The following is a 110,473-nucleotide window of genomic DNA, read 5'->3' as shown; positions in this document are numbered from 1 at the left end:
CACCGCACGCCGACAACATAATTGCGGCTGCCACCATCACCGGAGCCAACCATGTCCGCCCCCTCACGGTCGCCACCTACTGCGCGTCTTCACGATCACTCCTGTCCCCTCCCCCGGGTACAAATGCCAACTCTGCCAACTCCACCCCTGGCGGTCTCGCACGCCACACAACGCGGTCAACGCTGTGTCGTCGCCGGGAAAGGATCCGCAGATCCAACCGTCCTGGCCGGCGGATTCTCTCAACGATGCAGCTTTCGAATCGAATTCGACTCGGTCCAGGATCAGCGACGAAGACTCGAAGCGGTAGTTTTCCGTGGACTCCACTGCCGGCAAGGGTTCACCGCCGGCGGCAAGAGCATCGCACGAAACCTGCTCGGTCAGTTCCTTTCCCGACGCCCGGGCCGTCACCACGTGAGATGCCCCGAGCACTCCGAGTGTCAACGTCGCATCGGAAGTTTCGATCACCAACTCGGCGAGGGTCGGCGGCGAGGGAGCTCCCAGCACCAACCCCAGTGCCGAGGCATTCACGTCGGTCGGTTCCACATCGAGTCGATACAGACTCATTCCGGTGGGCCCGAGTGGATGACGGTGAGTTCGCTGCGGGTGACCGCCCGTCCCGTGGAAACCTCCCACGACTGTCCGCGCGCCCACTTCTCGAATGCGATCAGCCCGGTCTTGTCGGCGGTCGCGTAGTCCGCGTATTCCATCGAGCCGGAAGGGGCCGTACCCGTCGTACCCTCGGCCGTGAACTTCGCCGTTCCACTTTCGATCTTGCGGTGAACCTTGTCGTCGAGAATGACGTCGCCGTTCGGGACCAGGTTGGTTCCTTCTCGACGCATCCAGAGAGTCATCTCCAGTTCGCCCTCGTCGTCCTCCACTGTCAGCCAACGACGACCGGTCGACCCGTCGAGAAGGTGCTCACGCCAGATGTATCCCTCTTCGTCGAGCGTGATGGTCCCTCGAACAACGTGGTCGATACCCGCGTACGTGATGATGTCGCCGACCCCGATCTTGTGGGGGTCGTACACCTCGGGATAGTCGGCGAGCGGGTCCACGCGAGCATTCGGCTTGCCCTGGCGTCCACGCAGGACCACAAACGCGACGGCAGCGATCACTACGAGTATCAGGACAACTATCAGCACGTTGGTCAACGGTTTCTCCGAAATCGTCTCGGCAGGGTTGCCGCGGGCCATACCCTACCGATCCGTTCTCAGCCTTTTCGGATGAGACTGCCGGCAAGCTGACCCGCCGCCGGCCGGGCAGGTCTCCAGCGCCGCGGGCAGATCGAAAGACTGCCCCGGCGCACCTTTGCGTTTACGCTCAGCCCGAGGAACTCCGCGCGAAAGAAAGCCGGTCGACTGACGATGAGCAAGAACCCGGAGCCGTCTGCCCGCACCGTCATGCACACACCACGATTCTGGTTGACGCCGTTGATAGTGGTCACCCTCTTGATGTCGGCGCTGGCAGCGCTGTACATGGGCGGAATACTCGACCCCAAGAAACACCTGGACCAGTTCCCGATCGCCCTGGTCAACCAGGACGAAGGCGACACCCTCCCCGGCGGCGACCCCGCCGACCGGAAGAATTTCGGAAACGACATCGTCGCCGGCCTCGAAAACGGAATCGACCACCAGAAGATCGACCTGCAGCAGATCGGTATCGCCGAAGCCCAATCTCGGTTGAACGCCGGCACGCTGTACGGCGCGATCGTGATTCCCAGTGATTTCACGAAGAGGACGATCATCCTGGCGGAGGCCAGCGTCGTCGCCGGTGACGTAGAGCAACCGATCATCACGATCTACACCAATCCACGTGCAGGTTCCGTATCCGCATCTCTGGTCCAGTCGATCGGAACTACAGCCCTCGCCTCGGTCAACAAGAACATGGGCGAGCAACTCACCACCCTGGTCACCCAGCAGTTGGAAGCGGGAGGCACTGGAACCCAGATCTCAGGAGCGAGCCGCCTGCTGCTCGAAAATCCGGTGAACGTACTCACGGTGGCCCACGATCCGCTTCCCGACGGCACCGGATTCGGTTTGGTTGCATTCTATTTCGCGCTGCTGTTGGTCCTTGCGGGATTCACCGGAGCAACCGTGGTCAATTCCTTGGTGGACGGCATGCTCGGATATGCGCCTACCGAATTCGGTCCGCTCTTCGTTCAGAACGACGTTGTGGGTATCAACAGGTTTCGGACGCTGCTCGTCAAATGGGCGTTCATGATCGTGTTGTCCGGCATAGTCTCCGCGTTGTTCCAGTGGATCAGTCGCGCCCTCGGAATGCCGGTCACTCACGGGCTTGCATTGTGGGAGTACGGCGCGCTGGTCATCACTGCAGTCGGCGTCACGGCGATGTCGGTGATGGCCGCATTCGGCTCGTTGGGCATGTTGATCAACCTGTTCGTGTTCGTCATTCTCGCGCTGCCCTCGTCCGGTGGCACCATCCCCCTCGAAGCCAGCCCCAGGTTGTATGCCTGGCTGGCGCAATTCGAGCCGATGCACCAGATCTACATGGGTACGCGATCGATCCTGTTCTTCGGCGCACGCGGTGAGGCAGGGCTGCTGCATGCCGTCTGGATGACGTTGGTGGGTCTACTGATCGGCGTCGTACTCGGCATCGTGACCACCCGTTTCTACGACCGCAAGGGCTACGAACGCACCCATCGCCCCAAGGTGGCGTGAGATGGTACCCAGCCGGGATTTGATCGAAACCTGTTGGGCCGATTCAATGTGATTGTGCGTTTCGGGAATCTTCGACCCCCTTCCGCACGTTGTACAACTATGGCTAATTACAAAACAGTCAATCCCGCGACAGGTGAAACCGTCAGGGAATTCGATACTTTGGATGACGCCGGAGTTGAAGCCGCACTTGCGAACACGCATCGCGGCTACTTGACCTGGCGCAACAGTGCGCCACAGCAACGTGCGGCAGTCCTGAGCAAGACCGCCGAACTGTACACAGAGCGAGCAGATGAACTGGCCCGAATGATCTCGTTGGAGATGGGTAAGCCGGTCCGCGAGGCCAAGGGCGAAGTACAACTCTCGGCCGCGATCTATCAGTGGTACGCAGACCACGGTCCGGCGTTGCTCGAGGAAGAACGGCTCGACGTTCCCGGGGCCGAGGAGTCGGTTGTGTACCGGCGACCGATCGGTGCCCTGATCGGCGTCATGCCGTGGAACTTCCCGTACTACCAGGTCGCCCGCTTCGCGGCACCGAATCTCATGCTGGGCAACACGATCATTCTCAAGCACGCGTCCAACTGTCCGCAGTCGGCTCTGCTGATGGAAGAGATTTTGCGACAAGCCGGATTGCCGGACGACGCGTACGTCAACGTCTTCGCGACCAACGAGCAGATCGCGGACATGATCGCCGATCCACGAGTTCAAGGTGTGTCACTGACTGGCAGCGAACGCGCCGGCACCAGTGTCGCCGAAACTGCGGGACGCAATCTCAAGAAGGTCGTCCTCGAACTCGGCGGATCGGACGTGTTCATTGTCCTCGATTCCGACGACATGGATGCCACCGTCAAGTCCGCAACCAAGGCGCGTCTGTCCAATGCCGGTCAGGCCTGCAATGCGGCCAAGCGTTTCATCGTCACCGAAGATTTCTACGACGACTTCACCCGCAAATTGGCGACGTCCTTCGAATCCGTTTCTGCCGGTGACCCGTTGGACGAATCCACTGTCCTGGGCCCGTTGTCCTCACAGAGCGCGGCAGACACTCTGATCGAGCAGATCGACGACGCTGTGTCCAAGGGAGCGACGCTGCTCACCGGTGGGAAGAAGATCGACGGCCCGGGCGCCTACGTTCAGCCGACGTTGCTCGCAGACGTGACCCCGGACATGCGGGCTTACAGCGAAGAACTGTTCGGACCTGCCGGCGTCGTCTACAAGGTCAAGTCGGCCAGCGAGGCTGTGGAACTTGCCAATTCGTCGGTCTACGGTCTGAGCGGGTCTGTCTGGAGCAGCGATCTCGATTCCGCCCGGTCGGTCGCTGCCGATCTCGACGTGGGAATGGCGTTTGTCAACGAGCACGGAACGACGTTGCCCGGTCTGCCCTTCGGCGGAGTCAAGCGCTCCGGAGTCGGCCGCGAGCTCGGTCCGTGGGGAATGGACGAGTTCGTGAACAAGAAGCTGCTCCGCGTCTCCAAGAAGTAGCTCGGTGCAAAAGTAGCGCAATACAAAGGAAGGCCCTGATCTCTGTTGAGGTCGGGGCCTTTCCTCATATCCCACGAACCAGCAAGAGCAATGCCCTGGTCACTCGCTTGCCGGAGTGACACTCCCACGAGTGAGGCTCCACCCGAACCTCGTCGCGATGACAGCTGACAGCCAGCCCAACAGCGCACCCACCAGTGGAGCAGCGATCGCGGTGTAGATCGCCTCGTTGGAAACACCAACCGACACGGCGGAGTCACCGACAAAGGCGAAATCGGTTCGGGAGGCGACGGACGCCAACTCGATCAGGCCGGAGACAACAATAATCAGGAACCCCAGCAGGAAACCGAAGCCGGCCAGAAGAAGATGAAGTGCACGCATCCGATCAGTCTGCCTGTAACACCCATCCAGATAAAACCGACCTGCTGGTATGACACTTTCACGAATCGCTCGCACTACCGTGATCGCCGCCGCCATCAGCGCGAGCGCCGCCATCTGGTCCGCGACGTCAGCTTCCGCGGACGTAGTCGACGTCACGATCCTTCCGGGTCTCAGTAGCGGGCCGACAACGCCGTACGGGGCGGGCTGCACGTATCTGGTGGTTGCCAGGACAGCAGCGTTGGACGAGTCGAACGTCTCGATTGTCGACCTGAACCGGGCGTCGACCATGTTCCCGCAGGAATTGATCTGGGACACCGTCAATCCCTATTTCACCTTGCCGGTTGTACTCGGCCACGCCGTCACGCTGTGGACTCCGACCGCACCCGGCGAACATTCTCTGATGGCCTACCAGACGTCCGCGGGCGGGCCGGTCACAACGGTCGATGTCAATCCGGCCACCCCGATCGGTCCGGGGTGCGTCGTCGCACCCTGATCCGCTAGCCCTCCAAGAAGTCGACGAGCACTCGGTTGAGTTCATCGGCGGGAACCATCGGAATACTGTGATGTGAAGCATCTTTCAGCACCTCGACACGTGCTGCGGGAATCCTCTCCCGCACCGACCTCGACACCGTTTCCGCATCATGCACCCGTCCGTCCTGCGCGAGGACCACCAGCAACTCGACATCCAGTGCGCTCAAGTCCTCTTTCGAAGGACGTTGAGGCACTACGAGATCGGGTCGCGGTAGATCCGAAGTGCCCACTTCCACAAGAGACAGCCAGTCGGAGTCGATACTCGACTCACCTGTCTCCCACTCCAACAGTCGCTTTCGGCGTGCTCGCGACGGGGACAGCAACAGCGGAAGCGCACGCAGAAGGTAGCCCGCCTTCATGCCGGCGAAACTCGAATTAGGATCGAGCAGAACAAGTTTCCCGACACGATCCGGTCGATGCAGCGCAAAGGCCAACGCAATCATTGCGCCGTAGGAATGTCCGATCACATCGACGGTGTCGGCGCCGGTGCAATCGACTATCGAGTCCATCCACTCGATCAGATCGTCGACGGACTTCATCGGATCACCATTGGGAATGCTGAGTCCGGCATCGCCCAGGGTGTCGACGGCAAAAACACGCCGGGATTTCGACAGCGCCGCAACGTTGTCGAACCACACCGTCGAAGTGGCACCTCCCCCGGGCAGAAGGATCAACGGCCGCGAGTCTTCAGGTCCACAGACGTTCACATGCGTTCGGCCGAACCGGCCTGCGAGATCCACACCCAGCGGTTTTTGCGGCCATTTGGTCAGTACGGCGTCGTATGCGCGATTGAAGTCCATTCCCCACCCCCATTTTCTCTCGACTATCGAGATAGTAGACAATCGAGAGACAACACACCAGGGCTGGAGGCATCCATGAGCGTCGGCGATGCAGAAGACGAAGCGATGGCGATCGTCCACTCGCTTCGCGCACTGACCGTCGACTTGAACGTGGCGGTTTCCGGCTTTGCGAACAAATACAAAATGCACTCCACCGACGTCCGCGCACTGATCTGTCTTCTCGATGCCGAGCGCTCGAACACATCGGCGACGCCAGGTTGGTTGGGCTCACAGCTCGGGATCAACTCGGCGTCGGTGACTGCACTGGTCGACCGGATGGTCAAAGCGGGCCACGTAGCTCGGGAGCGGGACTCGGAGGACCGCCGGCGAGTGATCTTGCAGGTCACACCATCGGCGGTCACTCTGGGCGAGAGCTTCTTCGGCCCCCTCATTTCACGGGCTGCGAGCACCGTCGGGAATTACACCGCGGCCGAGCGAGCCACCATCGCGAGTTTCATCGTGGCGATGCGAGCGGACGTGGAGCGGACTCGAATCGATCGGGAGCCCTCCCTGTGACTCGCATACTTCCCGCGGGAGAACGCGCATTTCTCGTAGACCTCGATTCCGAAGCTGACGTTCTCGCGTTCACCGAAGCACTGACGCGTAACACCCCGGTCGGGGTCGAAGACTTCCTCCCCGCAGCTCGCACGGTCCTGGTCACGTGCACCCCGGCGGCAGATCTCACGTACGTCCGGAAGTGCTTGAACGATCTCGAGCAAACCAATTCTGCCGCGACCACAGACGAGCATTCCGAGACGGATGCACTCACCATCGCCGTCAGGTACGACGGGCCCGACCTCGACGACGTCGCACAGTCACTCGGAATGAGCCGTTCCGAGGTGGTTGCGGCCCATACCGGGGCGATGTGGCGTTGCGCCTTCATCGGATTCGCACCCGGCTTCGCCTACCTGACTTCAGGCGACACTCGGCTCGACGTTCCACGTCGAACTCAGTCGCGAACCGCAGTGCCAGCCGGTTCCGTCGCCCTGGCCGCGGGATACAGCGCGATCTACCCGCGGGCATCGCCGGGTGGCTGGCAGATCATCGGGAGCACCGGCGCCGTGATGTGGGACCTGAACTCAACGCCACCGGCCGCCGTTCAGCCCGGGTGCCGCGTGCGCTTCGTCAACGAGGACGACCGATGAGCGGTCTGGAGATACTCGACACCGGGCCGCTGAGCTTGATCCAGGACCTCGGACGGACCGGACACCTTCGCTCGGGCGTCGGGGTTTCCGGTGCTGCGGACAGGCGATCGCTCAAACTCGGCAATCGACTCGTCGGCAACGACGAGGGCGCGGCAGGCGTCGAGGTCCTTCTGGGCGGGCTGAGCATTCGGGCGCAGCAACAAGCAACGATCGCGTTCACCGGGGCGCCCGCACAGGCCTACCGCGACGGCGTTCCGGTCGGGCATTCGAGCGTGATCGCTCTCGACGTCGGTCAGACCGTCCGCCTCGACTACGCACCGAGTGGCCTGCGGACGTATCTGACCGTCCGGGGCGGCATTGTGGTTCCCGAGATCCTGGGATCGCGCAGCACCGACACCATGTCCGGGATAGGTCCGGCGCCTCTCGAGCCCAAGGTTGTTCTCCCGATCGGGCCTTCGCCGACCGCGTTCTCGCTCGTCGACCTTGCACCAGTTCCACCGATGACAAACGAGACTCTCGACATTCGAGTCGTATTCGGGCCGCGCGCAGATCGATTCACCAACCCCGAATCGCTCCTGCGGGGGAATTGGGCGGTCTCCACCGATTCGGACCGAATCGGGGCGCGACTCGATCGTGTCGGCACCGACGAACTGCTGCAACGAACGAATGACGCCGAACTCCCCACCGAAGGCGTAGCGCTCGGATCGATCCAGGTCCCACCCAGCGGCCAACCTGTCGTGTTCCTCGCCGATCACCCGATCACCGGCGGGTATCCGGTGGTCGGAGTGGTCGCGGACGCAGATATCGACCGACTCGGCCAAGCCCGCCCGGGTCAGCACATCCGGTTCGTCGGGGCCTGAGCAGCGCCGAGCGATGGCGTGTCGGACCCTGCCGTCACACTGATGTCGTGCGAGTTGTCCTGGTCCCCGGTAGTACGACGTCCACGGGAGCTGTGACGGCAACTGTCCTACGGACCGATCCCGGTGGAACGCCGCTCGCCGATCCCGTCGAATACCCCGACCTGATCGCAGCGGTGCGCACCATCGAGGAAGCCGAGCACCCGCGGTGGGTGTGGCCGAGTACGGCGACCGTGTACCCACCGCTATTGCGGGCAGGCGTACGGGTTCAGCGGTGCCACGACATCTCCCTGACCCGCGCGATACTCGGAATGCGCGTCGGCAAACCGTCACCGCCTGCCGAGGAGTTCGACGACGATCGACTCGGACTCTTCGACACTGCACCCGTTCTCGATCCCCTCGCCGTCGTCACCGAATTCGCCGAGCAGCGCGCAACCATCGGCGCGGACGCTCGACTGGACTTGTTGATCGCAGCAGAATCGGCCGGCGCTCTCAGCGCCGCCGAGATGACGCACACGGGCCTTCCGTTCTCGACGCAGAAGCATCGTGAACTCCTCGAAGAACGGCTGGGGCCGCGGCCGACGGGATACGACCTCCCCGCTCGTATGCAGGAACTTGCCGCACAGATCAGTGAGGTCTTCGGGCGCACCGTCAATCCTTCGTCTTCGGTGGAGATCACCGAGGCGTTCGGGCGTCAGGGCATCGAACTGCCGTCGACGCGCAAGTGGTTTCTGCAGGAAATCGATCATCCGGCTGTGCCGCTGCTCCTGCGTCATCGCGAACTCGCCAAGCTGTACAGCACCAACGGTTGGCAGTGGATGGACAGTTGGGTGCGGGGCGATCGATTCCGCCCGATCTACGTTCCCGGTGGTGTCGTGTCCGGCAGGTGGGCGAGCCGGGGCGGCGGGGCCCTCCAGATTCCTAAGACCATGCGCTCGAGCGTCGTCGCCGATCCGGGCCACGTGTTCGTCGTCGCCGACGCCGGTCAGCTCGAACCCCGAATTCTGGCCGCCATGTCCGGCGACCGCCGGATGATGGCTGCCGCCGGCGACGACGATCTGTACGCACTTGTCGGTGCCGAAGCCTTCGGCGGGGATCGCGCAAAAGCCAAGGTCGCAATCCTCGGAGTCCTGTACGGGGCGACGGCGGGTGAAGCCAAAGCACTGCTCATCTTGTTGCGGAAGCGATTCCCGGTCGCCGTCGAGTACGTCGAGCAAGCTGCCAAGGCAGGTGAGCGCGGCGAGGTGGTGAAGTCACTGCTCGGCCGGGCCTGTCCCCCACCGTCTCCCGACTTCTACTCCCACGGCGACGCTCATGCCCGCGGTCGTTTCACGCGAAACTTCGTCGTTCAGGCCACTGCGTCCGAGTGGGCGTTGTGCCTGCTCGCCGACCTCAGGCGACGCCTCGCCGAAGATCCGGACGGCGAGTTGGTCTTCTTCCAGCACGACGAGGTAGTCGTGCATACCCGAAATCCTGAGTCAGGTACCGCCCACGTGCTGGCCGCCGCGGCTTCGGCAACTCGATTGTTGTTCGGCGACACAGTCGTCCGTTTTCCCATGGACGTCGCAGCCCGCGAGACTTACGGCAAAGGCACTTCGTAGCGTCGTCAATTCCACTCCAAGTGGTTCCACCGCGCCCGTATTGCGTGTTCTACTGGAAAATGTTGCTTTGTTGGTGCTGGTCGACTGTGTTCGAGGAGAACCATGACCAAGCTGGATACAACTGATGCAGAACGGAACGAGCGCGGAACGGTCAAACGCCTTCGCGTGCCGATCTTCACCGTGATCGCGCTTGCAATCTTTGCCTTCGTCGCAGGCGGATTCGGCGGTTCGTTCCAAGGCAAACTCGCCGAGGTTCAGAAGAACGACAACGCCTCGTACCTGCCGAGTTCCGCAGAATCGACGATCGTCAGCAATCAATCCGCGAACTTCCTCGCGGTCGAGACGATCCCTGGTTTTGTTCTGTTCCATCGAGATTCGGCCCTCACCGAGGCGGACAAATCTGCAATCAACTCGGCCTACGGCGCCATTGCCGGCATCTCCGGAGTAGACGCCGACGGAATGCAACCCACTCAGTACTCCGCCGACGGCACAACTGCGTCGATCTTCGTGCCACTCGTCGCCAAGGACGGAGACACATCCGTGGCAGGCGATGTCCTGGCGACCACCGAGCAGAACGTCATCGACGCAGCAAAACAAGCAGCTGGTGATGTCGAGGTACTCCCAGCCGGGCCAGGTGGGCTACTCGTTGCGTTCATCGACGCCTTTGCCGGTCTGGACGGAGCGCTCCTTGGCGCGGCACTCCTGGTCGTAATCCTCATCCTGCTTGTCGTGTACCGATCGCCGGTGTTGTGGTTCTTCCCGCTGTTCTCCGCGCTCCTCGCCATCGGCTTGTCGTCGATGGTGATCTATTTCCTCGCGAAAGCCGAATTACTCACTCTGACCGGACAATCTCAAGGCATCCTTTTCGTGTTGGTGATCGGTGCCGGTACCGACTACGCCCTACTCTTGATCTCTCGCTATCGCGAAGAACTACACACGTATCCCAACCGCTTCGACGCGATGATCAAGGCCTGGCGCGAGTCTGCGCCGGCCATCACCGCTTCGGCTGTCACCGTCATTCTCGGTCTGCTCTGCCTGACGTTCTCTCAACTCAACTCCAACAAGAGCCTCGGACCCGTCGCCGCCATCGGGATCGCCTGCACCTATCTGGTGATGATGACGTTCATGCCGGTCGCTCTGGCCGCCACCGGACGGTGGGTCTTCTGGCCGCGCAAGCCCAAGGTCGATCACGCCGCAGACCTTACGACGCACGGGATGTGGGGCAAGATCGCCGAGGCCGTCGGCAGCAAGGACCGCCCACTGTGGATCGGCGCCACAGTCTTGTTGATCATCCTGTTCGCGGCCGGGATCGGCAGTCTCAAAACCGATGGCCTGACATCCACCGAAAGCTTCACCAATCGTCCCGACGCTGTTGTCGGACAAGAACTCTACGACTCGAAGTTCGATCCCGGAGCCGGCGCACCGGCCGTGATCACCGCAAACGCCGACCAGGCCGACGCCGTCATCAAAGCAGCCAGCGGCGTCGAAGGTATCTCGCAGGATCCCGGCGCCGTCTGCACCCAGGTGGACGTCGCAAAGGTCAGCGAGCTGATCAAGACCAACCCCGCTGCCGTCGCACAAGCCGCCGCTGCGGGTTGCGCCCCTGCGGCTTTCACCGTTGCACCGATCGACGGCCGAACCATGATCAATGCAACCCTCGCCGACTCTTACGATTCGCCGCAGGCACTCGAAACTGTCAAGCGACTGCGGACTGCCGTCCACGACGTGCCCGGCGCCGACGCGCTCGTCGGCGGCAGCACGGCCACCACCCTCGATGTCCAGGCGGCCTCGGTCCGCGACAGAAACCTGATCATCCCGATCGTGTTGGTGGTGATCTTCCTGGTCTTGGCCGCTTTGCTCCGCGCTCTGCTGATCCCGGTGATTCTCATTGTCACCGTGGTACTTTCCTTCGCGGCGACCCTCGGTGTGAGCGGATTCTTCTTCACACACGTATTCGGGTTCGCCGGGGCGGATCAATCGTTCCCACTGTTCGCCTTCGTGTTTCTGGTCGCTCTGGGTATCGACTACAACATCTTCCTGATGACCAGAGTCCGGGAGGAGACCGGAGAATTCGGTACCCGTGCAGGTGTCCTGCGCGGTCTTGCGGTGACCGGCGGTGTGATCACCTCAGCCGGAATCGTCTTGGCCGCAACATTTGCCGTACTGGGCATCCTGCCGCTGGTCTTCCTCGCCGAGATCGGATTTGCCGTGGCCTTCGGTGTGTTGCTCGATACGATCATCGTGCGCAGTGTCCTGGTGCCTGCGCTCTCTCACGACATCGGGAAACGTATTTGGTGGCCGTCCGAACTGGCCCGCGCGAAAGACTGACCGACTACAGAAACGCTTCCTTTGTCCACAGATGAAAGAGTGCGTACGCTCGCCAGGGTCGCCAGCGCTCGGACAACGCTGCGGCTTCTTTGCCCGACGAAACCCCCAACGCTCGCTTCAACACCAGATCGTCGGGTACGAAGGCGTCGCGATCACCGAGAATCCGGACAGTGAGATAGTCAGCGGTCCACGGCCCGATTCCCGATAGCGCCAACAGCTCTCGCCGAAATTGGACAGGATCCGCATCCCAGGAGAGATCGAGACCGTTCGCTGCCGCAGTTGCCAACGTATGCACTGTTCTTGCACGCGCTGTGGTCAATCCGACGGCTTTCTGTATGTCCTCCGGCGATTGCGCTGCAACCGCGTCCGGATCAGGGAAGGCAAGAAACTCCCCTTCCACCGGCGCTCCGAATGCGCTGACAAAACGACCACCGAACGTCCTCGCCGCGCCGAGCGAAACCTGTTGTCCCAGAACGGTGAGCACTGCGGTCTCGAACCCGTCCACCGAGCCGAGCACCCGCAATCCCGGACGGGCGGCAACGAGTGGGGCCAACAACTCGTCGCTACCGAACGCTGCTTCGACAGCAGTGTGATCGGCGTCGAGGTCGAGCCAACGACGCACGATCACCTCCAGCACTGCGGAATCCTCCGCCGGCACATCGGAATCCATGACGACACCGTCGTCTGTCCACGACACCGACACGACTACCGGGCCGGAAGGCAACGGTATGACTCTGGTGTGAACACCGTCGTCGTGACGCTCGAGGCCTGCGACGCAGTGAGCCCGCAAGGCACCGGTGAGCGGTTCGACTGCATAGGGCGCCTGAAAGCGCAGCGTCACTGCGCTCACCGGCCGGCTTCCAGATCCAGCAGAATCGCTTTCAGTTCGGGGCCGCCGGCGTACTGCCCGAGGCTGCCGTCGCTGCGCACCACCCGGTGACACGGGACCACCAACGGCAGCGGATTCTTTGCGCATGCGGTCCCGACGGCACGCACCGCACGCGGGCTTCCCGACGCTGCTGCGACCACCGAATAGCTTGCAGTGTGGCCGTATTCGATCTCGGGGAGATGACGCAACACTTCGCGTCGGAACCCCTTCGCGAGTTGGAAGTCCAAGCGCAGATCGAATTCTCGACGCGCACCGGCAAAGTACTCGTCCAACTCGCGAGCGACAGTGTCCAGCCTGCGCGGGTAATGAAGCACACGGGGGCTGACGGTGTCCGCCAAACGTTCCAGAACGAGGTCGTGCCCTTCGACGGCAAAGGCAACCCGCACCAGGCCGACATCGGTCGCCGCCAGGAGCAGCTTTCCGACCGGCGAATCGACGGTTCGATATGCCACGTCGATCAATTCAGCTTCGGACGCCTGCGCAGCCAGGCGCGCCCGTAGGCGGATCATGGCGTCAGCGTCAACGGCTGGAAGCGCCTCGAACACATCGTTACTCATGAGTGACTCCCTTCCGCAGCGGTAGCGGACAAGTAGGTTCTTCGTAGTGTGGCGATACCGTCGGCACCCGCGCGTCTGGCGGCCGCCGGGGTGTTGCCGAGGATGTCCGCGATCTCTGCGTACGGCAGCCCACCCAGAAAGTGATAGGCGACTGCCGCACGTTGTTTGAGCGGTAGCTGTTCGAGTGCGTCCCAGAGTTCGTGATCCCACGTTCCGGGTACGCCGATTCGCGTCGGCAACTCCGGAACCTCGTCTGTCGGCACGGCCACGCGGGCGCGCACTCGGGTGATGTCGATTGCCTTGCGGTGCGCGATGGTCACCAGCCAGGCTTCGATGTTCGCGTCCGGATTCAGATCCGGATATGCCCGCATCGCTGCGATGAACGTCTCGGACCACGCGTCCTCGGCGTCGACGGGACCGACCACCGCGCGGCAGACACGGAGGACCACTGCACCGTATTCGGTCACGACGTCTTCGAACGGTTTGAGTCTCACGATCGGTAGACGTTCCCGATCACCGAATTGTGAGCCGAGCGCATCAGAAGAGGACATCCGATTCGCCGCCGTGCTCGCGGTCGAGCAGGAACCGCTTGCGTTCGAGGCCGCCGGCGAAACCGGTCAGACTTCCGTCGCTACCGACCACACGATGACAGGGAACGATGATGCTGATCGGATTCTTGCCGTTTGCCGCGGCGGCGGCACGGATCGCAAGCGGGTTACCCAAAGTTTGCGCGAGCTCCATGTATGTCCAGGTTTCGCCGTACGGGATCGTTCGCAAGGTATCCCACACCCGCTTCTGGAACTCGGTACCCACGGGCGCCAGCGGCACGGAGAACTCCGTGCGATCACCCTCGAAGTACTCGGTGAGCTGCGATTCGACTTCACCGAAGACCGCCGCGGAACGATCACCGAACGTGGACTCGTCCGGCTTGTGGCGATGCTCCGCCATGTACAGCCCGCAGAGGTCGTCACCTGCTGCTACCAGCGTCAACGCCCCGATCGGCGAGTCGATCACGGTGTGCGTACGGATAGCCGTCATGTCTCGATCCTTCCAGGTTGCGCGGTGCAGCAGGCAGCGGGTGAATTGATTGTCCGCGCCGGCACCGACACCTCGAAGACGCCGCTGGCCTCGTGAATGTGAGATTTACCTGTACTTTGACGTCACATCAGGCAGTATCGAGGGATGGCTCTAGTTTTGCCCGGCAGCTCCACCGTCGTCCGCTCCGTCGGCGACGTGGTGCACTGGTCCCTGTCCACGGTCGCTTTTGCGGTCACCCTGCCCACTCGACTCGAGGCGCTCCTCTTCTCGGTCGAGAGGTTGGTGGCACGCATCAACCAGATCGCCGACAACGCCGACCGCGTCGTCATCGGAGCCGCCGCCGTGACCGTTCGAGCTGAGACGCTGGTCGAGGCCGTCGAACAGACCTCGGACATCGCGGGACAACTCCTCGAGATCTACGAGCCCATTGCGTTGCAGCTCGCGCCGCTGGCGGCCAGATTCGCCGACGACCTGTCCGAGGCGGAGGTCAGCGCCGCGATCAAACTGATCGACCAACTGCCGGAGCTCACCGACCGCGTGACCGCGGTGCTGCCCATCCTCGGAACCTTGGACTCCGTCTCGCCCGAGATCCACGAACTCCTCGGAGTGGTAAAGGACCTGCGTCAGGCGATCGTCGGAGTGCCCGGCTTCCACTTTTTCCGCAAGCGGGGCGAAGCCAAGCTGGATTGATCAGGCCGAGTAGCCGTTGGTTCCGGCTCGCGTCATGACGACCTTCGGAACCACTGCTCGAGACGAGAGCTTGAGCAGTCCGTCCACCAACTCCACGATGTCGTCGACCTTGATCATGGTCTCGGGTGTGATCCGATCGTGCGTCCACGCCGACATGTCCGTGTCGACGTAACCGGGAGCAATGGCCGTCGCGCTCACTCCGTTTCCGGATTCCTCGGCGTTGAGTGCTTCGACCATCGAAATGAGTGCAGCTTTGGTGGCTCCGTAGACGGCCAAGCCGCTCTCGGCATACACACCGGCCATCGAGGCGAGAGCGATCACCTTTGCTCCGCCGGCGAGGTCCGCGTCCGCCGCTGTACGCAGGAGCGGCAGCGACGCTTGCAATAGTGCGAACGGTGTCCGGAGATTGACGGCGACGGTCTTGTCGAAACGGCGCATCGGGTAATCCGCCACTCGCCCACTGGTTCCCACTCCGGCGTTGAGGACGAGGGCTCGCATGGAGCCGAATCGCTCGCCGTGCGTGGCTACGAGTGCTGCGGCGAAGTTCTCGTCCGCCATGTCGCCGGCCGAGACGACGACGTCCGGCGATCCGGCGCGCGTAAGTTCTTCGGCGACAACGGCGAGCCGTTCGGCATCACGCGCCGTGATGGTCAGCCCGTACCCTTGCGAAGCCAAGCGTGTTGCGATGCCGAGCCCGATTCCCTTGGAGGCGCCGGTGACCAGTGCTGATCGAGTCATTCGAATTTCCCTTGCAGTGCGTTGAGTCCGGCCGAGATCAGTTCCGGCACAGAAGATCCAGCCTTGTCGAATCCCCCGCCGACGGTGGCTCCTGCTCGGAATCGGTGATCGATGCCCTGCGCCACGACGGCGAGTTTGAAGAACCCGAGCGCCATGTAGAAGTTCCAGTGCGCCAGCTCTCGACCCGATACGGTCGAATACCGTTGCGCCAGATCGACAACGGAGGGTAGCGACGGGCTCGTCCACGCGGCAGGTTCACCCAGAACCAGATCCAAGGCGGGGTGCCGGTAGACGCACATCATCGCGATGTCCGCCAGCGGATCTCCCAGCGTCGAGAGTTCCCAGTCCACCACTGCGGCAACCTTGGTGACGTCGTTCGCCGCGAGAATCGTGTTGTCGATCCGGTAGTCGCCGTGCACGATCGACGAAGCCGATTCAGCCGGAATCAATTCTGCGAGGCTCGACGCCAACCTGTCCACATCGGCCGAGTCCTCGGTCTTGACGCGCGACCATTGACCGGCCCACAACTTCACCTGGCGGGCGACATAACCGTCGGGACGGCCGAGTTCGCCGAGACCCACGGCGTTGTAATCGACGTCGTGCAGGGCAGCGAGAACACGCACCAACTCGTCGGTGCACTGCGTGACCTGCTCTGCCGGAACAGCTTCCAACTCGGTTTTGGTCCGGATCACTTGACCGGTGACGAACTCGACCACCGTGAACGACGCACCCATCACCGAGGCGTCCTCGCACAGCACGACGGTCGGCGCGACCGGCACGGCAGTGTTCTGCAACGCCGAGGTGATTCGGAACTCGCGCGCAACGTCGTGCGCCGAAGGCGTGAGGCCGGCCGTGGGTGGACGACGCAGAATCCACTTCGAGTTGTCGTCGAAGATTCCGTAGGTGAGATTGGATTTGCCGCCTGAAATCAGTTCGGCTCGCAACTCACCGCTCACCTCGACGCCTGCGGCTTGCAGATACTTGTGGAGCGCCGCGAGATCGAGTCCTGGGAAGTCCGTCACTTCGCCTCCTCCCGAGCAGCGCGCTTCGCAGCGCCGACAACACGTTTCGCAATTGCCCAGCGATGAACCTCGGACGGACCGTCGTAAACGCGGAAGGGACGCACTTCGCGGGACAACCGTGCCAGCGGCAGATCGCCGGACACGCCCATTCCGCCACACATCTGAATGGAGCGGTCGACGATCCGGAAGATCGCCTCGGCCGCGTAGGTCTTGGCGATGGACGTCGCGTTGCTCGCGTGCCCGCCCTGATCGAGTTCGAAGCAGGCCTGCACCAGAAGTGCGCGACTGGCTGCGATGTCGATCTCGTTGTCGGCGACCATCTTCTGGATCATTCCGAGATCACCGAGTTTCGAGCCGAAGCCTTCTCGTTCGGCAACCCTGGCCACGGCGACGTCGTGGCCGCGGCGTGCTGCACCGAGCCAGCGCATCACGTGCGTCATGCGGGCGGGACCGAGACGAACCTGCGCGTAGGCGAATCCCTGATCGACCTCACCGAGAACGGCCTCGTCGGGAACGAAGAGATCCTCGAACGTGACCTCGCAGTGCCCGCCGATCATGGACTTGTCGAGAGTGTCGATGTGTCGACCCACGATGAGACCCGCTGTGTCCGTCCGCGTCAGGAACATGGTCGCTCCGCCGCGCTGCCCGGGCTCGCCGGAGGTGCGCGCCATGATGATGAAGAATCCGGCGCCGTCGGCGCCGGTGATGAACCATTTCTTACCGTTGATCTTCCAGCCACCGGGGACTTTCTCGGCGCGGGTGTTCAAAGCCGAGGGATCGGATCCCGCTCCCGGCGCGGGTTCGGTCATGGCGAATGCCGACCGCATGTCCCCGCTTGCGAGCGGCGCGAGGAACTGCTGCTTCTGTGCTTCGTTCGCGACGTGGGCCAGCATGTGAACATTGCCCTCGTCCGGCGCAGCGATGTTGAGCGCCGTCGGCCCGAAGAGCGAGTAGCCGGCTTCCTCGAAGACAGGCGCGCGATCACTCATGTTGAGTCCGTGGCCGCCGTACTCGATCGGTGCATGTGGTGCGAAGACACCGGCTTCTTTTGCTGCCGCCTGCATCTCGATGCGGATGGCATCGCCACCCGCGACGGCGATGTCACCGGCGTGTTCGTCTTCGATGGGGAGCACTACGTTGCGCGTGAAGTCGCGCGTCTTCTCGATCAGCGCCACCACCTCGGGCGCGTACGTCAGATCGATTGCCACCAGCCACCTCCGAAAGAACATCCCGACCGAGCGATCGCTCGGTAACAGCACTCTCGCACATGCCGATGCGCCGGGTCAACAATCTTCGAGCATCGCCTCGCCCTGATCGAGCCGGCCGGCAACCACCATGTCGCGGTACAGATCGTCCTTGTCCATGAGCTCGTCATGGTTGCCGATGTTGCGGATCCGACCGTCTTCCATGACCACGATCCAGTCGGCGTCACGCACCGTCGAGAGCCGGTGAGCGATAGTCACCACGGCCCCGGTACGTGCACGTTCGTTGATCGCGTCGACAATCGCGGCTTCGGTGAGTGTGTCGACCTGGGCAGTGGCTTCGTCGAGCAGAAGCAAAGCACTCGGTCGCAGAACTGCGCGCGCCATCGCGATCCGCTGACGTTGGCCGCCCGACAGCGAGGTGGCCGTCAGAGCGGTGTCGAGTCCGTTCGGCAGGGCCTCGATCGCGTCGTCGAGCCGGAGCAAGCGCAGAACGGCCTGGACTTCTTCGTCCGTCGCGTCGGGATGGCTGAAGACGACGTTCTCCCGAATCGTTCCGGGCACCACCGGTGTCTCTTGCTCCACGTACGCGAGACTCTCGCGCACAGCGCGGTGATCGAGCGCGTCGTAACCGACTCCATGCAGGAGAACCTCACCCGATCGCGGTTCGACAAATCGCAGCACAGTCGAGAGCAAGGTCGTCTTTCCGGCACCCGACGGGCCGACGATGGCCATGTGCCCACGCGTCGGAATGACCAGCGAGACATCGCGCAACGCCGGCTGGTTCGACCCGTGGTAACTCACGGTGACGTCGCGCAACTCGATCAGCGGCGCGGCAGCATTTGTTTTCGCGACCACGTCCACGACCTCGTCGTACTGCTCGGTGGGCAACGACTGCATCTCGCGAATCCGGATAGCTGCCGCGATTCCCGACTGAACGGAAGTCACGTTCTGCGCAAGCTCCGACACCGGCCCCATCAGGGTGAAGGCGTAGAGCAGAAACGCGATGAGCGTCGAGACTGCCATTTCACCGTCGGCGACTCGCCAGGCACCGAAGCCCAGGATGGCAATGATCGATCCTTGAATGGCGGTCCACGCGACAGTCCACGCGGTTGCCGACACTCGAACCGCCGTGATCGCATGCTTTTTCGCATCGGACGCATTGGTCGTCACCAGAGCGCCGACGCGATCCTCGGCGAGGGAAACCTTGACCGTCCGGATCGCACGCAAGCCACCCTCGAGTACGCCGCCGAGCTGACCGAGCGATTCCTGGGTTCGCGCTTCGGCTGCGGAAATCCGAGGCATCAGAACGGCAAAGAGTATGGAGGCGAACACGATTGCCACCATGGTGACCCCCAACAACGGCAGATCCAGAACGCCCATCAGAACAATCGTTCCGATGGTCAACGCGGCTGCGTTCAGAATATTCACTGCGGCCGACGACGCCGCCTCCCGCAGCAGCAAGGTGTCCGACGTGACCCGGGTGACCAATTCACCCACGGATCGCGATTGCAGCGAAGGTACGGTCGCCGCCAGGAATCGCCTCACCAGCGAAGACCTGGCGTCGAAGACAACCTTCTCGGCGGCGGTTCCGAGAACGATCCACTGAGCACAACCGAGCACAGCACCGACGATCAGAAGGACGACGAGCGTGAGGATCGGTCCCTTCAGCGACGCACCGGTATCGAGGGTGTCGAGAACCCACTTGGTGACCATCGGCGTTGCCAGCGTCGCCGCCGAGCCGCACAGCGCCAGTACCAATCCGAGGAGGAGCGACGGCAGATGCGGTCGAGCGAACTCCGAGAGGACGCGGAGATTGCTCCATTTCGGTGCGGGCTGAGAAGCGTCGGATTCAAGCATGAATTTATGGAACACGAATGTTCCATAAAGGGCAAGAGAAATTCCGATTCGGAAACACTGGATACCGAAACCGGACACGGCTACGCTTCGAATTCGTGACAACGATCCACAGCGCACCAGAACAAAGCGCGACCCGCGAGCGCACGCGGAAGGCCATCCTCGATGCTGCCGTTTCGGTGTTCGCATCCAAGCCTGCTGCGACCCTCAGCGAGATCGCTTCGGCCGCGAAGGTGGGCCGGACCACTTTGCACCGCTACTTTCCCGAACGGTCCGACCTGGTCGACGCAGTCGCGGCCGAGGCCACTCGCGCCGTCGGTGAGGCCGCAGCAGCGGCGCGACTCGGTGAGGGCACCGGAGCCGAGGCACTGGTGCGTCTGTGCCATGAATACTTCGAACTGGCCGACCTTTTGACGGTCCTGTTCTTCACTCCCGGCGTCTATCAAGAAGATTCGTTTGCCGAGTCCGCGTCGAACGACGACGGAGTCACCGACGCCATCGAACGCGGACACTCCGACGGGTCCATCGACCCCGACATGGGTTCGGACTGGGTGCAGAACCTACTGTGGTCACTGCTTTACACGTCGATGGACTACGTGAACCGCGGTTCCGGGACTCGACTACAAGCCTTGGATCTGACGGTTCGCAGCCTCCGTCGCGGAATCGCCCCCGATCCCGCGGTCTAGGTTGTCGGCTGCTTGAACAGCGGCACGCCGCTTGGCCACACCTAATTTGCGGTAAATCGAGCGAATGTGAGTCTTCACAGTGGGATAGGCGATGCCGAGGTGCGCAGCGATCTCGTCTGCAGTCATCGTGGTGCGCAGAAAAGTGAGAATCTCGTTCTCGCGTTCGGTCAGGACTCCGGCGAGCTGGGCAGAGAGTCGGCTCCGTTTTTCCAGAATCGTGCGCAGGAGGTCCTGGTGTCTCGACCCCTGTATTGCGTGCGCGTTCAAGAGATCGACAATTACCGGATCGTCGCTGAGAAAGGGGGCGAGGATCTGCTCCGGGATTGCCTCAGCCAGCGCACGATCCAGCTGCTCGTGCGCCTGCGGCCCACGCCCTGCGACGGAGCTCAGCGCTGCAGAGGTGACAAGTGTGCTCACCAGCGCATATCGCGGCAGCGCGGCCGAGCTTGCCAACCGAAGCGCCTGCGCCGACGGTTCCGGATCCCCCAAGACTCGATAGAGCTCGGCGAGCAGCGCGTGAGCGACCGCAGCACCTGTTCTGGTCAGCGTGGGCTTCGCGATGCGGCGCGCTTGCTCGTCCTGCCCCTGAGCGTGGGCGAGCCAGGCCGTGGTGACGCGCCGCAGCGTATCCCAAGGAATGCCGTGCTTGTCCGCAGTGCTCACGCCTCGCAGCAGCCGAGCGGCGTTGTGGTACCGGTCTTTCCGGTTCAGAGCGATCAGGCTCATCACCAGGTACAGACGGGCGAGCGCCTCGAAGTTGGTTCCGGGACTGCCCTCCACAATTATCGAGTCGAACTGAGCGATCGCTTCCTCGAAGTCGCCACGCCAATAGGCGATGCACCCTCGATTCGACTGTGGGAGTCCACCTTCGAAGCGTTCCCAGTCGGATGCAACCTCTCGGGCAGGAAGGCCGTCGAGGATCTGTTCGGCTTCGGTGAACACTCCCGCGTGGGTGAGTGCAAAAGCCAAATTGGATTGCGCGAGACGCAACGTCTCCGCACGCGACTGCAACCGCGCTTCATCGCCGGCGGAGCGAAGTAGCGCGATGGCGCGAGGTAGATCACGACGAAGCCTGATCTCGGTCCACCCGAGGAGGAAAAGTGCGGACGGGTAATCGTCCTCGGGCTCGCACTGGGCGAGGGCGTGACGCGCGCGATCGGCGATGACGGCCTTGGTCGAGGTGTCCGGAGCGAGCAGTAGGTCGGTGAAACAGACGACAAAATCGTCGGACGCAACCCGTAGACCCTGCCCGCGTAGAAACTCCGCGCCGTACGGATCGCCGCTGAGGTCGCGGCAGCACGCCCGTATCAGCAGGATGTGTGGATCGTGCGGATCGGGATGCGCAAGGCAGAGTTGCTCGAGTTCCCTGGTATGAGATTCGAGAATCAGACGGAGCCAGTTCTTCCGCAGGACGCGTCGAGCCTGCTCCGCCTCACCGGAGGCAAGTGCGTCACGCACGGCTTCGATCATGTGTCGAAGATACTCGAGACGTTCGACGGCCGTGGAAATCCCGTCTCATCCGCTTCGGATGAGACAGCGATCGAAGCATGCGGAAACCGGTGAGAATTGCCGGAATCAACTGAAAGCGCGAGTCGGCGGAATGCCGATGCGCAGGCCTGACACGAACGGACAAGACACATGAGTTTCTGGGAAAGCCTCGGCTGGATGCTGTGGGCGACCGTCTTGGTCGGATATCTTTTCGCGCTGTTCGCGATCGTCGCCGACCTGTTCCGCGACCACAAGCTGAGCGGCTGGTTGAAAGCTGTTTGGATATTTTTCCTGCTCTTCCTACCCATCCTCACCGCGCTCGTCTATCTCGTCGCCCGCGGCGATGGGATGACGGAACGCAGCAACAAGGCCGCACGCGAGGCCGAGAGCGCGGCCGAATCGTATATCCGCGAAGTCGCAGGAAAGAGTCCCAGCGAGGAAATCGCCACAGCTGCAGCACTCCTCGAAGCCGGATCGATCAGCGAGGAAGAGTTCGCCGCACTCAAGCTGAAGGTGCTCTCGTGAGTGCCGCGCGTTTCGGCCCCGTCGACTTCTACCTTCTCGGTCTGCCGGGGCAGAGCCTCGACCCCGCCGCGTTCTCCGCGCTCACCGACCTCACGGATACCGGCCTGGTACGACTCCTCGATCTGATCGTCATCTCCAAGTCCGAGGACGGTGAACTCACCCTCGTCGAGGTCGAGGAATTGCCGAACGGCTTCGAGATCAACGTCGAAATGCTCGGCGCGTCCGGTCTGCTCGGGCATGAAGACATCACCGAACTCGCGGAGGCGATTCCCGCCGGCGCTTCAGCGCTGCTGGTCGCGCTCGAGCTGGTCTATCAGCGCGAACTCGCCGCCCGGACCGCCGAGTCCGGCGCGGTGTTGCTGGGTTACGAGCGGATACCCGCACCCGTCGTCAATGCCCTCATGGACACGATCATCCCGAAATTGGAGGTCTGACATGCCGTACATCCCGAGACGAGGACGCCCCGGACTGCTGGGCCTCGCCGCCCGCACCGCGGTCGTGACCGGTACCGCGACCGCCGTCAGCGACGGTATGGCCACCCGCCGGCAAAGGAGAGCTCAGGCCGACTACGAGCAGGCGCAGTACGAATTCGCCCAGCAGCAAGCCGTACTCCCCACACCCACACCCGCACCCCCGGTCGATCTCGTCGCCGAGTTGCAGAAACTCGGCGATCTCAAATCACAAGGCCTACTGAGCGACGCCGAGTTCCAAGCCGCGAAAGCACGACTGCTGGGCTGATTCACCCGACGGGCCATGGATTACCGCGCCCGCTTCCGTACCCCGACACCGATTGGAACCCACTATGTCCACGATCGCCGTCAACGTCCTGAACTTCAATCGGGCAGAGTCCGATCTCATGTTCGCTCGCCTGGCCGCGGGCGTCGGCCTGGGCACGTGGAACCACACTCGTGATCTCGGGTCACTCGACAACCAGCCGATCATCCGCCAGAACCGCGACACTCTGTACAGCAGCGCGATCATCGACGTGCGCGAGAACGTCACGATCACGGTGCCCGATACCGGCAAGCGCTACATCTCCGTGTGGGTGGTCAGTCAAGATCACTTCGGTCCCGTCATCCTGCGCGATCCGGGAGAGCACCTGCTCACGCGCGAATTGGTCGGAACCGACTACGCCGCACTGATCGTGCGTATCCTCGTCGATCCGAACAGCCCCGAAGACGTCGCCGAGGTGAACCGGTTGCAAGACGCCCTCACCATCGACGGCGGCGGAACGGGAGAGTTCCCGTTGCCCGACTACGACGAACAATCGCAGACCGAGACCCGCGACGCGCTCCTCGCACTCGCTCGTGGCATCACCACCTACGACCATTCATTCGGCACCGCAGCGGAAGTCGACCCGATCAGGCACCTGCTCGGTACCGCATCCGGCTGGGGTGGCCTTCCCGAGTACGAGGCCACCTACGTCAACTTCGACGAACGTCTCCCGATCGGGGAATACCGTCTCCGCCTGAACGATGTTCCCGTGGATGCGTTCTGGTCGGTCTCGCTGTACAACGCAGCCGGATACTTCGAAGAGAACGCCTTGGGCGTCAACAGCATCAACAGCATCAACAGCATCACAGCCACCCCCGACTCCGACGGCAGCACCACCATCCGGTTCGGCGTCAATCTCGACGGCGTCGCGAACGCACTGCCCATCATGCCGGGCTGGAACTACGTACTGCGCCTGTACCGCCCCCGCCCCGACGTGCTCGACGGCACCTGGACGGCACCTCGTCCCGAGGCCCTCCAGCAAAGCGTTCCCCACGCACACACCACTCTCGGGTGACTCGACCTGATCACGGAGGTACAAGCCATGCGTCTGTTATTTCAGCTCATTTCGCAATGTGTACTCGGCGCGATCGCGCTGATCGTCGTGCATTTTGCGCTGCCCGGGGTCAGCCTGAGCGTCAACGGTTTCTTGGCCGCTATCGGTGTATTCACCCTCGCCCACATGATTCTCGGCCCATTCGTGCTCAGCGTGGCACTGCACTACGCGGCTCCGCTCGCGGGCGGTGTCGGCTTGGTCGCCACGCTGCTCGCGCTCTGGGTTGCGACCCTGGTCCCCGACGGTATTGAGATCAGCGGCGTCGGGTCCTGGATCCTCGCCCCGATCATCGTGTGGGTGATCACGGCGTTGGGAGGGTGGATCTTCATGGCTCTCGTCATCGACAAGTGGATCAAGAGACGCAATGCCGAAAAGCTCGTGCGCAGTGCGCAGAAGGCATGAATGATCAGTTCGGAAACGGAACCCACAAGGAGTCAGCCATGCCAACTCACCCGCTCGATCGTCGCGTTCTCCTGAAGACCGCTCCGAACTTCCGGGATCTCGGTGGCATTCCCGTTGCTGATGGCACCGTCCGCGCCGGCGCGCTCTACCGTTCGGCGACGCTCGCGAAACTCGACGGCGACGACGTCGCCGCGGTCGCCGACTTGGACGTCCGGACGGTCTACGACCTGAGGACCGCTGCCGAGCGCGACGGCGCACCCGACAATCTCCCTGACTCGACGCGGACGGTCTGGCTCGACGTTCTCGCCGACAATGCCCAAAACGCCGCGGCCACCGGACTACTCATGACGGACCCGGTCGCGTACGCCGAGACCATCAGCGATGGACGTGGGATCGCACAGATGGAGGAAGCGAACCGCAACTTCGTCAGCCTGCCGTCCGCCCTCGACGCCTACCGCGCGTTCTATCTCGACCTCATCGACGAAACAAGAACCGGTGCAGCACTTTTCCACTGCACCACCGGCAAAGATCGCACCGGGTGGGCCGCGACCTCTTTCTTGCTCCTCCTCGGCGCCGACGAAGCCGATGTACGCGCCGACTACCTGGAGACGAACACCGATCTGGCGCCCATGACGGAACCGATCCTCGACTTCGCCGCAAGCAAAGGCGTTGACGGAGAACTGCTCCGGCCGCTCCTCGGAGTCCGTGACAGCTACTTCGACGCCGCGCTCGACGAAATGCGCACGCGCTTCGGCACAGTCGAGGACTACGCAATCAACGGACTCAAGCTCACCGCAGAACAAATCACCACGCTCCGCGAGCGGTTCACATCGCGATCGGGCTTCGTCAGCGCGACGTGATCGGAGCTCTTGCCGGGCAGGAATCCGTGCTCTCGTCATGCTTCTTCGGTCGATTGTCCACCCGGGTGACCACGACGACGGCGACGATGCCCACCGCCAAGCCGAGAGCGGTGAACGGAGTGAAGGATTCTCCGAACATCAGTGCGCCCCAGACCGCGGTGACGGGGGCGATCAAGAACATCAAGGTGTTGACGGACGTGATGCCGATGCGGCGGAGCAACAACCAGTACAGCCCGTATCCGCCGAAGGTGGACAACACGATCAACCAGAGCAATGCGATCCAGAATGTGCTGACACTCGGCGGTACGGCAGCACCCGAGACGATCGCCAGAGTTGTGAAAACTATTGCGCTGGTTGAGCAGTGGATGGCCAAAGCCTGCAGTGGCGGCGTGGACGTGGGAGCGCGTTGCTGAACGAAGGTGGATGCAACGAGGCTGAGCATTCCCAGGAACGGAATCGCGTACGCCCACCACGGGGCCGATGTACCGGCCCCGGCGTCGGCTGCCGTGACCATCGCGACGCCGGGCAGTCCGATCGCTAATCCGATCCACTGCATCCGCGGGACCGCGACGCCGAGGACCGGACCGAGCAGCGCGGCTGCCACCAGCGGCTGAATACCGTCGATCAGCGCTGTGGTTCCGGTGTTCACGCCGAGATCGACTGCCCAGTACACGGACAACAGATAGCCGCTCTGGGAGAGTATTCCGATCACCACCTGCCTGCCGAGAGCCCGCGGTGTCGGCATCGCGTTCCGGCGCCGGGCGGACAGCCAGACAATCGGGACCAGTACCGCCGCAAGCGGGAGAAAACGCCACATCAGCAGCGTGGGGACCTCGGCACTGCCGGCGCCGAGTTTGGCTCCGATGAATCCCGAACTCCAGCACGCGACGAACAGGACCGACAAGGTGGCCGTCACGGCAGATCTCGAGGTCACGATCCGAGGTATACCGATCTGTTTACTCATGGAGTCGACTATACAGATCGGTATACTTTTGTCCATGGCAGACGAATCCGTACCCGAATTGACTCCGAAAGCACGTCGCATTCTGGAGTCGGCATCGAAGCTGTTCTACGAAAAGGGAATTCACGCCGTAGGCGTGGATACCGTCGCACTGGACGCCGGGGTCACGAAGAAGACTCTGTACGAGCGGTTCGGCTCGAAAGACGGCCTCGTCGTGGAATATCTGAAGGATCGAGATCGGCGGTGGCGAGCCTTTCGCGACAAGAAGCTCGCATCAGCCGGACACAGCCGCGCCGAGCAGTTGAGTGCGGCATTCGACGCTTCCGCCTCCTGGTCCAAGGCGAGCGGAGGCAAAGGTTGCAGCATGGTCAACGCTCACGCCGAGTTCAGCGATCGGTCACACCCGGTGTTCGCTGTCATCGCCGAACAAAAGCGGGAGATGTTAGACCTTTTCCGGCGCATTCTGGCGACGGACGGGCAAGCCGACGAACGTCTCGTCGAGGCAATCATGCTGCTTCACGAAGGCGCCCTCGTCGCAGACGGTATCGGTATCGGCACCGACCCCTTCGACGTCGGCCGGGATGCGGCCCTCGAATTGCTGAAGAATTCCACGTGATCGCCCTACGCCCCCACCATCCGACGCGCTATCTCCAGATACCTCTCCACCAACTCGTCCGGAGACAACTCACCGTCCGGTCGGTACCACACCGCGACGGCGACGCACATCGTCACGACAGCTCGGCTGGCATCCTCGGCATGGTCGGCATCGAACACGCCCGAAGCAACGCCGTCGAGGACGATCCGGTCCACCTGCTTCTGCTGTTCGTCGCGCTGCGCGATGTAACTAGCCCGACTGTCGGGCTCCATGCTGCGGATCTCGGAGGAGGCGACGAACGACTGCTCGCGTCGAAACATGTGGAACCGCAACAGAGATTCGATCACCGCGTCGAAGCGATCAGAGGGATCGTCCCCGGCATCGAGTTCGGCGGCGCGGCTTCGCTCCAACAACTCAGTCATCACCACGGTCGCCAGACCGATCAACAGAGCCTGCTTGGACGGGTAGTGGTGGTAGAGCCCCGGCACCGACAGCCCGGACCGCGACGCGACGTCACGGATCGAAGTCCCGTGATAGCCCTGCTCGACGAACGCCTCCAGCGCCGCAGCGAGCGGTTTCGGTAGTCCCAGGTCTTCGTAATCGCGCCAGGACCCGCGTACCGGAAGCTCGTTCGTCATACCGATACCGTAGATCGCCGTTGCGCCGCCGCCGAACGCGTCGGTGCCATTGGTTACAGTCGATGTTCACCGAAAGACAGGGACCAGTCATGATCCATGTTCGCCACTCCGCGGTTGCTGCCGTGCCGGTTGATGTCGCCTTCGACTACATCGACGACTACCGCAACGTCCCGACGTGGATGTTCGGTGTTTCCGAGTTCACCCCGTTCGGAGAGTTCGATCAGGGGCTCGGCGCCACGTTCGACGCGGCCATGCAGATCGGGCCAAGCACGTTGCGCTCCAAGCTCGAGGTCACCGAGTGGGAGAAGAATCGGATCATCAAGCTGTCTTCGCTCGGCGGTGTATCCAACTCGTCCACGTGGGAGTTCGCCGCGATCGACGATTCCAAGACCGAGCTTTCCGTCGACTTCGCCTACAAACTCCCCGGCGGCATTGCCGGCAAAGCTCTCGGCCGCTTGATCGGGCCGTTCGTCGAAAACGCTGTCAGGAACAGCGAGGAGACGTTGCGCCACAGCCTCGAGCAGCAGTTCGCGGCCCGCGGCGAAGGCTGAAACTACCCGCGGTCGCCTTCGAGGCCCAGCGCGTTGGCCCACACCTGAGTAGCCGTCTTGACGACGTCCTCGAACGGGACGGGGTTGCCGTCGGCGCCAGGTTCCTCGGAGACGAACGAACTGTAGGCAAGACGGCTCACCATCGCCGACAGTGCTCGGGAAGCCAACAGCGGATCCAACGAGCCGTCTGCCTTGCCAGCTGCTTGCAAGCGTTCGATGGCTCGGGCATTACGAGAAATGAAGGTCTCGGCTCGGTCCCGACGCAGTTTCGCGAAGGCCGGATCGATGTGCGATACCTGCTCGAGCAGACCCATCAGTTTGGCGTTGCGGCGAAACGCCGTCAGGTAGGCACGGTTGCTCGATTCGAGGACCGCATACGGATTGTCGACGTCGCGGACCCGTCCCATGCCGGGGTGCAACATGTCTTCCTGCGCAACGTCGAGAACTGCGGCGAAGATCTGCTCTTTGTTGTCGAAGTAGGTGTAGAACGTGCCGGTGGAGCAGTTCGCTTCCTTGGTGATGTCCGTCAGACGGGCATCGAGATACCCTGCGCGCTCGAACACCGTTCGAGCCGCTGCGACCAGAGAAGCCCTGGTCCGGACGCCGCGGGCAGTCACCGGCAGGTCACGCAGAAGCTCCGTCGCAGCCATGGATGGTGGCGGACGGTCTTCCCAGTTCTCCTGAGGTTCGGCGCGAGAGGTCACCAGCTACTTATACGGCAAAGCCGGCGACATCTCGGCATCGGCGTCAGGTGATGGTGATTCCTCCGTCGACGGCGATGGTCTGACCGGTGACGTATCCGCCTGCCTCGGACGCGAGCCACACCATGGTGGCCGCGAGCTCTTCAGGATCGCCCATGCGGCCGAGGATCAGGCGCGGAGCCATCGCGTCCAAGTAGCCGTCGTTGTATTGGTCGGTCATTTCCGACTTGAAGAAGCCTGGCGCGATCGCGTTGACGCGAATGCCCTTGCGCGTTCCCCACTGCTGTGCGAGGTCACGGGTCAATCCGACGACGCCTGCCTTGCTCGCCGCATAGGCGGCCTGTGGGAGTCCGGCGGTCGTCAATCCGAGAATGCTCGAGATGTTGACGATGGAGCTGCCCGGGAGCATGACGCGGCCGCAGGCCTGCGCTGCCCAGTAGGACCCATTGAGGTTGATGTCGATGACGGCGCGGAACTGGTCCGGGGTCTCACGGGTTGCCGGAACAGCGGTTCCGACGCCGGCGTTGTTGACCAGTACGTCCACGCGGCCGAACTTCTCCATCGCGGCGTCGACCATGTTCTGAGCCTGAGCCGGATCGACGATGTCGGTGGCCACGCACAACGCTTCGCGGCCTGCGTCACGCACGAGCTTGGCCGTGTCTTCGAGCTTGTCGACGCGGCGAGCAGCGAGGACGACATCCGCGCCGGCCTCTGCTGCGGCTTTCGCAAACGCCACCCCGAGGCCCGACGACGCACCGGTCACGATGACCACTCGATCGGTCAGAGAGAACTTGTCGAGAACAGACATGCGCGGTGATGCTCCTGTGTCGTCGGGTTCGGGAAGTGACGTATGGACTGCAGTGGCGTATCGACTGCAGTGACATATGGACTGCAGTTGCGAAATTACAGGCCGAGATCGCGGCCGATGAGTTCCTTCATGATCTCGTTGGATCCGGCCCAGATCTTGGTGACGCGGGCGTCCATCCACGCGCGAGCGGCGCGGTACTCGGTCATGAAGCCGTAGCCGCCGTGCAACTGAACACAGTGATCGAGGACCTCGTTCTGCACCTGCGCGGTCCACCACTTCGCCTTGGCGGCGTCGATGGCGGTCAGCTCGCCGGCAGCGTGTGCTGCGACGCAGTTGTCGACGTAAGCCTGGGTGACCTCGATGCGGGTCACGAGATCCGCGAGAAGGAATTTGTTCCACTGCAGCGAGCCGATCGGCTGACCGAAAGCCTTGCGGTCCTTGGCATATTGCAGCGTCTCTTCGAGGATCGGAGCAGCGTGCGCGATGTTGGACACCGCAGCGCCGACGCGCTCCTGCGGCAGCATTTCCATCATGTGGATAAACCCGCGGTCGATCTCACCGATGATGTTGGTGGACGGCACGCGAACGTTCTCGAAGAACAGTTCGGCGGTATCGGACTCGTGCTGGCCGACCTTGTCGAGCTTGCGTCCGCGCTCGAAACCTTCCATGCCGGTTTCGACGGCAAAGAGCGTGATGCCCTTGGACTTCTTCTCGGGACTGGTCCGCGCCGCCACGATCACGAGATCAGCGTTGTAGCCGTTGGTGATGAAGGTCTTGGAGCCGTTGATGATCCAGTCGTCGCCGTCCTTGACCGCAGTGGTCTTGAGCGAGGCGAGGTCGGATCCGCCGGAAGGCTCGGTCATGCCGATGGCCGTCAGCATCTCACCGGTGCAGAACTTGGGCAGCCAACGCTGCTTCTGCTCTTCGGTGGTGAGCTGAACGAGGTAGGGAGCAACGACGTCGGCATGGATGCCGAAGCTCGAGGCAACAGCTGCACTGGCACGCGAGAGTTCTTCGGCCAGAACAGCGTTGAAGCGGTAGTCGCCGGCTTCGCTTCCGCCGTACGCCTCTGGAACCTCGAGTCCGAGGAAGCCGTTGCGTCCCGCTTCGAGCCAGATTTCACGATCGATGAAGCGCTGGTCGATCAGCTTCTCTGCGACCGGAAGGATGTTCCGGTTGACGAATTCGCGGGCAGATTCGCGAAATGCCTCGTGATCGGGTCCGTACAGAGTGCGACGCATGACGAGTTGCTTCCTTTCGGCGTGGCAATGCCACACGTAACGATGTTCCTAAGCATTCGCTTAGAATCTAAGCATCTGCTTATAGTGAATCGAGAGCGGGATATTGTCAACATCGAAATCCGTCACACCTGGAGGAAACCGTGAGCGATTCACCTGACGTGGTGATCAGCCCCTCCAAAGCTGCGGCCCGTATCCGCGCGGCAGCCGTGGACGCTTTTGCCTCCGCGGGCTACGGCGGCACCACCACCCGTGACATCGCCGCACGACTCGACATGAGTCCCGCCGCCATGTACCCGCACTATCGCTCGAAAGAAGAGCTGCTTTTCGCGATCAGCTTCGAAGGGCACACCGAAGCGTTGAAGGTGGTCGAGGGCGCCGACAGACCGGGTGAAGAGCCGTCCGTTCGCCTCCAGGAACTGGTCAGCACCTTCGCCAGTTGGCAGGCCGGGCACCACTCACTCGCTCGCGTCGTCCAATACGAACTCACTGCACTCACACCAGAGCACTACCGAACCGTCGTCGCGCTTCGTCGCAGCACGACGCGGGTGGTCCGGGAGGTTGTCGACGCCGGCGTCCAGTCGGGCGACTTCACGATCCCCGATGCCGAAGGCGTCACCCTCGCCTTGATGTCCCTGTGCGTCGACGTGTGCCGCTGGTTCCCGGCCGGCAATCACACGAATCCGGAAGACATTGGAAAACTGTACGGAGACCTGGCATTGAGGATGGTGGGCGCCGCCTGAATCAGGTGACACCGACCGCAGAAAGGACTCGACCAGTGGCCAACCGCACCTATCTCTACTCGACCCCTGTTGCTCCGCATGAGAATCCGGCTGCCGCTCGCGCCCGAGGTCTCACCGGTATCTCCGAGTGGTCGTACGCGATTCCGCTGGTCCCGAGGATCCTTGTGTCCGTGAATCCCTTCGCCCACCAGTCGGTCATCTGGGACGACACCCCAGACCTGATCGCGGTCACCGCGCCCTGCGGTCCTGGTATCGCCCGGCTCGAAGACTTCCTCGGCAGAATCGATCACCCCGAACTCGGCACGATGGCCGGCGATGCGCTGCGTTTCCTGCGCAGCCACACCGAGCCCGACCACTACTTCGTCCTCGAGTGCGGCGAGATCTTCGACATGGACGACGAACCGTTCGCCGAACAGGGCGCGGCCCTGATGACCGGTCTGGCGGACATCGACGCCGAGATGGAGGCAGCTTTGGCCACGCTCGCACCCGCCAAGCCGCGCTTCTGGGAGCGGCTGTTCACGCCGACTCAGGAGAGCGTCGAGGAACCGCTACGCGAACTCGGCCTCGGTTACTGGTCCGAGACCCTGTACTTCGATCTCGACGTCCCGCAATAACCACCGATCAGTCAGAGATCTCACCGAGCCGACGCTCCAAGTAGGCCCGCTCCGGTTCCGTACCAACCAAATTCAGCGCACGTCGGTATGCAGACATTGCCGCGTCGGTGCGCCCCAACCGCGCGAGCAGTTCGGCGCGTGCAAGGTGATACGGGTGGTAGTCGGTAAGTTTGGGCTCCGCTGCCAGTTCTTCCAACGCTGCCAGCCCAACCTCCTCACCGTCGCGCATCGCCAGCGCCACTGCCCTGTTGACTGCGACGACAGGCGAAGGCGTCAACGTGAGGAGCACTCCGTAGAGCGCGCAGATCTGCGGCCAGTCGGTGCTCTCCACATCCGCCGCCTCGTCATGCAATGCGGCGATGGCAGCCTGCACCCCGTACGGCCCCGGCGCACCCCCGGTCAACGCGACCACGACGAGGTCGCTGCCTTCCTCGATCATCGGCTGGTCCCAGCACCCGCGATCCTGATCTTCGAGTAGGACGATCCCGCCACCGGCGTCGGTACGGGCATCTCGACGCGCGTGGACGAGGAGCATCAACGCCAGCAACCCGGCGATCTCGCGCTCATCGGGAAGCAAAGCGCGCAAGATCCTCGCCAGCCTGATTGCCTCTACCGCCAAGTCGACGCGTTGCAGATCCGGCCCCGAACTGGCGGCGTACCCCTCGGTGAAGACCGAGTAGATCACCTGCAGAACACCAGGCAGGCGCTCCGGGAGTTCTTCGGCGCTGGGAGTTCGGAAGGGAATCCGAGCCTGACGTATCTTCTTCTTCGCACGCACGATCCGCTGCGCCATGGTCGCCGAAGGCACGAGGAAGGCCCGAGCAACTTCGGGCGTCGTCAACCCGCCGAGGCAACGCAAGGTGAGTGCGATTCGGTCGTCCTCGGCCAGCGCTGGGTGCGAGCAGGTGAAGAACAGCTGCAACCGCTCGTCGGGAAGTTCTCCGTCGACCGTGGGCGGCGCCGGGTCGGCACGATCGGCGTCCACCTGCATCACCGCCAATCGCGCCGCATAGGCCTGATCACGACGAAGCCTGTCGACGGCTTTGCGACGCGCCGTGGTCAGCAGCCAGGCGCCGGGTTTGGCCGGCACTCCGTCCACCGGCCAGTGCACCAACGCGGCCTCGACGGCTTCGGAGGTAACTTCCTCGGCCAGATCCAGATCACCGAAACGGCGGACGAGCGAGGCCAAGAGTCGTCCACGTTCCTCCCGGAACACTGACTCGATGGAGTTCTCGGCCTGCTCGTCCACGGCGCATCAGTCCCCGAACCCGGCCAGTGGACGCACCTCGACGCTGCCGCCGTCGCGCGCGCCGGGGCACCGCGCGGCCCAGGCCAGCGCCGCGTCCAGATCAGGAACGTCGATGACGTCGTAGCCGCCGAGGATCTCACGGGTTTCAGCGAAGGGTCCGTCGGTGACGGTCTTTTCTCCGGACTGCGAGACTCGAACCGTTGTCGTAGTCGTCAGGTCGGCGAGGGCATCGCCGGACACCCAGATACCGGCATCTTTCATTTCCTTGTCGTATTGCTGCCAGTCCTCGAACGTGCACTGGGGTTCTGTGTCTCCGCCGGGCGCGGTGTAGATGAGCAACATGTACTTCATGACTGACTCCTTGGTCTGTTGTTTCTCTTCCGGCTTTCTTGCCTTACAACATGACGACGAACGGTTCTCCCCGGAATCGACAGGCGACTCGAAAAAACTTTCGGCGGGTTCGTCCGAGGTGCTGCCGTTAGGCTGAGTGTATGACCGAACGCGACCGGGACGCCGCTGGAAAGCCCCTCAATTCGCGGCCCCGCGACGGACTCGGCCGTCCACTGCCACGTGACGCAGCGGGCGGCGTCCCGCGCATTCCCGACGATGTGCGCCTCCCGCCGGACGAGTCGATCACCGAGGCTCAGCGTCTTCTCGACCACGGGATGCCTTTTCACGCGCACGAAATTTTCGAAGGAACGTGGAAGGACGCTCCCGCCGAGGAGCGTGACCTGTGGCAGGGACTGGCTCAATTGGCCGTCGGGCTCACCCATCTACTTCGGGGCAACAACACCGGTGCCGTCTCACTTCTCGGCCAGGGTCACGACCGCATCAGGCACTACGAAGTGGAAAGCCCGCACGGCCTCGACGTCCCCGGCCTGCTGATGTGGTCCGAGCACTTGCTCGCTGAAATCGATCGCCCCGGCGATTTCCCCGCCCCTCCGATTCCGAGGTTGAGAATCCCCTGATGCCCATCTTCCCCATGTTTCCGCTCGGCTCTGCATTGCTTCCGGGTGAGGTGTTGCCACTGAACATCTTCGAGCCTCGGTACCGCGCACTGGTAGAGAACGTTCTCGAAGCTGCCGACGGCCCACTGTTCGGAGTAGTGCTCATCGCTCGTGGCCACGAGGTCGGTGGCGGCGAATCACGCCACGACGTCGGCACTCTGGCTCGGATCGAGTCTCATGTCGCAATGGGTGCCGGACGGTATCAGTTGTATTGCCGGACCGAAGACCGCATCCGCGTCAATCGCTGGCTGCCGGACGATCCTTACCCACTCGCCGAGGTCGAATTGTGGCCTGACGAGAACAACGGAACACCTGTCACCGCTTACGAATACGACTCTCTCCTCGAGCGCATCGAGTTCATGTACGGAATGTTGGGAAAGCTCGCACTTCGGGCCGGCGAACAGACTCCGCGAATGCCCGTCCCACCGGATCCCTTGGATCCGCTGGGTTCTCGGCTGTATGCCCTCGCCAGGAGCATTCCGATGGGTGACGCCGATCGCCTGGCGATTTTGACCGCGCCAGGCGCCGACGAACGTATTCGCACGCTCTCGGAGGCGGTCGAGAACACCATCGAGGTGGCGCAGTTCAATCTGCTTTGAGCGCGACTACGCCATCGTCTGACCCATGTCGATGACGATCTTCGTCCCGGTGACCGCGCGGGAGAGGTCCGTCGCAAGGTAGACCACGGCGTTGGAGATGTCCTCGACGGTGGTGCGTGGGACGGACGTGAGCGGCCACTTGTACGAGTTCATGTACTCCGGATGAGTAGTGAGCACCTTACCCACGTTGGGATCGTTACCCATCTCAGTCTCCACCGCGCCAGGGTGGATGCTGTTGACTCGAATGTCGAAGCTTCCCAATTCCGTTGCAGCAGTGCGAGCCAAACCCACGAGGCCGTGCTTGGCCGCCGAGTAGTGCGCACAACCAGGCGCTTCGGCGACGCCGGCAGCACTGCTGACGATCACGATGGAACCACCGTTGCCCGCCTCGATCATCGAGGGAACCGCAGCCGCCATCGTGCGCCACACACCATTGAGATTGATGTCCACCAGCGTCGACCACTGTTCTTCCGGCATTTCCCAGAAACGATTCCACGTAGCGATGCCCGCATTGGCGATCACGACGTCGAGGCGACCGAACTTGTCGACGCCCGACGCCACCGCCGCCCGCAGCGCCTCGAGGTCGCGTACATCCGCTACCGCGGTGACGATCTCGCGCCCCTCTGCTCGCACGAGACGGGCCGTTTCTTCGAGGTCGGCTTCAGTCGCGGCCGCGTAACCCACGTCTTCGGACACCGACGCGCACACGTCGACAGCGATGACGTCGGCACCTTCCTGCGCGAGTCGGATCGCGTGATTGCGTCCCTGACCCCGCGCTGCACCGGTGATGAAGACGACCTTGCCTGCCAAGAGTTGTGTCATGGCCGGGACGTTAGACGCTGATGTGGCCCGCTGCCCCTGAGTTCCCGCTCGGCGGGAATCAGCCATCCACGATCACGACGTGCAGATTTCGCGGACCGTGTACACCTTCGACGCGTTCGAGTTCGATGTCGGAGGTCGCCGACGGGCCGCTGATCATGGTGGTGGGGCGCTCCGGTGTCAGTTTCGCAATCGCCTCCGGCACTCCCACTTCCACACTGCTGCGATACACGACGCAGATGTGTGTGTCCGGTACCAGAGTCAACGCACGACGTCCCTGCTCCGGACCGGCGTCGAGGAAGATGGTGCCGGTCTCGGCGCACGCTACCTTCGAGCCGGTGACAACGGCGTCGAGGTTCTCGAGTTCGGGAGCCGGTACGTCCGGGCTGTCCACCACCAGCGTTCCGTCGAACCCGGCTACCCATGATCGGTCGAGGCCGGCGGGGATCCCCAGAGTGTTCAGTCCGTGCTGTCTCAGTATTCCGGCGACGGCCTCGGCGATTTCTGTTGCAGCGCAATGGTGGACGTGCGCCTTGTAGTCCTCGAGGCGGTCGACGAACAAATCGATGAGTCCCCCGTCGGACATGGTTCTGCCAGTCCGGTAGTTTCGCGGTATCTCGCCTTCACCGGCGGGCGCCAAGGTGATGGCATCACGAATGCGTCCGAGCACCACGTCACGTGAATTCATCTGTCTGCCTTCCCGTCACGACGAGCCTCGTCCAATGCCTCGCGGCCTTCGTCGGAGTCCCACCAGGATCGGAAGGTCTGCTTAGGTGGAGCGGGAATGTCTCTGGCAGCTGTCCAACCGTTCAGTGGAGGGGGCAACGTGGAGATCTTCCCTTTCCTGCCGGCCACGACGCGTCCGAGCCCGGCAGCTTTCTGAGCCAGCGTCCACCTGCCCTCGGTCGACATCGCCAGAGATGCGGCTTTCATCGCCAAAGACTCTGCCGTGACACCGGATTGCTCGACCTTCTGGTGCCGCAATTCGACCAGCAGCGACGGGATGTCGATCTTGACCGGGCAGGCGTCGAAGCACGCACCGCACAGACTCGAGGCAAAAGGAAGAGTCGAATTCGGATCGTCTTTGCCATGCATGCCCGCGAGCTGCGGAGTCAGTACCGCGCCGATCGGTCCCGGATAGGTGGATCCGTAGGCGTGGCCACCGGTGCGCTCGTAGACAGGGCACACGTTCAGGCACGCCGAGCACCGTATGCAGCTCAGGGCTTCCCTCCCGATCTTGTCGGCAAGCGCGGCGGTCCGGCCGTTGTCGAGGAGGACCAGGTGAAATTCCTGTGGACCGTCGTCAGGCGTGACGCCGGTCCACAGGGAGGTGTACGGGTTCATTCGCTCCCCTGTCGACGACCGCGGCAACAGTTGAAGGAAGACCTCCAGATCCTGATAGGTCGGCAGAATCTTCTCGATGCCCATGACGGTGATCAGTGTTTTCGGCAGCGTCAGGCACATTCGCCCGTTGCCCTCCGACTCCACGACGGTCAGAGTGCCCGTGTCCGCGATGCCGAAATTGGCGCCGGATACGGCGACGGGCGTCGTCATGAACTTGTGGCGTAAGAACTTTCGTGCAGCTGCGGCAAGTTCGGCCGGGTTCTCCCCGAGGTTCGGATCGACATCTGGCATCTCACGCAGGAATATCTCGCGAATCTCTGAACTGTTGCGATGGATCGCAGGAACCAGGATGTGCGACGGTTTGTCGTGGCCGAGCTGGACGATCAATTCCGCGAGATCGGTCTCGTAGGCGGTGATTCCCTGGGTTTCGAGATGCTCGTTGAGACCGATCTCCTGCGTTGCCATCGACTTGACCTTGATGACCTCGTCGGAGCCGGTGGCTTTGACAAGCTCGGTCACAATGGCGTTGGCCTCGTTGGCATCCGCTGCCCAATGCACCTGCCCACCGCGAGCGACTACTGCAGCTTCGAACTGTTCGAGCAGTTCCGGCAACCGCGCCATGACGTCGGCCTTGATCGCCGAACCCGCATCCCGCAGCTCCTCCCAATCGGGGAGCTCTCCAGTTACGTTGATGCGCTTGGCACGGATGGTATGCGTTGCCTTGCCGATATTGCGTCGCAGTTGCGCGTTGGCCAGCTCGTGATGTGCTGCGACAGGGAACTTCTCAGTACCTCGCAGGAACCCTGCACCTTCGGGTGACCTCGGCGGAAAGCTGGGCAGACCCAGCGTCACAGCGCTCATGCGTGCACCCGGCTTTCCACCGATGCCAGAATCTCCGCGAGGTGAATGGTCTTGGCGCCCATCTGCAGTCGTGACATCCCACCGCCGATGTGCATGAGACAGGACGAATCTCCGGCGCTGCAGAACTCTGCGCCGGTGTCGGCCACATGGCGAATCTTGTCAGCCAACATGGCCGTCGACGTCTCGGCGTTCTTGATGGCAAACGTGCCGCCGAAGCCGCAGCAGGAATCTGCTTCCGGGAGTTCGACCAGATCGATGTCGCGAACGTTGCGCAGCAACCGAAGTGGTTTGTCTCCCACTCTCAACATGCGCAGTGAGTGACAGGTCGGGTGATAGGTGACCCGGTGCGGGAAGTGCGCACCCACATCGGTGACACCGAGAACGTCCACGAGGAATTCCGAAAGCTCGTACGTCTTTGCCTTCACCGTCTGCACCTGCCCACACAGCGACCCGGTGCCGTAGCGCTCGGCAACGATCTCGTGTTGATGACGGATCGAACCGACGCACGATCCCGATGGCGCGACAACGGCGTCGATCGACGCATCACCGAAAGTATCGGCGTAGTTCGCGACCAGTGGCAGCGCGCCCGGCTGGTAGCCGGTGTTGACGTGCATCTGCCCACAGCAGGTCTGCCCGGACGGAAACACGACGTCGTGCCCGAGACGGGTGAGCAGGAGGGCGGTGGCCTTGACGGCGTCGGGAAACATCGTGTCCCCGATGCAGGTGGCGAACAGCGCTACTCGCATGTGGTTCCCCGCAATCTGTCGGTGTGGTCTGACCACAGTAATACATCCCCGGACAGGCCACCCCGTAAACGGCGTCCACCCGGTTATGCTCTTGCCTCATGCCGACCGAGCCGAGCCCGCGAGCGTGGGAACAAGTACTGAGCCACCTCGAACGTCGGCTCGTTTCAGGCGAGGTGTCTCCTGGCCAGCGCCTGCCGGGAGAGAGAATTCTGGCAGCAGAGTTGGGCGTCGGACGGTCATCGGTCCGAGAAGCGTTGCGGGTCATGGAAGCACTCGGCCTCCTCAAGGCGCAGACAGGCTCCGGCCCGACGTCCGGCGCGATGATCGTGGCCAAACCGACCGGCGGCATGACCATGCTGATGCGGATGCAGGTTGCAGCACAAGGATTTCCGGTCTCGGATGTGGTGAAGACACGACTCGTTCTCGAATCCGAGGTGATGCAGTCCCTGGCATCGCGGACCCCGACACCCGACCTCAACGCAGCCGTCGAACTGCTCGACTCGATGGACGAGGTAGATCTCTCGGCCGAGGAATTCCTACTACTCGACGCGCAATTCCACGTAGCACTCGCCGACGCGGCGGGCAATCAGGTGATCGCAGCCATGATGACCGGCCTACGAGAGTCCATCGAGGCCTACGTTCTCGCGGGCGTGCAGATCGACAGCTGGCCGAGCACCTGGATGCGACTGCGTCACGAACACCGAGGATTGGTCGATGCGGTCAACGCGGGTGACGGCGAACTCGCACGTCAGCGCATAGTCGGACACATCCGCGGTTACTACTCGGAAAGCGCTCACTCCAGCCGGTGACAGGGGGTGGTAATTGCACCTCCAGAAGTCGTGTACTGTTGGTTTCACACCGACGCGGGGTGGAGCAGCTCGGTAGCTCGCTGGGCTCATAACCCAGAGGTCGCAGGTTCAAATCCTGTCCCCGCTACAAAGAAGAGGCCCGTAGGTTGCGAAAGCGACCTACGGGCCTTTTGCTGTGCGCCTTTATTAACCGCCGGGGGTTAATAAAGGCGCACAGCAGTAGCTCACACCGCCACGTTGTGAAAATCGATCTCCGCGGCCAGCATGCCGGAGAACCACCGATCCAGGTCCTCGTCGGTGACGGACTCGGGCATGGCGTCCACCTCGCACGCCAGCACCGCCACCTGAGACACGAACGGCGGAGCGACATGCATGTCTACCCAGTCCTGCAACGCTGGTTCGCGCTGTACGTTCACTGCCGCCGCCTCCCGGCACCACGACAGATACAGGGTTTCCGCGGCGTACATGCCCACCAGGGCCGCCGCCCTGCCCTCTTCGCCAGCGAGGGTCAAGGCATGCGTCGACAGCACAGACGACTCCTCGACCAGAGCCGCTGCGTCCCCCGCGTACGGGAAGCGGGAACGCAACTGCGCGAAATACTCGCGCTGTTCGCCCACCAGGTTCGACATCGACGTCACGTGGTCGAGCGCGTCGTCGAGCGTCGGGGATTCGGCGACCACCAACCCCAACACCTTGACGGCCGTCAGTACGAATGCCTCTTCGATCACGAGGTACCGGCGGAATCCCTCATCACTCAACGTCCCGCCGATGGTGTCCTCGATGAATGGAACCGCCCGCGCGGCAGCGAGATTACTCTGCTGCCGCGCGAGCAGGTCTGAGGAGCGACTCATTCGCCGGCGACCCAACTGATCAAGCCGTCGAACAGGTCGGTGTATCCAGGCCACTGCTCACAGAACTCCGGCGGAGCCCAGTGCGGCGAGCAGTCCGAGGTGAAGACGATCGACCGTCCGGCGCCGTATTCACCGGCAGCGACAAGCGGATCGCCGTTGATGGTGGCGGGAACCACGGCACCGTCCTTCGCGACGACACGGTTGTATCCCAGGAGCGCCGGCCAGGAATCGCCGGCACCACCGAGAGCCGGGTGAGCAGCATCGACGACGGTGGGAACGATCCCGGCCGGTGTCTCGACGCGATCGTCTTCGGCCAGCATCGTCACGGGTAGTACCTCGGCGATCGCGGTCTGGCGGAAAGCTGCTCGCGCCTGGAACCCGGAGAACGAGAGGTAGCCACCGATCATCATCAGTGAGCCGCCGGCGTTCACCCAGTCACGAAGCGCGACAAGGCGATCCTCCCCGGCGCGGAACTGGTCGAAGACACCAGGAGCCAACTGCAGCGAGTTCGCTCCGATGTCGGAGAGAACGACGACGTCGAACTGGGACAACGCTTCTGCGGTACCGGGGAACTGCGTCGGCACCAGGTGTGCGGGCATGTGTGTCACGTCGTGGCCACGTGAGGTGAGCGCATCCCGAAGCGGACCGACTCCCTCGACGTAGGAATGGACACTGAACTCGTCGACGCCCTTGACGTGCGTCGACGTCGTCATCCAGCTCTCGCCGGCGATCAGTACTCGTTTACCCATGACTGCTTCTGTTTCCTTTCGCGGCCTGCTCGAAGAGCGACCTCGGGTTGTCTCGCATCAGTGCGGACACTTGCTGGGGATCTACGCCTGCGCGCACCAACCGGGCGGCGAAGGCGAGTGGTACGTAGGAGAATCCGTTTCCGCCGTGCTTTCTGAGCATTGATTTGAGGAAGAGGTCGTGACTGAGCAGGAGCTGTGATGCGTGACCGGAGGTGACCAATCCGGCTACCGCAGTGGCTGTTTCCGCCGGATGCGGCGAAAGACCCTCGCCGGGGAAATCGAAAGGCATCCCGATCATGTCGAACTCGAGAAAGACACCGCGGTCGGCGAGCGATCGTTGGTAGTCGGCGTCGTGTCCGGACGGGTCCATGTGGCACAGGACCACTGCTTGCGGATCGACGCCCATCTCGTCGACCACGATGTCGACGACGTGATGTCCGACGCGCTGCCATCCCGGAAGGTGGACGAACAGGGGCACGTCCACCTCGCGCTGGGCGATGCATGCCGCCCTCAACGCTTTCGCCTCGTTCTGAGTGAAGAGCGGAGAGACTCCGATCTCCCCGATCACGCCAGGAGCCAATTCCTTTGCCGGATCGAACTCCTCGACGAGCGAACCGGCCAGATCGTCGACACCGAGTTCGTGCACCTCGACCGGATGGGTCGTCTCGAGGTACCACCCTGAACCCATGATCACTCGCACGTCTGACTTTCGCGAGAACTCCGCCAACTTCTCCGGTGCCCGGCCCAGTCCCGGCGGTGTCAGATCAACGATCGTCCGACCACCGAGGCGGGCGAAGTCCACAAGGTCTTCCACCACGGCCGCTGCGTCGTCGACTCGACAATTGTCGAGACTGTAGTACGGATTGTCGTGAAGAAGCCAGGCATCCTCGGCGCGTACCGGACCGGCCAACCGCTGTGCCACAACCGGATCCGGGGCCTCGGTGTACGCACCGGTGACGTCGTTGTGCAGATGTTCGTGTGGGAGAACCAGTCCGAGTTCCGAGCTGTCCACAGTTCCCGTGACAGTACGAACCTTGCTCATGAGCGTGCAGGCCCCGAGGGTGCGGACTGCAGGTGTCGCCACAGCGCGCTCAGGGTGTGTCCCCGCATGTTGATCCAGATGGCCAGTAGCAGAACGACACCGGTGATGATCGGCGTCAGGAATGGGCTCACGCCGAGCAGGGTCAATCCGTTGGCGATGATTCCGGTCAGGACGGCGCCGATGACGGTACCGATCACGGTGCCGCGACCGCCGAAGAGGTTGGTGCCACCGAGAACCACCGCGGTGATCACCGTGAGCTCGAATCCCGTTGCGGAGTTGGCCGAACCCGAGCCCAGTCGAGCCGCGATCAGCAGTCCCGCGATACCGGCAGCCAAGCCGGTGAAGACCAGCGTCATCATGAGCACACGACGCGTGTTGACGCCGGACCGTCGCACGGATTCGACGTTGGATCCGATACCGGTGACGTAGCGCCCGAAGCGCATGCGGTTGAGCGCAATTGCTCCGATGACCACGACGACGAGAGCAATCCAGGCGCTGGCGGAGAACCCGAGGAACTCAGCAGTTCCAAGCTTCGCGAAGTAAGTGTCGGCCGGAACCGGAACGGAGAATCCTTCGGTCCGATACAGCGCGATACCGCGAATGACGGACATCGTCGCCAGAGTCACGATGAACGGCGGAATGCCCTGATAGGCAGCGAGCCATCCGTTGACCAGGCCCCAGGCCGCACCCATCACCGGGGCGGCGACGAAGACCAGGGACGAATCGACGCCGGCCTGGATAAGCTCGGCACTCATCGCCGCGACGAACGCGACGATCGCACCGACGGACAGGTCGATCTGACCTGCCGTGATCACGAAAGTCATCGCCACCGCGATGATCAGAACCGGAGCGATCTGGGTTGCCAGGTTCGACAGGTTCGTGAATGTCAGGAACGACGACGTGGTCGCCGAGAAGACGGCTGCGACAGCAACTGTCACCGCCAGCATCGCGAGGGTGGGCTTGTTGACGCTGTCCCACAAGGAGGGTTTCGCGGCGAGCTTGCGCTCGATCGGCGCCTGGGTCTTCTCGAGAGTGGTCATGCCGTGGCTCCCTGTGTTGCTGCCGATGTCCGTTGCGGCACCGGAGTTCGAGTGATGAGTCCGACGAGGGACTCGATGTTCAGGTCGCCGATCGGAACGTCGTCGACGCTCTGCCCCTCGTACATGACCGTGATTCGGTCACATACGCGGAACAGGTCCTGCAGGCGGTGTGTCACGAGAATGACGCCCACTCCGGCCGCTGCGACGTCCGTGATCAGCTTGAGCACCGACTCGACCTCGGCGACGGCAAGCGCTGCGGTGGGCTCGTCGAGGATCAGTACGTCTGGCCGGAAGGAGACTGCGCGGGCGATCGCGACGGTTTGCCGCTGCCCGCCGGACAGTTGCCCGATCTCCTGGTAGGTCGACTTCACCTTGACATGCAGGTCGGCGAGAATGTGAGCCGCCTTCTCGTGCATGGCATGCCGGTCGAGAAATGGACCTTTTCGCGGTTCTCTGCCGAGGAACAGGTTGCTCGCGACATCGAGCGTGTCGCACAACGCCAGGTCCTGGTAGACGATGCCGATCTTCTTCTGCTGCGCGTCGAGCGGCGTCGAGAAGCGCACTGGTTCACCGTTGACGCGCATTTCGCCGCCGTCGTGCTGGACGGCGCCCGCGAGGATCTTCATCAGGGTGGACTTGCCGGCGCCGTTGTCGCCGACAACTCCGAGTACTTCACCCTTCGCCAGCCGAAGGTCAACTCCTTGAAGGGACTTCACCGGTCCGTACGACTTGGTGATGCCCGAGAGTTCGATCAGTGGAGGTGCCATGATTACTTCTCCAAGTAGTACATGTAGTCGGCTACGTTCTCCGGGGTCACGATCTGGGTGGGGACGGGGATGTTCGCCGGAGCGCCGCGACCACAAGCCAGGTCGATTGCCGAATTCATTGCCTCGTGGCCGAATTCGAAGGTGTTCTGCTGGACCACGCCTTTAAGCCAACCGGCTTTGAGTCCGCCTACCGCCTGATCCGAAAGATCCCAACCGACTGCTTCGATGCGATCCTGCGCCTTCTGACTGTTGACCGCCGCAACGAGTCCGATCAAAGCCGGCTCACCGGTTGCGTAGACGTACTTCATGTCGCCACCGCCGGTCAGCAGGTTCTCCGCTGCGGTCTGTGCGTTCTCCTGAATGTTACGTCCGTCCACGACGGTGCCGACGGTCATTCCGCGGCCGGTCACGGTCTCAGTGAAGCCCTTCTGCCGCTCCAACTGGACAGTGCTGTTGAGCGCGCCGACGATACCGACCGTTCCGGTGTTGTTCGCGACGTCGGCCAAGGTGTTTCCGATCTTGGCACCGCCCTCGGCATTGGCCGTACCGACCTGAGTCGACAGCGCCGGATCGTCGATGGTCGCGTCGACCGCGACGACGGGAATACCCGCGTTCTTGGCCTTGACCACCGACGGCTTGATTCCGTCCGTGTCGATTGCATCGACGATGATCGCGTCGACTCCGGCGGCGATCAGATTGTCGAAGGCGTTGGCCTGCGCCACGGAATCGTCGTTGCCACTGATGATCTGCAGGTCGACACCTGCCTTGTCCGCGACGTTCTTGGCGGCATTGTTGATCTGGTTGAAGTACAGCGCCTGAAGGTTGATGGTCACCAGACCGACCTTGAGCTTGCCGTTCGTCCCGTCACAGCTTTCGGCGACTCGGGTCGGCTGCGGGATGGACGAGCCACCCGATGCGTCCTTCGAGTCACTCGACGAAGCCGAGTCACAAGCGGTGAGCGTGAGCGCGACTGCAGCTCCCAGCGCCAGAGGCAATGCACGTTTCATCATCGAGTCTCCAAAAGGGTGTGAGGGGTCAATGTTGCTGTGAAGCTGTCCAATTCATCTCGGGTGGGGCATCCACGGGGTCCGGCAGTGGCGCAAGCCAAGGCAGCCGAGGCTCCCGCGAGTCGTGCAGCGTCCACCGGTGAGCGCCCGGCGTCGACAAAAGCGATGTACGTACCGCCGAAGCAATCACCGGCCCCGACGGCATCGACGACGTCGACCACTACTGCCGGTTCGCTCGTCACCTCGCCGTCCGGTGTGGCCAGTGTCCAACCTCGCGAGCCGTCGGTCACCAGCAGGTGTGTGTTGTGCTCGGCGGCCAGTGCCTGCCACTGATCGAAACCGATCCCGAACTCGCCTTCCCACAGGGCACGCCCGACGACGACGTGGTCAGCGAGCGCGAATGCGCGCAGTCCCGCGGCTTTGTTTTCACAACCGTCCAGATCGATTACCAGACTTACGCTTCCCGGCAATCCCTCCGGCAGGAAGCCCGCACGGTATCCGTCGAGGAACAGCCGTCCACCACCGGCAGCAGCCAATCGGGTGATGACAACTCCGATGCGTTCGGCATCGTTCGGGTCGTCTTGACTGATGATGGAGCGATCGCCGTCCTGCGCGATGAGTACAACTGCCGTCGACAGGAACGCATCTCGCGGCGACCAACTGGTGTCGACGCCGTCAGTCTCGAGGGCTTCGAGAAACTCGGTGGACCGCGCGTCCGGGCCCACGGCACCGGCAAAGATCACCTGCGCGCCCATTCGGGCTGCGGATACCGCAGCATTTGCATTCATTCCACCGTCGATCTGACTGATGGCCGTTGCCTGCACGCGCTCTCCGAGCACCGGTACATGTGGAACATGTACCGTCACATCGTTGTTGGCGTATCCACAAAAGACAATCATGGTTACTTTCCTGCGGCCCGGGACAGTTCGCGGACCTTCTCGCCTGCGACCCGTCCCCACCAGCGTCCATTGTCCTTCACCGAGGATGCAACTATGGCGCCGTCGCATTCCTTCATCAGCGCTGCGACATTGGCAGCCGTGATGCCGGATCCGATGATCACGGGAAGAACGGTGTTGTCTCGGATCACGGAAACCTCGTCGACCGAAGCGGCGTCACCGGTGCGCGAACCGGTCGCGATCAGGACATCTGCGTCGAAGAACTCGGCGTCTTCGGTCTGTTCTGCGACGGTGCGGTCCGCAACAATGGCATGCGCACCATGCTTGACGTGCACGTCAGCGAAGATCCGGACCGGGTCGGCGCCGATGCGATGGCGGAAGCGCGTCGTCTTGGCCGCCTGACCCTCGATGAAGCCCTCATTGGCAATGTAGGCATTGGCCCACTGATTGACGCGCACAAAACTCGCGCCTGCCGCCCACGCCGCGGCCACTCCGCACTCGCCGGCGTTGGACAGGATGCTGACGCCGACGGCCTTGCCGAACTCACCGACCACCGCTGCCGTGATGACTCCCATGCTGGCGGCGGTTTCGTATCCGTGTTCGCCGGGCTTGAGGAACGGTATGTCCCAGTGATTTTCGACGATCACACCGTCGAAACCGTTGTCGACGTACGCGTGCGCTTCCTCCACAGCGAAGCGAGCAATTTCCGAAACCGGCTGCCCGGTGTAGTGCGGGCTGCCCGGCAGAGCAGGGAGGTGGATGGCCCCGATGAGAGAAGGCGTGCCGGTGAACATCTCTGCCAACGCCGAGGGCTTGGGCGGAAAGACTCCGAGCGGTGATGCGGTCACTTCAGCTACCCCATTCCATGCGCAAGATTTGCGCTGTATGTCCATGCACAAGATCTGCACACGATGTAATCGATTGCCTTGATGAATTAGCAGGTTATGCGATCAACACCGGGTTGTGTCAAGGATTTCACAATTCGGATTTGTAAACGATTGCCTCAATCGCGTTACATGCGGGACACTGGACCGTGCGGTTCGATAACCTCGGACCCGAATCGAGCAGAAAACGGGGGACGCATGCGCAAGGCGACCATTCGCGATGTCGCGGAACTGGCCGGGGTCTCGACTGCCACCGTGTCGCGGGCACTGTCCGGATCCCGCCCTGTCTCGGACGAGCTTGCAGCGACGATCAAACGAGCCGCGGATTCTCTCGGATACTCGGGAAACATCATCGCCAGCTCACTGCGTCGTAATCGGACGGACACTGTCGGAATGGTGGTTCCCAGTATCGCGAATCCCTTCTTCACTTCGCTGGTGGTCAACGTCGAACACGTCCTCGCTCAGCGCGGCCTACAACTGTTCCTGTGCGATTCTCGTTCCGATCCCGACGTGGAAGCGCAGCGGCTCAAGTCGCTCGTCTCGCGGCAGGTGGACGGAATCATCATCAGCCCGTGCCACGGCGAATTGAGTGCCGAAGCAGTACGAGCCAGCGCAGCAACGCTTCCGGTCGTTCAACTGGACCGGTTTGCAATGGATACCCAAACGGACTGGGTCGGTGTCGACGACGACGCCGCTCAATCACTCGTGATGGAGCATCTGTCCGAGCGCGGCGCGCGATCGGCTGCCTTCATCAGTTCCGAGCTGACCAATTCGTCGACCGAACTTCGCCGAGCCGGATTCTTCCGCCATGCGGATCGAATGGGAATCGAAACTCGTGACGAGTGGACACAACTCGGCGAGTATTCGATCGAATGGGGACGCACGGCGTCCAACACCATCCTGACCGGCAAGACTCGCCCCGACGCCTTGGTCTGCGCCGACGACCTGATCGCGCTCGGTGTGCTGCAGACCTGCCACACATTAGGCATCGACGTTCCCGGCGACGTTCTGGTCACCGGTTTCGACAACATTCCCTTCTCCGAGTTGTGCAACCCTCCGTTGACCACCGTCGGGCAGCCACAGGAGAGAATCGCGGAAGAAGCTGTGCGACTTCTGGATCAGGCGATGAACAACTCTTCCGAGTCGACAGCCCACATTGCGCTTGCTCCTGAACTGATTGTCCGTCAGTCCACCGTCGGCCAAGCAGCAGCCACCGCACCGTAAGCCGCAATTGCATCGTCCAGTTCCGAGACCTTGACGCTTTCGTTGGCCGCATGCATCAACGAGGGAGTGCCAGGGCCCCAGATCACGACGGGAGCGCCGGGGGCGGCCGCTGCCAGCACCGAAGCGTCGGTGAAGTACGAAACCGGTTCGGTTGCAACAGGGATCGGCAAGGTAGCCAACCACGGATCCGACGCGTCGGTACGCACACCTCCCAGGTGAATCGACGTCTCCACCGAGTCGACTTCCGGTTGGGCGCGCCACCATGCAAGCAGGTCTGCGCCGTCTCCCACCGTGCGGTGATCGATCACCGCACGTGCATTGTCCGGCACGATGTTCGGAGCCGAACCGCCGCCGACCAAACCGAGGTTCCAGGTTTCGGCGCCCAGAAATACGTCGGACGACAGCGGAAGCTCACGCCGAGCTCGATCGACGACGTCAAGCAGTTTGAGGACAGCGTTAGTTCCTCGCTGCGGCGTACTCCCGTGCGCGGCTTTTCCTTTGACGGACACTTCGAGCCACAGTGCACCGCGGTGCCCCAGGTTGATGCGATTGCCGGTCGCCTCGGGAACGATGACAGCCCCGACCTCGAGATTCGCCACGGCGTCGGCCGAACGAACGGCCCCGAGCGATCCGATTTCCTCGTCGCTCGTCAGCAGTAGTGCGACCGGGACTCCACGTTCGAAAGCGTCGACAACCGCGGCAGTAGCGGCAACAAGGCCGGCCTTCATATCCGATGTCCCTCTGCCGAGGAACAATTCGCCGTCGACCTGTGCGGCGTACGGGTCGAACTCCCAGTCGGAGACAGTGCCCACTGGCACCGTGTCCACGTGGCAGGCGAACAGTAGTCTGGCTGCCGAAGGTGCAGCTTCGTTGGTGATCAAGGCCCAGGGATGATTGCCGGTCAGGTCTGACTCCACCTTCGCCTGTGGCGCACGTGAGAGAACCAACGAGACAATCGAATCCATCGCCCGCCGTTGAGGAGCGGCCTCCCCCGAGACCGTGTCGAGAGCTACCAGTTCCGAGAGAAGTCCGAGGGAATCCATGTCCCTATTCTTGCACTGCCACGGATTCAGTGCGCTGCCAGCTGGGCGATGACGACGTAATTGTCGTCGGTCGACTCTCCTTCGACCACATCACAATTGGCGAGGATCAACCGTCCGGGAACTGATTCACGCAACTCGTGAGTTCCCAGCAGCGAACCTTTGTGCAGCGGCCCGACTGTTTCGACGTCGTACTCGAGTGTGCCGTTCGGTGTACCCAGGAGAATTCGATCGCCTGGCTCCACCACCCGGAGTGTCCGGAACGGTGCTTCGCGAGTGGTGTAGTTGTGGCCGACCACGACAACTGTTTGTGTGGTCGACGTTCCCGGCATTCCGCTCTCGCCCCACCACACCGGCAGTTCGTCGACGGGATTCAGTTGCTGCCCACTCTCGCCGCCGCGCATCAGTTTCTCCGAGTGCAACGGACTGCTCAGGTACGTGACCCCGGACGCAGACCTCAACTCGATCCTCTCGGGTTCTGCCGGATCGACGGTCACCGAAGCCGGTGCAGCCGCGATATGCGACTGCACCGGCGAGCGGTCAGGTAGCGATCCCGCATTCTCGCCCGAACATCCGGATGCGAGGAGGGTGAGGATCGCTACCGCCGAGAGGCCGGCGCTACGCAGACGTGTTGCCCGGGCCGTCATGACGCTTGCGACGAACAACCACCGTCGTAGCTGCTGCGGCGGCAGCGCCCACGACTCCGACGCCGATCAGTACAGCCGGCAGGTTGGAACTGCTGCTGCCGCTGGTACTGCTGCTTGCAGTGTCACCGAGAGCAAGTTCGACGGGGGGCAGGCTTCCTGCAAGTGCCGGATCGCCGTCGGCGTCGGTGACGTAGTAGTCGACGACGTCGAAGGCGCCCTTGTTGTTGTAGTAGCCGACCAGCTTGACGCCGGTCTTGTTCACTACAGCGGTGGTCTCGTCGACCTTCGTGACCCCGGAGCCGTCGTCGGTGTGCTCACCGATGATCACTTCACCGCCGACGCCTGTTCCGTTGTCGATCTCCTTCTCGCCCTTTGCCTTGAGCTCGTCGACGATCTTCTGCGCTGCATCCGCTTCGGCCTTTGCGGCGGCTGCAGCGGCCTGAGCTTCCTTGGCCTTTGCTGCTGCGGCGTCGGCTGCGGCCTTCGCGTCTTCGGCGGCTAGGTAGAGATCCTGCGCCTTCTTGCTCGCCGCTTCGGCAGCTTCGGCCTTCTTGGCGGCTTCGGCAGCCTTTTCGTCGGCAATGGCTCGCTTGTCGGTGGCAGCCTCGCCCGCAGCATCGGCTTCGGCCTGGGCCGTCTCCGCGGCCTTCTGCGCAGCGTCGGCGTCCTTCTGTGCGGAAGCTGCGGTAGCTGCCGCTTCATCAGCAGCCTTACGGGCGGCGGTGGCAGCTTCTACCTCGGTGGCAGCCGCGGACTCGGCTGCCTTGGCCGTGGTTTCCGCGGCGGTGGCCACTTTCTGAGTTTCCTTGACGGTGATCGCGAGCTGCTTGGCGTTCCATGCGGCGGCCAGAGCCTGAGCCTTAGCGACGGCTGCCTTCGCGAAATCCCAGTTCTTGAAGGCTTCCTCGGCTTCCTTGTTCTTGTCCGCAACCAGCTTGGCGTTTGCATCCGCGGCAGCCTTCGCCTCATCGGCTTTGGCTTGCAGAGCATTAGCCTCGGCGCGCGCCTTTGCTGCCTCTTCGGTCTTGGGCCCCGAACCGGCGGCCTTCGCAGCTTCCTCAAGTTCAGCAGCCTTGGCTGCGGCCGCGTCTGCTTCTGCCTGAGCTGTTTTTGCTACCTCTTTCGCATCGGCCGCCGCGGACTCCGCAACCTTGGCTGCCTCTTCAGCTTCCTTGGCGGACTGTTCCGCGGCCCCTGCCTCCGCCTTGGCCTTGGTCGATTCGACCGCCGCCTTGGTTGCCTCGACGCTCGCCTGAGTCATTGCCTCGGTCGCCTTCACCGAAGTGTCTGTCGCTGCGGACGAGTCGACCCCTGCCGTCGCGGCTGCTTCGGCGGCCTTCGCTGCCGCGTCGGCTGCTGCTTTGGCTTTTGCTTCGGCTTCCGCCAGTGCTGCGGCGTCCGTAACTGCGGTTTCGGCACTGCCCGCGCCCGCGACCCCGGCTTCAACCTTCTCGGGTGTGGTCTCGGTGCTCGTCGCCGCGTCGGCGTCGGTGGTGGCAGCTGCCTCTTCCTCTGCGCAGGTCACCAGCGGATCGGCACTCGGGGTACACACGGTTTCGGGCTCTGCCGATGCAATTCCTGTGCCGCCCACCGCCAATCCGAGAGCTAGTACGGCACCGGCGGCCGCAGAGCGGACCCTCCGAGAATGGGCGATGGACTTCTCCGACATAGCGCTCAACCTTTCGGCCTTCTTTACGAAGACGGCAATTCCGGCGTGGACAGCCTTTACTTCGTCGGCTGAGTTCCAGACGTTACGACCGGTCGGTCCGAAAAATTGAAAGCTTATGTTCGAGTCGCAGGAATCAGGACCGCGGAACGCGCCCCATCAGGTAGAACTCCGGATTGGGCAGCATGCCGGAGAAGCTCGCCATGCGATTGCTCAGCCCGAAGAATGCAGTGATCGCGGCGATGTCCCACGCGTCCTCGTCGCCGAAGCCGTGCACACGGAGGGTGTCGAAGTCGACGTCGGCGATTTCGTGCGAGGCGGAGTTCACCTTGGTGGCGAAGTCGAGCATCGCGCGCTGACGATCGGAGATCTCTGCGGTGCGATAGTTGACCGCAACCTGGTCGGCAACCAGCGGCTTCTTCTCGTAGATACGCAGAATCGCGCCGTGCGCGACAACGCAGTACGTACATTTGTTGGCCGCAGAGATCGTGGTGACGATCATTTCTCGATCGCCCTTGGTGAGTGCGGAATCTTCCTTGAGCATGATCGCGTCGTGGTATGCGAAGAATGCCCGGAACTCGGCTGGCCGCCGAGCGAACATCAGGAAGACGTTGGGCACGAACCCTGACTTCTCCTGGATCTCGAGAATCCTGGCGGCGATGTCCTCGGGCACCTCGGTCAATTCAGCCTGCGGAAAACGGGTGCTCACTGTGCCTCCTGGTCAACCATCGATGTTCGATTCAAGATAATGATGATTAACTGAGTTGTCCAGATGCATTTCCTGCCCTACTTTTTCGGGCACGGATAGTCGGGTACGGCCCAAGTGATCTGCGTAGCGTAAAACCCGTGAACAGGAAGACACGATGATCGACGGACTGAACCGCGCGCTCGACTACATCGAAAACAATCTGAGCGGCGAGATCGACACAGCCGAGATGGCAAGGCTGGCAACCACCTCGGAGTATCACTTTCGGCGGATGTTCTCGGCCCTGGCCGGCATTCCCGTATCCGAATACATCCGTCGACGTCGACTCACCCTGGCCGGTGCCGAGTTGTCCGTCAGCAGATCAGGAGTGTTGGAGACCGCCGTGAAGTACGGCTACTCGTCCGCGGAAGCCTTCACACGAGCGTTCACCGCATTTCACGGCGTGAGCCCCGGCACGGTCAAACGCGCTCCCGCCGTTCTCAAATCACAACCGAAACTTGTCATTCATGTGACGTTGGAAGGAGCCACACCGATGGACTACATGCTTGTGGACAAACCTGCCCTGACGGTAGTCGGGTTCAAGACCCGGGTTCCACTGGTTCACGAAGGTCCCAATTCTGCGATCGAAGATTTCACCCGCTCCGTGGACAAAGTTGCGTTGCGCGGGTTGCGCGAGCTGTCCGATCAGGAACCGGCGGGAATCGTCAGTGTCGTCGACAATTTGGCGCATCCCAGAACCGAAGGCACAGAACTGGATTACTACCTGGGAGTGGTCACCGGCAAACCTTCACCCACGGGTTTCGATGTGCTGACGGTCGACGCACACACGTGGGCCGTGTTCACCGCCGACGGGTCGGCAATCGAATCTGTGCAGTACTTGTGGCGAGATATCTACACGGAATGGTTCCCGGCCAACCCTTTTCGCTCCGTACCTGGTCCCGAGATCATGCGTACCGAATACAACGACGATTTCACCGTCGCACGGTTCGAGCTCTGGATTCCGGTCGAGAGCGAGCTGAACGACGTCGGGGCGTAAAACAGCCGCCGGGTCGGATGGAAGTCACGACCCGGCGGCTGAGCCATCAGATGAAACATACTGTCAAAGAATCAGTTTCGCTCCGGTGGTAGCAACCACGTCGTCGACGCTGATGCCCGGCGCCGTCTCCACCAGGCGGAGACCGTCGTCAGTCACGTCGATCACGGCCATGTCGGTGATGATTCGCTGGACGCAGCCCTTACCGGTCAGCGGAAGCGAGCACTCCTCGACGATCTTGTGCTCACCCTTCTTCGAGACGTGCTCCATCATCACGATGACGCGCTTTGCGCCGTGGACCAGATCCATCGCGCCGCCCATGCCTTTGACCATGTGGCCGGGGATCATCCAGTTCGCGAGGTCTCCGGTGGCACTGACCTGCATGGCACCGAGCACGGCAACGTCGACCTGGCCGCCGCGGATCATGCCGAACGACGCTGAGGAGTCGAAGAACGACGCACCCGGGAGAACGGTGATGGTCTCCTTGCCCGCATTGATCAGCTCGGGATCGAGTTCGTCCTCGGTCGGGTACGGCCCCACGCCCAGAACGCCGTTCTCCGAATGCAATACAACGGTGATGTCGGTCGGGAGGTAGTTCGGAACCAGCGTCGGCATACCGATGCCGAGGTTCACGTACTGCCCGTCCTCGAGTTCTCGCGCGACGCGGGCCGCCATCTCTTCGCGGGTGAGTTTGGTGGGTAGTACAGAAGTCATGCTCGTACCGTCCGATTCTCGATGCCGACCGTCACGGGGCCGACGTGGACAACACGCTGAACGTGAATGCCCGGCGTGTGGATCTCGGCAGGGTCGAGCTCACCCGGCTCGACGAGGTGCTCGACCTGCGCAATGGTGATGCGCCCCGACGTTGCTGCAGCCGGATTGAAGTTCTGGGTACTCGCGCGGTAGACGAGGTTGCCGTGCCGGTCACCTTTCCAGGCGTGGACCAGCGCATAGTCGGCGACGATGCCGCGCTCCATCACGTAGGTGACGCCGTCGAAGTCACGAGTTTCCTTGGGCGGACTGGCAACTGCGATGCCGCCGTTGCCGTCGTAACGCAGTGGCAGGCCACCGTCGGCGACCTGGGTGCCGACGCCGGCCGGGGTGAAGAACGCGGGGATGCCCGCTCCCCCGGCGCGCATGCGCTCGGCGAGCGTGCCCTGCGGCGTGAGTTCGACTTCCAGCTCGCCGGAAAGGTACTGACGCGCGAACTCCTTGTTGGAGCCGACGTACGAGCTGACAGTACGACGGATACGCCCCTTCTCCAGAAGCACTCCGAGCCCGAACCCGTCGGTGCCGCAGTTGTTGCTCACCGTTTCGAGTGATGTCGCGCCCTGCTCGAGGAGCGCATCGATGAGGATTTCCGGCACTCCGACGAGCCCGAAACCTCCGACAGCGATCGTGACGCCGTCCGGCACGTCGGCGACGGCCTCGGCAGCAGTGGGAATGACTTTGTCCATCATGTCGATCACAGTAGCGCGGTGCGTACGTATTGTGAACCCCCGTGCGCATCACGAACATTTTTCGCCCCCGGCATTGCCTGGGTCACATCTACGAACTATTCTGTTCGCAGAGCGCAACACATGTACACATTGCGAACAACTTCACGTAACCGAACGACGAGGTTCCCTATGCTGCATCTACCGCCGAGGTACCAGCGGCCGACTGGCGTCAACGCCCCGGCCGATTTCGCGGACTACAAGACCACTTCTCTTCGCCACCCGAAGCAACCGCTGAAGCTGCTCCCCCAGCGCCTCACGGAGCTCACCGGGCCGGTATTCGGCGAAGATCGCGTCGGCGCCGGCGAAAACGACCTGACCATTGCCAACGGCGGCGAAGCACAGGGACAGCGCATCGTCGTTCACGGCCGTGTACTCGACGGCGACGGAAAGCCGGTCCCCCACACACTGCTCGAGGTGTGGCAGGCCAACGCCGGTGGACGCTACCGCCACACCGGCGACAACTGGCCCGCGCCGCTGGACCCGTTCTTCAACGGGCTCGGTCGCTGCGTGACCGACGCGAACGGCCACTACAGCTTCACCACGATCAAGCCGGGCGCCTACCCGTGGATGAACCACGACAACGCCTGGCGACCGGCCCACATCCATTTCTCGCTGTTCGGCACCGCATTCACGCAGCGCCTCGTGACACAGATGTACTTCCCCGAGGATCCGATGTTCTTCCAGGACCCGATCTACAACGCGGTACCCGAAGCAGCCCGTCACCGCATGGTCAGCGTCTTCGACTACGACGCCACAGTCCCCAACTGGGCTCTCGGGTTCCGCTTCGACATCGTCCTGCGCGGCCGTAATGCCTCCGTATTCGAGAACGAGGAAGACCACGATGACTGATCGCACCGCGAAGCCCGCACCCACTTATCCGGTCGTCCCCGGAGACTTCACCACCGCCCCCTTCGGGGTCACGCCCTCTCAGACCGTCGGACCGTACTGGCACATCGGCCTCCCCTGGACGGACGGCCCCGACGCTGCCCCGAGCGACACCCCCGGACGAATCACGCTGGCCATCACGGTGATCGACGGCGCCCGCACACCCGTCGCCGACGCGATGATCGAAACATGGCAGGCCGATACGCTCGGACGCTTCAACCATCCGGACGATCCCCGCGGCGCAGTGGACCTCACTCCGGCGGGTTTTCGCGGATTCGCCCGCAGCGCAGCAGATTCCACCGGCACCGCACTGGTCTACACCGTCAAGCCCGGAGCGCAGCCCACTGAAACGGATGCGGACGAGGCCCCACACGTGAACGTGTCGGTCTTCGCTCGCGGCATGCTCGACCGCCTGGTCACCCGCTTGTACTTCCCCGAGGACACCGACGCACACGCAACAGATCCGGTGCTGTCCTCACTGAGCGAAACCGAACGCGCGAAGTTGGTTGCAACCAAGGTCGACGGTGGGTACTCCTGGACGGTCTATGTTCAGGACGAGGACGCGAACGGCGTCGAGACGCCCTTCTTCGAGCTGTAAGAGGAGTACACATGCCCACTCGCGGCGCACTGTTCGATCCGGTGTTCGGGGCCACCCGAGTATCGGAGCACCTGTCCGACCAGGCGTGGGTCACCGCGCTGCTCGACGTGGAAGCCGCACTGAGTTGTGCGATGGCCACTGTCGGGTTGGCCGACGGGGAACATTGCGCCGCGGTGGCGACCGCCGCAGCTGAACTCTCACAACCGGGCGGCCTGGACATCGTGGCGCTCGGCCGCGCGTCGGCCACCGGCGGAAATCCCGTCATTCCGCTGGTGAAGATGCTGCGCGAAAGGGTGGGACAGGAAGGTGTGCCTGCCTCCGTGGTGCACCCGGGCGCCACCAGTCAGGACATCATGGACTGTGCGCTGATGCTGTTGACGCGACGCGCGGGCACAGTGGTTCTGGCCGACCTGACCCGCGCCGCCGATTCCGCCGCCCACCTCGCCCGCATCCATCGCTCTACTCCGATGGTCGCGAGAACCCTGGGACAACAAGCACTTCCGACCACCTTCGGGCTACTGGCATCGAGTTGGTTCACCGCACTCGACGCCGCAGCGATTCGTCTCGAAATCGTGCTGTCCACGTTGCCGGTTCAATTCGGCGGAGCCGCAGGAACACTCGCTGCGTTGTATCCCGACGGGCTCAGGATCGCGGACGCGCTGGCCGACGAACTCGGTCTGGCCAGGCAGGTCACTCCCTGGCACACCGACCGCGTGACCATCGCAGAACTCGCGACCACACTCGGTATCGTCGCCGGCGCCGTTTCCAAGCCCGCCACCGACATCACCGTCATGGCGTCCACCGAGCTGTCCGAGGTCGCCGAGAGCGCTCCGGGCGGCTCATCGGCCATGCCGCACAAGCAGAATCCGGTTGCCGCGATCACCGCCCGCGCAGCAGCGCGACGTGCTCCCGCACTGGTGGCCACAGCCCTGTCGAACATGGATCACGAATTCGCTCGCGCCGCAGGCCCCTGGCACGCCGAGTGGGAAACCGTCACCGATCTCCTGCGTCTGGCAGGCGGAGCAGCGCACCAGCTTTCCGTGAGCCTCACCGGCCTGCAAGTACACACCGAGTCGATGGCTCGTAATCTCGACATCACCGGTGGCCTGATTCTCGCCGAGCGTGTCACCAAGGCCCTGTCCGCACACACTGATCGAGCACGCGACATCGTCACCGCGGCAGCCACTTCCGGAACCAGGTTGGATCGTGATCCCGCCATCGCAGAGCACCTCAGCGAAACCGAGATCGCCGAACTACTCGACCCCGCACACTATCTGGGCCACGCCACCGATCTGGTCGACCGCGCCCTCGCCGAACGCCCCACAGGAGGATCTCGATGAGCGTCGCGCTCAACTTTCAACAGACCGGCAATCCCGATGCCCCGGCAGTGGTTCTCCTGGGTTCACTCGGATCCGATCTGTCCATGTGGCAGCCGCAGATTCACGCGCTGTCGAATCGCTACCGCGTCATCGCCGTCGACCATCGCGGCCACGGCAAGTCACCGGTGCCTGCGGGCCCCTACTCCATTGCCGATCTCGCCGGCGATGTCATCGCTCTCCTCGATTCGCTCGAACTCGAGTCCGTACATCTCGTTGGGCTCTCCCTCGGCGGCGCTGTCAGCCAATGGATCGCCGCGCACCACCCCACTCGCGTCGAGACGTTGACGTTGATGTGCACGTCCTCGCAGTTCGCCCCGGCTCAGCCGTGGATCGATCGTGCGCAGGCTGTCCGTGCGGACGGCATCGCGTCCATCGCGGCCGCCGTCGTCGGACGCTGGTTCACGCCGGGACTGGCCGAAAACGATCCGGAGCTTGTCGCCCGCCACGTCGCGATGGTCGAAGCCACACCCGACGAGGGTTATGCCGCCTGCTGCGAGGCGCTTTCGATGTGGGACGGCCGCGCCGACCTGGCCCGCATCGTCGCTCCGACGCTCCTCGTCGCGGGCGAGCAGGATCCGTCGACACCTCCGGCGACGTTGAGCGCGATCGCCGACGGTATCGCCGATGCGGTACTGCACGTGGTCGATCCCGGCGCACACCTCGCCAACGTCGAACAGGCCGGGCGCGTCACCAAACTGCTTGCAACGCATATTGCCTCGCACACATCTGCGCTCGCCCAACGTAGCGCCGCGGTGTCGGCTGGCATGACCGTACGACGTCAGGTGCTCGGCGACGCCCACGTCGACCGTTCCATCGCCGGTGCCACCGAGTTCACGGCCCCGTTCCAGGACTTCATCACTCGTACGGCGTGGGGCGACATCTGGTCACGCCCCGGCCTCGATCACCACACCCGTAGGCTCCTCACTCTCGCGATCCTCACTGCCGTCGGCAACGAACACGAACTCGACATGCACATTCGCGCTGCGCTGCGTGCCGGGATCGATCCCGACGAACTCGTGGAAGTATTTCTCCATACCGCGGTTTATGCGGGTGTGCCGAACAGCAACTTGGCTTTTGCGCTGGGAAAGCAAGCACTCGCAGACCTCTCGGCCGAACCTGAGGAGAACGAGACAACATGAGTGAGAACAGCAGCGAGCAAGCGCCGGGACCGTCACCGGACTACGTGCAGTCGCTGGCCCGTGGGCTGTCCGTCATCAAGGCTTTCGACGGTGAGCACCCGCGTCGGACCCTCAGCGAAGTTGCCAGGCACACCGATCTCACGCGTGCGACTGCTCGCCGCTTCCTGCTCACACTCGTCGAACTCGAATACGTACGTACTGACGGTTCAGTGTTCTGGTTGACGCCGCGAGTCCTCGAACTCGGCTACAGCTACCTCTCCAGTCTGTCCCTTCCCGAGATCGCCGGGCCGCATCTGGAAGCCTTGTCCGCCAAGGTCCGTGAATCCACGTCCGTGTCGATCCTCGACGGTGACGACGTCGTGTACGTGGCCCGTGTTCCGGTCAGCCGCATCATGACGGTTTCCATCACCATCGGCACGCGCTTTCCCGCGTACGCCACATCCATGGGTCGAGTTCTGCTCGCCGGCTTGCCGGACGACGCCCTGGACGCCTACCTCGCCCGAGTGTCCTTCGCCCGCCTGACCGGCAAGACCATCTCCACCGCCGACGGTCTGCGTGCCGAACTCGAGAAGATTCGCGCCGACGGATTCGCGATTGTCGATCAGGAACTCGAAGAGGGTCTGCGCTCGCTCGCCGCACCCATCCGGGACGCAACCGGTGATGTGGTCGCGGCTGTCAACATCTCCACCCAAGCCGCCCGCTACAGCGCCGAAGCTGTTCGCGGTGAACTGGTTCCGGCCGCAGTCGCCACCGCGGACGCCATCTCCGTCGATCTCGGACGTACTCAGTCGTCCAACAATCACTCGGCAGCCACTCGCTGACCGGGCATACCCAAGGAAGAACCAATGCCTGACGTTGTCATCTGTGAACCGCTCCGTACCCCTGTCGGCCGCTTCGGCGGTGTCTTCCGTGACGTAGCCCCGGAAGATCTCGCCTCGGCGTTGATCGCCGAACTCGTCACGCGTACCGGCATTTCCGGCGCGGAGATCGACGACGTCATTCTCGGCCAGGCTTCGCCGAACGGTGAAGCTCCGGCGATCGGACGCATCGCGGCGCTCAACGCCGGTCTGGGCGTCGATGTTCCCGGCATGCAGGTGGATCGCCGGTGCGGGTCGGGATTGCAGGCAATCATCCAGGCCGTCATGCAGGTTCAGTCCGGTGGCAGTGATCTGGTCCTCGCGGGTGGTGCCGAGTCGATGAGCCAGGCTGAGTTCTACGCAACCGGAATGCGTTGGGGTGTCAAGGGTGAAGGTGTTGCGCTCAGCGATCGTCTCGCGCGCGCCCGCGTGACAGCCGGCGGACGCGACTTCCCGGTTCCCGGCGGAATGATCGAAACGGCAGAGAACCTGCGCGCCGAGTTCTCCATCAGCCGCGAAGATCAGGACGCACTCGCGGTGCAGTCGCATCAGCGTGCCGTTGCCGCACAGAAGAACGGCGTCTTCGCCGAGGAAATCGTTCCGGTATCCGTTCCGCAGCGCAAGGGTGAGGCCCTGCTCGTCGACACCGACGAGCATCCGCGGGCCGACACTTCGATGGAATCGCTTGCACGCCTACGTCCCATGCGCGCAAAGATCGATCCGGACTCCACCGTGACGGCAGGTAATGCCAGCGGCCAGAACGACGGCGCAGCGATGGCGATCGTCACCACCGCAGACAAAGCCCGCGAACTCGGACTGCGTCCCCTCGCACGCCTGGCAAGTTGGAGCGTTGCCGGAGTTCCCCCGCGCACCATGGGCATCGGCCCCGTCCCGGCGTCGGAGAAGGCACTCGGCCGCCTCGGATTGACCTTGGCGGACATGGATGTCATCGAACTCAACGAAGCCTTTGCGGCACAAGCACTTGCAGTCCTGCAGAGTTGGAAGCTCGAAGCCGACGACCCGCGCGTCAACCCCAACGGCTCCGGCATCTCCCTCGGCCATCCGGTCGGTGCCACGGGTGGACGAATCCTGGCCACCCTGTTGCGCGAGATGGACCGTCGCGAAGCGCGTTACGGCCTCGAGACGATGTGTATCGGCGGCGGGCAGGGCCTGGCTGCAGTGTTCGAGCGCCTGTCCTGATCAAGCCCCGACGTGCGCGACGCCAGGGTCACCGAGTTCGCCGCGTAGACCGTCGAGAAAGACACGCAGCAGTTCGGTGAGTTCGGCCTGCTGCTGCTCGGTGAGAATCGACGTCAGTTCGGCTTCACGGCCGAGGACTCGGTCCACCAATTGCTCCACCAGTTCGTGACCGGCGGCAGTGAGGGTCACGAGCACTATTCGCGACCCTTCCGCGGCGGAAGACCTCTCCACCAGACCCGCGTTCTCCGCGCGCGCGAGTCGCTGCGAGATCGCACCGGCCGTGACTCCGGTCTGCTCGGTGATCTGGCGAGTCGTCAACTGATACGGCTCGCCGGATCGCCGCAGGACACTGAGTAGGTCCAGCGTGGCTGTGTCCGCACCGGCCGAGGCGAGTACCCGTCGGCGATCCTCACCGAGCAGCTTGGCGCACATCCACAGCCTGGTCACAATGCCGATACCCTCTACGGGCGTGCCCGGCCTTTCGCGAAGCCAGGCCAACGCAACCGCGTCCACCGCGTCGTCCGGGTTGTAATGGCCCACCACTGCACACCTCATTTAGCTCTAAATGATACGTTCTTTGTATAGGTCTAAACGTAGCTCACGGAGGTAGGCATGACACGCACAGTTCTGGTAACCGGCGGCGGAACAGGGATCGGGCGCGCAGTTGCAGCAGCGTTCGCCCGAGAGGGAGACACAGTTTTTGTCACCGGCCGACGCACGGAACCACTCGAAAAGACCGCAGAGGAGTTGGGTTCCGATGTTCACGCCTTGACGTGTGACAACTCCGACCCGAAAGACCTGAAGCGGCTGCAGGATTCGCTTCCGGGAACCATCGACGTCGTGGTGCACTGCGCCGGTGGCAACACGGACTTCGATCGCGAAGCGCCGTCAGATCTGGAATCCCTGGCCGCCGGGTGGCGTGCGAATCTGGACTCCAATCTCATCTCGGCAGTGCTGACCACAGCCGCAGTTCGCGATCGAATCCCCAGCGGCGGTGCCGTCATCACCATCGGATCGATTGCCGCCGACAAGGGCGCGGGCGCGTACGGCGCTGCCAAAGCCGCAGTTGCGACGTGGAATATCGATCTGGCCGCCGAGCTGGGCCCCGAAGGCATCACCGCGAACATCGTCTCCCCCGGCTACATCGCCGACACCGAGTTCTTCCGAGACTTCCTGACGGACGAGCGTCGCGCGATGCTGATCGAGTCCACCAGCACCAAGCGCGCCGGAACACCGGACGACATCGCATCAGCCGTCCACTTCTTGGCCTCACCGGGCGCCCGGCAGATCACCGGTCAGGTATTGGCAGTCAACGGCGGTGAGAGAACCAGTCGCTGATCATGCCAGGTGACGCTCGAAGAACGAGTCGATTCGCTTCCAGGCATCCTGCGCTGCAACAGGATTGGGACCGATTCCGAGGATGCGCTCCAACGGACGAAGCACCTTGGGTCCGGCCTCCGCGTCGTTGAGGAACGCGTGGCCGGCGGTGGGGTACTCCTTGACGTCGTTCTCGATACCGGCATTGCTGAGCGCCGTCTCCAGCTTCGCTGCCGCACCCCGGAGCGAGAAGTCCTTGCCTCCGAAACTCCCGACGATCGGGCACGCATCCACCACGGCCTCATCGAGTTTGCGTGGAAGCTGACCGTAGTTGACCGAGGCAGCATCGAAATCTCCGGCGCTGACCATCGCGAAGCCGCCGCCCATGCAGAATCCGATGACACCGATCTTTCCGGTGCAGTCCGGGGATTCCAAAAGCCAACTGCGAGCGACTTCGATGTCGGTGAACGCCTTGCCGTGTCCTCGAAGCATCGACGTCATGGTCGGCACGAGGCACCGCTTCGCCCCGCCCGCACTGTAGAGGTCGACAGCGAGCGTCAGGAACCCCGCAGCGGCCAGTCGCTTGGCTTGCCGCTGCATCACCTCCTCGAGCCCGAAGGCCTCGTGAATCATCACTACCCCCGGCCACGGGCCGGGGGTAGTGGGTGTTTCGAGTATCGCTCGCAGCGGTTGTGATCCGCCGACTACTGCGGCGCGGCCCGTCAGATCTATGTCCACCATGTCTCGATGCTAGGCCGACGCTGCGTCCGTAGGCTCGGAAGCGAGGTCAGGGGAGCTGTTTTCCCTGGCCCGCCGCAAGCCCGGTCAAGACCTCGGCGAGCTGCGGCAAGGCGTACGGCGCGCTCAGTGGACCGAAATTGTCGACAAAGGCATTCGAGAGCAGAAGTTCGACCGGCGCATAGGCTCGCGCCTTCACCGCGGGGAGGTTATGGAAAACTGCGAAGTTCTCCAACCTCGTCGTCGCTTCCTGATCAGAAGCGAGGCTGAGCAAAATGTCTGCGGGTGCGAGTACCTCCGCCTGCTCCATCGACAGCGCAGTCATCTGCTCGGCGTTGTATCCGCGATAGTTGAGTCCGAGTTCGCGCAGCAGAACCCCGGGCGCACTGGCATCCCCCTGCACATACAACTGATCGCCGTACATCGAGCCGATCATGATCGTCTTGCCACCCAAGCCATTCAGCGAAGCGGCGGTGTCGGAGATCAGGGCGTCGGTCCTGGCGATCGCTGCAGCAGCGGCCTCGTCGACAAAAGCGGCCTGCCCGACCGTGGCGACGCCGTCACGCCACGAGGTGGTCCAGTCCAGCGCGATGACCGGCGCGATCTGGCTGAGCCTCTCGGCTGCCGGTTCGAGATAGGTCTTCATTCCGATGATGAGATCCGGTGAGTAGCGCGCGATGATTTCCGGGCTGATTTCGCCTGTGGTGTCGAAGCTTTCGAGATCGGCTATTCCAGCGGTGCTCTGCCAAGGCAGTGCACCGCGGTCCCACGCACCCGTATTGCCGTAGGCGACTGGGTGAACGCCGAGAGAGAGCAGGAATTCGAGATCCGTGAAGTCGCTGGCAACAACGATCCTTTCCGGCTTCCCCGAGATCGTGGTGGTGCCGAGCGCATTGATCACCTCGCGTTGTTCGCCGGCATCAGCGGCATCTGACGTAGTCGAACAACCCGCAAGGATGGCGGCCGCTGCCACTGCGCCGACGCCGAAGAACCCACGGCGGCTGAGCTGGTCCACCAGTTCAGACGTCGTGGATTCACAAATCGTTCCGTACATGTATGCACTCTCCTTCTCGGCTGCTGCGCGCGCCGAGGGCACAGCGAATGAGAGGTTAGCCCACCCTCATCTTCCATAGGGTTCCTACGTTTGCGATTCCGAGAGATCGGAGCGATAAATATGGACCGTTCTCGAGCGGACAAGTACATTCCCGCTGATCTATCACCGCAGGCAGTTGGGCGAGCCACCAGTCCCTGCCTTCGGCGATCGGGTCGCTCCAGCGTCGAAAATCAGTCGAAGATCAGTTGCCATTCCCTCCTCGAAAGCTTCCGAATTACCGTCTTTTGCACGTCGCCCACCGTTCGACTTGCGCGGCGTGGGAGGATAGACACATCGAGATCGGGACTTCGATGTGAGGGCCCGGATCGAGTTTGTAGGGAGTATCGGTATGGCACAGGGCATCGTGAAGTGGTTCAACGGCGAAAAGGGCTTTGGTTTCATCGCTCCCGACGACGGAACACCGGACGTGTTCGTTCATTACTCTGAAATCTCGGGCAACGGCTACAAGTCGCTCGACGAGAACCAGCGTGTGGAGTTCGAGGTTGGCCAGGGCCAGAAGGGTCCTCAGGCCACCAATGTGCGCGCTGTCTAATCAGTGACACAAGAAGAGGGCCGCACCCGCAAGGGTGCGGCCCTCTTCTGCATCAGATTCACCCCTGAATCACTGATCCTGAATGACGGCCAACGCTCCCACGATATTCGACTCCGCAACCGACTTCGAGAATCCGAGATCAGCCAGAACACCTGATCCGTCTTCGAGTTCGAGCAGCGCGAGCAGGATATGCTCGGTTCCGATGTAGTTGTGGCCCAGACGAAGAGCCTCACGGAACGTCAGTTCCAGGACCTTGCGCGCGCGAGCGTCGTACGGAATAAGTTCTGGCAGTTCGGAAGTCGGAGCCGGGAGTACACCGGCCACTGCAGCTCGGACGGACCCGAGCTCCACCCCCTGCGCCACTATCGCCTTCGCAGCCAACCCGGCAGGCTCCTCGACAAGCCCCAGGAGCAGGTGCTCGGGCTGGATCTCTGCGTTACCGGCAGCGCGGGCTTCGTTCTGCGAGGCCATGACGACGTTCTTCGCCCGAGGAGCGAACCGGTTGAACCCTTCGTTCGGATCCATCGGCTTCTGATCACTCGGCGCCTTGGGAACAAAACGCTTCTGCGCAGCCTGCTTCGACACACCCATGCTCGCACCGATCTCCGTCCACGACGCCCCCGACCTGCGCGCCTGGTCGACAAAGTGGCCGATCAGGTGATCTGCAACTTCACCGAGATGATCAGCGGCGATCACGGCGTCGGAAAGTTGGTCGAGCGCGTCGGTGTGCACCTTCTTGATCGCGTCGATGAGGTCGTCGAGTCGAACCTTGTTGGTCATTTCCACTGGTTTACTCATGCGTCAACCATAGGTTGACGCAATCGAAAACGTCAACCCTAGGTTGACGATCGTTTTCGCCGCACAGCGATTAGCCGGAAAAGAACTCACGCAGAGCCGGGACAATAGCGTCGTCGGCAACGCCGTGCCCCTGACCGGGGATCTCCAAAGTCTTTGTCCCCGAGACTTTTGCAGCGATTCTCGTCGCCGAGGCAGGTGCCCATTGACCACTGTCACCGCCGTACATGACAAATGTAGGGACGGTAATGGAGGCAAGCCAGTCGAGCGACTGACAGCCGTGATCACACACGGCGACGTCGTAAGGCAAGGTGTGCGCGATGGCGCACATGTCGGGCCAATCGGCACTCCGCTTGATCTCGTCGACCATCCCGGGGGATGCACCGGTCAGATCCAGAAAACGCGTCACAGCACCTTCCCTGTCGCCGGCCGCGATCAACCGCTCCAGGTCACTTTGGGCAGTCTCGTCACGCTGGTCGTCATCCATGTACGGCGCCTCGTAGACGGCGAGCTTACGCATCGGCACGGCCTGCGCTGCGGCTTCCAAAGCCAGCGCAGCACCCGACGACAATCCGTAGACCAGCGGCATTTCACCGGTGGCAGCGACGACCGCCCGCAAGTCCTCCACCTCGGCGTCGATCGAGAACGCGCGACTGTCACCGCTGTCCCCGCGTCCGCGCCTGTCGTACGAGTACACCGTGAAGTCCGCCGCCAACGCAGCAGCGAGAGAATCGAACCATCCTCGATCGCAGAACGCTCCGGCAACCAGAACCACTGCTGGTCCGGCACCGGAGCGTTCGTATGCGATGGTCGTACCGTCGCGGGATTGCACTACCGCTGGGGATTGCTCTGTTTGCACGTCGATCTCCTCAGGTTTGGTCAATGCCTACCTGATTAGACCGCCCGCGTTACCGAAACTCATCGGTCCGGTCGGCAGAGGCTTCAGCTGATCTTGTTGTACAGGGCATCCCAACCCTGTGCCACGTATGAAATCGTGTAGATCGAACCGTAGAACGTGGAGCCACCCAGACTGGTGACGTTGCCAGCCTGCACTGCCGGGAGTCGCTGCCACAGCTTGCTCGCCACCAATGCCTGGTACGCGGCACTGTCCTCGTTTTCGGTGATCATGAAGCCGTCGACGCCGGCCAGCACATCGAGGCCTTCGAGGCTGACGCCGCCCTCGGGATCGAGGCCCTCCGAGGTGGCAGTTTTGCCACCGATGTCGCCGAGCGTCATGTCGCTGGGCTTGTCGCCCTTCTCGGACGTACGGATGCTCGTGACGTACAGCGTGTTCGTGTCTGGCATGAACGAGACACTGGCAACGGTTTTGGACGCAATCTTCTCGGCATGACGACTGCGGATGTCGGAAATCAGATTGTCGTAGTCGAGCGTCAATCGATCGAGTGTGGCCGTTCGACCGAGCCAGCCCGACAGCCGCGAGAGGTTTGTACGCCAGTCGTCGGTGAACTCGGTCGTCAGAACCGGTGCGATGGTGGACATCTCGGCGACCGGCCACCACTCGCTCTCGTAGTTGAGGCACACGATCAGGTCGGGCTCGAGCGCCAAGATCTGTTCGCGGTTGGGGATCTCCGACAGGAACGGCACCGACGAATCGATAGGCACCCACGGTGTCGCCTGGGCGTACGTGTAGCCGACGAGCGGAAGTTCCAGAGCTACAGCAGGTTCCAGATCGAGCCGCGAGTCGATCGCGACAACCCTCTTCGGATTGACGGGAATGTCGTAGGTACCGAGAGGTGTCGTCACAGAACGCATTTCGGTTTCACCCGAACTGCTCCCGCTGTCACCGCAGGCCGCCAGGAACGCGCCCAGTCCGGCGATCCCGGCACCGAAGCCGAACTGCCGACGTGTGAGGTCCGAAACGAGGCGGTTGTCGGAGTAGCCCTCGGGAAGCAAGAGCGTGGATTGAGCGGGCATGCGTGTCGAACCTCCAGAAGAAATGAATCATCCACTGTTGCGAGCGGATAAGGATGCCCTAACAGCGTACGCAGGGAGGGTCGTCGCGATCGGCCCTGAAATAGTCGAATCAGGCCAATTCGCACCCCTTACTTGTCGAGTTTGCGCATCTCGACGAAGTAGACCGCACTGAACGCGAGGTAGGTGCCGACGATTCCGAGGACCGAGATGATCAGGACGAGAGCGAGAAACATAGCCATGATGGTCTCCACTGACACGGGTTGTTCACGATGTCGATCGAGAGAAAATGGCTTCGAACTGCGGCGCTGCGACTCGAAGCGGGGCCGAAACTTTCGGTTACACACATCACGCTAGCCCCAGGCGTCTCGAGTTTCGATGAACTCGAGGTGAACTCTCCTACGGCTACGTCACACTTTTCTGTCGGACAGTCAGTTCGGTCCGAGCACCTGTCCGGACCATTCGACCAAGGGCGTCAGTGCGCGCCACGCTGTGCGAACTTCCTTCAATGTCCTGGCGCTGTCCAGCCACGACGGGCTCGGGTAACTACGACCAGCAGTCAGCGACTTGTGACGCAGCAATTCGATCCGCGGGTGGTCGACCGTGTATCCGCGAGGTGCCGTCTTGAGCTTGTCGCCGCCGATCGTGAATCCGGCCTTCTCGACGGAGGCCAAGATCTTCTCGAGCTCCGGCCCTCGAACGTCGTCGTCGACAGCCGCACGATAACGCGCGATGGTCTCCGAACTGCTGGCGTAGAAACCACCGGCCACCATCAACCCTGCCGCGTCGATCTGCACGTAGTAGCCACAGCTCTCGGCGAGACCGACGAACGCTCCCTGGTGCGTCTTGTACGGGATCTTGTCCTTCGAGAATCGAACGTCACGATATGGCCGAAAGAGCTTGGCCGTGCCGAATTCGTCCTCCAACGCCGCGGTCAACGACGCCATCGGACGACGAACCACTTCGTCGTACGTCTCCTTGTGCGCTGCCCACCAGGTCTTGCTGTTGTCGGCCTCCAGGTCTTCGTAGAAGTCGAGTGCAGCAACGGGTATGCCAGTGAACGCAGCCATGGCGTAAGCCTAGCTGCCTGTACGGCTTTGGACCGCCTGCCCTGCGACGATGCCCGGATCGGCCGGAATCCGTAGAATGCATGGGGATGATTTCCGAAATACAAGCATGGGAACTGACCGACACCAACCGAGACTGGCTGATACACCGACCCGTCGAGATCGCGATCTACGTGGCGCTCGCAGTCGTTCTGCGCTTCGCACTGCACCGCGGGATCGATCGAATGTCGAAGCCTCGCAAGTCTCCGAACGCCAAGGTGAACGAGCGCCGATCGCAGCGAGCCCGGACCATCGGTTCGGTACTCAAATCGACGGTGTCCATCGTCATCCTCGTCTGGTGTGTGCTGCAGATCCTCGGCATTCTCGGGATCAACGTCGCGCCGTTCATCGCATCCGCCGGAGTCATCGGTCTTGCCATCGGTTTCGGTGCACAAAACCTGGTGCGTGACTTCCTCTCCGGCATCTTCATGTTGCTCGAGGATCAGTACGGTGTCGGCGACGTCGTCGATCTCGGCGACGCGGTCGGCACCGTCGAAACAGTGGGCCTGCGTGTCACCACGATTCGAGATGCCAACGGCACCTTGTGGTACTGCCGCAATGGCGAAATCCTGCGAGTGGGCAACATGAGTCAGGGTTACGCCACTGCAGTTCTCGATCTCCCGATCGCCCACAACGCGAACGTGCACAAAGCGTGCGAGGTGGCGACGCGAGCTGTCCTCGAGGCGGCGGAGTCCGAACCGATCAGGGCGGACATGATCGACAAACCGGAGATGCTGGGAGTCAATTCGGTTACTGCCGAGGCAATTACCATTCGAGTGACGGCGCAGGTCAAGCCTGGGCGCCAGTGGGCAGTCCAGCGCGCATTTGCACGCTCGGCGCTGACTGCGTTCGAAGAGCAGGGAATCGAGGCACCTTACCTGCCTGTTCTGCGCTGACGGTTGAGACGGAATCGTCTGCCCTTTCCATCAATTACGCGAGCCCCCGGCGGGGTCGAAACCACCGGGGGCTCGCTGGTGCCTGAAGCACGATTCAGACGGTGGAGGTCGAGACCTCCCGATCTGCCGAGCTGTTGCCAAACACCCTGTGCAGGAACATCGTCAGAGCAATTGCTGCCACGATTCCGATCAGCGGCGGGATTCCCACCTCGAACTCACCGGAAAGCCAAGCGAGGAACGCTGCGACGGCATAGACGGCGAGGTTTCGCCAGTGGACCGGCTGCGGGGTGTAACCCTCGGGAATGCCGCGCCGCCAGCGGCACAGGAAGTCCGCGATGATCACACCGCCCAATGGCGGGATGAACGTTCCGAGCAGGCTCAGATAGTCGACAAGATGGTTGTGCACACCGGTCAGAGCGAGCGCCGTGCCGATCACACACCCACCGATGACGAACGGGGTCTTGCGGGGCTTTCTGAACAATTCGGCGCCGGCCACCCCGAAGGCGTATGCGGTGTCGGCGTTGCTCTTCCAGAGGTTCCCGAACAGCAAGACCAGGCCCCAGCCGACAAGCCCGAGGTTGTAGAGAATCAGCACGAAGTCACCTTCGTGGAACGTGATGGCTCCGATGGCACCGAACAGGATCATCAATCCGTTTCCGAGGAGGAACCCGATAACGCAGGCCCACACCGCTTGTGATCCGGAACGGGCAAACCTGGTCCAGTTGGGCGCTTGCGTTCCCGCCGATACAAACGTGCCGACCACAGTGGTGATTGCGAGCGCGATCGTCATGGTCGTCTGCGGTTGAACCGAGACCAGGCCGGAGAACCCACCGACTTCCTCGAGGGACCGGAACACGACCCAGCAGGCCAACGCCAGGATCAAGGGCGTCGAGACGAGCGAGACCCAATACATTCCGCGGTAGCCGTAGCAGGCGGTGATGCACATCAAGATGCTCGCCGCGATCATCACCGACGCCCGCGCGAGATAGGAATCCCAGCCCAATGCCTGCGCGGTGAGATCGCCGATCGTGCCGATGATGACTCCGTACCAGCCGATCTGGGTACCGCCCAGCAGGATCGAAGCGAGCTTGGACCCGCGAGTGCCGAAACTGTAGCGCGCCATCACAACTGTCGTCAGCCCGGTTCGAGCTCCGACGAACCCCATCATGGCGACGTAGACCCCCAAGATGGCGGATCCGGCGGCGATCACCACCATCAGTTTCCAGAACGAGAACGCGGTACCGAGCGCTGCTCCGGCCAACATCGTCGGTGTGAAGATGGTGAACCCCAGCAACACCACCGCGAGCGAGAAGAACGGCTTTCGCGCATGAAGCGGAACCGGAGTAACGGGATAGTCAGGATCGACCGGGGGGCCTGCGCTCTCCGAATCGCCTGCGGCCGTGGCAGGTTCGACGGCGCTGCTCATACAACTTCGCCGATGTCTTCGAGCCACAGGCTCGGGCGCTCGGCCAGCATGCGGTCCATCAGTGCCACACACTCCGCGTCGTCGACGACGTCGACCTGAATTCCGCTGCTGCGCAACCATTCTTCCGACGCCTCGAAGGAACGATTTTCGCCGACTACGATTCGAGGGATCTCGTACAGGCGCGCCGTTCCGGCGCACATGAAGCACGGTGACAAAGTCGTGTAGAGGACACACTCGCGATACACCGAGGCCGGCAGTCGTCCGGCGCGCTCGATGCAGTCGGTCTCTCCATGACGGATGGCGCTGTTCATCTGGACCCGGCGGTTGCGTCCGACTGCGAGAACCTCGCCGCGGTGAATCAGCGCCGCGCCGATCGGCACGCCGCCCTCCTCCCAACCGATCTTCGCCTGTTCGATCGCAAGTCCGAGAAAATACTCATCGGTGTGTGCCGGGTGGTTCATGTGCGCTCCTGGAGTCTGACCAAAATCGTCGATTGTGGCTCGTGTCACAATCCGACCACGGTGGTAACAGCCCGACAAGGGACAACCTGTCAGTTCGGCAGAACTAGCTCTATGACGAAGTGCCCCCTCGGCGGACGATATAGAAATGCTCCCGACTCTGCGACAAGTTCTTGCGATGCCCTCGTTCAAGGCCGCCGCAATCGAGGTTCTCGCGGGCGACGTCGACACCGCGGTGGTCCGCTGGGTCCATTCGTCCGAGGTGTACGAGATGGGTGGGCTGCTGTCCGGAGGTGAGGTCCTCCTGACCACGGGCCTCGGTCTGCACGGGCGATCTCCCGAGCAGCTCACCGCCTACATCGACCAGTTGGCGGACGCGGGATGCGTCGCGCTCGCGATGGAGGTCGGCCGCTCGTTCCTCACGGCCCCTCCCGAACTCGTCGAAGCATCGCGCCGACGCGGGCTCGCGTTCTTGGCCCTGCACGCAGTAGTGCCCTTCGAGCGGATGGTCGAAGACTTTCACGACCTCATGCTCCGCCGCACTCTCGGTTCGGCACAGGCGGGCGAGCCTGTCTGGCAAGAACTTCTGAGTCTCGTGGTGGCAGGCCAGGGTATGACCGCGCTGCTCGACAAGGTGTCACGACTCGCGGGGTGCGGCGTCGATCTCCTCGACGCGGATGGCAGAACCGTCGAGCGCAGCACAACCGGCGCAGAGCGATCCGAGACCGAACGCACGATCCACGACGTACGCGGTCCGACGAACTCACTCGGTCGACTTGTCCTGTGCGGGCCCGCAACTACACGCCGAACCGCCGTCGCAAACTGCGCCGCCGTCGCGGTGGCTCTGGAACTCGGCCGTCACGGCGATCTCGGCCCAAGACAGTCACTCGCCCAGTCGGTGATCACCGACGTGGTGGGCGGTGTGCTCACATCGCACGGCGACTTGTCCGAGCGACTGACAGCGGCCGGGTGGACGCCGTTGTCGGAGGGGCACCACGTCCTCGTCGCCGCTGTCGACATCGATCGGCAAACGCCGGTTCGAGAGCTCGCTGACCAAGTACGCGACGCCGTGCGGGCCGTGCTCGGCTCCTGTGTCGTCGGGACTGCGGCCAATCACGTCATCGTGCTCGCGCATGGATGGGCGTCCGCATCCCCCGCTCGAGTGCGGACTGCGTTCACCGAAGCCGACGAGCTGCTACGCCGCGGGCCGGGCGGTTCCGCGGTACGCACGCTCGGAGTGGCGACGCCGGTCGAGGATCTGTCGGGCGTCGGGGCGGCGGTCGCGCAAGCTCGCGAAGTCGTCCAGATCGCGCGGCGTTTCGGCACCCGGACCGGAGTGATCCTCGCTAGGGACGTCGGCGTCCAGCGACTGCTCGCCGCCGGCACGACACCCGCTTCCTTGTCCTCGTTTGTCACGGAGCAACTCGGTTCGCTGATCGCTTACGACACAGCACATTCCGCCGACCTCGTCCGGACACTCGACGCGTACCTCGCACATCGGGGCGGCAAGGTGAGAACCGCGGATTTCCTCGGCATTCGGCGCCAGTCGCTTTATGCACGGCTCACGCGTATCGAGAAGCTGATGGGTGTTTCCCTCGACGATCCGGCGCAGGTGGTGTGTCTCGGGCTTGCACTGACCGCATGGCGCATGCGTACCGGCCTTGACCCACAAGCTGCGTTCGAGCGTCTCCCCGGGTGAGCGACAACCTCTGCGATGATGAACGAATGACCGGAGCAGCGGAATTGATGATCGAGATCCCTGCCGGCGAGGTGCATCTCAGAGACGATCGCAAAGGCACTGCGTGGACCTCGAAAGTCGAATCATTCCGCCTCGCTCGCCATCTCACCACCAGGGCACTGCTTCACGGAGATTCGGCGGACGATCCGAGCAAACCCGCGGTCGACCTCTCGTGGAAAGACGTCATCGCAACCTGCAACACACTGTCAGTCGCGGACGGTCTGTCGCCCGTGTATCACGACATCGACACCGAGTCTCCCTGGTGGGACCGGGCGGCAACCGGCTACCGACTCGCCACCGAGGCCGAGTGGCAGTACGCGTGCAAAGCCGGCACCTCCGGCTACCGCTACGGCGAAATCGACGAGATTGCCTGGTACAGCGACAATTCAGGGGGACGAGCACATGACGTCGGGATGAAGGCACCCAACAACTGGGGCCTGTACGACATGATCGGCAATGTCTGGGAATGGTGCTGGGATCTCTACGACCCCGAGGTTTACGGCACGTACCGGATCTTCCGCGGCGGCAGTTGGGCCGAAAGTGAGCGCGGTTGCGGCGCTACCGTACGGAGGCGAAGCCACCCGACGTTTGCCATCGACGACCTGGGATTTCGCCTAGCTCAGACGATCTGAGGGCAGACGGCCGAGGACTTCGAGCACAGCCTCGATCTCTTCTCGACTGCGCAGCTTAACTATCAGCAGCGACGGCACATCGACAAGGACCGTGGCCATACGCTCGCCGTTGCGTCCGTCGCTTCGCCAGGCCCAGCGCACCACATGATCCGGATCGAACAGAATGGTGTGCAGTGGCGGCTCCATGTTGCGATTCCACAACACCTCTCGCTGCAATCGCCGACGCACGGTTCGTGTGATCACCTGGCGCATCACCGTCCGCCGAGGCAGATCTAACCACAGCATCAGGTCCGCACGCTCGGCCAGAAGCTCACGCACCGCACCGTACTGCCACTCGGTCACCCAGGCCGGCTCACTGGAAAAGCGTCGTACTTCGGTTTCGAAACTCTCGAGCGGAACCCAGTCGGGCCCGTGGAACAGCGAGTCCAACTCGGTGTGTTCGATCCCGAGAAGCTGCCCGATTCGACCGGCGAGGGTCGTCTTTCCGGCGCCCGAGGTCCCCGCGACAAGGATCTTCTGCGGACGAGTCGTCAGCGAGGCGGGGTCTACGAAAGGCACCGATACACACTAGGTGCCTTACACTTCGCAGTCCACCCATTCGATGTAACCGGTGCCGTTGATCGACGCACCGTCGAAGTTTCCCCTGTAGGTGTACGCGCCGACGTATCCCTTACCGTGGCCATAGCGCCACTCCGAGTCGATCTCGGCCTCGAACTCGACAATCGCCCTGCCGTAATCGCGTACCTGCCAACGCAGTACGCGCGGCACACGCATCTCACGTCCCTGCGGGTCGACATGCAATGCGTCAGCGTACTCGAGTACGTCGAACACCACATCGTCGAAGACTCTTGCGCTGCCGTCCACCGTCCGAATGTAGGCGAGCTTGCACGCCGTAACCCCTGAAGCTCGAACATCGGTGAGCAACAATTGATGCCGGTCGTCGAGCTGAACGATCTGGTAGGTGAAGAAATCGGCCGGGAGCTTCCAGGACTCGGGAAGGGCGCGGCGGGTCAACGATTGCGGTGTCATACACCGCGCGTATTCGACGGTGCACGGAGCCGAAATACTCACCGGGCCATCCGGACTCGAGATCGTCCCGGAACACTGCGCCAGCAGACTGACGTGGTCGTAGACGGGATTGCGCACGAACCACGACGCTTGATCTGATGCCACGATCTCGAGATCGACGTCGAAAGAGTCGTATCGTCCGGTGACACGGAACTTCGGATAGCTGTTGTCGATGATCAGGTTGTCACCGAAGGCGATTCGCGAACCATCTTCTTCGAACGCACACTCATCGGCCGCGTCGTACGCCCGATAGAAGTGATGCCCCGGCGCTGCGGTAGAACTCAGCACGGTTGCAGTGTTTCGCGCGTCGGGTGCAGCGAGATAGTCGTTGTCGAACACCACCGTCCCGGTTGCACCGATCAACGTCATGATGTTGAGGTAACGGAAAGGCCCTGGCAGCCGGGGAACGAAGATCCCGTAGTGCGTCCACGCGAACTTCCGCGAAGCCAGGTGCGGACGCATCATCTCGGGCCGATCGAACGGGCGTACCGATTCCGCCATTCGCTTGTCGATCAGCGGTAGCGCGCCGTCCAGCAAGGCCCGAACCGCGGGTCGCCACAATCGGCGCGAGCGGGTGGCTGGAACAGGGTCGGAACGATCAACGGTTTGTCCGGTCACGCCCCTAAGTTAATGTAACCAGCCGTAACAAACAAGTGTCGAAGTTTCCTCGACGACCTCACACCCTGAACACCCGCGCCCTGCCCACGGGGCGAATAGCATGTGAGAATCCGCGTACCGGAACCGGTCGCAGAGAGGGCGCAACAATGCAGCACGAAGAGTCGTCGTTCACCGGAGTAGCCGGCACCAAGATCGTCTACGACGTGTGGACACCGGACCGCGAACCCACCGGGGTTCTTGTCCTGTGCCACGGACTCGGCGAACACGCGAGGCGCTACGACCATGTTGCTGCGCGGCTCGGGGAACTCGGGCTCATCGTGTACGCACCCGACCATCGCGGACACGGACGCTCTGGCGGCAAGCGCGTTCACCTGAAGGAATTCTCCGACTTCACCGACGACGTCCACACGTTGTTCTCGATCGTGACGGCGGCACATCCCGGCAAGGACAAGTTCCTGCTCGGCCACAGTATGGGAGGCGCAATCGCACTTTCTTATGCCCTCGACCATCAGGCCGATCTCAAAGCACTCGCCCTGTCCGGACCTGCTGTGATCATCGCAACCGGCACTCCGAAGATCGTGATGCAGTTGGGCAAGATCGTCGGCAAGTACCTCCCCGACGTGCCTGTCGAAAACCTGGAAGCGGCTGCCGTATCTCGTGATCAGAAGGTCGTCGACAAGTACAACGCCGACCCGCTGGTTCACCACGGCAAGGTTCCTGCTGGAATTGCGCGCGGCATGATCACCGCCGCGGAAGGCTTCCCGGCGCGCCTGCCATCGCTCACCATTCCAGTACTGCTTCAACACGGCTCGGACGACCGATTGACGGACCCCGCCGGCAGCAAGCTCGTAGCAGAGTTGGCCGGTTCTTCGGACGTCACCTTGAAGGTATACGAGGGCTTGTATCACGAGATCTTCAATGAGCCTGAGCAGGAAGAGGTTCTGAACGATCTGATCGAGTGGCTGCGCCCGCGGGTCACCGGAGCATAATCATGTCGACGTGCGGGATCCTGCTGGCTGCCGGGGCCGGATCCCGCATGGGCAAACCGAAAGCTCTCGTTACGGGCACGGACGGCCAGCCTTGGCTTCGCCACGGGGTGGCGACGCTGCAGTCCGCCGGACTCTCACCGGTCATCGTGGTTCTCGGCGCACAGGCCGAGGACGCCGTCGAACTGCTGCCCACCACCGATGTCATTGTGGTGAAATCGGATTGGAAACGGGGAATGAGCGCATCACTACGCTGCGGACTCGAGGCAGCCATGCAGATCGAGGGTGCCGAGGCGGCAGCGATCTCCCTGGTCGACGTCCCGGACCTGAACACCGACACCGTGACGCGAATCGCGGGTCAGGGCATCCCATCACGAAACATACTGCGAAGAGCTGTCTTTCACGGAAGGCCCGGCCATCCTGTCCTGATCGGACGCGACCATTGGCCGACGCTTGCAGAGTCACTCACCGGGGACGGCGGCGCCAACACCTATCTACGCGAACACGGCGTGGAGTTGGTGGAGTGCAGCGACCTCAGCAGCGGCGTCGACGTCGACTATCCCGAAGCCTGATCGCACTGTCACAATCCTCCCAGGTGGTGGGTGTCCGAATTCGGTGTAAAGATGATCCGATGAAACGTACCGTCGCCGCCCTGCTCGACATCGAGATCGACGAGGCGACCAATCTGGAGTTCAAGATCGCGGTGACGCGCGCGCCGGGTGTCGAACTGCTGGAAACGATGTCGTTCGTCCATGACGGCAATCCGATCGAACCCCGTGAGATCATCGCCGAACACGGCACCCGAATTCACCTACTCGACTGTGCCCCAGGCAAACTGATCGTCAGCTACGACGCGACCGTGATCGGCCGCGCAGAACCGTCGTCGGTCGGCGACTACGACGTGTCGAAATATCTGCGCCCCAGTCGCTATGCCGAGGCCGACAAGTTCTTCGGTTTTGTCGCCGGGCAATTCGATCTCGCCACTCCCCCGGCCGAACTCCTCCTCGAAGTCACCCGCTGGGTGAGTACACATTTGAGTTATGTTCCCGGCACCAGTCGCGGCACCGACAGCGCGGTAGACACCTTGCTCGCAGGCGCCGGAGTGTGCCGCGACTACTCGCACCTGACCATCTCGCTGCTACGCGCGGTGGGGATTCCCGCGCGCTTGGTGGCCGTCTACGCGCCGGGCTGCGATCCGATGGATTTTCACGCCGTCGTCGAAGCCAGTATCGACAACGTGTGGCGCGTGGTCGACGCAACGCAATTGGCGCCGCGCAGCAATCTTGTGCGGATCTCGACCGGGCGAGACGCCGCGGATACCGCGTTCCTCGACAACCACGGCGGTTCGATCACGTTGCATGCCTCGGAAGTTCGCGCAGTCGTCGACGGCGTTCTCGACAACGACGACTACGCAACACTCACGTCGATCGGCTGACAAACACCTCAGGCGCTGATCTGGTTCTGCGAGGCCATCGTTCGCTCGAGGAACTTGACCGTGAGATCAACGATCGCCTTACCCTCCCGAAGAGCTTTGCCGATCACCGGGAAAGCATGGATCTGCCCACTCCAGATGTGCGTTTCGACGGCTTGTCCTGCCTTGATCAGGTTTTCGGTCATGATCTCGACGTCCGGACGCATCAGTTCGTATTCGGCGGACACCAGGAACGACGGCGGAATCAGACTGGCGTCGGCGTTGATCGGAGACTGCGCACCAGGAATCTCGTCCGGACCCTCCAGCCACCGGTCCTTGAGCTTTTCGACCTGTGACATCGGCAGGTAGGCATCGCGTTTCATGAAATCGGGATCGTGGTCCTCGAGGTTCACGTTGAGAAGAGGGGAATATCCCACCACGGCAGCGGGCCGCGTGATTCCGCGCAGTGCGGCAATTTCGGCGACCTTCATGGCCAGGTAACCGCCCGCCGAATCACCGGCAAGCACAATCTTGTTCGGGTCTTCCGCTGTCTCGAGCAACGCGGTGTACGCGGCCATCGCATCCTTGACGGAGGTGCCGATGGAACCTTCCGGCAGCTGACGGTAACGCACGGAGATCACCGGCACTCCGGCCTTCGCCGAGAGCAAACCGCACAGCGCGCGGTGCGTTGCCAGACCGCAGAAGACGAACCCACCGCCGTGGAAGTAGAGGATCGTGGCTCCGGCCAACTCGCCCTGCGCTTTGCGTGGATGCTGCACCTTCTCGCTTGGCACACCACCAAGCGTGAAAGGCTCGATGTCGAGGTTCTTCGGCTTCGGCAGTTTGTCCGCCATCGCGTCGAGCCGCTCGAGTTGGCGGATGCCGCGTTCGGTGGTCGGCCAGAGGGTGAACATCGGCTTCACGAACGTCCTGGTCAGACAGAAGATAACCCGCGCTCGCGGACTCACGTTCCAATGCCATACCGTCGAATCTCGCGTCCACATAGCGTCCTCCCAGGTCAAGACGTTTTGTGCATGTGAGTTACACATACTTGTCGACTGCTGTTGTGAACGATAACTGACGCTGCGCCAAAACGACACGACGGGTAGGCATAAATTACTCGAGTGTGTGCAAGTTTGGCTCGCAATCACGGCTGGGAGAGATAAGCGGAGAGTCCGCGGTGCCCGCCACGCATCATCGCTTCATGATTCCACTCGAATACCGGCTTCGCGATCTTCGAGGCCAGACCGAGCGCTCCGGACACCGCTACTTGTTGCCGAAAGTCGGCGACGCAGCCAGATTCAGCGGGGCGTACCACCCAACTACTCCACCCGGTCATGGCCCCGGAGAGACGCACTTGCAGATGGCGGGCAACGGGGTCTTCGACCTCGCGTCGCCCGAAGACGAGCAGCGTCAGAGGGACAGCGCTGCGGATGGCCATGGAGCCCGAGCGCTCGTCGGTCGCCCGGACTCGGCGTATCTGAGGCCACCACTGCGAATACCGCTCGGCATCCGCGAGAACGGCGTAGACGCGGTCGGCAGAGGCCGGGAGCGTCCAGACGCTGTGGAAGTCGAAGTCGGTCACGATCAGGCCGTCTGAGCAGCAGCAGTCACCCATGCACCGTAACCCGAACCTCGGGTGCTTACACGCCTGGCGAGCTCAGTACTCGAACGTCTCCACCCGTCGCAGGATCTCCTCCGCGATCTTGGCGGGACTACCGCCCACGTCGACGACGATGGCCTGCTCGTCCGGGTCGACGGCCTCGAGCGTCGAGATCTGGGAGTCGAGGAGCGAGGCGGGCATGTAGTGATCGAGGCGGGCGGTCAATCGCTGGCCGATCTGATCCCGCGAACCGGCGAGGTGCACGAACACGACGTGCTCACCGCGAAGCACGTCGCGGTAGCTGCGCTTGAGTGCCGAACACGTGACGATGCCCGGCTGACCGGCGTCGGTATGGCTCTTGATCCAGACGGCGATCTTGTCGAGCCAGGGCCAGCGATCGTCGTCGTTCAGCGGATGCCCGGTCGCCATCTTGTCGATGTTCGCCTGCGGGTGCAGATCGTCGCCTTCTTGAAGGTCCCAGCCCATCGCTCCGGCGAGCATGCCCCCGACCGTCGACTTTCCCGAACCCGAGACACCCATCAGGACGAGCACGGGATACTGCTTCTGCTGTGCCGCTTCGCTGTTCATGTGCTCGCCTACCTAGATGAATGCGCTCAACACGAGCACTCCGGCCAGGCCCGATACCGAGATGATGCATTCCATCACGGTCCAGGTCTTGAGGTTCTGTACCACGCTGACGCCCAGATACTCCTTCACCAACCAGAATCCGGCGTCGTTGACGTGCGAGAGGAAGAGCGAGCCTGCGCCGATCGCCAAGACCATCAGCGAGACATGTGCGGACGAGAGGTCGGCCGCAACCGGAGCGAGGATGCCCGACGCCGTCACCGTTGCCACCGTTGCCGAACCCGTTGCGACGCGGATCAATACCGCTACCAGCCAGGCCAGGAACAGCACGGGAAGGCTGCTGCCCTTGATCGCGTCGGCGATCACTCCGGCGATACCGGTGTCGATCAGGACCTGCTTGAAACCGCCACCGGCGCCGACGATCAACAAGATGCCTGCGATGGGAGGTAGGGAACTCTCGAGTGACTTCGAGATGGCCTTGCGGTCCATTCCGCCGCCGCGACCCAGCAGCACCATTCCAACCAGAACCGCGAGACCCAAAGCCACAACGGGTGTTCCGAGGAAGTCGAGGACGGATTTGGGGAGTGCCTCGGAATCGGGTGCGATCACGTCGGCGAATGCCTTGCCCAGCATGAGAACAACCGGGAGGAGGATCGCTGCGAGAGTCGCCGCAAACGAAGGGCGCTGCTGCTTCTCTTCTTCACCTCGATCTTCGCCTGTGACAAAGAGATCCGGAACCTTCACGTCGACCCACCGCGCTGCGTACTTGCTGAAGACCGGACCGGCGAGAACAACAGTGGGGATCGCGACGAGGACACCGAGCGCGAGCGTGAGGCCGAGGTTTGCGTTCAATGCCGAGACTGCAACCAGCGGCCCTGGGTGCGGGGGAACCAACCCGTGCATGGCCGAGAGGCCGGCGAGGGTGGGGATCGCGATGCGCATCAGGGACAATCCGGATCGCCGCGCGACGAGGATGATGACCGGCATCAACAGAACGAGACCGATCTCGAAGAACATCGGCAGACCGATGACAGCGCCGACCAGAGCCATGGTCCACGGGAGCGCCTTGGTGCTGGAGCGGCCGACCAGTGTGTCGACGATTCGGTCGGCACCACCGGAATCGGCGAGGAGTTTGCCGAACATCGCGCCGAAACCGATCAGGATTCCGACGCTTCCCATGGTCGATCCGAAACCGGTGGCGAATGCTGCAACCGACTCTGCCGAACCGAGGCCGGCCGCCAGACCGACACCTACCGCGCCGATGGACAGCGCGAGGAAGGGATGCAGGTCGAGCCAGGTGATCAGCGCGATGATGACCGCGACGCCGGCGACTGCAGCGATGATCAATCGTGCGTCGCTACCAGCGGGGACGACCTCGGCCGCCAGCAATGCTGTGGTGTTCATAGGGACTCCCAGTCCGATGAGTGATTGAGGTCACTGTTCCTTAATTAACCTACAATTTCAAGAGCAGACACTAATTTGTAGTATTTATTCGCCTTGCACCGGGCTTACTCCATACGCATGGGACGATCTACGTATGCCTTCTGTCCCGTTTCAGCAGTTACACGACTCGATGCTGGAACAGCTCGGCCAAGACATAGTCGGTGGTGTGCTCCCCCCGGGAACCACGATCTCCGCCGACGAGGTGGCAACGCGCTACGACGTGTCGCGAACCGTCATCCGCGAAGTTGTCCGCGTTCTCGAATCTCTCGGATTGGCTTCGGTTCGTCGACGCGTCGGAATCACCATCCTGGGCTCCGAACACTGGAACTCGCTCGACCCCAATGTCATCCGCTGGCAACTGGCCGGTCCTGATCGGTTCGAGCAGCTTTCGATCCTGAGTGAACTCCGTTCCGGTATCGAGCCCCTGGCGGCGCGACTGGCCGCAACTCGCGCAACACCCGAGCAGTGCGGCGCTCTGACCGCAGCCGTCATCGGCATGTCAGCTACCTCTCGCGCTGCCGATACCGGTGCCTATCTCGGCCATGACTCCGACTTCCACCGCACCCTGCTCGCCGCCTCCGGTAACCCGATGCTGCGGGCGATGTCGCAGATCGTCGTCGAGATACTCGAAGGCCGCACACGCCACTCCTTGATGCCCCACGAAGCCGACCCCGAAGCGATTCACCTGCACGGAGTGGTCGCATCAGCCATTCAGTCCGGCGACGCCGACGCTGCAGAAACCGCGATGCGCTCGATCGTCGCGGAATCCGCAGAAGCGGTCGAAACAATGCGCGAAAGCCCCGAACCGCCGCCTCATCTGTAAGTCGAGCCACAGACTCGCCGGAATTGGCCCGCAACTGCTCCGCAAGTGGAACGCTTGGCGCCATGACAGCACTCGCTACCCAGAACAGCGCACTCTGATGGCCCGCCCGGTACGCGTCGTCGTCCTCGGTGCCGGATCGTGGGGAACCACGGTGGCCGGCCTCGCTGCCCGCAACACTCCCACCCTGCTGTGGGCACGAAATTCCGAAGCGGCCGACGAGATCAATTCGCAACGGACCAACTCCAAATACCTTGGTGAGCGCAAACTTCCCAAGGGCCTCAAGGCAACCTCGGATCTGGTCGAAGCCGCTCGTGAAGCGGACGTACTCGTATGCGGGGTGCCTTCGCACGCCGTTCGCGCCACCCTCGCCGAGATCGCCAACGAGGTTCGGGCGTGGGTCCCGGTGTTGTCACTGTCCAAGGGCCTCGAGCCCGGCACCCGGCAGCGTCCCACCGAAGTGATCGCCGAGTGCCTGCCCGGCCATCCCGTCGGACTGCTCGCGGGCCCCAACATCGCCAAGGAGATCGTCGACGGCATGGCCGCGGCATCGGTCGTGGCCACCCAGGACGATCGCGTCGCCGCCGCGCTGCAACCCCTGTTCGCGTCGTCCGTCTTCCGCGTCTACCGCAACACCGACGTGCTCGGCTGTGAACTCGGCGGCATCCTCAAGAACATCGTTGCCATCGCCTCGGGCATGGCCGACGGCCTGGGAGTCGGGGACAACACTCGTGCGATGGTGCTCGCGCGCGGTCTCGCCGAAATGACCCGACTCGGTGAAGCGATGGGCGCCAACCCGCGCACCTTTGCCGGCTTGACGGGCGTCGGCGATTTGATCGCCACCTGCATGGCTCCGACTTCTCGCAACCGTCGCGTCGGCGAAGCTCTGGCGCAGGGATTGACCGTCGAGGAGGCGGTCGCCAAGCTCGGCCAGGTCGCCGAGGGAGTAAAAACTGCCCCTACCGTCATGGATCTGGCTCGCGAATACGGAGTCGACATGCCGATTGCCGCGGAGGTCGAGGCCGTCATCGGTGGTCGCCAAAGTGCCAGCGACGCATATCGCGGACTTCAGAAAGTTGCCCCGGGCGGCGAGCACGAGGTGGCGTGAGGAAGATCTACAGGTATCTAGCGATTTGGCTAGATACCTGTAGATCGCCCGAGATCACGGAATTGGAGCGTCGACGAAGATGTCGATCGCCAACGGTGACTGACCGCCGTACTGCGAGAAGTCCGAAATCCCCGCCTCGCGCAGGACATCGACGTCGAGTACCGTCCGACCGCTTTCCGTGCCGGCGGGACGTCCGAGAATCTCGACAGCCGCATCGGCCATGATCTCGGGTGAACGCGAGTGATCGATACTGTCGTCTCCCCCGAGCAGGTTTCCGACGGCCGCCGTGGCGATCATGGTCTCCGGCCACAGACAATTACTCGAAATCGGTGCACCTGAATACTCCGCGGCGATACCCAAGGCCGCCAATGTCATTCCGTATTTGGCCAGCATGTAGCCCGGATGAGCACCCAACCAGTGCGGCGAAAAGTTGAGCGGTGGCGACAGCGTCAATACGTGCGCGTTGGCCGAAACCCGAAGGTACGGAAGGCACGCTCGGGTGAGCGCGAAAGTGCCACGGACGTTGACCTGCTGCATCAGATCGAATCGCTTCATCGCGAGGTCTTCGGTTTTCGAAATGTCGAGGACGCTCGCGTTGTTGACCACGATGTCGATACCACCGAAGTGCTCTACCGCTGCATCGACGGCGTGCGCGATGTCGTCGTCGTTCCTCACGTCACCGACGACGGGAACGGCATGACCCCCAAGCTCGTTCAACTCGTCCACAGCCGTGTGGATTGTTCCGGGCAACCGGGGGTCAGGCGTATCGGTCTTGGCGAGCAACACGACGTTTCCGCCGCGGCGCGCTATCGCACGGGCGATGGCAAGTCCGATGCCACGGCTTCCCCCGGACATGATCGCGGTTCGTCCGCGGAAGTTCTTGTCGTCCAAAACGAATCCTTGTCATCGTCGACGGTCTTCGTCGCTGCGGTTGTGGCCGCGGGAAGTCCCGGCACGACCACTCGTCGACTTCCACGATATGAGCGCCTTCACGCGATGACTACGGCCGCGGAGCATCAATAATCGTTGATCAGTTGTCCCGTCAGGACAACTGATCAATGCGGTCAGCCACCCACCGGGCGCAGGATCCACCATCCGCCGAGCACGAGCACCGCGACGTTCACGAGCAGAAACAAACCGACCCAGACGATCGCGGGTATCGGTGAGAGCCTGGCCAATTGGTCGGCGTCCGAGTCCGGTGCCCCGCCTCGTCGCATTCGCTGCCGTTGAAGCTCCACGACTGGGCGTGGTCCGGCGAAAAGCAGGAAGAGCGTCAAGAAGTAGGCAGCAGCCACCTGCTGCTCCTGGGTCCCCCACCAGACGAGTCCGAACAACACGGCTCCCACCACGGCAAGTGAGAAGACTCCGTAGAGGTTTCGGATCAGAACCATCATCACCGCGATCACGAATACGCCGATCCACAACACCGAGACCGCACGCTGCGCGCCCAACAACCCGGCCGCGCCGAGTCCGAGAATCGACGGTCCGACGTACCCCGCGAACGTCATCAGAATGACGCCGAAGCCGGTCGGTTTGCCCGACGAAATAGCGACACCCGACGTATCCGAATGCAGGCGAAGACCTTTCAACCGTCGACCGACCAGGACGGCGACAATCAGATGAGCGCCCTCGTGTGCGATGGTGACGACGTTACGGGCGATCCGCCACAGGTGTGGTTCGAGAACAATGATCACGGCGATCAACGCGGCCAGTTGAACTACCCACGCCGGTGGGTTGGGACTGAGCGCCGCCACCCGATCCCACGCGGTTTCGAGCGCGTTCACTCCGCTTGTCCGCGCAGGTATCGGCCGAAGTGAGGGACCGTGAATCCGATGGACCCACGTTCTGCCGAATAGATCAGTCCCTTCTTGATCAGTCCATCGCGTGCCGGCGAAAGGGAAGCCGGCTTGCGCCCCAACTCGACGGCGATCTTCGCGGTTGCGACGGGTCCGTCGTCACCGGCGAGATCGGCCATGGCGCGCATGTACTCACGCTCCGCGGGCGTTGCTCGCTCGTACCGTGATCCGAAGAAGCCGACAGCGAGTTCTTCCTCAGCCGTCGGCGCGCCGACGCGCACGTCTTCCGACGTGATCGGACTCGACGCCGCCACATCCCACGTGGCCTTTCCGTAGGCCTGAACGAAGTACGGGTACCCGTCAGCCGCTTCGTACAGAGCGTCGAGCGCAGATTCGGTGAACTCGACGTCCTCACGCTCAGCAGGCGCAATCAGTGCCTGATCTGCAGCTTCCCGCTCGAGCCGATCGATCCGGTGGTAGCTGAACAGGCGCTCCGAGTAGCTTTTCGACGCCGACAGCACAGCAGGCAGATGCGGAAGCCCCGCCCCGACGACGATCAACGGTGCCGCGTCCTGACTCAACTCGTGGCAGGCCCCGCAGATCGCCGAGACATCCGCGGCACCGAGGTCCTGCATCTCGTCGATGAAGATGGCGATCCCGACGCCGACATCCCTGGCCAGCGACGACGCGTCGAGCAGCAACTCGACGAGGTCGATCTCGATGTCGCCGCTGTCTGCCCGACCCTTGATCGCGGGTGCATCGATGCCTGGCTGCCAGCGCTCGCGCATTCCCTTGTCCGCAGTGGCGCGTAGGGCAAACGATTTGAGGACTCCGAGGAACTGCTCGACCCGCTCGGGATCGCGATGGGAGACCGCGATCTCTCGGACTGCCATGTGCAGCGCCGACGAGAGTGGGCGTCGTAAATCCTGATCGGGGCGCGCCTCGATCTTGCCGGTCCCCCAACTTCGGGAGATCGCGGCCGAACGCAACTGATTGAGCAGGACGGTCTTGCCGACGCCACGCAAGCCGGTGAGGACAACACTTCGTTCCGGGCGGCCACGCGCAATTCGCTCGAGAACGACGTCGAAGGCGTCGATCTGCTTGTCGCGCCCGGCGAGTTCCGGCGGGCGTTGACCGGCACCGGGGGCATACGGATTGCGCACGGGGTCCATGCCCATCGACGGTACAAGCCGAGTAGACGAATATCCCGCTCTCTAGCGCGTGTCCTAGAGAGAACTAGGAACCGCAATATCGGCTCGACCTTGTCGAACCGGGCTCCGGCATCGTCGTCTAACCGTCCAGGCTCGACGCTCGGGCGAAGTCCCCGGCCACGTGGGCTCCAATTGCTCCGGCCAGAATGATCGCCGGATGCGTCGCGGCCAGATAGAGCCCCGACACGCCTTCGGCGAAGCCCAGCAGCGGGCGGCCACCACGCGGGATGGGACGGTCAGCGACTACCGCCTCGATCAGTTCCACTTGGTCACCGTCCACGAGCTGACTGCGGATCGCGTGCAGCGTCGGCCCCGCAAGCTCACGAGCATCTCCGGAGAACCCGGCCGGAACATCTTCAGCCGCAATCAGTGTCGTGTCGTCCAATTGCCGGATCTCGAAATCCGGAGAGGACAGTATTCCGTTCACCAATGGGTGGGGCGTCGAGAATCTGATGAGGCAACACGGGGAGGCGTCGACCTCGACGTCGACTCCCGCCGACGCCGCGAGTCCAGGGATCGCGGTACCCGCAGCGAGCACGGTGGCCGATCCGTAGACGGGACCGTCGGCAGTCATTACTCCGTACACTCTCATGCCCTCCGTGAGCACCCGGCGCGCACTGACATCGGAATACACTGTGGCACCGCACTCTTCGGCACCTCGCAGGAGCGATCGAGCGAACGCAACCGGGTCAACGCCACCGTCATCAGGCGCGTACGCTGCGACCGAGGGGGCCGTCCGCAATCCCGGCTCACGAGCAAGGATTTCCTCTTTACCGATGAGGTCGACGGGATGGCCGAGTGCTCGATGAGCATCTACGAACGCTCGAGTCTCCGCTTCCGTCTCTTCCCAGGTGATCGCGCCTCTGCGGCGCAAACCGATTGGCTCGACGAGTTCGCGCTCCAGGCGGTCGAATTCGACTGCAGCGCCTTGCCGGAACGGATCTGAGTAAGTTTCTGCGGCACTCTTCGAGAGGCCGACCCAGGCAAAGGAGTTGCCGGTCACCCCTCCTGCCACCGAGCCGTGGTCCAGCACCGTGACTCGGAGACCAATGCGCGCCAGGTGATACGCGATCGACGCGCCGACGACACCGGCACCAATCACCAGGATCGGACTGTCGTTTCGGCCATTCGGATGCGTCACCATTGGACCATATCTGCGAGCCGCGACCTGGATCCACTCAATTTGGATGCGAGGACTTCGGCGGTTAACGGAGGACTAGGCCTGTTCCCGCTCGGCGTACATCGGGAACGATACGGTGTGCTCATGCTCTGGCGTTGGTTCGCAGTCGTGATCGTCATCCTCGCTGTTGCCGGCCTTTGGCATGTGACCATCCCCGATCGACCAGTTGCCGTAATAGTCGACGCCGAGACGCTGGGGTGCGCGACCCCGTATCCGATCGGCCCGCTCCAGACGACATCAACGGCGACGGTTCCAGACGATTTCGTACCCGTCGCCGCAGTCACGTGCGACCCGTTTGTCAGCGACAACGTGGCAGCCGACCGAACCGTCAGCTTCTCTGCTCATCGTTGGGAGGGCGATTTCAGTCGGGCGGTGGAAATGCTGAACCGCTCGTCCGCGCACAAGACTTGGTTCCCCGAAGGCTGCGGTGACAACTACAGCCTGGCTGTCCTGGACCAATTCTGGTTGGTCGACGATCGAGGCCGAGCAACTCGGCCGGGGTATCCCTCCGATTCGTGTGGACTGCCGAAACCCGGTGGCCTGGCCGCCATCAAGGAACTGACACCGGTCGGCAGTACCGAACACCGAATAGCGTTGTCCGACGACCAGATCTACGAACTGTCGCATTGTCGGCCGGCCTACCGACCAGCCACAACAGGTACCACGGCGCTGACGTCGCTGTCGGCGGGCAGCGTTTTCTGCCGATTCTCCGCCACCGAATTCGTAGGCACATCGTCTACGACGGAAACCTTCGACGGACTTTCACCCGCTCCCGACTGTGACGCGGTGGCCACCGAGGTGGCGTCGACGATCTACGTGGACCGTCCTACGAACGAGGAACGATTACTCACCGTCGAACTCGACGGCTGTCGGCGCGTCATCGCCGACGGATACGCACCGATGCAAGCGTCGGACGAGCTGTTGGTGTCTTTCCGGTAGTGCTGCGCCACAATGCAGTTGATCTCCCGCCCGGATGCGTAGGTCCCGATGTGACCAGTAGCAGCCCGCGATCCTGTCAGGCGCCCGGGAACTGAAGGTGCGCTTGGGTCTTTCCCAGAACCGTCTGGCCCTTGTGCATGACGGTGACATCGATACGCACAGTCCGCGTTGTGGAGTCGATCCGCGCGATCTTCGCAGCGATGGAGAGATCAGCACCATCGACGGCATCGACTACGACGGGCCGAGTAAAGCGAGTTTCATACGAGATCACACCGCTCGGGTCACCAACCCAGTCGGCGATGGCCTGCAAAGCAATTCCGGCAGTGAGCATTCCGTGCGCCAGAACTCCCGGTAGCCCAGCCGCAGTAGCGATTGCGTCGTTGAAATGGATCGGGTTCATGTCGCCGGAGGCACCGGCGTAGCGAACTAGGTCATCACGAGTGAGGACCAGATCAACCTTCGCGACGATGTCACCAAGGACGAGGTTTTCGAAAACCGGCACGGCGGGTACGGTCATGCGCCTTCTCCTCGCGCCAGCAGGGTCGAGGTGACCGTTGCGACCAAAGCGTCGGTCACGTCGTGGATCTCGGAAACTGTCGACAGGATCGCACTGCCTGCTCGCACTGTCACCCCTGTAATCGTCAGTGTCGTAGACAGGTCATCGCCGGCGACTATCGGACGCTGATGCTCGATCTTCTCGGAAGTATGGACCACACGAGTCGGATCGAGCCCAGTATCCGGCGTGCGCAGCAGTGCCATGATCGCTCGCTGCTGGACAACGGTTGTGAATGTTGTCGGCGCGATGACATCGACGAACCCGGCCTCCCTGGCGAAATCGACATCATGGTGCAAGGGATTGCTCGAACGCACCGCCAGAGCGAACTCGCGAATCTTCTCGCGCCCGACAAGGTACGAAGACGAGGGAAACACCCGGCCGGCGAGCGCTGGGTTCACAGGAGACATCCCGGAATACTAACGGCGGCCGACTTCGGGTTCATTCGTGGCCTGAGGTCTCGTCGGCCCGAGAATGCGATCGAGGAGACGCTCAACCAACTGGGCCGCCAATTCTGCTGTGGCGTAGCCGGGAAGCATCCCCTGGGCGAGCCCGGCGACAGCCGCCAGAATGAGCTCGGCGTCGAGGTCGGGATCCATTGACGGCGCAACCGCGTCCCGATTGGTCACTCGTTGAAGCTGGCCGGAAATGAGCGCTGTCAACTCTCTTGGGGCAGTGAGGGTTTCCTCGGCGGCGATTCCTTGTCCGGTCAGTGCGGCAGCGTGGAAGGCACCGAGAACAATCGCTTCCTCCCGACGTTGCCGATCGAGTGGGAGCATGCCGACAAGGAACGCTGCGGCCGCGCGAGGTTTATGCCTGTTCCCGCTCGGCGGCGAGGGCGACCGCCTGTTCAAAGGTATGGACGAGCACTGCACGTCGAGCGACCTTGTGATCCTCGTCCGGTTCGAGTTCGTCAATGTAGCCATCCCACACGCGCAGATATCGATCGCGCCAGTCGATCAGCACTTGCGTCGATGGAAAGGTCACACCGACTCGTTTCGTCTGGGCAATATCGGTGAGGATCTCGAGCCACGCCGGCACCATCTCCCCGCCCCATTCATCCGGCTCCAGACTCGAATCGTCTTCGAACTCGGCAGTGATGTCGTCCACGATTCGACCGGTCAGGGCCCCCAACCCATCCGCGACGGTGTCACTGTCAAAGTTTCCCGGACCCCAGACTCCCACAAGCCCTCCCATATCGATTGCGGATAAATTCAGGTCGACAGTCGCGTTCCCGTCGCAGCAGGCCGTGAGCGTGCTCGCAGTTTCAGGTCGGCAATTGCAAATTGGAGAATCTGCCGCCCGCTCAGTCAGAGCTTGCGGTCATTGGCGCCCGCCCAAATCGGACTGTCGACTATCTTCCGAAACTTCGGCGACCCACCGATTGCTGAAATTTTGAGCATCAACCAGTTCCAGATTCTCACAGTCACCTCCGCGTCGTATTTCACCGTCAACACTAACCGACCGGCGGGACTCTTTCGGCTACCGGTACACCACTATGCGTCGACCAGTTAGATCAGGTGTGAACTCGAACTGGCGCAACAGATCGCCGGGAACTGAAGGAGCGCTTGAGTCTTTCCCAGAACAGTCTGGCCCTTTGTGCGTGACGGCGATTGGTTCTGGGCGCATCGATCCTGCCGGAAGCACTGCGATGTTGTCGGCACATGGAATTGCGCTCGGTGGAGATCGAGGATCCGTATCCACGAGTGTCGCAAGCAATTCCTGAAGATTCGTAGGGAAATAGCTGCGCATCGCCACCACCAACAGCGATTCCGTCGATTGTGTAACAACCACACGAAGAACAGCCATCGATCTCCGAAAGGAAGACTGATCCGGCGAAACCGCAAGGTAGTGTCACATCTGCCCAGCAAAACTCGCCACGATCTCGAGAAGACGGTCGGCTTTGCCAAGTGCCACCGCTGACGTTACGACGTTGCTGGGCAAGTGTTTACGGAAAAGGGCTTCGCACACGGGGTACCGATCGCTGATGGGACTGATCACCCCTTCTCCGAAAGATATTGGTAACGAATCGAACCCGGAGCACAGAGGTGCAACGATTGGGCGAGTTGATTCAACGCCCCCGGTGTGCGATCTATCTATTTGCGCCAATCATCCTCGGTAACGGTTTAATTCGCCGAACGGGGCCGGGTACTGCAATAGCTGGTCGAGTATTCGATCACGCGTCTTACACTAAGGAAGGACCGAGAACATCACTGAAGTAAATTCGTGGATTGTCCAGAATCCGATTGGTGCCGTCGTCGCGTTTGTTGCCGACATCGTAATATTGACGATGTCGTCTGTCGCGGGATACTCGTAACCGAATCCGCCCGTCCTTCACGGTATTCCTAAGTCGAGGAACTACATTCGAAACGCAGAGGGCAACCAACCGCAGCGTACCGTCGGCGCTCGTCACTGACCTTTCGTGGCCTCATATGCCCAACTGCGCCGGGTCCGTACTGACGTCCCTCGTGTCGAGTGTCATACCACCAGTTTCAATCAATCACGCCATCACTACTCAGGAGGAATCACAATGGGTTCGATCAACGCATTCAACGAATGGGTCAACCAAGCTACGTATGCGGGCGACCCGTTTGCCACCGCCATAGCGATCGTCCAGTTCTTCGCGGTGAGTCTCGTCAACCTGTTCACCGGCGGCCCCATTCTTTAAAGGAGTCCACTCGGTTCCACTTCTGCTCGGCGTCCATCGCAGCCTGTTCTTCGGCTGTACAGCTCCGCGCGAAGGGGGCCGGGACATCGCTGACGAGCATGATGCGTAGTTCGGCCTCGCGGATGGTCAGTGAACGCAGTTTTGGACGGTCGATCAGGACGAGTCGCCATCGGAGCGAATGAACACCGAAGTGCCCAAGCATGTTCGACGCTTGGGCACTGTCGGGCTCGTTAACCGTCAGTCGGGGTGGGCTCGGGGTTTTCCTGGATGTATCGCAGATTGCGAACCCGTACGCTATCGCAATGGACTTGATGGTCTGGATCGTCACGACGCCATTTCTTGCAGCAGCACTGGCAGGCGTGATGCGACGAACGCTGGGGACGAGAGTCGGATGGCCGCGAACCCTCGCGGTCGCGGTGATAGCGCTCTCGGTGGGTGTCCCCCTGTCTGGCTACGCCGCGACATTCGCAGGAATTGCCAGCCAGGACGATCAACTTCTGGTGAGCGTGGGAGTAGCGCTCACGTTCTTCGGAGTTGTCGCACTCTGGGTATTCGCGGCGTGCCTGGCAGTACTGGTCTTCCTCGAAGTTGTCCTTCCAACGGGGTCCATACCCGGCCCGCCAGAAGCATTGCAGCGCAGCCGCAAATCCTGGCGACGAACCAAGCGATACGTCCAGATCATGGGCATCGTCGTGCGAGCGGGAGGCGGGCCAGCTCTCCGTGCTGGGCCATCAGCGCCTCAGTTCGGGGACGCACTGGTGGAAGTAATCAACCGGTGCGGTGTCACTTTCGTCAAGTTGGGACAGATCCTCGGCACGCGAGACGACCTCATACCACCCGAGTTGGCTCGCACCCTTTCTTCTCTGCAAAGTTCGGCACGCCCGGCTGATCCCGACCGTATTGCGGAGCTACTGGCATCGGAACTCGGCGACGCACCAGAGTCGGTGTTCGCGTCGTTCGATGTGGAGCCGTTCGCCGCCGCCTCTGTCGCACAGGTACATTCCGCGCGCACCGTTGAAGGCGTCGACGTTGTGGTGAAGGTTCAACGTCCCGAGGCGAGCGCACAAGTGAGCGTGGATTGCGATATCTTCCTTCGCGTTTCCGCGCTCGCGGAGACCCGTTTTCCCTGGGCACGCGATATCGGAGTTCATCGACTCGCCGGGGGCCTCGTCACGTCACTACTCGAGGAACTCGACTACCGCACCGAAGCAGCGAATACCGGCGCGATTTCTTCCACCATGTCGAACCGCCCGGATATCGTCGTTCCGCACATCTACCCCAACCTCAGTAGCGGACGGGTGCTTGTGATGGAACGGCTTCACGGCACACCGCTCTCCGACGGTGAGTCGGCGCTCACCGGCCTCGACCGCGACACCCGCAGCAGCGTCGCCAACGAACTTCTTGCGTCGTTGCTCGACGGGATCTTTGTCCACGGGGTGTTTCACGCGGACCTGCACCCCGGCAACATCATGATCCTCGATGACGGCCGGGTCGGGCTCCTCGACTTCGGCGCAGTAGGGGTTCTGGACGGCGAGACACGGATCTTGTTCGCAGTGCTCCTCAACGCTGCCCTCGCAGGTGATCCGGTGGCGACAGTCGACGCCATGCTGATGGCATTCGACGTACCGCCCGAAGTGGATCGCGGAGCACTACGTCACCAGGTGGGCCGAGAGATCACCCTGCTCAGTGTCCAACCCAATGTTTCCATGGCATCGTTCGCGAGAATGTTCACCGTGCTTCGAGAACACCGAATCGGAGTGCCGGGAGACGTCGCCGCCGCTTTCCGTTCGCTCGCGTCTTTGGAGCGCGCCCTCCGGCTCCTGGATCCGCAGATCGACCTCGTCGCTGCTGTTCGGGCCGAAGTACCCCGACTGTTGACCCAGGTCGCCAGCCCGACTGCAGCCGCGCAGGCAATCCTGTCGACGACGGCGGTCACAACCGCGGTGGTCAGGCGCCTTCCTGGTCAGCTCGACCAGATCGCGACCTCGATCGCATCGGGAAGCTTCACACTTCGCACTCGCTCGGTCGCACACCCCGACGACAGGCGATGGCTACGACGGTCGGCGAACAACGCCCTGGGTATGGCGGCGGGAGTGACCGCGCTGATTGTCGCGGCGATCCTGCTGTTCGTACCTGGCGGACCACAACTCACACCTCAGCTGTCGGCCTATGCACTCGTGAGTGCGGTACTGGGCTTCGTCGGCGTCGTTCTGTGCATGCGGACCGTGTTCCGTTTGTTCACACTCGACAACAGGTAACCGAGAACCGATTTTCATCGCTTGATCTCGATGTCGTCGAAGTCGAGCGCCAGGAGCGTCGGCCGCGAGAGAACGCGGCCGCCTGGGCCCCTCGGGAGCACCCGTCGCCGAGTGGGAAAGGTGAGACCGTCGAACTCGCGATGCTGGTCGCAGTAGAGAGCAGCTTTCGCCCAGCTGCCTACCGGTTCGGCGACGAAGTCGTGACGGCGGATGAGGCCACCGTTGTCGACATAGAAGGTCTGCTGCCGGCAATGGGTATCGATCGCCGGCGCGAATGTTGCCTGAAGTCGTCGCCATTGCTGCCCGGATTCCTGCCAAGGTTCGGCTTCGGTGACAGTGATGTCGTCGCGGGCGAGCAGCAGCGGTGCCGTCAGATAGTTCCAAAAGGCGTAGCCGGCGAAGTAAGCGGTGTCGAGTGCGTCCCAGTGGAGGTTGCGCCGGACTCCACTCAACCCGAAAAACGCTGAACGTGGGTCGGTTCGACTCCCGAGTTCTTCGCCGTCACGAGTTTCGATCCGCACGACCCCCTTGTCGAACACAGCGCACTCGCCGACACGCGGAAAGTCTTGGAGGACAGTGCGTTGCTCGGCGACTTCAACCTCGACCGTGAACTTCGCCAACTTGTTGCCTGGGAAGCGCTGAGGCAGCAGACCGCCCAAACGTCCCCGTGCCGTGATCGCTGAAACGGACTGCCAATGTTCGACTCCGCCATGTGCGGTGAGGACTTCATCGAGTAGTTCGTTCATATGTCGACGCTCTCCGTCCCCTGACGGAACTGTGGAAATCAGCGATCAGACGGACGCGTAGTTGTAGTTGCGTTCCTCCCGCGGTACCACTGCCACCCCGCGGTGATGATGACAGCGCCGGCAAGGGACCCGAGGATGCCGCTCGGGCGCAACGATAATCCGTCGCCTGCAATCAAACTCACGAGCAATCCGCCGACCAGCGAACCACCGATTCCCGCGATGAACGCGAAGGTCCAGTCCACTCGTGCGGTCGTTTTCCCCAGAATCAGCTGGGCTCCCGCTCCGATGACGATCCCGAACAGGAGTATTCCGATGATGAGCATGAGACAAGGCCCTTTCGTGGAGTGACGACGCAAGGCGCGAACGACTTACTCTGCACCATCTTTCCGGTATGTCTCTTATGTCGTGGTGAAATCCGTGTGAAAGATCGTCGTCGCCCATTCCACGTTGCTAGGTCGATGCCAGTGTCGTCGCCCAGCGGTAGTCCGCCTTACCGGCCGGGGTTCGCTTGACTTCATCGACAAGCACGATCGTGCGCGGCACCTTGTAGCCGGCCAACGTCTTGCGGCAATGTTCCTGTACCGCTTCGAGAGTCAGCTCGTCGGATCCGGGGTAGGTCGCGATCACCGCTGCGACCTGCTGCCCCATGCGCGCATCGGGTGCGGGAACAACGAGCGCGTCGGAGATCGCCGGATGTGCGTGAAGGGCAGCCTCGACCTCCTCGGCGAAGACCTTCTCGCCACCGGTGTTGATGCACTGCGAGCCACGGCCGAGGAAGACAATGGTGCCGTCTGCTTCCACCTTGCCCATGTCGCCGAGCACCGAAAGGCGGGTGCCGTCGGCGCGGGTCGGGAACGTGCGGGCGGTCTTCTCTTCGTCCTTGTAGTACCCGAGCGGGACGTTTCCGATGCGCGCGATGTAGCCCACGTCGTCGGAGCCCGCTGGAATCTCTTCGAGGCGCTCGTCGACCAGAATCATGTTCGGCGAGGGCGGCATTCGCAGATTGCCCGCCTCGTCGATGGAGAAGGCGCCGTCGTTACCGGACTCGGAGGCTCCGAAGTTGTCCCGCAGCAGCAGGTCCGGCTTCACCGCCAGCATACGATCCCGAACACTCGTGGACCAGATCGCGCCACCCGAGGTGATCGAGAACAGGGTGCTGAAATCGACCTCGTCTTTGCGTCGTTCCATCTCGTCGACCAACGGCAGTCCCATGCCGTCGCCGACGATCAAGATCACCTGTACCGAATCCTTCTCGATCGCTTCGACGACCTTCTCCGCGTCGAACTCGCGTCGTAAAACAACTCGCGCACCAAGGGTGAGGAAGGTGAACAGCGAGTACAACGCGGCGCCATGCATCAGCGGGGCTGCAATGAGGAACGAAAGTTCCGGAAATTCCTTTGCAGCACTGGCAATCTCGGCGAGGTCCTGTCGCGCTCCCTCACCGTACGGATTGCCGCCGGAGAGCGGCTTACGGAAGAAGTCGTCATGACGCCACATGACACCCTTCGGGTATCCGGTGGTCCCGCCGGTGTAGAGGAGGTACACGTCGTCGCCAGAACGAGCGTCGAACTCCCCCACCGGCGACTGTTCACGAGCGTCGTCGAACGAAACCACAGAAACTTCATGCGCTTTTGCTGCGGCGACCAGTTCGGCGTCGATCTCGCCGATCACGATCACCGTCTTCACCTTCGGGCATGCACCGAAGAGGGAAGCAAGGACACGCTGATGCTCGGGGAGTTCCACGACCACTGCGACCGAGTCGGAGTTGGTGAAGATGTACTCGAGCTCCGCGGGTGTGTACCGGTAGTTCACGTTGATCGGGACCGCACGGATCTTGATCAACCCGAGGATCGACGTGACATGTTCGACGCTGTTCTTCAGGAACAGGGCTACATGATCGCCGCTCGAGATGCCGGCTTTCGCGAACAGGTTGGCCGTTCGGTTAGCCTCCGCGTCCAACTGAGAGTAGGAGAAGTTCTCTCCCTCGTAAGTCAATGCAACGCGATCAGGGACTGAGCCGGCAACGGTCTCGAATATGTCAGCAAGATTGAACTGCATTGTCTTTCCTTTCAGAGTCCGCGCCGCGACATCGAGGCAGATAACCCTGAATCTAGAACACGTTCCATGTCGCCGGAGGTAAAACGGAACGATTAGCTGATCATTACCTGGACCTGACCTTTATCGGTGCGGCGACGGCCGAGGCTGCCCCACCCGACATCCACTCGGCGAGCAAGGTCTGCCACGACCCGCAATGGCAGCGCAGGTAGGTGACCGTCCCCTCGCTGGTTCGGTGCCGGGATTCGACCTCCCAGCGATGGATGCAACCGATCGGCGTGATCTCTGTTTTCTTCATGCAACGAGCATGATGTAATGGCATTGTGCATCTCAACCCTTACGGCGAATATGCGGTGACGCTGGCCGCCGACCTCGCCAATCGAAACCCCGAGACCTTGGCCGAACTCGTCGAACGCTGCGTCGATGCAGGCATCATTCTCGATTTCCCCATCGCCGAGAAGGACCTCGACGAGACCCTCGACCTTCTGATCGAGTGGTCGAAAATCGTCGACATCACGGAGGAGGCAGCCCGCGCCGAACTTGTGAACGTCATGCTCGAGCAAGCGTCGGCGTATCCGCGCATGACCAACCACGCGAACGACGGCTGGCATCTGCACTACCGCGATCCCCAACAGTCGCTCGCCGAGGTCCTCAAGGCACTCTTCTCGGTAGGCACGGCGCTGCACCTCGTCGGCCGCGGCATGCACCGATTAGGTCGATGCACCCTGGACGAGTGCACCAACATCTACGCGGACACCTCCCGCAACGGCAATCAGCGGTACTGCTCCCCCACGTGCGCGAACCGCGACGCGGTGCGGCGTCATCGTGCACGCAAGTGAGTTGCACCTACTACGACGTGGGACCCACTACCTCGAAATCCGAGCCACCTTGGTACTCGAACTGAAAGCTACCGCCGCTGCTTCCCGAGCTGATCCGATTCCACGCGTCGATCAAGTCCTGAACCGTGTTGTATCCCAGATCCTCCAAAGATCCTGAGAGACTTCCGGTTCCCGCGCCCTCGAACCAGCCGCCGACCACAACTGCCTGCGGAATCGCGATAGTGGGGTTGGTCGGATCGAGCAGTCGAACGCATGCTCCCGCAACGGCGTAAACCCCGGCCGGCAGATTACCGACGGTCCGCGTGATCGTCTGCCCAGGCGAAACGGCAAACAGATCGAGGATGTTACTGACGGTCGGGTACACCAACACGCCAGGCTGGAGCAGCTTTGCCGGATCGCGAATCACGTCGGGGACATCCCTGGCATTGAGGATCGCCACCGTGCAGTTGATGAAGCTGAACCGCGGGTTCGGGTTGGTGATGGTGAAGGTGATCGCATTGTCCGCTGCGCTCACCGACACCGGAGGCGGGAGAATCGCCGGTGCTGCCGACGCCGTCGCCGGAGTCATGACAACCAGTCCCACGACGGCGGCGGACGCCGCGACAATGCTTCCGAGAGCGCGTTTGAATCCACGACTTCGCATTTCCGAACCTCCAGGCAAGTCGGTCAGATCACCAGATGCATGAAGAATAGACCGCTCAGTCGGAAAATTGGGGAGACAGGCAGCGAGCTACCCGAAAAGCCCTTCGAGGCTGCCGCTACCGAACAGGTCGCTCAGGCTTCCGGTATTGATGCCGCTGAACGGTCCACCGATGACAACGAGGCTCGGCACGCCAGGAACGGGCTTACCCAACGTCTCGAGATCGAGAAGATCGGAGCAGGCACCGAGCACGGCGTAGGTTCCGTCCGGAACATCGGTCACGGTATCGGTGACCGTCTGCCCCTTGCCCACGTCGAACAGCGAGGCCGGATCGGTGATCTTGGGGTACACCACAAGGTTCGGATCAAGCAGTTTCAGCGGATCATCAAGCACAGCAGCAGAATCCGCGGCATTGACGACAAACGCCTGGCACAACGGGGCAATTCCCGTGTTGTTGTTCGTGATCGTCAGCGCCAGATCGTTTCCGGTCACCTTGTACGAGACGACCGGGGGGACCACCTCGGCCGACGCAGTCGCAGGATTGACCATCGCGACGCCTGCCGCGGTTGCAGCGGCGACTGCCACGGTTCCCACTACGCGACGTACTCCACTCGTGCCCAGCTTCATCGAGGATCCTTTCGTACTGCGCCTTGAGTTCGGCAACAGTGCGCAGCCTAGATCGGATCTAGCGCCCGAAATGGCCCAATTGCACCGCCGGGAGGGCATGCCCGAAAGATCGGGACAAACGTCCCCTTCTCGAAGAGCTAGCTTTTCGACTCAGTTCCCACTGGAGACGAAGGGCGTTCGCACCGGTCCGCCGACCGAACCGTGCGGTGCTACCAATCCACGCTTTTCGAGGATCGGACGCACACCCTCACCGAACTGATACGCCTCTTCGAGATGCGGATAGCCCGACAATACGAAGTGATCCAGTCCGATCGCCGCGTACTCGGCAATCCGATCAGCCACTTCTTGGTGCGAACCGACCAATGCAGTACCTGCTCCCCCTCGCACCAATCCGACGCCGGTCCACAGGTTCGGCGCAATCTCCAGCGACCGCGCTCCGACGCCCTCCTTGTAAGCCGAACCACCGCCGTGCAATTCGAGCATCCGACGCTGACCTTCGGAGCCGGATCGCGCAAGACTCGCCTGAGCCTGCTCGACGGTCGCCGGGTCGAGCGCACTGAGCAGTCGATCCGCTTCTGCCCATGCCTGTTCCGAGGTGTCCCGACTGATGACGTGCAAACGGATTCCGTAGTCGAGGTGACGACCTTGGACTTCCGCGAGGTCGCGGATCCAGGCGATCTTGGCGGCAACAGCGGACGGCGTCTCACCCCAGGTGAGGTAGGTATCCGCGTAGCGCGATGCGACGGTGCCGGCCGCCGGCGAAGATCCGCCGAAGAAGATGGGCGGTACCGGATCCGGAATACGCTGCAGCGTAGCTTTTTCCACGTTGACGTACTCGCCGGAGAAATCAACCGGACCGTTACCGGACCACAACTGGCGGATCACGTCGAGGAACTCGCCGCATCGTGCGTACCGTTGGTTCTTGTCGAGGAAGTCACCGAACGTGCGCTGCTCGTGGTCCTCCCCGCCGGTCACGACGTTGAGCAGCAGACGACCGCCCGACTGCCATTGGAAGGTTGCGGCCATCTGGGCGGCCAGCGTGGGGCTGAGCAATCCCGGTCGCAGAGCAACCAGAAACTTGAGTGTCTCGGTGGTCTCGAGCATCATCGCCGTCGTCAGCCAGGCGTCTTCGCACCACGCGCCGGTGGGCGTGAGGACGGCTTCGAAGCCGTTCGTCTCGGCGGCCGCGCCGATCTGATTGAGGTATTTCAGCGTCGCCGGACGATCACCGGACATCGAGCTGCCGTGCCCACCCGCCATCAGATTCCGGGAATCACCGTAAGTAGGCAAGAACCAGTGGAAGCGCAGTGACACGGTGATTCCTTTCGTCGACGAACAGGCAGAACTCTTCTGTCATTACAACCACAGTCCACCTCGAAGAACAGGGTTGAAATCACCCTGATCGCTAGGGGTGCCCACTTTCGGCTCCGGCGATACCTTCGTGAATTTGCACCGCGACCCGGGGGCTCCGATGACCACGTTTGCCGAAGTCGAGCACAATTCACCGTTCTCGAACGAGACCCACGACGAGCGGCGATCCAGATTGAGAACCGTCGTCGCCGCGAGCCTGCTCGGCACGACGGTCGAGTGGTACGACTTCTTCCTCTACGCAACGGCCGCGAGTCTGGTCTTCAACCAACTGTTCTTCCCGAACCAGAGTTCGTTCGTCGGGACCATGCTCTCTTTTGCGACCTTCGCAGTCGGCTTTCTCGTTCGCCCCATCGGTGGAGTGGTGTTCGGTCACATCGGCGATCGCATCGGGCGCAAGAAGACGCTTGCTCTCACGATGTTCATCATGGGTATCGCGACGGCGCTGATGGGCGTTCTTCCGACCGCCGCTCAGATCGGAGTCGTTGCGCCGATTCTGCTTCTGCTGCTTCGCATCCTGCAGGGATTTGCTCTCGGTGGCGAGTGGGCCGGAGCTGTTCTCTTGGCAGTCGAACACAGTCCGGAGAAGAAGCGCGGACTGTTCGGCAGCATTCCGCAGATCGGATTGGCCCTCGGGTTGGCATTGGGCACAGGAATGTTCGCGCTGCTTCAAACAGTCTTCGACGACGACCAGTTTCTCCGTTTCGGCTGGCGCATCGCCTTCGTCCTGAGCCTGGTGCTCGTGATCGTGGGGTTGGTGGTCCGCTTGAAGGTGGACGAGACGCCCGCCTTTCAGGCCGTTCGCGACCTCGAACAGCGCTCGTCCGCCCCGCTCAGGGAAGTCTTTCAAGGAAAAGCCGCGCGAAACACCGTACTGGGCATGTTGTCTCGCTGGGGCGAGGGCGCCGCGTTCAACACCTGGGGCGTCTTCGCAATCACGTATGCAACCAAGACTCTGCATTTCGAAAAGGTTCCCGTACTTCTTGTGGTCACCGTGGCCGCAGTAGTGATGGCGATCTTGCTGCCGTTTTCCGGTTTACTCACCGATCGGTTCGGCCCGCAACGGGTCTACATCGTGGGCATCGCCGCGTACGGCCTCGCGATCTTCCCCGCCTTCGCACTGTTCGGTACCGAGAATCTCCTGCTCTTCGGAGTCGCGATGGTCGTGGTCTTCGGAGTGATTCATGCCTTGTTCTACGGCGCCCAGGGAACGCTGTATGCGAGCCTCTACCCCACAGAAATCCGGTACACCGGGTTGTCGGTCGTCTACCAGTTCTCTGGTATCTACGCCTCCGGCGTCACACCTCTGATTCTGACGGCACTGATCGGCGCCAGTGGCGGTTCACCGTGGCTGGCATGTGGATATCTCGTGGCCACCTCGGCGATCAGCGTCGTCGCCACTGCGGCGATCAGGAAGCGTGATCTGCACTTGTAGCTGTCGTCATACAAATATCTTCCTATCTTGCATATTTGCTAGATATAGATAGAAACACCTGCCAAGAAGATCTAATCGAGATACGTCTTCGCATCGGATACATCGGTGTATCGTTTGGGTTCCACCCCGACGGAGGCGCCGATGACGACTGGAACGGACAACTCGCCGGCCAAGCGTGTCACCAAACGCCGTGGTCAAACCAGGCAGCGCCTGCTCGACGCGGCTGCGGACGCCTTCTCTGAATCGGGGTTCGGGCACGCCACGGTCGAGCAGATCTGCGAACGCGGCGGTTACTCCCGAGGCGCGTTCTACTCCAACTTCGATTCACTCGACGAACTGTTCTTCGCGATGTGGGAGCAACGATCTGCAGCTATGCTCGCCGATCTGCGGTTGGCGACGGAGTCGATAACCGCCGGTAACACCGTCGACATCCATGCCGCTGTCGCCCGGATCGTGGCGGTGGTTCCGGTCGACCCGCAGTGGTACCGGATCAACGCGGAATTCACCGCTCACGCGCTCCGCAACCCGGCACTTCGCAAAGCCCTTGCCGACCGTGAAGACGCGATCCTTCGCACCCTGTTGCCCATTGTGGAGTCCGCACTCAGCGACGTCGGGCGAACAATCGTCGGCGACCCGACTGCGTTGGGACGGGCATTGGTCGCAGTGCACGACGGCACCAGCGTGCAGTGTCTCGTCGACACCGACACCAACGCCGCCTTCGCACTGCGCCGCGATATCTTCACTCGAATCCTGCTGTCCTACAGCGAAATAATCCAGAACAACCAATCGGAAGAGGAGCTGTCGTGAGCGAACAAGCTGACGTCATCGTTGTCGGGGCAGGGCTGGCGGGACTGGTCGCCACCTACGAACTGACACGCGCCGGCCGCAAAGTCCTTGTCGTGGAACAGGAGAACGCAGCCAACCTCGGCGCGCAGGCATTCTGGTCGCTCGGCGGACTCTTCCTCGTGAACAGCCCCGAGCAACGCCGACTCGGCATCAAGGACTCTCTCGAGTTGGCAATGCAGGACTGGATGGGCACTGCCGGATTCGACCGTGAGCGCGAAGATCACTGGCCTCGCCAGTGGGCCAAGGCGTACGTCGAGTTCGCGGCCGGCGACAAGCGTCAGTACCTGCACGACCTGGGGCTTCGTCTGATGCCGAATGTCGGTTGGGCCGAACGCGGCCGCGGAATGGCTCTTGGACACGGCAATTCGGTACCGCGATTCCACCTCACCTGGGGAACCGGCCCCGGCGTGGTCGATGTCTTCCTGACCAAGGTGATCGCCGCCCAGAAGCGCGGACTGGTCACGTTCAAGCACCGCCACCAAGTCGATCAACTCGTCGTCACCGATGGTGCGGTCACCGGTGTACGCGGAACCGTCCTCGAACCTTCCAGTGATCTACGCGGCGTGAAGAGTTCGCGCACCCCCATCGGCGAATTCGAGTTCGCCGCACAGGCAGTCGTGGTCACCTCCGGTGGAATCGGCGGCAACTACGAACTGGTGAAGAAGAACTGGCCCGAGCGACTCGGCAAGGCACCGAAGCACATGCTGACGGGAGTACCTGCACACGTCGACGGACGGATGCTCGAAATCACCGAATCCGCGGGCGGAAACATGGTGAACCGCGACCGCATGTGGCACTACACCGAAGGCATCCAGAACTGGAATCCCATCTGGCCCAACCACGGAATCCGAATCATCCCCGGACCGTCCTCGATGTGGTTCGACGCCACCGGCAAGCGTCTGCCCGTCCCCAACTTCCCCGGCTTCGACACGATGGGAACTTTCAAGTACATCCTCGACAGCGGCCACGAGTACACGTGGTTCATCCTCGACCAGAAGATCATCGAGAAGGAGTTCGCACTCTCGGGATCGGAACAGAACCCGGACTTCACCAACCGCGACTTCAAGCTCCTCCTCGAACGAATCAAGAAGGGCGCGCCGGGACCGGTCGAGGCATTCAAGCAGAAGGGCGCAGACTTCGTGGTGCGCAACAACCTTCGTGATCTGGTCGACGGCATGAACGCCCTCACCGACGAACCGCTCCTCGACTACGAGGACATCGAGCGCGAGATGATCGCCCGCGACCGCGAAGTCGACAACAAGTACAGCAAGGACTTCCAGGTCACCGCCATCCACGGTGCTCGTAATCTGTTGGCAGACAAGATCGTGCGCGTCGTTGCACCGCACAAGATCCTGGACCCCAAGAACGGCCCACTGATCGCGGTCCGGTTGCACCTGCTCACCCGCAAGACCCTCGGCGGCTTGGAAACCAACCTGGATTCACAGGTCATCAAGGCCGACGGCAGTGTCTTCGACGGCCTGTACGCGGCCGGTGAGGTCGCGGGCTTCGGCGGCGGCGGAGTCCACGGTTACAGCGCGCTCGAAGGGACCTTCCTCGGTGGCTGCATCTTCTCCGGCCGCGCAGCCGGACGAGCACTGGCGCGCGACCTGTAGCCCCGAAATCAGGCGAGCGAATGCGTGACCAGTATGTGGTGGGCGCGCATTCGCCTTGCCTCGTGCACGGATTGATGGTGGTGATGGTGCGTCGGCCCGCGCGCGTGGCGGACCAGATCGTGAACAGTACGGATGACGGTCGGCATTGCGACCCTCCCTCAGGAGATTGTGACTGCTGCTCTTGTCAGTGGAATCACTGTCTGGACAACGCCACTCGCGCCACCTCCTCCGGGTCGATCAGGTGGGTATGGTCATCGTCGCCGACGTCGATCTGCACTACCTCGATACGGCCGTTGAATGTGGTTGCGCCACTGTAGTCGACACTGACAGGCATGCCGTAATCGTCACCGATGTCGGTGGTCTCGTCCGCGGAGAAGACCATCGGTTGGGTCTGCTCGACGCGACCCGAGCCCACTTCGCGACCGTCATGATAGATCGTGACAGCGCCGCCCCTCGCGAGACCACCGCCGTCGTAGGCGAACTCAACTCTGATCTGATGTGATCCTGCCGGAATGTCAACGTCGGACCCGACGACGAACTCGGTCATGCCGAGCAGGTTGTAGACAAATTTGGCGCGCCCTTCCCGCGCGTAAAGTGCCCAGCCGCCGAACCTGCCGCCCTGCGCGATCATCACACCGTTGGCAGTAATGCCATCCGCGATGTCGACTGCTGCTGTGACACTGAACGATCGGTTCTTGATACTCAGCACGCTGTGCTCGCTCAGCCGTTTCATTCCGGGAAACAGAACCTGTCGGTTCCCGGACACCAACTGCGGACGCCCCGCGATGTGAGGGTTGAACCTCTCGAATCTTCGGTCGTCGATCGGAAGAACGTTGTACTTGACCGCTTCGATCAACCACAACCGTTGCAGTGCAGCGAGTTTCTCCGGCAACTCGGCCGCCAAATCTTTGGACTGCGTCCAATCCTGCGACCCGTCGTAGAGCTCCCACACGTCGTCGTCGAGAGCGGGGAGTGCCTCCGCGAACAGCCACGGAGTGCTGTGTCTGGTGACCGCACTCCAACCCTTGTAATAGATACCGCGATTGCCGGCCATCTCGAAGTACTGCAGATCGTGACGTTCGGCGGCTTCGGCGTCGTCGAAGGTGTAGACCATGCTGGTCCCCTCGATCGGTGATTGTTGGACGCCGTTGACGAAGGTCGGTTCCGGCAGTTTCGCGACCTCGAGGATCGTTGGTGCGACGTCGATGACGTGGGTGAATTGCGACCGCGTCTCACCCTTGGTCCGAATCCCCGCCGGCCAGTGCACGATCGTTCCGTTGCGAGTGCCACCCCAATGCGAGGCAACCTGTTTCGTCCACTGGTATGGCGTGCACATTGCCCATGCCCACCCCACGGAGTAGTGGTTGTACGCGTCCTTGGTACCGAACTTGTCTTTCACTTCCGCCATGAACTCGGGTGTTTCGATGGCGGCGAGTCCGTTGAAGTTGGCCATCTCGTTGAAGGCTCCGTTGATCGTCCCCTCTGCGGACGCTCCGTTGTCGCCGATGATGTAGTACACGAGGGTGTTGTCGAGAGCTCCGAGTTCCTCGATCGCATCGACAAGCCGGCCGACATGGAAATCGGTGTGTTCGAGAAACCCTGCATAGACTTCCATTTGGCGTTCGAGGACAGGCTTCATCTCCTCACTCATGTCCTCCCACGCCGGAATGGCCTCGGGGCGCGGGGTGAGGACCGCATCCGCGGGGACGACTCCCCGCTGCTTCTGCTGCTCGAGAATCGATTCGCGTTGCGCGTCCCAACCTCCTGCGAACCGGCCCTCGTACTTGTCTGCCCACTCCTTCGGAACATGGTGCGGTGCATGTGTGGCGCCGGGTGCAAAGTAGACGAAGAACGGCTTGTCCGGAGCCAATGACTTCTGCATCCGAACCCAGTCGATGGCGTGATCGGCCAGGTCCTCGGTGAGGTGGTAACCCTCCTCCGGTGTCTTGTCCGCCTCCACGGGCGCGACACCCTCGTACAGCGCCGGGTAGTACTGGTTGTTCTCCCCGCCGATGAATCCGTAGAAGTGCTCGAATCCGCCTTCTCCCGTCGGCCACGATGTGAACGGCCCCACCGGGGATGTCTGCCACGGCGGTACCTCGTGGCACTTGCCGAACTGCGCCGTCGAGTATCCGTTCAGTTTCAACGTCATCGGTAGTGCGGCTTTGGTATTCGGGCGCAGACCGGAAAGTCCAGGAGCTGAGGTCGCGGTTTCGGTGACCGAGCCCATACCGACCGAATGGTGGTTGCGCCCACTCAGCAGTGCGGCGCGGGTCGGTGCACACAGCGCAGTCGTGTGAAACCGCGTGTACGTGAGCCCATTACTTTGCAATCGCTCAGCAGTCGGTGTGTCCGCTGGTCCGCCGAAGGCACTGCTCGCGCCATATCCCACGTCGTCCAACAGGACCACCAGAACATTGGGTGCCCCGGCCGGCGGCAGTAGCGGAGTGATCGGCGGAAACTCCGTGTCCGGATCCTTCGCGTCGTACGTCACCAGACCAAGATGTTGTCGATCCGGAATCGGTAGTACAGCGCGGCTCTGGCCTGTCGGATCCGTCATGACGTCTCGCCTTCTGTCTCTCACATGGCTCTTTCAAGCGTTTCAGGATCACGACGACGCCGACATCATCCGTTTCGGGTGAAGGCGCACCATTGCCGCAGCGTGGAGGCTTGAAGGGTGGATCAGCCCGGACGTTTCGCTCCCACCCCGATCGGGCATGCCTTCCTCGTCCCCCGGCGCCGTGTGCGCGCCGGCCTGACCCAGATCCTGTGCGTCGTCGTAGGACTGGCTGCCGGACTGGCGATGCCATATTTACGTAGCGGCCCAATGATTCCCGCCCGTCAGGTCAGCGAGATGCTCGTTGCACTCGGACTGGGGTTACTGGGTGTAGTTGCAGTGATCTTCTCGCTACTGTTCCTTGTCGTCCAGTGGGCCGCGACCACCTTCACCCCTCGCTTGTTGTTGTTCCGCGACGACCCCATCGTGTGGCGGACGTTTGCCTTCGCCATAGGCCAGTCGGTTTTCGACATCACGGCAGCGCTCGCCATCAGCAACGAAACAGATGTGTCCGTGGTCGTGCCAAGTCTCGCAGTGCTGGCACTCTTGGCCACGCTGACGCTGATCAGGCTGCTCCAGCTGCGCGCATTCTCGGCCATCCAGTTGGCTCCTGTACTGACCTCGATCTCGAGTCGTGGCCGAGCAGTCTTCGCCGCCGTGTACCCCACCACCGATCTGGAGTTGCCTCCTCTACCAACACTTCCGGTGATCACGACTATCGAGTGGCATCGACCGCCGGCCGTTCTGCAACAGATCCTCGTCGAAGATCTCCTGCAGAGCGCTCGGAACTGCCGATCCATGGTGGTCCTCCGAGTGTCGCCGGGTAGCACGCTGCGAGACGGATTGCCGCTCGCCGACGTCTACGGCGGACCCATGCCCGCCAACACGATTCTTGACGCCTTGGTCAGTGGGAGTGAGCGGACCTTCACCCAGGACCCCCTACTCGCGATTCGGTTGTTGGCTGACATCGCGCTCAGAGCGCTCTCACCCGCTATCAACGATCCTGCGACGGCCGTGCAGGCTCTGGACGAGATCGAGGACCTCCTCTCTCTGGTGGCCTCCGTGCGCGCAGATTCGATCCGGGCCGTCGACGAGCGTGGTGATCTGCGTGTGGTGATTCCGCTGCCCGACTTCACGAGCTTCGTCAGAACCGGACTGGACGACGTCATAGCCTCGGCATCGAACTCGCCACTCGTTCTGGGCCGACTTCGCGACCTACTTTCGCACGTCGCCGCCCAATCGGAGTCTCGGAACCGCGATATTCTCGCCACGCGCGCCCGCTGGATTGATCAGCTGTCACAAGGCTTCCCGCGACTCGAACCCCCGTTGTGAACCCGTACAGATTTGCGGGCCATCGCGTCAAGGCATCGTCAAGATCAGTCTCAGAGCTACGGGAAATGACGATACTGACTCGGTGAGACATGCAGTGATACTCGGACACCGTGGAGTCATATCGTCGACCACCCGCGCCGGCGGCGAACCTGAGAAGCAAAAGCTCTCCGTCGCAACCGGACTGGCGGGTCTGTCGCTCGACGCAATGGCCTCGGTGTCGTACGGTCCAGAGGCCATCGTGTTGGTGTTGGCCCTCGCCGGCGGCGCGGGGATCGGCTTCACCGTGCCGGTGACGATCGCCATCGCCGTGCTGCTTGTGGTCCTGGTGGCGTCGTATCGCCAGGTGATCGCCGCATTTCCCGAAGGCGGTGGCGCATACGCCGTTGCGAAGAAGCATCTGAGCCCGCGCGCCAGTTTGACCGCTGCCGCATCGTTGATCGTCGACTACACCCTCAACGTCGCGGTGTCGATCGCAGCCGGTGTCGCGGCTCTGACCTCCGCCTTCCCTGCGCTTCTTCCCTATACGGTCTGGATCGCACTGGCGATACTCGGCGGCATCACGGCACTGAATCTGCGGGGCATCGCAGATTCCGCGCGGGTATTCATGTTGCCCACCGTGGTTTTTGTCGTCAGCATCTTCACGGTGATCGGTGCCGGACTACTTCGGGAAAACCCTGCCGCCGCCACGGCTCCCTTCCTCGCCGACAACGCACACACGATCGGCATTCTCCTTCTGCTCAAGGCCTTTTCGAGTGGTTGCGCCGCATTGACCGGAGTCGAAGCCATCGCCAACGCGGTACCCAGTTTCAAGAAGCCTCGCGTGCGTAGCGCTCAGCGTGCCGAAGTAGCTCTGGGAATCCTGCTGGGCACCATGCTGATCGGCCTTGCCGTGTTGATCGAGAAGTTCTCACTGGCCCCAGTCCCTGGAACAACGGTCCTGTCGCAACTCACTTCCGCTGCCCTCGGAAATGGTGTGGGCTACTACATCGTCCAATTCTCCACCGTGATTCTGTTGGCGTTGGCCGCGAACACCTCGTACGGCGGACTTCCCAACCTGATGCGGATCCTCGCCGACGACAACGTGCTCCCGCACCGCTTCAGCCGGAAGTCGACGCGCGACGTCTTCACGTACGGCGTTTTGTCGCTCGGTGGCGTCGGTGCTCTCCTGCTCATCGGATCCGGCGGAAACATGAACACCTTGGTGCCGCTGTTCGCCATCGGTGTGTTCATCGGATTTACGCTCGCGCAGTTCGGCATGGTGCGCCACTGGCTCACTGAACGGACACCGGGCTGGAAGTGGCGATTGGCGCTCAACGGTTTCGGGGCTGCGTTGACTTCGATCGCAGCAGTGGTGACTACCGCCATGAAGTTCACCGAGGGCGCCTGGCTGATCGCTCTCGCGCTCCCTGCGCTCGTCCTCGGCATGGAACGCATCCGCGGTGCGTACACACATATCGGTACGCGGTTAACCGTTCAGGGTGAGAACGATTCTCTGTCTATCGGATACAAACCAGCGGTCCTAGTACCCGTGTCCGAAATTACGTCGCTCTCCACCCGCGCGATGGCCGCGGCAACGGCAATGTCTTCGCAGCCCATCGCAATTCGAGTCTGCCTGGCCCACGAATCGACGACGGACTTCACCCGCCGATGGCAAGCCCGACACCCGAATTCGCGTTTGATCGTCATCGAGGACACCGAGAATTCCGTGGGGAACACCCTCGCTCGATACATCCGTACACACTTCCCCCACCGAGAAACCTTTGTTGTCGTCGCCACCATCGACCCGGCGACCAGATGGCATCGATTCCTCCCGAGCCAACGGACCGATGAGATCGCTCATGCACTGCGCAAACACACCGAGGCCGTGGTGTGCCAAATTCCGGTCCGGATCGATCCGGCTCACCGCGATCCAGCCCTGCGCGCATGAGCCGACGCTCAGAGCGAGGTCCCGAACAACATGCCGAGTAGATACGTTGCGCCGGCAGCGCCGTAGCCGATCGCAAGTTGGCGTAGCGCCCGCTTGAACGGCGGCCCGCCCGACAGCAACCCGACCACAACGCCCGTCGTCAGCAACGCGATCCCCACGAGAACAGATGCGACGATCAGAGCCGTCATGCCTTCCAGGCCGAACAGATACGGCAGCACCGGAATGATGGCGCCCGAGGCGAAGAAGCAAAAACTTGCCGCCGCTGCGCCCAATCCGGTTCCGACGGCTTCATGGTCGTCGACAACGTCCGCGGCGCCGAAGGTGCTGTTCGCGAGGACCTCGGCGGCGCGCTGGTCCGCTTCCTCGGCGGACATGCCGCGGGCCCGGTAGACCAGCGCCAATTCGTTGGCGTCGACGTCGAGCAGGCCGACAGCTTCGCTGGCCGCGGGACCAGGATTCGACGCTTCCAACAACTCTCGCTGCGAGCGGACGGAAACGTACTCGCCGGCTCCCATCGACAGGGCGCCGGCCAGAAGCCCGGCCATGCCGG

General features: G+C 62.4%; 122 protein-coding genes and 1 tRNA gene (2 of these 123 cut by a window edge). 51 read left to right on the top strand and 72 right to left on the bottom strand.

Annotation, left to right across the window (positions count from 1 at the left end; all coding sequences use genetic code 11):
• The 3 genes in view from EEB12_RS19420 to EEB12_RS19410 are tightly spaced (at most 26 nt apart) and all read right to left on the bottom strand, a layout consistent with a single transcriptional unit that may run on beyond the window.
• Positions 1-37, bottom strand: the start of a protein-coding gene (locus tag EEB12_RS19420; RefSeq protein ID WP_044480673.1) for a DUF4247 domain-containing protein. 341 nt of this gene lie to the left of the window's left edge; only the first 37 of its 378 coding nucleotides appear in the window; the start codon lies at positions 35-37; its stop codon lies off the left edge, out of view.
• Positions 38-63: 26 nt separating this feature from the next.
• Positions 64-564 carry a DUF2617 family protein gene (locus tag EEB12_RS19415; RefSeq protein WP_141488345.1) on the bottom strand — a complete coding sequence of 167 codons (501 nt, stop codon included), beginning with the start codon at positions 562-564 and terminating at the stop codon, positions 64-66.
• Positions 561-1,193, bottom strand: coding sequence for a DUF4178 domain-containing protein (locus EEB12_RS19410; RefSeq protein WP_019745427.1), 633 nt, complete (start codon positions 1,191-1,193; stop codon positions 561-563). The genes EEB12_RS19415 and EEB12_RS19410 overlap by 4 nt, the downstream gene beginning before the upstream one ends.
• 171 nt (positions 1,194-1,364) lie before the next feature.
• Here EEB12_RS19410 and EEB12_RS19405 point away from each other — a divergent pair, with 171 nt between their 5' ends.
• Together EEB12_RS19405 and EEB12_RS19400 are read left to right on the top strand one after the other, a co-directional pair.
• Complete coding sequence (locus EEB12_RS19405) at positions 1,365-2,678, top strand: YhgE/Pip domain-containing protein (protein WP_141488344.1); 1,314 nt, start codon at positions 1,365-1,367, stop codon at positions 2,676-2,678.
• A gap of 99 nt (positions 2,679-2,777) precedes the next feature.
• Entirely contained in the window at positions 2,778-4,154 is a 1,377-nt protein-coding gene (locus EEB12_RS19400) for an NAD-dependent succinate-semialdehyde dehydrogenase (RefSeq protein ID WP_021345629.1), read from the top strand.
• Between the two features lie 99 nt (positions 4,155-4,253).
• Here EEB12_RS19400 and EEB12_RS19395 read toward each other — a convergent pair whose 3' ends face one another.
• A complete protein-coding gene (locus tag EEB12_RS19395) occupies positions 4,254-4,532 on the bottom strand; it encodes a hypothetical protein (RefSeq protein ID WP_020970886.1) in 279 nt (92 codons plus the stop codon).
• Positions 4,533-4,581: 49 nt separating this feature from the next.
• Here EEB12_RS19395 and EEB12_RS19390 point away from each other — a divergent pair, with 49 nt between their 5' ends.
• Positions 4,582-5,025, top strand: a complete 444-nt coding sequence (locus EEB12_RS19390; RefSeq protein WP_141488343.1) for a hypothetical protein — start codon at positions 4,582-4,584, stop codon at positions 5,023-5,025.
• 4 nt (positions 5,026-5,029) lie between these two features.
• Here the strand turns inward: EEB12_RS19390 and EEB12_RS19385 are convergent, their stop codons facing one another.
• Positions 5,030-5,863, bottom strand: coding sequence for an alpha/beta fold hydrolase (locus EEB12_RS19385; protein WP_097386835.1), 834 nt, complete (start codon positions 5,861-5,863; stop codon positions 5,030-5,032).
• Between the two features lie 75 nt (positions 5,864-5,938).
• Here EEB12_RS19385 and EEB12_RS19380 point away from each other — a divergent pair, with 75 nt between their 5' ends.
• The 5 genes from EEB12_RS19380 to EEB12_RS19360 all read left to right on the top strand — a co-directional run bounded on the left by EEB12_RS19380 (position 5,939) and on the right by EEB12_RS19360 (position 11,833).
• Positions 5,939-6,418 carry a MarR family transcriptional regulator gene (locus EEB12_RS19380; protein WP_141488342.1) on the top strand — a complete coding sequence of 160 codons (480 nt, stop codon included), beginning with the start codon at positions 5,939-5,941 and terminating at the stop codon, positions 6,416-6,418.
• Positions 6,415-7,047 (top strand): 5-oxoprolinase subunit B family protein, encoded by a 633-nt coding sequence (locus tag EEB12_RS19375; protein WP_141488341.1) that lies wholly within the window; start codon positions 6,415-6,417, stop codon positions 7,045-7,047. Before EEB12_RS19380 ends, EEB12_RS19375 begins: the two co-directional genes overlap by 4 nt.
• Positions 7,044-7,907 (top strand): biotin-dependent carboxyltransferase family protein, encoded by an 864-nt coding sequence (locus EEB12_RS19370; RefSeq protein ID WP_084325378.1) that lies wholly within the window; start codon positions 7,044-7,046, stop codon positions 7,905-7,907. The genes EEB12_RS19375 and EEB12_RS19370 overlap by 4 nt, the downstream gene beginning before the upstream one ends.
• 47 nt (positions 7,908-7,954) lie before the next feature.
• Positions 7,955-9,505 carry a bifunctional 3'-5' exonuclease/DNA polymerase gene (locus tag EEB12_RS19365; RefSeq protein ID WP_141488340.1) on the top strand — a complete coding sequence of 517 codons (1,551 nt, stop codon included), beginning with the start codon at positions 7,955-7,957 and terminating at the stop codon, positions 9,503-9,505.
• Positions 9,506-9,607: 102 nt separating this feature from the next.
• Entirely contained in the window at positions 9,608-11,833 is a 2,226-nt protein-coding gene (locus EEB12_RS19360; RefSeq protein ID WP_042448609.1) for an MMPL family transporter, read from the top strand.
• Positions 11,834-11,837: 4 nt separating this feature from the next.
• Here EEB12_RS19360 and EEB12_RS19355 read toward each other — a convergent pair whose 3' ends face one another.
• Genes EEB12_RS19355 through EEB12_RS19340 form a run of 4 tightly spaced genes read right to left on the bottom strand, consistent with a single transcriptional unit; the run spans position 11,838 to position 14,317 of the window.
• Positions 11,838-12,683, bottom strand: coding sequence for a DNA-3-methyladenine glycosylase family protein (locus EEB12_RS19355; protein ID WP_141488339.1), 846 nt, complete (start codon positions 12,681-12,683; stop codon positions 11,838-11,840).
• Positions 12,680-13,279, bottom strand: coding sequence for a methylated-DNA--[protein]-cysteine S-methyltransferase (locus tag EEB12_RS19350; protein WP_007729599.1), 600 nt, complete (start codon positions 13,277-13,279; stop codon positions 12,680-12,682). Before EEB12_RS19350 ends, EEB12_RS19355 begins: the two co-directional genes overlap by 4 nt.
• The gene (locus EEB12_RS19345) at positions 13,276-13,830 is read right to left on the bottom strand and encodes an RNA polymerase sigma factor (RefSeq protein WP_020909250.1); all 555 of its coding nucleotides are present in this window, start codon (positions 13,828-13,830) and stop codon (positions 13,276-13,278) included. The genes EEB12_RS19350 and EEB12_RS19345 overlap by 4 nt, the downstream gene beginning before the upstream one ends.
• Positions 13,817-14,317 (bottom strand): methylated-DNA--[protein]-cysteine S-methyltransferase, encoded by a 501-nt coding sequence (locus EEB12_RS19340; protein ID WP_019745441.1) that lies wholly within the window; start codon positions 14,315-14,317, stop codon positions 13,817-13,819. The genes EEB12_RS19345 and EEB12_RS19340 overlap by 14 nt, the downstream gene beginning before the upstream one ends.
• Positions 14,318-14,461: 144 nt before the next feature.
• On the opposite strand from EEB12_RS19340, the gene EEB12_RS19335 reads away from it, so the two are divergent.
• Positions 14,462-15,007 (top strand): hypothetical protein, encoded by a 546-nt coding sequence (locus EEB12_RS19335; protein ID WP_019745442.1) that lies wholly within the window; start codon positions 14,462-14,464, stop codon positions 15,005-15,007.
• On the opposite strand, the gene EEB12_RS19330 is transcribed toward EEB12_RS19335, so the two are convergent.
• From EEB12_RS19330 to EEB12_RS19315, 4 genes are all read right to left on the bottom strand, one after another.
• Positions 15,008-15,745: an SDR family NAD(P)-dependent oxidoreductase gene (locus EEB12_RS19330; RefSeq protein ID WP_020970896.1), complete on the bottom strand. Its 738-nt coding sequence runs from the start codon at positions 15,743-15,745 to the stop codon at positions 15,008-15,010.
• On the bottom strand, positions 15,742-16,767 hold the full coding sequence (locus EEB12_RS19325) for a phosphotransferase family protein (protein WP_134998873.1): 1,026 nt from the start codon (positions 16,765-16,767) through the stop codon (positions 15,742-15,744). Before EEB12_RS19325 ends, EEB12_RS19330 begins: the two co-directional genes overlap by 4 nt.
• Positions 16,764-17,975, bottom strand: coding sequence for an acyl-CoA dehydrogenase family protein (locus tag EEB12_RS19320; RefSeq protein WP_141488338.1), 1,212 nt, complete (start codon positions 17,973-17,975; stop codon positions 16,764-16,766). The genes EEB12_RS19325 and EEB12_RS19320 overlap by 4 nt, the downstream gene beginning before the upstream one ends.
• 75 nt (positions 17,976-18,050) lie before the next feature.
• Entirely contained in the window at positions 18,051-19,829 is a 1,779-nt protein-coding gene (locus tag EEB12_RS19315; RefSeq protein WP_037133785.1) for an ABC transporter ATP-binding protein, read from the bottom strand.
• 95 nt (positions 19,830-19,924) lie between these two features.
• Here EEB12_RS19315 and EEB12_RS19310 point away from each other — a divergent pair, with 95 nt between their 5' ends.
• Entirely contained in the window at positions 19,925-20,512 is a 588-nt protein-coding gene (locus EEB12_RS19310; protein ID WP_019745447.1) for a TetR/AcrR family transcriptional regulator, read from the top strand.
• On the opposite strand, the gene EEB12_RS19305 is transcribed toward EEB12_RS19310, so the two are convergent.
• The gene (locus tag EEB12_RS19305) at positions 20,447-21,982 is read right to left on the bottom strand and encodes a LuxR C-terminal-related transcriptional regulator (protein WP_141488337.1); all 1,536 of its coding nucleotides are present in this window, start codon (positions 21,980-21,982) and stop codon (positions 20,447-20,449) included. The two genes, EEB12_RS19310 and EEB12_RS19305, sit on opposite strands and share 66 nt — an antisense overlap.
• Before the next feature lie 168 nt (positions 21,983-22,150).
• Here EEB12_RS19305 and EEB12_RS19300 point away from each other — a divergent pair, with 168 nt between their 5' ends.
• The 6 genes from EEB12_RS19300 (at position 22,151) to EEB12_RS19275 (ending at position 25,615) form a co-directional block, all read left to right on the top strand.
• Positions 22,151-22,525 (top strand): PLDc N-terminal domain-containing protein, encoded by a 375-nt coding sequence (locus tag EEB12_RS19300; RefSeq protein WP_141488336.1) that lies wholly within the window; start codon positions 22,151-22,153, stop codon positions 22,523-22,525.
• Positions 22,522-22,959, top strand: coding sequence for a DUF6325 family protein (locus tag EEB12_RS19295; RefSeq protein WP_097386825.1), 438 nt, complete (start codon positions 22,522-22,524; stop codon positions 22,957-22,959). Before EEB12_RS19300 ends, EEB12_RS19295 begins: the two co-directional genes overlap by 4 nt.
• 1 nt (position 22,960) lies before the next feature.
• On the top strand, positions 22,961-23,263 hold the full coding sequence (locus EEB12_RS19290; protein WP_097386824.1) for an SHOCT domain-containing protein: 303 nt from the start codon (positions 22,961-22,963) through the stop codon (positions 23,261-23,263).
• Between the two features lie 64 nt (positions 23,264-23,327).
• On the top strand, positions 23,328-24,314 hold the full coding sequence (locus EEB12_RS19285; RefSeq protein ID WP_141488335.1) for a DUF1214 domain-containing protein: 987 nt from the start codon (positions 23,328-23,330) through the stop codon (positions 24,312-24,314).
• Positions 24,315-24,341: 27 nt separating this feature from the next.
• Positions 24,342-24,755 (top strand): phage holin family protein, encoded by a 414-nt coding sequence (locus EEB12_RS19280; protein ID WP_141488334.1) that lies wholly within the window; start codon positions 24,342-24,344, stop codon positions 24,753-24,755.
• A 38-nt stretch (positions 24,756-24,793) separates the two neighbouring features.
• Positions 24,794-25,615, top strand: coding sequence for a tyrosine-protein phosphatase (locus EEB12_RS19275; protein WP_258537237.1), 822 nt, complete (start codon positions 24,794-24,796; stop codon positions 25,613-25,615).
• Here the strand turns inward: EEB12_RS19275 and EEB12_RS19270 are convergent.
• Complete coding sequence (locus tag EEB12_RS19270; RefSeq protein ID WP_141488706.1) at positions 25,602-26,531, bottom strand: DMT family transporter; 930 nt, start codon at positions 26,529-26,531, stop codon at positions 25,602-25,604. The genes EEB12_RS19275 and EEB12_RS19270 overlap by 14 nt on opposite strands.
• A gap of 82 nt (positions 26,532-26,613) precedes the next feature.
• Between EEB12_RS19270 and EEB12_RS19265 the strand changes: the two genes are divergently transcribed.
• Positions 26,614-27,192 carry a TetR/AcrR family transcriptional regulator gene (locus EEB12_RS19265; RefSeq protein ID WP_141488332.1) on the top strand — a complete coding sequence of 193 codons (579 nt, stop codon included), beginning with the start codon at positions 26,614-26,616 and terminating at the stop codon, positions 27,190-27,192.
• 5 nt (positions 27,193-27,197) lie between these two features.
• Here the strand turns inward: EEB12_RS19265 and EEB12_RS19260 are convergent, their stop codons facing one another.
• On the bottom strand, positions 27,198-27,809 hold the full coding sequence (locus EEB12_RS19260; protein WP_141488331.1) for a TetR/AcrR family transcriptional regulator: 612 nt from the start codon (positions 27,807-27,809) through the stop codon (positions 27,198-27,200).
• Positions 27,810-27,898: 89 nt separating this feature from the next.
• On the opposite strand from EEB12_RS19260, the gene EEB12_RS19255 reads away from it, so the two are divergent.
• A complete protein-coding gene (locus EEB12_RS19255) occupies positions 27,899-28,360 on the top strand; it encodes an SRPBCC family protein (protein WP_019745480.1) in 462 nt (153 codons plus the stop codon).
• 2 nt (positions 28,361-28,362) lie between these two features.
• Here EEB12_RS19255 and EEB12_RS19250 read toward each other — a convergent pair whose 3' ends face one another.
• The 3 genes from EEB12_RS19250 to EEB12_RS19240 all read right to left on the bottom strand — a co-directional run bounded on the left by EEB12_RS19250 (position 28,363) and on the right by EEB12_RS19240 (position 31,110).
• Positions 28,363-29,010, bottom strand: a complete 648-nt coding sequence (locus EEB12_RS19250; protein WP_019745481.1) for a TetR/AcrR family transcriptional regulator — start codon at positions 29,008-29,010, stop codon at positions 28,363-28,365.
• A gap of 97 nt (positions 29,011-29,107) precedes the next feature.
• On the bottom strand, positions 29,108-29,869 hold the full coding sequence (locus tag EEB12_RS19245; RefSeq protein ID WP_003939707.1) for an SDR family NAD(P)-dependent oxidoreductase: 762 nt from the start codon (positions 29,867-29,869) through the stop codon (positions 29,108-29,110).
• A gap of 95 nt (positions 29,870-29,964) precedes the next feature.
• Positions 29,965-31,110, bottom strand: coding sequence for an acyl-CoA dehydrogenase family protein (locus EEB12_RS19240; protein WP_007730036.1), 1,146 nt, complete (start codon positions 31,108-31,110; stop codon positions 29,965-29,967).
• Positions 31,111-31,250: 140 nt separating this feature from the next.
• Between EEB12_RS19240 and EEB12_RS19235 the strand changes: the two genes are divergently transcribed.
• Together EEB12_RS19235 and EEB12_RS19230 are read left to right on the top strand one after the other, a co-directional pair.
• Positions 31,251-31,850, top strand: coding sequence for a TetR/AcrR family transcriptional regulator (locus tag EEB12_RS19235; RefSeq protein WP_141488330.1), 600 nt, complete (start codon positions 31,251-31,253; stop codon positions 31,848-31,850).
• A gap of 35 nt (positions 31,851-31,885) precedes the next feature.
• A complete protein-coding gene (locus tag EEB12_RS19230) occupies positions 31,886-32,464 on the top strand; it encodes a hypothetical protein (protein ID WP_080909892.1) in 579 nt (192 codons plus the stop codon).
• 7 nt (positions 32,465-32,471) lie between these two features.
• Here EEB12_RS19230 and EEB12_RS19225 read toward each other — a convergent pair whose 3' ends face one another.
• Together EEB12_RS19225 and EEB12_RS19220 are read right to left on the bottom strand one after the other, a co-directional pair.
• Positions 32,472-33,713 carry an RNA polymerase sigma factor gene (locus EEB12_RS19225; RefSeq protein WP_141488329.1) on the bottom strand — a complete coding sequence of 414 codons (1,242 nt, stop codon included), beginning with the start codon at positions 33,711-33,713 and terminating at the stop codon, positions 32,472-32,474.
• 6 nt (positions 33,714-33,719) lie between these two features.
• Complete coding sequence (locus tag EEB12_RS19220) at positions 33,720-34,064, bottom strand: YciI family protein (RefSeq protein WP_007730031.1); 345 nt, start codon at positions 34,062-34,064, stop codon at positions 33,720-33,722.
• Between the two features lie 140 nt (positions 34,065-34,204).
• On the opposite strand from EEB12_RS19220, the gene EEB12_RS19215 reads away from it, so the two are divergent.
• Together EEB12_RS19215 and EEB12_RS19210 are read left to right on the top strand one after the other, a co-directional pair.
• Entirely contained in the window at positions 34,205-34,681 is a 477-nt protein-coding gene (locus EEB12_RS19215) for a DUF309 domain-containing protein (protein ID WP_019745486.1), read from the top strand.
• Positions 34,681-35,319, top strand: coding sequence for an LON peptidase substrate-binding domain-containing protein (locus EEB12_RS19210; protein WP_003940076.1), 639 nt, complete (start codon positions 34,681-34,683; stop codon positions 35,317-35,319). Before EEB12_RS19215 ends, EEB12_RS19210 begins: the two co-directional genes overlap by 1 nt.
• A gap of 6 nt (positions 35,320-35,325) precedes the next feature.
• Here EEB12_RS19210 and EEB12_RS19205 read toward each other — a convergent pair whose 3' ends face one another.
• Genes EEB12_RS19205 through EEB12_RS19190 form a run of 4 tightly spaced genes read right to left on the bottom strand, consistent with a single transcriptional unit; the run spans position 35,326 to position 39,089 of the window.
• The gene (locus tag EEB12_RS19205) at positions 35,326-36,141 is read right to left on the bottom strand and encodes a mycofactocin-coupled SDR family oxidoreductase (protein ID WP_019745487.1); all 816 of its coding nucleotides are present in this window, start codon (positions 36,139-36,141) and stop codon (positions 35,326-35,328) included.
• Between the two features lie 58 nt (positions 36,142-36,199).
• Positions 36,200-36,826: a lactate utilization protein C gene (locus EEB12_RS19200; RefSeq protein WP_141488328.1), complete on the bottom strand. Its 627-nt coding sequence runs from the start codon at positions 36,824-36,826 to the stop codon at positions 36,200-36,202.
• Positions 36,823-38,343: a LutB/LldF family L-lactate oxidation iron-sulfur protein gene (locus EEB12_RS19195; protein WP_141488327.1), complete on the bottom strand. Its 1,521-nt coding sequence runs from the start codon at positions 38,341-38,343 to the stop codon at positions 36,823-36,825. The genes EEB12_RS19200 and EEB12_RS19195 overlap by 4 nt, the downstream gene beginning before the upstream one ends.
• Positions 38,340-39,089: a (Fe-S)-binding protein gene (locus tag EEB12_RS19190; protein ID WP_141488326.1), complete on the bottom strand. Its 750-nt coding sequence runs from the start codon at positions 39,087-39,089 to the stop codon at positions 38,340-38,342. Before EEB12_RS19190 ends, EEB12_RS19195 begins: the two co-directional genes overlap by 4 nt.
• A 98-nt stretch (positions 39,090-39,187) precedes the next feature.
• Here EEB12_RS19190 and EEB12_RS19185 point away from each other — a divergent pair, with 98 nt between their 5' ends.
• Entirely contained in the window at positions 39,188-39,898 is a 711-nt protein-coding gene (locus EEB12_RS19185) for a FadR/GntR family transcriptional regulator (protein ID WP_141488325.1), read from the top strand.
• A gap of 53 nt (positions 39,899-39,951) precedes the next feature.
• A tRNA-Met gene (locus EEB12_RS19180) sits at positions 39,952-40,025 on the top strand.
• A 97-nt stretch (positions 40,026-40,122) separates the two neighbouring features.
• Here EEB12_RS19180 and EEB12_RS19175 read toward each other — a convergent pair.
• From EEB12_RS19175 to EEB12_RS19140, 8 genes are read right to left on the bottom strand one after another with little or no spacing between them, the layout of a single operon-like run.
• Entirely contained in the window at positions 40,123-40,749 is a 627-nt protein-coding gene (locus EEB12_RS19175) for a TenA family protein (protein WP_029256359.1), read from the bottom strand.
• A complete protein-coding gene (locus EEB12_RS19170) occupies positions 40,746-41,498 on the bottom strand; it encodes a glutamine amidotransferase (RefSeq protein WP_003939869.1) in 753 nt (250 codons plus the stop codon). Before EEB12_RS19170 ends, EEB12_RS19175 begins: the two co-directional genes overlap by 4 nt.
• Complete coding sequence (locus EEB12_RS19165) at positions 41,491-42,540, bottom strand: phosphotriesterase (RefSeq protein ID WP_003940279.1); 1,050 nt, start codon at positions 42,538-42,540, stop codon at positions 41,491-41,493. The genes EEB12_RS19170 and EEB12_RS19165 overlap by 8 nt, the downstream gene beginning before the upstream one ends.
• Complete coding sequence (locus EEB12_RS19160; RefSeq protein WP_003939698.1) at positions 42,537-43,580, bottom strand: ABC transporter permease; 1,044 nt, start codon at positions 43,578-43,580, stop codon at positions 42,537-42,539. The genes EEB12_RS19165 and EEB12_RS19160 overlap by 4 nt, the downstream gene beginning before the upstream one ends.
• Entirely contained in the window at positions 43,577-44,347 is a 771-nt protein-coding gene (locus EEB12_RS19155; RefSeq protein WP_003939830.1) for an ATP-binding cassette domain-containing protein, read from the bottom strand. The genes EEB12_RS19160 and EEB12_RS19155 overlap by 4 nt, the downstream gene beginning before the upstream one ends.
• A 2-nt stretch (positions 44,348-44,349) precedes the next feature.
• Positions 44,350-45,357: a substrate-binding domain-containing protein gene (locus tag EEB12_RS19150; protein ID WP_019745494.1), complete on the bottom strand. Its 1,008-nt coding sequence runs from the start codon at positions 45,355-45,357 to the stop codon at positions 44,350-44,352.
• A complete protein-coding gene (locus EEB12_RS19145; protein ID WP_141488324.1) occupies positions 45,354-46,253 on the bottom strand; it encodes a carbohydrate kinase family protein in 900 nt (299 codons plus the stop codon). Before EEB12_RS19145 ends, EEB12_RS19150 begins: the two co-directional genes overlap by 4 nt.
• A 2-nt stretch (positions 46,254-46,255) precedes the next feature.
• Positions 46,256-47,098, bottom strand: coding sequence for a BtpA/SgcQ family protein (locus EEB12_RS19140; protein WP_003940276.1), 843 nt, complete (start codon positions 47,096-47,098; stop codon positions 46,256-46,258).
• Between the two features lie 234 nt (positions 47,099-47,332).
• Here EEB12_RS19140 and EEB12_RS19135 point away from each other — a divergent pair, with 234 nt between their 5' ends.
• On the top strand, positions 47,333-48,358 hold the full coding sequence (locus EEB12_RS19135; protein WP_141488323.1) for a LacI family DNA-binding transcriptional regulator: 1,026 nt from the start codon (positions 47,333-47,335) through the stop codon (positions 48,356-48,358).
• Here the strand turns inward: EEB12_RS19135 and EEB12_RS19130 are convergent.
• From EEB12_RS19130 to EEB12_RS19115, 4 genes are all read right to left on the bottom strand, one after another.
• Positions 48,319-49,401 (bottom strand): M20/M25/M40 family metallo-hydrolase, encoded by a 1,083-nt coding sequence (locus tag EEB12_RS19130; protein ID WP_141488322.1) that lies wholly within the window; start codon positions 49,399-49,401, stop codon positions 48,319-48,321. The genes EEB12_RS19135 and EEB12_RS19130 overlap by 40 nt on opposite strands.
• Positions 49,402-49,427: 26 nt before the next feature.
• Positions 49,428-50,045, bottom strand: coding sequence for a sortase domain-bontaining protein (locus EEB12_RS19125; RefSeq protein ID WP_141488321.1), 618 nt, complete (start codon positions 50,043-50,045; stop codon positions 49,428-49,430).
• Positions 50,017-51,714, bottom strand: a complete 1,698-nt coding sequence (locus EEB12_RS19120) for a hypothetical protein (RefSeq protein WP_029256366.1) — start codon at positions 51,712-51,714, stop codon at positions 50,017-50,019. The genes EEB12_RS19125 and EEB12_RS19120 overlap by 29 nt, the downstream gene beginning before the upstream one ends.
• A gap of 133 nt (positions 51,715-51,847) precedes the next feature.
• A complete protein-coding gene (locus tag EEB12_RS19115; RefSeq protein ID WP_019745500.1) occupies positions 51,848-52,420 on the bottom strand; it encodes a peroxidase-related enzyme in 573 nt (190 codons plus the stop codon).
• A 154-nt stretch (positions 52,421-52,574) separates the two neighbouring features.
• Here EEB12_RS19115 and EEB12_RS19110 point away from each other — a divergent pair, with 154 nt between their 5' ends.
• The gene (locus EEB12_RS19110; protein ID WP_029256367.1) at positions 52,575-53,453 is read left to right on the top strand and encodes an AraC family transcriptional regulator; all 879 of its coding nucleotides are present in this window, start codon (positions 52,575-52,577) and stop codon (positions 53,451-53,453) included.
• 63 nt (positions 53,454-53,516) lie between these two features.
• Here the strand turns inward: EEB12_RS19110 and EEB12_RS19105 are convergent, their stop codons facing one another.
• Complete coding sequence (locus EEB12_RS19105; RefSeq protein ID WP_029256368.1) at positions 53,517-54,164, bottom strand: CoA transferase subunit B; 648 nt, start codon at positions 54,162-54,164, stop codon at positions 53,517-53,519.
• Entirely contained in the window at positions 54,161-54,907 is a 747-nt protein-coding gene (locus tag EEB12_RS19100) for a CoA transferase subunit A (protein ID WP_007730016.1), read from the bottom strand. The genes EEB12_RS19105 and EEB12_RS19100 overlap by 4 nt, the downstream gene beginning before the upstream one ends.
• Before the next feature lie 171 nt (positions 54,908-55,078).
• Here EEB12_RS19100 and pcaH point away from each other — a divergent pair, with 171 nt between their 5' ends.
• From pcaH to EEB12_RS19070, 6 genes are read left to right on the top strand one after another with little or no spacing between them, the layout of a single operon-like run.
• The gene (gene pcaH / locus EEB12_RS19095; protein WP_020909279.1) at positions 55,079-55,798 is read left to right on the top strand and encodes a protocatechuate 3,4-dioxygenase subunit beta; all 720 of its coding nucleotides are present in this window, start codon (positions 55,079-55,081) and stop codon (positions 55,796-55,798) included.
• Positions 55,791-56,432: a protocatechuate 3,4-dioxygenase subunit alpha gene (pcaG, locus tag EEB12_RS19090; RefSeq protein WP_141488320.1), complete on the top strand. Its 642-nt coding sequence runs from the start codon at positions 55,791-55,793 to the stop codon at positions 56,430-56,432. Before pcaH ends, pcaG begins: the two co-directional genes overlap by 8 nt.
• A gap of 11 nt (positions 56,433-56,443) precedes the next feature.
• Positions 56,444-57,772 carry a 3-carboxy-cis,cis-muconate cycloisomerase gene (gene pcaB, locus EEB12_RS19085; protein WP_020970943.1) on the top strand — a complete coding sequence of 443 codons (1,329 nt, stop codon included), beginning with the start codon at positions 56,444-56,446 and terminating at the stop codon, positions 57,770-57,772.
• Entirely contained in the window at positions 57,769-58,950 is a 1,182-nt protein-coding gene (pcaD, locus tag EEB12_RS19080) for a 3-oxoadipate enol-lactonase (protein ID WP_020970944.1), read from the top strand. The genes pcaB and pcaD overlap by 4 nt, the downstream gene beginning before the upstream one ends.
• Positions 58,947-59,771 (top strand): IclR family transcriptional regulator C-terminal domain-containing protein, encoded by an 825-nt coding sequence (locus EEB12_RS19075; RefSeq protein ID WP_007730008.1) that lies wholly within the window; start codon positions 58,947-58,949, stop codon positions 59,769-59,771. Before pcaD ends, EEB12_RS19075 begins: the two co-directional genes overlap by 4 nt.
• A gap of 24 nt (positions 59,772-59,795) precedes the next feature.
• On the top strand, positions 59,796-61,007 hold the full coding sequence (locus EEB12_RS19070; RefSeq protein ID WP_084325396.1) for an acetyl-CoA C-acetyltransferase: 1,212 nt from the start codon (positions 59,796-59,798) through the stop codon (positions 61,005-61,007).
• On the opposite strand, the gene EEB12_RS19065 is transcribed toward EEB12_RS19070, so the two are convergent.
• A complete protein-coding gene (locus tag EEB12_RS19065) occupies positions 61,008-61,547 on the bottom strand; it encodes a MarR family winged helix-turn-helix transcriptional regulator (RefSeq protein ID WP_256922168.1) in 540 nt (179 codons plus the stop codon).
• 72 nt (positions 61,548-61,619) lie between these two features.
• Between EEB12_RS19065 and EEB12_RS19060 the strand changes: the two genes are divergently transcribed.
• Positions 61,620-62,345: an SDR family NAD(P)-dependent oxidoreductase gene (locus EEB12_RS19060; protein ID WP_070385190.1), complete on the top strand. Its 726-nt coding sequence runs from the start codon at positions 61,620-61,622 to the stop codon at positions 62,343-62,345.
• Here EEB12_RS19060 and EEB12_RS19055 read toward each other — a convergent pair whose 3' ends face one another.
• Both EEB12_RS19055 and EEB12_RS19050 read right to left on the bottom strand, forming a co-directional pair.
• Positions 62,346-63,065 (bottom strand): dienelactone hydrolase family protein, encoded by a 720-nt coding sequence (locus EEB12_RS19055; protein ID WP_141488319.1) that lies wholly within the window; start codon positions 63,063-63,065, stop codon positions 62,346-62,348. It lies immediately after the preceding gene.
• A gap of 46 nt (positions 63,066-63,111) precedes the next feature.
• Complete coding sequence (locus EEB12_RS19050; protein WP_084325471.1) at positions 63,112-64,116, bottom strand: ABC transporter substrate-binding protein; 1,005 nt, start codon at positions 64,114-64,116, stop codon at positions 63,112-63,114.
• Positions 64,117-64,504: 388 nt separating this feature from the next.
• Here EEB12_RS19050 and EEB12_RS19045 point away from each other — a divergent pair, with 388 nt between their 5' ends.
• Positions 64,505-64,708, top strand: a complete 204-nt coding sequence (locus tag EEB12_RS19045; protein ID WP_003939930.1) for a cold-shock protein — start codon at positions 64,505-64,507, stop codon at positions 64,706-64,708.
• A gap of 69 nt (positions 64,709-64,777) precedes the next feature.
• Here the strand turns inward: EEB12_RS19045 and EEB12_RS19040 are convergent, their stop codons facing one another.
• From EEB12_RS19040 to EEB12_RS19025, 4 genes are all read right to left on the bottom strand, one after another.
• Positions 64,778-65,506, bottom strand: coding sequence for a Clp protease N-terminal domain-containing protein (locus EEB12_RS19040; RefSeq protein ID WP_181447541.1), 729 nt, complete (start codon positions 65,504-65,506; stop codon positions 64,778-64,780).
• A gap of 70 nt (positions 65,507-65,576) precedes the next feature.
• Positions 65,577-66,362 (bottom strand): alpha/beta fold hydrolase, encoded by a 786-nt coding sequence (locus tag EEB12_RS19035; RefSeq protein ID WP_047888324.1) that lies wholly within the window; start codon positions 66,360-66,362, stop codon positions 65,577-65,579.
• A gap of 83 nt (positions 66,363-66,445) precedes the next feature.
• Positions 66,446-67,438: an ABC transporter substrate-binding protein gene (locus tag EEB12_RS19030; RefSeq protein WP_007729992.1), complete on the bottom strand. Its 993-nt coding sequence runs from the start codon at positions 67,436-67,438 to the stop codon at positions 66,446-66,448.
• A 428-nt stretch (positions 67,439-67,866) separates the two neighbouring features.
• A complete protein-coding gene (locus tag EEB12_RS19025; RefSeq protein ID WP_003939783.1) occupies positions 67,867-68,505 on the bottom strand; it encodes a DUF2461 domain-containing protein in 639 nt (212 codons plus the stop codon).
• Positions 68,506-68,591: 86 nt separating this feature from the next.
• Here EEB12_RS19025 and EEB12_RS19020 point away from each other — a divergent pair, with 86 nt between their 5' ends.
• Complete coding sequence (locus EEB12_RS19020) at positions 68,592-69,437, top strand: mechanosensitive ion channel family protein (RefSeq protein WP_024487521.1); 846 nt, start codon at positions 68,592-68,594, stop codon at positions 69,435-69,437.
• A 94-nt stretch (positions 69,438-69,531) separates the two neighbouring features.
• Here EEB12_RS19020 and codB read toward each other — a convergent pair whose 3' ends face one another.
• Together codB and EEB12_RS19010 are read right to left on the bottom strand one after the other, a co-directional pair.
• Positions 69,532-70,863, bottom strand: coding sequence for a cytosine permease (gene codB, locus EEB12_RS19015; RefSeq protein WP_141488318.1), 1,332 nt, complete (start codon positions 70,861-70,863; stop codon positions 69,532-69,534).
• On the bottom strand, positions 70,860-71,324 hold the full coding sequence (locus tag EEB12_RS19010) for a nucleoside deaminase (protein ID WP_003940577.1): 465 nt from the start codon (positions 71,322-71,324) through the stop codon (positions 70,860-70,862). Before EEB12_RS19010 ends, codB begins: the two co-directional genes overlap by 4 nt.
• A gap of 175 nt (positions 71,325-71,499) precedes the next feature.
• On the opposite strand from EEB12_RS19010, the gene EEB12_RS19005 reads away from it, so the two are divergent.
• On the top strand, positions 71,500-73,020 hold the full coding sequence (locus EEB12_RS19005; RefSeq protein WP_241896065.1) for a PucR family transcriptional regulator: 1,521 nt from the start codon (positions 71,500-71,502) through the stop codon (positions 73,018-73,020).
• A gap of 26 nt (positions 73,021-73,046) precedes the next feature.
• Positions 73,047-73,691, top strand: a complete 645-nt coding sequence (locus EEB12_RS19000; protein WP_181447542.1) for a formylglycine-generating enzyme family protein — start codon at positions 73,047-73,049, stop codon at positions 73,689-73,691.
• Here EEB12_RS19000 and EEB12_RS18995 read toward each other — a convergent pair.
• Together EEB12_RS18995 and EEB12_RS18990 are read right to left on the bottom strand one after the other, a co-directional pair.
• The gene (locus tag EEB12_RS18995) at positions 73,674-74,249 is read right to left on the bottom strand and encodes an AAA family ATPase (protein ID WP_141488316.1); all 576 of its coding nucleotides are present in this window, start codon (positions 74,247-74,249) and stop codon (positions 73,674-73,676) included. The two genes, EEB12_RS19000 and EEB12_RS18995, sit on opposite strands and share 18 nt — an antisense overlap.
• An 18-nt stretch (positions 74,250-74,267) precedes the next feature.
• The gene (locus EEB12_RS18990) at positions 74,268-75,377 is read right to left on the bottom strand and encodes a DUF6670 family protein (protein ID WP_141488315.1); all 1,110 of its coding nucleotides are present in this window, start codon (positions 75,375-75,377) and stop codon (positions 74,268-74,270) included.
• 146 nt (positions 75,378-75,523) lie between these two features.
• On the opposite strand from EEB12_RS18990, the gene EEB12_RS18985 reads away from it, so the two are divergent.
• Genes EEB12_RS18985 through EEB12_RS18975 form a run of 3 tightly spaced genes read left to right on the top strand, consistent with a single transcriptional unit; the run spans position 75,524 to position 77,798 of the window.
• Positions 75,524-76,366, top strand: a complete 843-nt coding sequence (locus EEB12_RS18985) for an alpha/beta hydrolase (protein WP_021331857.1) — start codon at positions 75,524-75,526, stop codon at positions 76,364-76,366.
• Between the two features lie 2 nt (positions 76,367-76,368).
• Positions 76,369-76,935, top strand: coding sequence for an NTP transferase domain-containing protein (locus EEB12_RS18980; RefSeq protein ID WP_141488314.1), 567 nt, complete (start codon positions 76,369-76,371; stop codon positions 76,933-76,935).
• Between the two features lie 59 nt (positions 76,936-76,994).
• Positions 76,995-77,798 carry a transglutaminase-like domain-containing protein gene (locus tag EEB12_RS18975; RefSeq protein ID WP_141488313.1) on the top strand — a complete coding sequence of 268 codons (804 nt, stop codon included), beginning with the start codon at positions 76,995-76,997 and terminating at the stop codon, positions 77,796-77,798.
• Positions 77,799-77,806: 8 nt separating this feature from the next.
• On the opposite strand, the gene EEB12_RS18970 is transcribed toward EEB12_RS18975, so the two are convergent.
• The 4 genes from EEB12_RS18970 to EEB12_RS18955 form a co-directional block, all read right to left on the bottom strand.
• Positions 77,807-78,778, bottom strand: coding sequence for an alpha/beta hydrolase (locus EEB12_RS18970; protein WP_141488312.1), 972 nt, complete (start codon positions 78,776-78,778; stop codon positions 77,807-77,809).
• Positions 78,779-78,921: 143 nt separating this feature from the next.
• Positions 78,922-79,359 (bottom strand): SRPBCC family protein, encoded by a 438-nt coding sequence (locus EEB12_RS18965; protein WP_141488311.1) that lies wholly within the window; start codon positions 79,357-79,359, stop codon positions 78,922-78,924.
• Positions 79,360-79,434: 75 nt separating this feature from the next.
• Positions 79,435-79,965 (bottom strand): gluconokinase, encoded by a 531-nt coding sequence (locus EEB12_RS18960; RefSeq protein ID WP_020909302.1) that lies wholly within the window; start codon positions 79,963-79,965, stop codon positions 79,435-79,437.
• Positions 79,966-79,977: 12 nt separating this feature from the next.
• Entirely contained in the window at positions 79,978-81,366 is a 1,389-nt protein-coding gene (locus EEB12_RS18955) for a GntP family permease (protein ID WP_019745529.1), read from the bottom strand.
• Positions 81,367-81,499: 133 nt separating this feature from the next.
• Between EEB12_RS18955 and EEB12_RS18950 the strand changes: the two genes are divergently transcribed.
• Both EEB12_RS18950 and EEB12_RS18945 read left to right on the top strand, forming a co-directional pair.
• Positions 81,500-82,228, top strand: a complete 729-nt coding sequence (locus tag EEB12_RS18950) for a FadR/GntR family transcriptional regulator (protein WP_019745530.1) — start codon at positions 81,500-81,502, stop codon at positions 82,226-82,228.
• Positions 82,229-82,325: 97 nt separating this feature from the next.
• A complete protein-coding gene (locus tag EEB12_RS18945; RefSeq protein ID WP_019745531.1) occupies positions 82,326-83,333 on the top strand; it encodes an NAD(P)H-dependent glycerol-3-phosphate dehydrogenase in 1,008 nt (335 codons plus the stop codon).
• A gap of 54 nt (positions 83,334-83,387) precedes the next feature.
• Here EEB12_RS18945 and EEB12_RS18940 read toward each other — a convergent pair whose 3' ends face one another.
• The 4 genes from EEB12_RS18940 to EEB12_RS18925 all read right to left on the bottom strand — a co-directional run bounded on the left by EEB12_RS18940 (position 83,388) and on the right by EEB12_RS18925 (position 87,484).
• Positions 83,388-84,224, bottom strand: coding sequence for an SDR family oxidoreductase (locus EEB12_RS18940; RefSeq protein ID WP_141488310.1), 837 nt, complete (start codon positions 84,222-84,224; stop codon positions 83,388-83,390).
• Positions 84,225-84,397: 173 nt separating this feature from the next.
• Entirely contained in the window at positions 84,398-85,117 is a 720-nt protein-coding gene (locus tag EEB12_RS18935) for a M50 family metallopeptidase (protein WP_003940327.1), read from the bottom strand.
• On the bottom strand, positions 85,114-86,301 hold the full coding sequence (locus tag EEB12_RS18930; protein WP_021331853.1) for an ATP-binding protein: 1,188 nt from the start codon (positions 86,299-86,301) through the stop codon (positions 85,114-85,116). Before EEB12_RS18930 ends, EEB12_RS18935 begins: the two co-directional genes overlap by 4 nt.
• 118 nt (positions 86,302-86,419) lie before the next feature.
• Positions 86,420-87,484, bottom strand: coding sequence for an NAD(P)/FAD-dependent oxidoreductase (locus EEB12_RS18925; RefSeq protein WP_258537247.1), 1,065 nt, complete (start codon positions 87,482-87,484; stop codon positions 86,420-86,422).
• A 120-nt stretch (positions 87,485-87,604) separates the two neighbouring features.
• Here EEB12_RS18925 and EEB12_RS18920 point away from each other — a divergent pair, with 120 nt between their 5' ends.
• The gene (locus EEB12_RS18920) at positions 87,605-88,459 is read left to right on the top strand and encodes a hypothetical protein (RefSeq protein ID WP_141488308.1); all 855 of its coding nucleotides are present in this window, start codon (positions 87,605-87,607) and stop codon (positions 88,457-88,459) included.
• A gap of 76 nt (positions 88,460-88,535) precedes the next feature.
• Here EEB12_RS18920 and EEB12_RS18915 read toward each other — a convergent pair whose 3' ends face one another.
• Genes EEB12_RS18915 through EEB12_RS18900 form a run of 4 tightly spaced genes read right to left on the bottom strand, consistent with a single transcriptional unit; the run spans position 88,536 to position 90,122 of the window.
• Positions 88,536-88,976 (bottom strand): MaoC/PaaZ C-terminal domain-containing protein, encoded by a 441-nt coding sequence (locus tag EEB12_RS18915; protein WP_141488307.1) that lies wholly within the window; start codon positions 88,974-88,976, stop codon positions 88,536-88,538.
• Positions 88,973-89,422, bottom strand: a complete 450-nt coding sequence (locus tag EEB12_RS18910) for a MaoC family dehydratase N-terminal domain-containing protein (RefSeq protein ID WP_060937906.1) — start codon at positions 89,420-89,422, stop codon at positions 88,973-88,975. The genes EEB12_RS18915 and EEB12_RS18910 overlap by 4 nt, the downstream gene beginning before the upstream one ends.
• A gap of 9 nt (positions 89,423-89,431) precedes the next feature.
• Positions 89,432-89,938 (bottom strand): TetR family transcriptional regulator C-terminal domain-containing protein, encoded by a 507-nt coding sequence (locus EEB12_RS18905; RefSeq protein WP_258537248.1) that lies wholly within the window; start codon positions 89,936-89,938, stop codon positions 89,432-89,434.
• Entirely contained in the window at positions 89,823-90,122 is a 300-nt protein-coding gene (locus EEB12_RS18900) for a DUF4259 domain-containing protein (RefSeq protein WP_223304584.1), read from the bottom strand. Before EEB12_RS18900 ends, EEB12_RS18905 begins: the two co-directional genes overlap by 116 nt.
• Positions 90,123-91,542: 1,420 nt before the next feature.
• Between EEB12_RS18900 and EEB12_RS30525 the strand changes: the two genes are divergently transcribed.
• Positions 91,543-91,680 (top strand): hypothetical protein, encoded by a 138-nt coding sequence (locus EEB12_RS30525; RefSeq protein WP_021345701.1) that lies wholly within the window; start codon positions 91,543-91,545, stop codon positions 91,678-91,680.
• Between the two features lie 302 nt (positions 91,681-91,982).
• Complete coding sequence (locus EEB12_RS18895; RefSeq protein WP_258537249.1) at positions 91,983-93,938, top strand: ABC1 kinase family protein; 1,956 nt, start codon at positions 91,983-91,985, stop codon at positions 93,936-93,938.
• Positions 93,939-93,952: 14 nt separating this feature from the next.
• Here EEB12_RS18895 and EEB12_RS18890 read toward each other — a convergent pair whose 3' ends face one another.
• The 4 genes from EEB12_RS18890 to EEB12_RS18875 all read right to left on the bottom strand — a co-directional run bounded on the left by EEB12_RS18890 (position 93,953) and on the right by EEB12_RS18875 (position 97,037).
• Positions 93,953-94,684 (bottom strand): hypothetical protein, encoded by a 732-nt coding sequence (locus EEB12_RS18890; protein WP_020909320.1) that lies wholly within the window; start codon positions 94,682-94,684, stop codon positions 93,953-93,955.
• A 38-nt stretch (positions 94,685-94,722) separates the two neighbouring features.
• Positions 94,723-95,007: a hypothetical protein gene (locus EEB12_RS18885; protein WP_003939785.1), complete on the bottom strand. Its 285-nt coding sequence runs from the start codon at positions 95,005-95,007 to the stop codon at positions 94,723-94,725.
• Between the two features lie 127 nt (positions 95,008-95,134).
• Positions 95,135-96,742, bottom strand: a complete 1,608-nt coding sequence (locus tag EEB12_RS18880; RefSeq protein ID WP_070795598.1) for an AMP-binding protein — start codon at positions 96,740-96,742, stop codon at positions 95,135-95,137.
• Between the two features lie 103 nt (positions 96,743-96,845).
• Entirely contained in the window at positions 96,846-97,037 is a 192-nt protein-coding gene (locus tag EEB12_RS18875; RefSeq protein WP_021331840.1) for a hypothetical protein, read from the bottom strand.
• Between the two features lie 25 nt (positions 97,038-97,062).
• Between EEB12_RS18875 and EEB12_RS18870 the strand changes: the two genes are divergently transcribed.
• A complete protein-coding gene (locus tag EEB12_RS18870) occupies positions 97,063-97,578 on the top strand; it encodes a CGNR zinc finger domain-containing protein (RefSeq protein ID WP_047889055.1) in 516 nt (171 codons plus the stop codon).
• 10 nt (positions 97,579-97,588) lie between these two features.
• On the opposite strand, the gene EEB12_RS18865 is transcribed toward EEB12_RS18870, so the two are convergent.
• The 3 genes from EEB12_RS18865 to EEB12_RS18855 all read right to left on the bottom strand — a co-directional run bounded on the left by EEB12_RS18865 (position 97,589) and on the right by EEB12_RS18855 (position 100,159).
• The gene (locus EEB12_RS18865) at positions 97,589-98,221 is read right to left on the bottom strand and encodes a hypothetical protein (protein WP_003940176.1); all 633 of its coding nucleotides are present in this window, start codon (positions 98,219-98,221) and stop codon (positions 97,589-97,591) included.
• An 87-nt stretch (positions 98,222-98,308) separates the two neighbouring features.
• Positions 98,309-98,845, bottom strand: a complete 537-nt coding sequence (locus tag EEB12_RS18860) for a hypothetical protein (protein WP_020970975.1) — start codon at positions 98,843-98,845, stop codon at positions 98,309-98,311.
• A 150-nt stretch (positions 98,846-98,995) separates the two neighbouring features.
• Positions 98,996-100,159 (bottom strand): LLM class flavin-dependent oxidoreductase, encoded by a 1,164-nt coding sequence (locus EEB12_RS18855; RefSeq protein WP_003940457.1) that lies wholly within the window; start codon positions 100,157-100,159, stop codon positions 98,996-98,998.
• Between the two features lie 157 nt (positions 100,160-100,316).
• Between EEB12_RS18855 and EEB12_RS18850 the strand changes: the two genes are divergently transcribed.
• From EEB12_RS18850 to EEB12_RS18840, 3 genes are all read left to right on the top strand, one after another.
• Entirely contained in the window at positions 100,317-101,648 is a 1,332-nt protein-coding gene (locus EEB12_RS18850; protein WP_080909938.1) for an MFS transporter, read from the top strand.
• 141 nt (positions 101,649-101,789) lie between these two features.
• Positions 101,790-102,455: a TetR/AcrR family transcriptional regulator gene (locus EEB12_RS18845; protein WP_029537099.1), complete on the top strand. Its 666-nt coding sequence runs from the start codon at positions 101,790-101,792 to the stop codon at positions 102,453-102,455.
• Positions 102,452-104,107 (top strand): FAD-binding dehydrogenase, encoded by a 1,656-nt coding sequence (locus EEB12_RS18840; RefSeq protein ID WP_141488305.1) that lies wholly within the window; start codon positions 102,452-102,454, stop codon positions 104,105-104,107. The genes EEB12_RS18845 and EEB12_RS18840 overlap by 4 nt, the downstream gene beginning before the upstream one ends.
• A gap of 8 nt (positions 104,108-104,115) precedes the next feature.
• Here EEB12_RS18840 and EEB12_RS30520 read toward each other — a convergent pair whose 3' ends face one another.
• Together EEB12_RS30520 and EEB12_RS18835 are read right to left on the bottom strand one after the other, a co-directional pair.
• Positions 104,116-104,253: a hypothetical protein gene (locus EEB12_RS30520; protein ID WP_153211511.1), complete on the bottom strand. Its 138-nt coding sequence runs from the start codon at positions 104,251-104,253 to the stop codon at positions 104,116-104,118.
• Positions 104,254-104,300: 47 nt separating this feature from the next.
• Entirely contained in the window at positions 104,301-106,667 is a 2,367-nt protein-coding gene (locus EEB12_RS18835; protein WP_070795597.1) for an arylsulfatase, read from the bottom strand.
• Positions 106,668-106,784: 117 nt separating this feature from the next.
• Between EEB12_RS18835 and EEB12_RS18830 the strand changes: the two genes are divergently transcribed.
• Both EEB12_RS18830 and EEB12_RS18825 read left to right on the top strand, forming a co-directional pair.
• Positions 106,785-107,996, top strand: a complete 1,212-nt coding sequence (locus EEB12_RS18830; protein WP_141488304.1) for a DUF2254 family protein — start codon at positions 106,785-106,787, stop codon at positions 107,994-107,996.
• 94 nt (positions 107,997-108,090) lie between these two features.
• Positions 108,091-109,923: an APC family permease gene (locus EEB12_RS18825; RefSeq protein ID WP_141488704.1), complete on the top strand. Its 1,833-nt coding sequence runs from the start codon at positions 108,091-108,093 to the stop codon at positions 109,921-109,923.
• 8 nt (positions 109,924-109,931) lie between these two features.
• On the opposite strand, the gene EEB12_RS18820 is transcribed toward EEB12_RS18825, so the two are convergent.
• Positions 109,932-110,473, bottom strand: partial view of a VIT1/CCC1 transporter family protein gene (locus tag EEB12_RS18820; RefSeq protein ID WP_007729922.1) — the 3' portion only. The gene runs 532 nt beyond the window's last position; only the last 542 of its 1,074 coding nucleotides appear in the window; the start codon falls outside the window, past its right edge; the stop codon is at positions 109,932-109,934.

This window comes from Rhodococcus sp. WS1 (genome assembly GCF_003797745.1).
Classification (GTDB): Bacteria; Actinomycetota; Actinomycetes; order Mycobacteriales; family Mycobacteriaceae; genus Rhodococcus_F; species Rhodococcus_F erythropolis.
This window is presented reverse-complemented; position numbering and strand designations above follow the sequence as displayed.

Excerpts from the sequence above, each read along its gene's own strand:
- pcaB (WP_020970943.1), top strand. The coding sequence starts at position 56,444 with ATGCCCACTCGCGGCGCACTGTTCGATCCGGTGTTCGGGGCCACCCGA.
- EEB12_RS18915 (WP_141488307.1), bottom strand. The coding sequence starts at position 88,976 with ATGACCGTACCCGCCGTGCCGGTTTTCGAAAACCTCGTCCTTGGTGAC.
- EEB12_RS18850 (WP_080909938.1), top strand. The coding sequence starts at position 100,317 with ATGACCACGTTTGCCGAAGTCGAGCACAATTCACCGTTCTCGAACGAG.
- EEB12_RS19335 (WP_019745442.1), top strand. The coding sequence starts at position 14,462 with ATGGCTCTAGTTTTGCCCGGCAGCTCCACCGTCGTCCGCTCCGTCGGC.
- EEB12_RS19215 (WP_019745486.1), top strand. The coding sequence starts at position 34,205 with ATGACCGAACGCGACCGGGACGCCGCTGGAAAGCCCCTCAATTCGCGG.
- EEB12_RS18980 (WP_141488314.1), top strand. The coding sequence starts at position 76,369 with ATGTCGACGTGCGGGATCCTGCTGGCTGCCGGGGCCGGATCCCGCATG.
- pcaH (WP_020909279.1), top strand. The coding sequence starts at position 55,079 with ATGCTGCATCTACCGCCGAGGTACCAGCGGCCGACTGGCGTCAACGCC.
- EEB12_RS19150 (WP_019745494.1), bottom strand. The coding sequence starts at position 45,357 with ATGATGAAACGTGCATTGCCTCTGGCGCTGGGAGCTGCAGTCGCGCTC.
- EEB12_RS19010 (WP_003940577.1), bottom strand. The coding sequence starts at position 71,324 with ATGAACCACCCGGCACACACCGATGAGTATTTTCTCGGACTTGCGATC.
- EEB12_RS19360 (WP_042448609.1), top strand. The coding sequence starts at position 9,608 with ATGACCAAGCTGGATACAACTGATGCAGAACGGAACGAGCGCGGAACG.
- pcaG (WP_141488320.1), top strand. The coding sequence starts at position 55,791 with ATGACTGATCGCACCGCGAAGCCCGCACCCACTTATCCGGTCGTCCCC.
- EEB12_RS18985 (WP_021331857.1), top strand. The coding sequence starts at position 75,524 with ATGCAGCACGAAGAGTCGTCGTTCACCGGAGTAGCCGGCACCAAGATC.
- EEB12_RS19255 (WP_019745480.1), top strand. The coding sequence starts at position 27,899 with ATGATCCATGTTCGCCACTCCGCGGTTGCTGCCGTGCCGGTTGATGTC.
- EEB12_RS19210 (WP_003940076.1), top strand. The coding sequence starts at position 34,681 with ATGCCCATCTTCCCCATGTTTCCGCTCGGCTCTGCATTGCTTCCGGGT.
- EEB12_RS19165 (WP_003940279.1), bottom strand. The coding sequence starts at position 42,540 with ATGAGCAAGGTTCGTACTGTCACGGGAACTGTGGACAGCTCGGAACTC.
- EEB12_RS19030 (WP_007729992.1), bottom strand. The coding sequence starts at position 67,438 with ATGCCCGCTCAATCCACGCTCTTGCTTCCCGAGGGCTACTCCGACAAC.
- EEB12_RS19050 (WP_084325471.1), bottom strand. The coding sequence starts at position 64,116 with ATGTACGGAACGATTTGTGAATCCACGACGTCTGAACTGGTGGACCAG.
- EEB12_RS19110 (WP_029256367.1), top strand. The coding sequence starts at position 52,575 with ATGATCGACGGACTGAACCGCGCGCTCGACTACATCGAAAACAATCTG.
- EEB12_RS19410 (WP_019745427.1), bottom strand. The coding sequence starts at position 1,193 with ATGGCCCGCGGCAACCCTGCCGAGACGATTTCGGAGAAACCGTTGACC.
- EEB12_RS19220 (WP_007730031.1), bottom strand. The coding sequence starts at position 34,064 with ATGAAGTACATGTTGCTCATCTACACCGCGCCCGGCGGAGACACAGAA.
- EEB12_RS18860 (WP_020970975.1), bottom strand. The coding sequence starts at position 98,845 with ATGAAGCTGGGCACGAGTGGAGTACGTCGCGTAGTGGGAACCGTGGCA.
- EEB12_RS18880 (WP_070795598.1), bottom strand. The coding sequence starts at position 96,742 with ATGCAGTTCAATCTTGCTGACATATTCGAGACCGTTGCCGGCTCAGTC.
- EEB12_RS19345 (WP_020909250.1), bottom strand. The coding sequence starts at position 13,830 with ATGTCCTCTTCTGATGCGCTCGGCTCACAATTCGGTGATCGGGAACGT.
- EEB12_RS19385 (WP_097386835.1), bottom strand. The coding sequence starts at position 5,863 with ATGGACTTCAATCGCGCATACGACGCCGTACTGACCAAATGGCCGCAA.
- EEB12_RS19275 (WP_258537237.1), top strand. The coding sequence starts at position 24,794 with ATGCCAACTCACCCGCTCGATCGTCGCGTTCTCCTGAAGACCGCTCCG.
- EEB12_RS19260 (WP_141488331.1), bottom strand. The coding sequence starts at position 27,809 with ATGACGAACGAGCTTCCGGTACGCGGGTCCTGGCGCGATTACGAAGAC.
- EEB12_RS19400 (WP_021345629.1), top strand. The coding sequence starts at position 2,778 with ATGGCTAATTACAAAACAGTCAATCCCGCGACAGGTGAAACCGTCAGG.
- EEB12_RS19250 (WP_019745481.1), bottom strand. The coding sequence starts at position 29,010 with ATGGCTGCGACGGAGCTTCTGCGTGACCTGCCGGTGACTGCCCGCGGC.
- EEB12_RS19280 (WP_141488334.1), top strand. The coding sequence starts at position 24,342 with ATGCGTCTGTTATTTCAGCTCATTTCGCAATGTGTACTCGGCGCGATC.
- EEB12_RS19125 (WP_141488321.1), bottom strand. The coding sequence starts at position 50,045 with ATGACGGCCCGGGCAACACGTCTGCGTAGCGCCGGCCTCTCGGCGGTA.
- EEB12_RS19055 (WP_141488319.1), bottom strand. The coding sequence starts at position 63,065 with ATGGTGGACATAGATCTGACGGGCCGCGCCGCAGTAGTCGGCGGATCA.
- EEB12_RS30525 (WP_021345701.1), top strand. The coding sequence starts at position 91,543 with ATGGGTTCGATCAACGCATTCAACGAATGGGTCAACCAAGCTACGTAT.
- EEB12_RS19145 (WP_141488324.1), bottom strand. The coding sequence starts at position 46,253 with ATGATTGTCTTTTGTGGATACGCCAACAACGATGTGACGGTACATGTT.
- EEB12_RS19075 (WP_007730008.1), top strand. The coding sequence starts at position 58,947 with ATGAGTGAGAACAGCAGCGAGCAAGCGCCGGGACCGTCACCGGACTAC.
- EEB12_RS18925 (WP_258537247.1), bottom strand. The coding sequence starts at position 87,484 with ATGGTGACGCATCCGAATGGCCGAAACGACAGTCCGATCCTGGTGATT.
- EEB12_RS19190 (WP_141488326.1), bottom strand. The coding sequence starts at position 39,089 with ATGCGAGTAGCGCTGTTCGCCACCTGCATCGGGGACACGATGTTTCCC.
- EEB12_RS19130 (WP_141488322.1), bottom strand. The coding sequence starts at position 49,401 with ATGGATTCCCTCGGACTTCTCTCGGAACTGGTAGCTCTCGACACGGTC.
- EEB12_RS19205 (WP_019745487.1), bottom strand. The coding sequence starts at position 36,141 with ATGACACAACTCTTGGCAGGCAAGGTCGTCTTCATCACCGGTGCAGCG.
- EEB12_RS19395 (WP_020970886.1), bottom strand. The coding sequence starts at position 4,532 with ATGCGTGCACTTCATCTTCTTCTGGCCGGCTTCGGTTTCCTGCTGGGG.
- EEB12_RS18835 (WP_070795597.1), bottom strand. The coding sequence starts at position 106,667 with ATGACGGATCCGACAGGCCAGAGCCGCGCTGTACTACCGATTCCGGAT.
- EEB12_RS18960 (WP_020909302.1), bottom strand. The coding sequence starts at position 79,965 with ATGAACAGCGAAGCGGCACAGCAGAAGCAGTATCCCGTGCTCGTCCTG.
- EEB12_RS19305 (WP_141488337.1), bottom strand. The coding sequence starts at position 21,982 with ATGATCGAAGCCGTGCGTGACGCACTTGCCTCCGGTGAGGCGGAGCAG.
- EEB12_RS19020 (WP_024487521.1), top strand. The coding sequence starts at position 68,592 with ATGATTTCCGAAATACAAGCATGGGAACTGACCGACACCAACCGAGAC.
- EEB12_RS19155 (WP_003939830.1), bottom strand. The coding sequence starts at position 44,347 with ATGGCACCTCCACTGATCGAACTCTCGGGCATCACCAAGTCGTACGGA.
- EEB12_RS19240 (WP_007730036.1), bottom strand. The coding sequence starts at position 31,110 with ATGCGTCGCACTCTGTACGGACCCGATCACGAGGCATTTCGCGAATCT.
- EEB12_RS19340 (WP_019745441.1), bottom strand. The coding sequence starts at position 14,317 with ATGACGGCTATCCGTACGCACACCGTGATCGACTCGCCGATCGGGGCG.
- EEB12_RS19025 (WP_003939783.1), bottom strand. The coding sequence starts at position 68,505 with ATGGCTGCGTTCACTGGCATACCCGTTGCTGCACTCGACTTCTACGAA.
- codB (WP_141488318.1), bottom strand. The coding sequence starts at position 70,863 with ATGAGCAGCGCCGTCGAACCTGCCACGGCCGCAGGCGATTCGGAGAGC.
- EEB12_RS18920 (WP_141488308.1), top strand. The coding sequence starts at position 87,605 with ATGCTCTGGCGTTGGTTCGCAGTCGTGATCGTCATCCTCGCTGTTGCC.
- EEB12_RS19175 (WP_029256359.1), bottom strand. The coding sequence starts at position 40,749 with ATGAGTCGCTCCTCAGACCTGCTCGCGCGGCAGCAGAGTAATCTCGCT.
- EEB12_RS18885 (WP_003939785.1), bottom strand. The coding sequence starts at position 95,007 with ATGCTCATCATCGGAATACTCCTGTTCGGGATCGTCATCGGAGCGGGA.
- EEB12_RS19285 (WP_141488335.1), top strand. The coding sequence starts at position 23,328 with ATGTCCACGATCGCCGTCAACGTCCTGAACTTCAATCGGGCAGAGTCC.
- EEB12_RS19300 (WP_141488336.1), top strand. The coding sequence starts at position 22,151 with ATGAGTTTCTGGGAAAGCCTCGGCTGGATGCTGTGGGCGACCGTCTTG.
- EEB12_RS18955 (WP_019745529.1), bottom strand. The coding sequence starts at position 81,366 with ATGAACACCACAGCATTGCTGGCGGCCGAGGTCGTCCCCGCTGGTAGC.
- EEB12_RS19265 (WP_141488332.1), top strand. The coding sequence starts at position 26,614 with ATGGCAGACGAATCCGTACCCGAATTGACTCCGAAAGCACGTCGCATT.
- EEB12_RS18865 (WP_003940176.1), bottom strand. The coding sequence starts at position 98,221 with ATGCGAAGTCGTGGATTCAAACGCGCTCTCGGAAGCATTGTCGCGGCG.
- EEB12_RS19170 (WP_003939869.1), bottom strand. The coding sequence starts at position 41,498 with ATGGGTAAACGAGTACTGATCGCCGGCGAGAGCTGGATGACGACGTCG.
- EEB12_RS19315 (WP_037133785.1), bottom strand. The coding sequence starts at position 19,829 with ATGCTTGAATCCGACGCTTCTCAGCCCGCACCGAAATGGAGCAATCTC.
- EEB12_RS30520 (WP_153211511.1), bottom strand. The coding sequence starts at position 104,253 with ATGCCGACCGTCATCCGTACTGTTCACGATCTGGTCCGCCACGCGCGC.
- EEB12_RS19350 (WP_007729599.1), bottom strand. The coding sequence starts at position 13,279 with ATGAGTAACGATGTGTTCGAGGCGCTTCCAGCCGTTGACGCTGACGCC.
- EEB12_RS19380 (WP_141488342.1), top strand. The coding sequence starts at position 5,939 with ATGAGCGTCGGCGATGCAGAAGACGAAGCGATGGCGATCGTCCACTCG.
- EEB12_RS19290 (WP_097386824.1), top strand. The coding sequence starts at position 22,961 with ATGCCGTACATCCCGAGACGAGGACGCCCCGGACTGCTGGGCCTCGCC.
- EEB12_RS18975 (WP_141488313.1), top strand. The coding sequence starts at position 76,995 with ATGAAACGTACCGTCGCCGCCCTGCTCGACATCGAGATCGACGAGGCG.
- EEB12_RS19415 (WP_141488345.1), bottom strand. The coding sequence starts at position 564 with ATGAGTCTGTATCGACTCGATGTGGAACCGACCGACGTGAATGCCTCG.
- EEB12_RS19330 (WP_020970896.1), bottom strand. The coding sequence starts at position 15,745 with ATGACTCGATCAGCACTGGTCACCGGCGCCTCCAAGGGAATCGGGCTC.
- EEB12_RS19390 (WP_141488343.1), top strand. The coding sequence starts at position 4,582 with ATGACACTTTCACGAATCGCTCGCACTACCGTGATCGCCGCCGCCATC.
- EEB12_RS19045 (WP_003939930.1), top strand. The coding sequence starts at position 64,505 with ATGGCACAGGGCATCGTGAAGTGGTTCAACGGCGAAAAGGGCTTTGGT.
- EEB12_RS18950 (WP_019745530.1), top strand. The coding sequence starts at position 81,500 with ATGCCTTCTGTCCCGTTTCAGCAGTTACACGACTCGATGCTGGAACAG.
- EEB12_RS18945 (WP_019745531.1), top strand. The coding sequence starts at position 82,326 with ATGGCCCGCCCGGTACGCGTCGTCGTCCTCGGTGCCGGATCGTGGGGA.
- EEB12_RS18970 (WP_141488312.1), bottom strand. The coding sequence starts at position 78,778 with ATGTGGACGCGAGATTCGACGGTATGGCATTGGAACGTGAGTCCGCGA.
- EEB12_RS18895 (WP_258537249.1), top strand. The coding sequence starts at position 91,983 with ATGGACTTGATGGTCTGGATCGTCACGACGCCATTTCTTGCAGCAGCA.
- EEB12_RS19405 (WP_141488344.1), top strand. The coding sequence starts at position 1,365 with ATGAGCAAGAACCCGGAGCCGTCTGCCCGCACCGTCATGCACACACCA.
- pcaD (WP_020970944.1), top strand. The coding sequence starts at position 57,769 with ATGAGCGTCGCGCTCAACTTTCAACAGACCGGCAATCCCGATGCCCCG.
- EEB12_RS19245 (WP_003939707.1), bottom strand. The coding sequence starts at position 29,869 with ATGTCTGTTCTCGACAAGTTCTCTCTGACCGATCGAGTGGTCATCGTG.
- EEB12_RS19120 (WP_029256366.1), bottom strand. The coding sequence starts at position 51,714 with ATGTCGGAGAAGTCCATCGCCCATTCTCGGAGGGTCCGCTCTGCGGCC.
- EEB12_RS18910 (WP_060937906.1), bottom strand. The coding sequence starts at position 89,422 with ATGTCTCCTGTGAACCCAGCGCTCGCCGGCCGGGTGTTTCCCTCGTCT.
- EEB12_RS19060 (WP_070385190.1), top strand. The coding sequence starts at position 61,620 with ATGACACGCACAGTTCTGGTAACCGGCGGCGGAACAGGGATCGGGCGC.
- EEB12_RS19000 (WP_181447542.1), top strand. The coding sequence starts at position 73,047 with ATGACCGGAGCAGCGGAATTGATGATCGAGATCCCTGCCGGCGAGGTG.
- EEB12_RS19070 (WP_084325396.1), top strand. The coding sequence starts at position 59,796 with ATGCCTGACGTTGTCATCTGTGAACCGCTCCGTACCCCTGTCGGCCGC.
- EEB12_RS19040 (WP_181447541.1), bottom strand. The coding sequence starts at position 65,506 with ATGAGTAAACCAGTGGAAATGACCAACAAGGTTCGACTCGACGACCTC.
- EEB12_RS18905 (WP_258537248.1), bottom strand. The coding sequence starts at position 89,938 with ATGGCTACATTGACGAACTCGAACCGGACGAGGATCACAAGGTCGCTC.
- EEB12_RS19160 (WP_003939698.1), bottom strand. The coding sequence starts at position 43,580 with ATGACCACTCTCGAGAAGACCCAGGCGCCGATCGAGCGCAAGCTCGCC.
- EEB12_RS18845 (WP_029537099.1), top strand. The coding sequence starts at position 101,790 with ATGACGACTGGAACGGACAACTCGCCGGCCAAGCGTGTCACCAAACGC.
- EEB12_RS19200 (WP_141488328.1), bottom strand. The coding sequence starts at position 36,826 with ATGAATTCACGTGACGTGGTGCTCGGACGCATTCGTGATGCCATCACC.
- EEB12_RS19185 (WP_141488325.1), top strand. The coding sequence starts at position 39,188 with ATGCCGACCGAGCCGAGCCCGCGAGCGTGGGAACAAGTACTGAGCCAC.
- EEB12_RS19195 (WP_141488327.1), bottom strand. The coding sequence starts at position 38,343 with ATGAGCGCTGTGACGCTGGGTCTGCCCAGCTTTCCGCCGAGGTCACCC.
- EEB12_RS18875 (WP_021331840.1), bottom strand. The coding sequence starts at position 97,037 with ATGAAGAAAACAGAGATCACGCCGATCGGTTGCATCCATCGCTGGGAG.
- EEB12_RS18890 (WP_020909320.1), bottom strand. The coding sequence starts at position 94,684 with ATGAACGAACTACTCGATGAAGTCCTCACCGCACATGGCGGAGTCGAA.
- EEB12_RS18930 (WP_021331853.1), bottom strand. The coding sequence starts at position 86,301 with ATGGACCCCGTGCGCAATCCGTATGCCCCCGGTGCCGGTCAACGCCCG.
- EEB12_RS19100 (WP_007730016.1), bottom strand. The coding sequence starts at position 54,907 with ATGGACAAAGTCATTCCCACTGCTGCCGAGGCCGTCGCCGACGTGCCG.
- EEB12_RS19105 (WP_029256368.1), bottom strand. The coding sequence starts at position 54,164 with ATGACTTCTGTACTACCCACCAAACTCACCCGCGAAGAGATGGCGGCC.
- EEB12_RS19135 (WP_141488323.1), top strand. The coding sequence starts at position 47,333 with ATGCGCAAGGCGACCATTCGCGATGTCGCGGAACTGGCCGGGGTCTCG.
- EEB12_RS19005 (WP_241896065.1), top strand. The coding sequence starts at position 71,500 with ATGCCCTCGTTCAAGGCCGCCGCAATCGAGGTTCTCGCGGGCGACGTC.
- EEB12_RS19370 (WP_084325378.1), top strand. The coding sequence starts at position 7,044 with ATGAGCGGTCTGGAGATACTCGACACCGGGCCGCTGAGCTTGATCCAG.